This window comes from Anoxybacteroides rupiense, assembly GCF_014196195.1.
Classification (GTDB): Bacteria; Bacillota; Bacilli; order Bacillales; family Anoxybacillaceae; genus Anoxybacteroides; species Anoxybacteroides rupiense.
Window position 1 is genome coordinate 57,672 of record NZ_JACIDF010000003.1, and the last position, 115,343, is coordinate 173,014.

Annotated in this window: 105 protein-coding genes, 1 pseudogene and 2 other annotated features (2 of these 108 cut by a window edge); of the genes and pseudogenes, 81 read left to right on the forward strand and 25 right to left on the reverse strand. The window is 42.7% G+C overall.

Going from position 1 to position 115,343, the window contains the following annotated elements; genetic code table 11:
* From GGQ95_RS06260 to GGQ95_RS06270, 3 genes are all read left to right on the forward strand, one after another.
* On the forward strand, positions 1 to 543 hold the 3' portion of the coding sequence (locus GGQ95_RS06260) for a DUF2087 domain-containing protein (RefSeq protein WP_159720284.1). It extends 33 nt beyond the left edge of the window; only the last 543 of its 576 coding nucleotides appear in the window; its start codon lies beyond the left edge, outside the window; its stop codon occupies positions 541 to 543.
* Positions 544 to 643: 100 nt separating this feature from the next.
* Positions 644 to 873 (forward strand) — a binding site (T-box leader).
* Positions 874 to 948: 75 nt separating this feature from the next.
* On the forward strand, positions 949 to 3,366 hold the full coding sequence (gene leuS, locus GGQ95_RS06265; RefSeq protein ID WP_183186493.1) for a leucine--tRNA ligase: 2,418 nt from the start codon (positions 949 to 951) through the stop codon (positions 3,364 to 3,366).
* 67 nt (positions 3,367 to 3,433) lie between these two features.
* Positions 3,434 to 3,739: a rhodanese-like domain-containing protein gene (locus GGQ95_RS06270; protein WP_183186494.1), complete on the forward strand. Its 306-nt coding sequence runs from the start codon at positions 3,434 to 3,436 to the stop codon at positions 3,737 to 3,739.
* 82 nt (positions 3,740 to 3,821) lie between these two features.
* On the opposite strand, the gene GGQ95_RS18585 is transcribed toward GGQ95_RS06270, so the two are convergent.
* Both GGQ95_RS18585 and GGQ95_RS06275 read right to left on the reverse strand, forming a co-directional pair.
* Positions 3,822 to 3,950 (reverse strand): hypothetical protein, encoded by a 129-nt coding sequence (locus GGQ95_RS18585; protein ID WP_280528787.1) that lies wholly within the window; start codon positions 3,948 to 3,950, stop codon positions 3,822 to 3,824.
* A 20-nt stretch (positions 3,951 to 3,970) separates the two neighbouring features.
* Positions 3,971 to 5,245 carry a helix-turn-helix domain-containing protein gene (locus tag GGQ95_RS06275; protein ID WP_183186495.1) on the reverse strand — a complete coding sequence of 425 codons (1,275 nt, stop codon included), beginning with the start codon at positions 5,243 to 5,245 and terminating at the stop codon, positions 3,971 to 3,973.
* 682 nt (positions 5,246 to 5,927) lie between these two features.
* On the opposite strand from GGQ95_RS06275, the gene GGQ95_RS06280 reads away from it, so the two are divergent.
* Together GGQ95_RS06280 and GGQ95_RS06285 are read left to right on the forward strand one after the other, a co-directional pair.
* The gene (locus GGQ95_RS06280; protein ID WP_244963620.1) at positions 5,928 to 6,440 is read left to right on the forward strand and encodes a DinB family protein; all 513 of its coding nucleotides are present in this window, start codon (positions 5,928 to 5,930) and stop codon (positions 6,438 to 6,440) included.
* Positions 6,428 to 6,607: a sporulation protein Cse60 gene (locus tag GGQ95_RS06285; protein ID WP_044745878.1), complete on the forward strand. Its 180-nt coding sequence runs from the start codon at positions 6,428 to 6,430 to the stop codon at positions 6,605 to 6,607. Before GGQ95_RS06280 ends, GGQ95_RS06285 begins: the two co-directional genes overlap by 13 nt.
* 9 nt (positions 6,608 to 6,616) lie before the next feature.
* On the opposite strand, the gene GGQ95_RS06290 is transcribed toward GGQ95_RS06285, so the two are convergent.
* Positions 6,617 to 7,885, reverse strand: a complete 1,269-nt coding sequence (locus GGQ95_RS06290; protein WP_183186497.1) for a BaiN/RdsA family NAD(P)/FAD-dependent oxidoreductase — start codon at positions 7,883 to 7,885, stop codon at positions 6,617 to 6,619.
* Positions 7,886 to 8,002: 117 nt separating this feature from the next.
* Here GGQ95_RS06290 and GGQ95_RS06295 point away from each other — a divergent pair, with 117 nt between their 5' ends.
* The gene (locus tag GGQ95_RS06295) at positions 8,003 to 9,625 is read left to right on the forward strand and encodes a putative polysaccharide biosynthesis protein (protein WP_183186498.1); all 1,623 of its coding nucleotides are present in this window, start codon (positions 8,003 to 8,005) and stop codon (positions 9,623 to 9,625) included.
* A gap of 21 nt (positions 9,626 to 9,646) precedes the next feature.
* Here the strand turns inward: GGQ95_RS06295 and GGQ95_RS06300 are convergent, their stop codons facing one another.
* A complete protein-coding gene (locus GGQ95_RS06300) occupies positions 9,647 to 9,928 on the reverse strand; it encodes a hypothetical protein (RefSeq protein ID WP_183186499.1) in 282 nt (93 codons plus the stop codon).
* Between the two features lie 115 nt (positions 9,929 to 10,043).
* Here GGQ95_RS06300 and GGQ95_RS06305 point away from each other — a divergent pair, with 115 nt between their 5' ends.
* Positions 10,044 to 10,790 carry a pseudouridine synthase gene (locus GGQ95_RS06305; RefSeq protein ID WP_183186500.1) on the forward strand — a complete coding sequence of 249 codons (747 nt, stop codon included), beginning with the start codon at positions 10,044 to 10,046 and terminating at the stop codon, positions 10,788 to 10,790.
* 115 nt (positions 10,791 to 10,905) lie between these two features.
* Here the strand turns inward: GGQ95_RS06305 and GGQ95_RS06310 are convergent, their stop codons facing one another.
* On the reverse strand, positions 10,906 to 11,127 hold the full coding sequence (locus tag GGQ95_RS06310; RefSeq protein WP_080862041.1) for a DeoR family transcriptional regulator: 222 nt from the start codon (positions 11,125 to 11,127) through the stop codon (positions 10,906 to 10,908).
* 446 nt (positions 11,128 to 11,573) lie between these two features.
* Here GGQ95_RS06310 and pepV point away from each other — a divergent pair, with 446 nt between their 5' ends.
* The 8 genes from pepV (at position 11,574) to GGQ95_RS06350 (ending at position 20,138) form a co-directional block, all read left to right on the forward strand.
* Positions 11,574 to 12,986, forward strand: a complete 1,413-nt coding sequence (gene pepV, locus GGQ95_RS06315; RefSeq protein WP_183186501.1) for a dipeptidase PepV — start codon at positions 11,574 to 11,576, stop codon at positions 12,984 to 12,986.
* An 89-nt stretch (positions 12,987 to 13,075) separates the two neighbouring features.
* The gene (locus GGQ95_RS06320) at positions 13,076 to 14,260 is read left to right on the forward strand and encodes an MFS transporter (protein ID WP_183186502.1); all 1,185 of its coding nucleotides are present in this window, start codon (positions 13,076 to 13,078) and stop codon (positions 14,258 to 14,260) included.
* Positions 14,261 to 14,338: 78 nt separating this feature from the next.
* Positions 14,339 to 14,896, forward strand: coding sequence for an RNA 2',3'-cyclic phosphodiesterase (gene thpR / locus GGQ95_RS06325; protein WP_183186503.1), 558 nt, complete (start codon positions 14,339 to 14,341; stop codon positions 14,894 to 14,896).
* Between the two features lie 15 nt (positions 14,897 to 14,911).
* Positions 14,912 to 15,313 (forward strand): CidA/LrgA family protein, encoded by a 402-nt coding sequence (locus tag GGQ95_RS06330; protein ID WP_183186504.1) that lies wholly within the window; start codon positions 14,912 to 14,914, stop codon positions 15,311 to 15,313.
* Complete coding sequence (locus GGQ95_RS06335; protein ID WP_159720279.1) at positions 15,313 to 15,993, forward strand: LrgB family protein; 681 nt, start codon at positions 15,313 to 15,315, stop codon at positions 15,991 to 15,993. The genes GGQ95_RS06330 and GGQ95_RS06335 overlap by 1 nt, the downstream gene beginning before the upstream one ends.
* 41 nt (positions 15,994 to 16,034) lie before the next feature.
* Positions 16,035 to 16,973: a nuclease-related domain-containing protein gene (locus tag GGQ95_RS06340; protein ID WP_159720278.1), complete on the forward strand. Its 939-nt coding sequence runs from the start codon at positions 16,035 to 16,037 to the stop codon at positions 16,971 to 16,973.
* 117 nt (positions 16,974 to 17,090) lie between these two features.
* Complete coding sequence (gene pulA / locus GGQ95_RS06345; RefSeq protein WP_080862047.1) at positions 17,091 to 19,274, forward strand: type I pullulanase; 2,184 nt, start codon at positions 17,091 to 17,093, stop codon at positions 19,272 to 19,274.
* Between the two features lie 84 nt (positions 19,275 to 19,358).
* Positions 19,359 to 20,138, forward strand: a complete 780-nt coding sequence (locus GGQ95_RS06350; protein ID WP_066150118.1) for a phosphotransferase family protein — start codon at positions 19,359 to 19,361, stop codon at positions 20,136 to 20,138.
* Here the strand turns inward: GGQ95_RS06350 and GGQ95_RS06355 are convergent.
* The gene (locus GGQ95_RS06355) at positions 20,131 to 20,400 is read right to left on the reverse strand and encodes a YtzH-like family protein (protein ID WP_066150122.1); all 270 of its coding nucleotides are present in this window, start codon (positions 20,398 to 20,400) and stop codon (positions 20,131 to 20,133) included. The two genes, GGQ95_RS06350 and GGQ95_RS06355, sit on opposite strands and share 8 nt — an antisense overlap.
* 225 nt (positions 20,401 to 20,625) lie before the next feature.
* Here GGQ95_RS06355 and trmB point away from each other — a divergent pair, with 225 nt between their 5' ends.
* The 3 genes from trmB to GGQ95_RS06370 all read left to right on the forward strand — a co-directional run bounded on the left by trmB (position 20,626) and on the right by GGQ95_RS06370 (position 22,381).
* The gene (gene trmB / locus GGQ95_RS06360) at positions 20,626 to 21,270 is read left to right on the forward strand and encodes a tRNA (guanosine(46)-N7)-methyltransferase TrmB (RefSeq protein ID WP_066150125.1); all 645 of its coding nucleotides are present in this window, start codon (positions 20,626 to 20,628) and stop codon (positions 21,268 to 21,270) included.
* Between the two features lie 94 nt (positions 21,271 to 21,364).
* The gene (locus tag GGQ95_RS06365) at positions 21,365 to 22,228 is read left to right on the forward strand and encodes a YtnP family quorum-quenching lactonase (RefSeq protein WP_066150128.1); all 864 of its coding nucleotides are present in this window, start codon (positions 21,365 to 21,367) and stop codon (positions 22,226 to 22,228) included.
* A 12-nt stretch (positions 22,229 to 22,240) separates the two neighbouring features.
* Positions 22,241 to 22,381, forward strand: coding sequence for a hypothetical protein (locus GGQ95_RS06370; RefSeq protein ID WP_156450547.1), 141 nt, complete (start codon positions 22,241 to 22,243; stop codon positions 22,379 to 22,381).
* A gap of 54 nt (positions 22,382 to 22,435) precedes the next feature.
* Here GGQ95_RS06370 and GGQ95_RS06375 read toward each other — a convergent pair whose 3' ends face one another.
* Positions 22,436 to 22,735 carry a PepSY domain-containing protein gene (locus tag GGQ95_RS06375; RefSeq protein ID WP_066150131.1) on the reverse strand — a complete coding sequence of 100 codons (300 nt, stop codon included), beginning with the start codon at positions 22,733 to 22,735 and terminating at the stop codon, positions 22,436 to 22,438.
* Positions 22,736 to 22,864: 129 nt separating this feature from the next.
* Between GGQ95_RS06375 and GGQ95_RS06380 the strand changes: the two genes are divergently transcribed.
* The 8 genes from GGQ95_RS06380 to murC all read left to right on the forward strand — a co-directional run bounded on the left by GGQ95_RS06380 (position 22,865) and on the right by murC (position 31,692).
* Complete coding sequence (locus GGQ95_RS06380; protein WP_044745893.1) at positions 22,865 to 23,938, forward strand: M42 family metallopeptidase; 1,074 nt, start codon at positions 22,865 to 22,867, stop codon at positions 23,936 to 23,938.
* A 47-nt stretch (positions 23,939 to 23,985) separates the two neighbouring features.
* Complete coding sequence (locus tag GGQ95_RS06385; RefSeq protein WP_044745894.1) at positions 23,986 to 24,525, forward strand: DUF84 family protein; 540 nt, start codon at positions 23,986 to 23,988, stop codon at positions 24,523 to 24,525.
* Positions 24,522 to 24,836: a thioredoxin family protein gene (locus GGQ95_RS06390; RefSeq protein WP_080862048.1), complete on the forward strand. Its 315-nt coding sequence runs from the start codon at positions 24,522 to 24,524 to the stop codon at positions 24,834 to 24,836. The genes GGQ95_RS06385 and GGQ95_RS06390 overlap by 4 nt, the downstream gene beginning before the upstream one ends.
* Positions 24,837 to 24,853: 17 nt before the next feature.
* On the forward strand, positions 24,854 to 25,651 hold the full coding sequence (locus GGQ95_RS06395) for a DUF1444 domain-containing protein (protein ID WP_044745978.1): 798 nt from the start codon (positions 24,854 to 24,856) through the stop codon (positions 25,649 to 25,651).
* Between the two features lie 23 nt (positions 25,652 to 25,674).
* Entirely contained in the window at positions 25,675 to 26,280 is a 606-nt protein-coding gene (ytpR, locus tag GGQ95_RS06400; RefSeq protein ID WP_044745896.1) for a YtpR family tRNA-binding protein, read from the forward strand.
* A 296-nt stretch (positions 26,281 to 26,576) separates the two neighbouring features.
* Complete coding sequence (locus GGQ95_RS06405; RefSeq protein WP_183186505.1) at positions 26,577 to 28,817, forward strand: DNA translocase FtsK; 2,241 nt, start codon at positions 26,577 to 26,579, stop codon at positions 28,815 to 28,817.
* Positions 28,818 to 28,984: 167 nt separating this feature from the next.
* A complete protein-coding gene (locus GGQ95_RS06410) occupies positions 28,985 to 30,082 on the forward strand; it encodes a nicotinate phosphoribosyltransferase (RefSeq protein WP_066150138.1) in 1,098 nt (365 codons plus the stop codon).
* Between the two features lie 308 nt (positions 30,083 to 30,390).
* Positions 30,391 to 31,692 (forward strand): UDP-N-acetylmuramate--L-alanine ligase, encoded by a 1,302-nt coding sequence (gene murC, locus GGQ95_RS06415; RefSeq protein WP_044745899.1) that lies wholly within the window; start codon positions 30,391 to 30,393, stop codon positions 31,690 to 31,692.
* An 87-nt stretch (positions 31,693 to 31,779) separates the two neighbouring features.
* Here the strand turns inward: murC and GGQ95_RS06420 are convergent, their stop codons facing one another.
* Positions 31,780 to 32,895, reverse strand: coding sequence for an aminopeptidase (locus GGQ95_RS06420; protein WP_183186506.1), 1,116 nt, complete (start codon positions 32,893 to 32,895; stop codon positions 31,780 to 31,782).
* Between the two features lie 684 nt (positions 32,896 to 33,579).
* Here GGQ95_RS06420 and GGQ95_RS06425 point away from each other — a divergent pair.
* The 3 genes from GGQ95_RS06425 to ytxJ are packed head-to-tail and all read left to right on the forward strand — an operon-like array spanning position 33,580 to position 34,721.
* Positions 33,580 to 33,978, forward strand: coding sequence for a DUF948 domain-containing protein (locus tag GGQ95_RS06425; RefSeq protein WP_066150144.1), 399 nt, complete (start codon positions 33,580 to 33,582; stop codon positions 33,976 to 33,978).
* 15 nt (positions 33,979 to 33,993) lie between these two features.
* On the forward strand, positions 33,994 to 34,386 hold the full coding sequence (locus GGQ95_RS06430; protein WP_183186507.1) for a YtxH domain-containing protein: 393 nt from the start codon (positions 33,994 to 33,996) through the stop codon (positions 34,384 to 34,386).
* A gap of 5 nt (positions 34,387 to 34,391) precedes the next feature.
* Entirely contained in the window at positions 34,392 to 34,721 is a 330-nt protein-coding gene (ytxJ, locus tag GGQ95_RS06435; RefSeq protein WP_183186508.1) for a bacillithiol system redox-active protein YtxJ, read from the forward strand.
* Between the two features lie 22 nt (positions 34,722 to 34,743).
* On the opposite strand, the gene GGQ95_RS06440 is transcribed toward ytxJ, so the two are convergent.
* Positions 34,744 to 36,912: a cell division protein FtsA gene (locus GGQ95_RS06440; RefSeq protein ID WP_183186509.1), complete on the reverse strand. Its 2,169-nt coding sequence runs from the start codon at positions 36,910 to 36,912 to the stop codon at positions 34,744 to 34,746.
* Positions 36,913 to 37,080: 168 nt separating this feature from the next.
* Here GGQ95_RS06440 and GGQ95_RS06445 point away from each other — a divergent pair, with 168 nt between their 5' ends.
* Positions 37,081 to 38,163, forward strand: coding sequence for a bifunctional 3-deoxy-7-phosphoheptulonate synthase/chorismate mutase (locus GGQ95_RS06445; RefSeq protein ID WP_066150156.1), 1,083 nt, complete (start codon positions 37,081 to 37,083; stop codon positions 38,161 to 38,163).
* Between the two features lie 212 nt (positions 38,164 to 38,375).
* Positions 38,376 to 39,371, forward strand: coding sequence for a catabolite control protein A (gene ccpA, locus GGQ95_RS06450; RefSeq protein ID WP_044745906.1), 996 nt, complete (start codon positions 38,376 to 38,378; stop codon positions 39,369 to 39,371).
* A 114-nt stretch (positions 39,372 to 39,485) separates the two neighbouring features.
* Here ccpA and GGQ95_RS06455 read toward each other — a convergent pair whose 3' ends face one another.
* Genes GGQ95_RS06455 through GGQ95_RS06465 form a run of 3 tightly spaced genes read right to left on the reverse strand, consistent with a single transcriptional unit; the run spans position 39,486 to position 41,963 of the window.
* Positions 39,486 to 40,664, reverse strand: coding sequence for an acetoin utilization protein AcuC (locus GGQ95_RS06455; RefSeq protein ID WP_066150159.1), 1,179 nt, complete (start codon positions 40,662 to 40,664; stop codon positions 39,486 to 39,488).
* Complete coding sequence (locus tag GGQ95_RS06460) at positions 40,661 to 41,305, reverse strand: acetoin utilization AcuB family protein (RefSeq protein WP_159720268.1); 645 nt, start codon at positions 41,303 to 41,305, stop codon at positions 40,661 to 40,663. The genes GGQ95_RS06455 and GGQ95_RS06460 overlap by 4 nt, the downstream gene beginning before the upstream one ends.
* 25 nt (positions 41,306 to 41,330) lie before the next feature.
* Complete coding sequence (locus GGQ95_RS06465; RefSeq protein ID WP_044745909.1) at positions 41,331 to 41,963, reverse strand: GNAT family N-acetyltransferase; 633 nt, start codon at positions 41,961 to 41,963, stop codon at positions 41,331 to 41,333.
* A 182-nt stretch (positions 41,964 to 42,145) separates the two neighbouring features.
* Here GGQ95_RS06465 and acsA point away from each other — a divergent pair, with 182 nt between their 5' ends.
* Positions 42,146 to 43,861 carry an acetate--CoA ligase gene (gene acsA, locus GGQ95_RS06470; protein WP_080862053.1) on the forward strand — a complete coding sequence of 572 codons (1,716 nt, stop codon included), beginning with the start codon at positions 42,146 to 42,148 and terminating at the stop codon, positions 43,859 to 43,861.
* Between the two features lie 69 nt (positions 43,862 to 43,930).
* Here the strand turns inward: acsA and GGQ95_RS06475 are convergent, their stop codons facing one another.
* The gene (locus tag GGQ95_RS06475; RefSeq protein ID WP_080862054.1) at positions 43,931 to 46,696 is read right to left on the reverse strand and encodes a transglycosylase domain-containing protein; all 2,766 of its coding nucleotides are present in this window, start codon (positions 46,694 to 46,696) and stop codon (positions 43,931 to 43,933) included.
* A gap of 465 nt (positions 46,697 to 47,161) precedes the next feature.
* Positions 47,162 to 47,389 (forward strand) — a binding site (T-box leader).
* A gap of 44 nt (positions 47,390 to 47,433) precedes the next feature.
* Here GGQ95_RS06475 and tyrS point away from each other — a divergent pair.
* Entirely contained in the window at positions 47,434 to 48,702 is a 1,269-nt protein-coding gene (gene tyrS, locus GGQ95_RS06480) for a tyrosine--tRNA ligase (protein ID WP_044745912.1), read from the forward strand.
* Between the two features lie 42 nt (positions 48,703 to 48,744).
* On the opposite strand, the gene rpsD is transcribed toward tyrS, so the two are convergent.
* On the reverse strand, positions 48,745 to 49,347 hold the full coding sequence (rpsD, locus tag GGQ95_RS06485) for a 30S ribosomal protein S4 (RefSeq protein ID WP_044745913.1): 603 nt from the start codon (positions 49,345 to 49,347) through the stop codon (positions 48,745 to 48,747).
* 356 nt (positions 49,348 to 49,703) lie between these two features.
* On the opposite strand from rpsD, the gene GGQ95_RS06490 reads away from it, so the two are divergent.
* On the forward strand, positions 49,704 to 51,566 hold the full coding sequence (locus GGQ95_RS06490; protein WP_066146484.1) for a sensor domain-containing diguanylate cyclase: 1,863 nt from the start codon (positions 49,704 to 49,706) through the stop codon (positions 51,564 to 51,566).
* A 48-nt stretch (positions 51,567 to 51,614) separates the two neighbouring features.
* Here GGQ95_RS06490 and msrC read toward each other — a convergent pair whose 3' ends face one another.
* Both msrC and hisJ read right to left on the reverse strand, forming a co-directional pair.
* Entirely contained in the window at positions 51,615 to 52,097 is a 483-nt protein-coding gene (msrC, locus tag GGQ95_RS06495; protein ID WP_044745915.1) for a free L-methionine (R)-S-oxide reductase MsrC, read from the reverse strand.
* Between the two features lie 695 nt (positions 52,098 to 52,792).
* On the reverse strand, positions 52,793 to 53,596 hold the full coding sequence (gene hisJ / locus GGQ95_RS06500) for a histidinol-phosphatase HisJ (RefSeq protein ID WP_066146481.1): 804 nt from the start codon (positions 53,594 to 53,596) through the stop codon (positions 52,793 to 52,795).
* 194 nt (positions 53,597 to 53,790) lie between these two features.
* Here hisJ and ezrA point away from each other — a divergent pair, with 194 nt between their 5' ends.
* The 5 genes from ezrA to mbcS all read left to right on the forward strand — a co-directional run bounded on the left by ezrA (position 53,791) and on the right by mbcS (position 60,302).
* Positions 53,791 to 55,500 (forward strand): septation ring formation regulator EzrA, encoded by a 1,710-nt coding sequence (gene ezrA, locus GGQ95_RS06505; protein WP_159720267.1) that lies wholly within the window; start codon positions 53,791 to 53,793, stop codon positions 55,498 to 55,500.
* A 354-nt stretch (positions 55,501 to 55,854) separates the two neighbouring features.
* The gene (locus GGQ95_RS06510; RefSeq protein ID WP_066146582.1) at positions 55,855 to 56,997 is read left to right on the forward strand and encodes a cysteine desulfurase family protein; all 1,143 of its coding nucleotides are present in this window, start codon (positions 55,855 to 55,857) and stop codon (positions 56,995 to 56,997) included.
* 5 nt (positions 56,998 to 57,002) lie between these two features.
* Positions 57,003 to 58,208, forward strand: a complete 1,206-nt coding sequence (thiI, locus tag GGQ95_RS06515; RefSeq protein ID WP_183186510.1) for a tRNA uracil 4-sulfurtransferase ThiI — start codon at positions 57,003 to 57,005, stop codon at positions 58,206 to 58,208.
* 166 nt (positions 58,209 to 58,374) lie between these two features.
* Positions 58,375 to 58,587 carry an alpha/beta-type small acid-soluble spore protein gene (locus GGQ95_RS06520; RefSeq protein ID WP_044745920.1) on the forward strand — a complete coding sequence of 71 codons (213 nt, stop codon included), beginning with the start codon at positions 58,375 to 58,377 and terminating at the stop codon, positions 58,585 to 58,587.
* 122 nt (positions 58,588 to 58,709) lie between these two features.
* The gene (gene mbcS, locus GGQ95_RS06525) at positions 58,710 to 60,302 is read left to right on the forward strand and encodes an acyl-CoA synthetase MbcS (RefSeq protein ID WP_066146471.1); all 1,593 of its coding nucleotides are present in this window, start codon (positions 58,710 to 58,712) and stop codon (positions 60,300 to 60,302) included.
* A gap of 156 nt (positions 60,303 to 60,458) precedes the next feature.
* Here mbcS and GGQ95_RS06530 read toward each other — a convergent pair whose 3' ends face one another.
* Positions 60,459 to 61,262, reverse strand: coding sequence for an NAD kinase (locus tag GGQ95_RS06530; RefSeq protein ID WP_044745922.1), 804 nt, complete (start codon positions 61,260 to 61,262; stop codon positions 60,459 to 60,461).
* A gap of 122 nt (positions 61,263 to 61,384) precedes the next feature.
* On the opposite strand from GGQ95_RS06530, the gene sppA reads away from it, so the two are divergent.
* From sppA to GGQ95_RS06570, 8 genes are all read left to right on the forward strand, one after another.
* Entirely contained in the window at positions 61,385 to 62,395 is a 1,011-nt protein-coding gene (gene sppA / locus GGQ95_RS06535) for a signal peptide peptidase SppA (RefSeq protein ID WP_183186511.1), read from the forward strand.
* Positions 62,396 to 62,448: 53 nt separating this feature from the next.
* Entirely contained in the window at positions 62,449 to 62,877 is a 429-nt protein-coding gene (locus tag GGQ95_RS06540) for an RDD family protein (protein WP_369815484.1), read from the forward strand.
* Positions 62,878 to 62,934: 57 nt separating this feature from the next.
* Positions 62,935 to 63,621 (forward strand): DUF2953 domain-containing protein, encoded by a 687-nt coding sequence (locus tag GGQ95_RS06545; RefSeq protein WP_231734579.1) that lies wholly within the window; start codon positions 62,935 to 62,937, stop codon positions 63,619 to 63,621.
* 16 nt (positions 63,622 to 63,637) lie between these two features.
* The gene (ytfJ, locus tag GGQ95_RS06550) at positions 63,638 to 64,102 is read left to right on the forward strand and encodes a GerW family sporulation protein (RefSeq protein WP_044745925.1); all 465 of its coding nucleotides are present in this window, start codon (positions 63,638 to 63,640) and stop codon (positions 64,100 to 64,102) included.
* A gap of 77 nt (positions 64,103 to 64,179) precedes the next feature.
* Positions 64,180 to 64,680, forward strand: coding sequence for a thiol peroxidase (gene tpx / locus GGQ95_RS06555; RefSeq protein WP_080862062.1), 501 nt, complete (start codon positions 64,180 to 64,182; stop codon positions 64,678 to 64,680).
* Between the two features lie 109 nt (positions 64,681 to 64,789).
* On the forward strand, positions 64,790 to 65,782 hold the full coding sequence (locus GGQ95_RS06560) for a class I SAM-dependent methyltransferase (RefSeq protein ID WP_066146462.1): 993 nt from the start codon (positions 64,790 to 64,792) through the stop codon (positions 65,780 to 65,782).
* A gap of 548 nt (positions 65,783 to 66,330) precedes the next feature.
* A complete protein-coding gene (locus GGQ95_RS06565; RefSeq protein ID WP_066146456.1) occupies positions 66,331 to 67,530 on the forward strand; it encodes an acetate kinase in 1,200 nt (399 codons plus the stop codon).
* 507 nt (positions 67,531 to 68,037) lie between these two features.
* The gene (locus GGQ95_RS06570) at positions 68,038 to 68,550 is read left to right on the forward strand and encodes a MogA/MoaB family molybdenum cofactor biosynthesis protein (RefSeq protein WP_044745929.1); all 513 of its coding nucleotides are present in this window, start codon (positions 68,038 to 68,040) and stop codon (positions 68,548 to 68,550) included.
* Positions 68,551 to 68,770: 220 nt separating this feature from the next.
* On the opposite strand, the gene GGQ95_RS06575 is transcribed toward GGQ95_RS06570, so the two are convergent.
* Positions 68,771 to 70,429, reverse strand: coding sequence for an acetate--CoA ligase (locus GGQ95_RS06575; RefSeq protein ID WP_044745930.1), 1,659 nt, complete (start codon positions 70,427 to 70,429; stop codon positions 68,771 to 68,773).
* 137 nt (positions 70,430 to 70,566) lie between these two features.
* Positions 70,567 to 70,881: a hypothetical protein gene (locus GGQ95_RS06580; RefSeq protein ID WP_044745931.1), complete on the reverse strand. Its 315-nt coding sequence runs from the start codon at positions 70,879 to 70,881 to the stop codon at positions 70,567 to 70,569.
* A gap of 198 nt (positions 70,882 to 71,079) precedes the next feature.
* Between GGQ95_RS06580 and GGQ95_RS06585 the strand changes: the two genes are divergently transcribed.
* Both GGQ95_RS06585 and argH read left to right on the forward strand, forming a co-directional pair.
* The gene (locus GGQ95_RS06585; protein ID WP_066146447.1) at positions 71,080 to 72,288 is read left to right on the forward strand and encodes an argininosuccinate synthase; all 1,209 of its coding nucleotides are present in this window, start codon (positions 71,080 to 71,082) and stop codon (positions 72,286 to 72,288) included.
* Positions 72,285 to 73,676 carry an argininosuccinate lyase gene (gene argH / locus GGQ95_RS06590; protein ID WP_183186512.1) on the forward strand — a complete coding sequence of 464 codons (1,392 nt, stop codon included), beginning with the start codon at positions 72,285 to 72,287 and terminating at the stop codon, positions 73,674 to 73,676. Before GGQ95_RS06585 ends, argH begins: the two co-directional genes overlap by 4 nt.
* A gap of 314 nt (positions 73,677 to 73,990) precedes the next feature.
* Here argH and GGQ95_RS06595 read toward each other — a convergent pair whose 3' ends face one another.
* Positions 73,991 to 74,449, reverse strand: a complete 459-nt coding sequence (locus GGQ95_RS06595; protein WP_183186513.1) for a universal stress protein — start codon at positions 74,447 to 74,449, stop codon at positions 73,991 to 73,993.
* A 113-nt stretch (positions 74,450 to 74,562) separates the two neighbouring features.
* Here GGQ95_RS06595 and GGQ95_RS06600 point away from each other — a divergent pair, with 113 nt between their 5' ends.
* The 3 genes from GGQ95_RS06600 (at position 74,563) to ald (ending at position 77,063) form a co-directional block, all read left to right on the forward strand.
* The gene (locus tag GGQ95_RS06600; RefSeq protein WP_183186514.1) at positions 74,563 to 74,715 is read left to right on the forward strand and encodes a hypothetical protein; all 153 of its coding nucleotides are present in this window, start codon (positions 74,563 to 74,565) and stop codon (positions 74,713 to 74,715) included.
* Positions 74,716 to 75,061: 346 nt separating this feature from the next.
* Positions 75,062 to 75,820 carry an SDR family oxidoreductase gene (locus tag GGQ95_RS06605; protein ID WP_044745935.1) on the forward strand — a complete coding sequence of 253 codons (759 nt, stop codon included), beginning with the start codon at positions 75,062 to 75,064 and terminating at the stop codon, positions 75,818 to 75,820.
* A gap of 121 nt (positions 75,821 to 75,941) precedes the next feature.
* On the forward strand, positions 75,942 to 77,063 hold the full coding sequence (ald, locus tag GGQ95_RS06610) for an alanine dehydrogenase (protein ID WP_066146579.1): 1,122 nt from the start codon (positions 75,942 to 75,944) through the stop codon (positions 77,061 to 77,063).
* A 38-nt stretch (positions 77,064 to 77,101) separates the two neighbouring features.
* Here ald and GGQ95_RS06615 read toward each other — a convergent pair whose 3' ends face one another.
* Positions 77,102 to 78,196, reverse strand: a complete 1,095-nt coding sequence (locus tag GGQ95_RS06615) for a M24 family metallopeptidase (protein WP_066146439.1) — start codon at positions 78,194 to 78,196, stop codon at positions 77,102 to 77,104.
* 488 nt (positions 78,197 to 78,684) lie between these two features.
* Between GGQ95_RS06615 and GGQ95_RS06620 the strand changes: the two genes are divergently transcribed.
* Together GGQ95_RS06620 and GGQ95_RS06625 are read left to right on the forward strand one after the other, a co-directional pair.
* Positions 78,685 to 79,365 (forward strand): metal-dependent hydrolase, encoded by a 681-nt coding sequence (locus GGQ95_RS06620; RefSeq protein WP_183186515.1) that lies wholly within the window; start codon positions 78,685 to 78,687, stop codon positions 79,363 to 79,365.
* A gap of 123 nt (positions 79,366 to 79,488) precedes the next feature.
* A complete protein-coding gene (locus tag GGQ95_RS06625; RefSeq protein WP_066146433.1) occupies positions 79,489 to 80,805 on the forward strand; it encodes a CBS domain-containing protein in 1,317 nt (438 codons plus the stop codon).
* Positions 80,806 to 80,822: 17 nt separating this feature from the next.
* On the opposite strand, the gene GGQ95_RS06630 is transcribed toward GGQ95_RS06625, so the two are convergent.
* Positions 80,823 to 81,137, reverse strand: a complete 315-nt coding sequence (locus GGQ95_RS06630) for a YtpI family protein (RefSeq protein ID WP_066146430.1) — start codon at positions 81,135 to 81,137, stop codon at positions 80,823 to 80,825.
* A gap of 89 nt (positions 81,138 to 81,226) precedes the next feature.
* On the opposite strand from GGQ95_RS06630, the gene GGQ95_RS06635 reads away from it, so the two are divergent.
* On the forward strand, positions 81,227 to 82,174 hold the full coding sequence (locus tag GGQ95_RS06635) for a DHH family phosphoesterase (protein ID WP_066146426.1): 948 nt from the start codon (positions 81,227 to 81,229) through the stop codon (positions 82,172 to 82,174).
* Positions 82,175 to 82,643: 469 nt separating this feature from the next.
* Here the strand turns inward: GGQ95_RS06635 and ytrI are convergent, their stop codons facing one another.
* Both ytrI and ytrH read right to left on the reverse strand, forming a co-directional pair.
* The gene (gene ytrI, locus GGQ95_RS06640; protein ID WP_044745941.1) at positions 82,644 to 83,150 is read right to left on the reverse strand and encodes a sporulation membrane protein YtrI; all 507 of its coding nucleotides are present in this window, start codon (positions 83,148 to 83,150) and stop codon (positions 82,644 to 82,646) included.
* Positions 83,147 to 83,488, reverse strand: coding sequence for a sporulation membrane protein YtrH (ytrH, locus tag GGQ95_RS06645; protein ID WP_044745942.1), 342 nt, complete (start codon positions 83,486 to 83,488; stop codon positions 83,147 to 83,149). The genes ytrI and ytrH overlap by 4 nt, the downstream gene beginning before the upstream one ends.
* 108 nt (positions 83,489 to 83,596) lie before the next feature.
* Here ytrH and dnaE point away from each other — a divergent pair, with 108 nt between their 5' ends.
* The 8 genes and pseudogenes from dnaE to GGQ95_RS06690 all read left to right on the forward strand — a co-directional run bounded on the left by dnaE (position 83,597) and on the right by GGQ95_RS06690 (position 93,447).
* Positions 83,597 to 86,938: a DNA polymerase III subunit alpha gene (gene dnaE, locus GGQ95_RS06650; protein WP_183186516.1), complete on the forward strand. Its 3,342-nt coding sequence runs from the start codon at positions 83,597 to 83,599 to the stop codon at positions 86,936 to 86,938.
* Positions 86,939 to 87,094: 156 nt separating this feature from the next.
* A pseudogene (locus GGQ95_RS18280) lies at positions 87,095 to 87,502 on the forward strand (malic enzyme-like NAD(P)-binding protein); the annotation flags it as partial.
* A gap of 23 nt (positions 87,503 to 87,525) precedes the next feature.
* Positions 87,526 to 88,161, forward strand: a complete 636-nt coding sequence (locus GGQ95_RS06665; protein ID WP_066146418.1) for a FadR/GntR family transcriptional regulator — start codon at positions 87,526 to 87,528, stop codon at positions 88,159 to 88,161.
* Positions 88,154 to 89,026 carry an acetyl-CoA carboxylase, carboxyltransferase subunit beta gene (accD, locus tag GGQ95_RS06670; protein ID WP_044745946.1) on the forward strand — a complete coding sequence of 291 codons (873 nt, stop codon included), beginning with the start codon at positions 88,154 to 88,156 and terminating at the stop codon, positions 89,024 to 89,026. The genes GGQ95_RS06665 and accD overlap by 8 nt, the downstream gene beginning before the upstream one ends.
* Entirely contained in the window at positions 89,011 to 89,988 is a 978-nt protein-coding gene (gene accA, locus GGQ95_RS06675) for an acetyl-CoA carboxylase carboxyl transferase subunit alpha (protein ID WP_044745947.1), read from the forward strand. Before accD ends, accA begins: the two co-directional genes overlap by 16 nt.
* 232 nt (positions 89,989 to 90,220) lie before the next feature.
* Entirely contained in the window at positions 90,221 to 91,180 is a 960-nt protein-coding gene (pfkA, locus tag GGQ95_RS06680) for a 6-phosphofructokinase (RefSeq protein WP_044745982.1), read from the forward strand.
* A gap of 49 nt (positions 91,181 to 91,229) precedes the next feature.
* Positions 91,230 to 92,990 (forward strand): pyruvate kinase, encoded by a 1,761-nt coding sequence (gene pyk / locus GGQ95_RS06685; protein ID WP_044745948.1) that lies wholly within the window; start codon positions 91,230 to 91,232, stop codon positions 92,988 to 92,990.
* A gap of 67 nt (positions 92,991 to 93,057) precedes the next feature.
* Positions 93,058 to 93,447, forward strand: a complete 390-nt coding sequence (locus tag GGQ95_RS06690) for an FxsA family protein (protein ID WP_183186517.1) — start codon at positions 93,058 to 93,060, stop codon at positions 93,445 to 93,447.
* A gap of 124 nt (positions 93,448 to 93,571) precedes the next feature.
* On the opposite strand, the gene ytvI is transcribed toward GGQ95_RS06690, so the two are convergent.
* Positions 93,572 to 94,690 (reverse strand): sporulation integral membrane protein YtvI, encoded by a 1,119-nt coding sequence (ytvI, locus tag GGQ95_RS06695; protein WP_066146410.1) that lies wholly within the window; start codon positions 94,688 to 94,690, stop codon positions 93,572 to 93,574.
* A gap of 280 nt (positions 94,691 to 94,970) precedes the next feature.
* Between ytvI and GGQ95_RS06700 the strand changes: the two genes are divergently transcribed.
* The 18 genes from GGQ95_RS06700 to thrS all read left to right on the forward strand — a co-directional run.
* Positions 94,971 to 95,426 (forward strand): DUF441 domain-containing protein, encoded by a 456-nt coding sequence (locus GGQ95_RS06700; RefSeq protein ID WP_376768706.1) that lies wholly within the window; start codon positions 94,971 to 94,973, stop codon positions 95,424 to 95,426.
* A 297-nt stretch (positions 95,427 to 95,723) separates the two neighbouring features.
* A complete protein-coding gene (citZ, locus tag GGQ95_RS06705) occupies positions 95,724 to 96,842 on the forward strand; it encodes a citrate synthase (RefSeq protein WP_066146408.1) in 1,119 nt (372 codons plus the stop codon).
* Positions 96,843 to 96,917: 75 nt separating this feature from the next.
* Positions 96,918 to 98,192: an NADP-dependent isocitrate dehydrogenase gene (gene icd, locus GGQ95_RS06710; RefSeq protein ID WP_044745952.1), complete on the forward strand. Its 1,275-nt coding sequence runs from the start codon at positions 96,918 to 96,920 to the stop codon at positions 98,190 to 98,192.
* Between the two features lie 20 nt (positions 98,193 to 98,212).
* Positions 98,213 to 99,151: a malate dehydrogenase gene (mdh, locus tag GGQ95_RS06715; RefSeq protein WP_044745953.1), complete on the forward strand. Its 939-nt coding sequence runs from the start codon at positions 98,213 to 98,215 to the stop codon at positions 99,149 to 99,151.
* 87 nt (positions 99,152 to 99,238) lie between these two features.
* A complete protein-coding gene (locus GGQ95_RS06720) occupies positions 99,239 to 99,709 on the forward strand; it encodes a MaoC/PaaZ C-terminal domain-containing protein (protein ID WP_183186519.1) in 471 nt (156 codons plus the stop codon).
* 248 nt (positions 99,710 to 99,957) lie between these two features.
* The gene (locus GGQ95_RS06725; RefSeq protein WP_044745984.1) at positions 99,958 to 100,671 is read left to right on the forward strand and encodes a response regulator transcription factor; all 714 of its coding nucleotides are present in this window, start codon (positions 99,958 to 99,960) and stop codon (positions 100,669 to 100,671) included.
* On the forward strand, positions 100,664 to 102,418 hold the full coding sequence (pnpS, locus tag GGQ95_RS06730; RefSeq protein WP_044745955.1) for a two-component system histidine kinase PnpS: 1,755 nt from the start codon (positions 100,664 to 100,666) through the stop codon (positions 102,416 to 102,418). The genes GGQ95_RS06725 and pnpS overlap by 8 nt, the downstream gene beginning before the upstream one ends.
* 664 nt (positions 102,419 to 103,082) lie before the next feature.
* Positions 103,083 to 105,716 (forward strand): DNA polymerase I, encoded by a 2,634-nt coding sequence (gene polA, locus GGQ95_RS06735; RefSeq protein ID WP_183186520.1) that lies wholly within the window; start codon positions 103,083 to 103,085, stop codon positions 105,714 to 105,716.
* A 15-nt stretch (positions 105,717 to 105,731) separates the two neighbouring features.
* On the forward strand, positions 105,732 to 106,556 hold the full coding sequence (mutM, locus tag GGQ95_RS06740) for a DNA-formamidopyrimidine glycosylase (RefSeq protein WP_066146405.1): 825 nt from the start codon (positions 105,732 to 105,734) through the stop codon (positions 106,554 to 106,556).
* Positions 106,557 to 106,574: 18 nt separating this feature from the next.
* Complete coding sequence (gene coaE / locus GGQ95_RS06745) at positions 106,575 to 107,174, forward strand: dephospho-CoA kinase (protein ID WP_183186521.1); 600 nt, start codon at positions 106,575 to 106,577, stop codon at positions 107,172 to 107,174.
* 121 nt (positions 107,175 to 107,295) lie between these two features.
* On the forward strand, positions 107,296 to 108,324 hold the full coding sequence (locus GGQ95_RS06750; protein WP_044745959.1) for a glyceraldehyde-3-phosphate dehydrogenase: 1,029 nt from the start codon (positions 107,296 to 107,298) through the stop codon (positions 108,322 to 108,324).
* A gap of 522 nt (positions 108,325 to 108,846) precedes the next feature.
* Positions 108,847 to 109,221 (forward strand): adenosylmethionine decarboxylase, encoded by a 375-nt coding sequence (gene speD / locus GGQ95_RS06755; RefSeq protein WP_044745960.1) that lies wholly within the window; start codon positions 108,847 to 108,849, stop codon positions 109,219 to 109,221.
* Between the two features lie 113 nt (positions 109,222 to 109,334).
* A complete protein-coding gene (locus GGQ95_RS06760) occupies positions 109,335 to 109,733 on the forward strand; it encodes a cytosolic protein (RefSeq protein WP_066146400.1) in 399 nt (132 codons plus the stop codon).
* A 36-nt stretch (positions 109,734 to 109,769) separates the two neighbouring features.
* Entirely contained in the window at positions 109,770 to 110,231 is a 462-nt protein-coding gene (gene nrdR, locus GGQ95_RS06765; protein WP_044745962.1) for a transcriptional regulator NrdR, read from the forward strand.
* A gap of 59 nt (positions 110,232 to 110,290) precedes the next feature.
* Positions 110,291 to 111,679, forward strand: coding sequence for a replication initiation and membrane attachment family protein (locus GGQ95_RS06770; RefSeq protein WP_044745963.1), 1,389 nt, complete (start codon positions 110,291 to 110,293; stop codon positions 111,677 to 111,679).
* A 31-nt stretch (positions 111,680 to 111,710) separates the two neighbouring features.
* Positions 111,711 to 112,637: a primosomal protein DnaI gene (gene dnaI / locus GGQ95_RS06775; protein WP_221212038.1), complete on the forward strand. Its 927-nt coding sequence runs from the start codon at positions 111,711 to 111,713 to the stop codon at positions 112,635 to 112,637.
* 94 nt (positions 112,638 to 112,731) lie between these two features.
* On the forward strand, positions 112,732 to 113,610 hold the full coding sequence (gene ytxC, locus GGQ95_RS06780; protein WP_183186522.1) for a putative sporulation protein YtxC: 879 nt from the start codon (positions 112,732 to 112,734) through the stop codon (positions 113,608 to 113,610).
* 517 nt (positions 113,611 to 114,127) lie between these two features.
* Positions 114,128 to 115,343, forward strand: the 5' portion of a protein-coding gene (gene thrS / locus GGQ95_RS06785; protein WP_183186523.1) for a threonine--tRNA ligase. The gene runs 716 nt beyond the window's last position; only the first 1,216 of its 1,932 coding nucleotides appear in the window; it begins with the start codon at positions 114,128 to 114,130; the stop codon falls past the right edge of the window.

The window sequence follows — 115,343 nt, forward strand, 5'->3', positions numbered from 1 at the left end:
ACGATGGGTGACCCGACGCGCTTGCGCATGATAAAGCTGCTTGCTGAGGGGCCATTGCATGGACAGGCAATCGCAGGAAAACTTGGCTTGACTCCCCCGACCATTACCCATCATTTGCATAAACTAAGAGAAGTGAATGTCGTTTATCAACGGCGCGACGGCAATACCATTTATTTTTATTTAAATAAGCCAGTGATGGATCATTACGCAGCAGCGTTAACGGATTTAACGGAGCAAGCGGAGAAGGAAAAAGATAGAAAAGAAGCGGCAGAACGGCAAAAGGTTATTGACCATTTCTTCACGTGCGAAGGACGGCTGAAGCATCTTCCAGCTCAACGCAAAAAGAAACTGATCGTACTGGAGCACATGCTAAAAGGCCTGAAAAAAGGAGAGAAATATGAAGAAAAGCAGTTAAATGAGTATATTAAAAAATTTCATGATGACTATGCGGCGATTCGCCGCGAATTTATTATTCATAACTATATGTATCGCGAAAATGGCATTTATGAGCTAAATCCGGAAGAAATGTGGGCAAAGGAATAACAGGAAAAAGAGGGGTAGAGGATGGGCCTCATTTATTTTTTTCCTTTACTTGCAACAAGCTGATAAATTTCTTAAAATAATGATTATAATAAAATATTGTCAAATAACAGTGAAAAGGATTAGTAGTGAGCAATACGGAATGCAGAGAGTTGACGGATGGTGCAAGTCAACCGAAGTTTGTTCATGAACTCGCCTTTGAGTTGCGAATATGAACGGCTGTTTTGCCTAATAATGTTCGCCGTGAATCTGCGTTAAGGAATCGAGTGAGCGCACGTTTTTTGTGCGCTAAACAGGGTGGTACCGCGGGAAGTTCAATCTCTCGTCCCTTGTGAAGGGCGAGGGGTTTTTTATTTTCTTTTTTGTTAACACTGTGGAAATAGAAGCAGAAAGATGGGAGGACGTGACATGAGCTTTAATCATCTTGATATTGAGAAAAAATGGCAAAAATATTGGGAAGAAAACAAAACATTTAAGACGAGCGAAGAGGAAGGAAAGAAAAAATTTTATGCGCTTGATATGTTTCCTTACCCTTCGGGAGCCGGCCTTCATGTCGGGCATCCAGAAGGATACACAGCGACTGACATTTTAGCGCGAATGAAGCGCATGCAAGGATATAACGTGCTTCATCCAATGGGGTGGGATGCGTTTGGCTTGCCAGCTGAGCAATATGCGTTAGATACTGGAAACGATCCGGCCAAGTTTACGGAACAAAATATTAATAACTTCCGCCGGCAAATTAAATCGCTAGGATTTTCTTATGATTGGGATCGCGAAGTCAATACAACTGATCCAAATTACTACAAATGGACACAATGGATTTTTTTAAAGCTTTATGAAAAAGGCTTAGCCTACATTGATGAAGTGCCTGTCAATTGGTGCCCGGCGCTTGGAACGGTTTTGGCGAATGAAGAGGTTATTGATGGAAAAAGCGAACGTGGTGGGCATCCGGTAATCCGCAAGCCGATGAAGCAATGGATGCTTCGCATTACAGCTTATGCAGATCGCTTGCTTGAGGATTTGGAGGAACTGGATTGGCCAGAAAGCATTAAAGAAATGCAGCGCAACTGGATTGGCCGTTCAGAAGGAGCCAATGTCCATTTTGCCGTCGACGGACATGACGAGACATTTACCGTATTTACCACGCGTCCGGATACATTGTTTGGCGCAACGTATGCGGTGCTTGCTCCTGAGCATCCGCTCGTAGCCCAAATTACGACACCTGAGCAAAAAGAAGCAGTAGAAGCCTATTTGCAGCAAATTCAAAGCAAAAGCGATCTTGAGCGAACGGATTTAGCGAAAGAAAAAACAGGTGTATTTACAGGCGCTTATGCGGTCAATCCAGTAAATGGAGAAAAATTGCCAATCTGGATTGCTGATTATGTGTTAATGAGCTACGGCACAGGCGCGATTATGGCGGTGCCAGCACATGATGAACGCGACTATGAATTTGCGAAAAAATTCAACTTACCGATTAAGGAAGTCGTCGCGGGCGGCGATGTGACAAAAGAAGCGTATACAGGCGATGGCGAGCATATGAACTCCGGCTTTTTAAACGGTTTAAATAAAGAAGAAGCCATTAAGAAAATGATTGAATGGCTTGAAGAAAACGGAAAAGGAGAGAAGAAAGTATCCTATCGCCTTCGCGACTGGCTTTTTAGCCGCCAGCGTTATTGGGGCGAACCCATTCCGATCATCCATTGGGAAGATGGTACGACGACGCCAGTGCCAGAGGAAGAGCTTCCGCTGATGCTTCCGAAAACAAATGAAATTAAACCGTCAGGAACAGGCGAATCGCCGCTTGCGAATATCGAAGATTGGATCAATGTCGTGGATCCGCAAACAGGCAAAAAAGGCCGCCGAGAAACGAATACAATGCCGCAATGGGCGGGAAGCTGCTGGTATTACTTGCGCTATATTGATCCGCACAACAGCGAGCAGCTGGCTGATCCTGAAAAATTGCAAAAATGGCTGCCGGTCGACATTTATATCGGCGGAGCTGAGCATGCGGTGCTGCACTTATTGTATGCGCGCTTTTGGCATAAATTTTTATATGATATCGGCGTGGTGCCGACAAAAGAGCCATTCCAAAAGCTCTTTAACCAAGGAATGATTCTTGGCGAAAATAACGAAAAAATGAGTAAATCAAAAGGAAATGTCGTCAATCCAGACGATATTATCGAAAGCCATGGGGCCGATACATTGCGTTTATATGAAATGTTTATGGGGCCGCTCGAAGCATCGATCGCTTGGTCGACAAAAGGTCTGGATGGTGCCCGCCGCTTCTTGGATCGTGTATGGCGATTATTTGTTGAGGAAAATGGCGAGCTCAATCCGAAAATCGTCGTTCAGGCAGAAGGGGATACGCTTGAGCGAGTATACCATCAGACAGTGAAGAAAGTCACTGAGGACTACGAGGCCATTCGTTTCAATACGGCGATTTCCCAATTAATGGTCTTTATTAACGAAGCGTATAAAGCCCCTGTTCTACCAAAAGCGTATATGGAAGGGTTTGTGAAATTGTTATCTCCAGTGTGTCCGCATATTGCCGAAGAGCTATGGGAAAAGCTTGGCCATACAAATACGATTGCGTATGAAGCATGGCCTGTGTATGATGAAACAAAATTAGTCGAAGATGAGATAGAAATCGTCGTACAGGTGAACGGCAAAGTGCGCGCGAAGCTCCATGTTCCAGCGGATGCTTCGAAAGAACAAATGGAGCAAATCGCCTTGGAGGACGCAAAAGTGAAAGAACAGCTCGACGGAAAAACGATACGTAAGGTGATTGCCGTTCCAGGTAAACTAGTCAATATTGTGGTCAATTAATCAAAAGCAAGTCCCTCACAGCCTGAAAGAGTGAGGGACTTGCTTTAAAAAGAAAGGAGCAAAAAAAATGGAAGAAGTGAAAGAAATAACAGCAGAGGAACTTAAACAAAGGCTGGAAAAAGGGGAAAAATTAAATTTAATCGATGTGCGTGAAGACGAAGAAGTAGCGTATGGCATGATTCCGGGAGCGAAACATATAAAAATGGGCGAGATTCCACATCGTCTAGAAGAGTTCAATAAGGAAGAGGAATACATTTTTATTTGCCGTTCTGGGGTGCGCAGCGAAAATGTTTGCCGTTATCTTCAGGAACTGGGCTACAGCGTTTGCAATATGGTCGGCGGCATGCTGGCATGGGAGGGAGAAGTAGAATAAAATGCCGCAATCAAAAAAGAGGCTGATGTCAGATAATGACATCAGCCTAAAAAATGTCGCTGAAAGTTTTAAAAGGTTTAGATCAATAGTTAGGATAAACGATGTTTGGTTGCACCGGAGTGCCTTTGGATTGACCGTCATTTGATACAGCCAATCCTACTCCCAATACGGTTACAAGGGCAAGAATTGAAGCGAAAATCTTTCTTTTCATATGATTTCCTCCTTTAACTTTTAAATAATATATTGTTTTCTTTTTTTATTAGCTAATTGATAGTAATGACTGCTTTTTTTATAGAAAAACTGCTTGGCGTACATATCCGCCAATTTTTCATAGCAGTCGGTCAAATACATCCAGTCATAGGTTTTTTCGAAAAAAGGAATAACGGTTTGTTCAAGATATGTTTTTAGTTCTTCCTCTTTTCCTGCTATCTCTAGATGTAAGCAATAAAATTTGTGCAACAAATGTTCAACGATAGGAGATTGTTCTAACCTTTTAAGTGCATCGGCAATCCATTTTGTTGCTGAAGCGATATCATTAATTAAAACATATTCTTTAGCTAAGTAGTAAGTAGTTGTTAAGTAATCAAGCTCATCTTTCTCATAGTTCAGGCTTTTTAAATAATAATCAATCGCTTTAGATGAATCCTCTTTTGTTGTATATAAATAGCCAAGATTATGCAATGCTTTCCCAATAATATCAGGCAATTTTAGCTTTCTTGAAATATTTAAAATATTATCAAAGTAATATTTTGCTTGATGAAACTGTCGAATCATCACGTAGCTAATGCCAATCATCATTTGGCAGTCAATACTTCTTAAATAATATGAAGAAGTATTGAATAATTCCAGTGCCTGATGCCCATATATTAATGTTAATGAAGGGCGATATAAATGACAGTAAGTCAATGCTAAATAATAGATTAACTCAGGCTCAGTATAGCGCATTTTATCGCTAATGCTTTTGGCCATTTCGAATTTTTGGATTCCTTCTTCGTATTGCTGATTCATGCATAAATAAATGCCGTAAAAGCAATAGAAGTAAAGCAACTGCCCATTTGTCAGCTTTCCTTTAATCTTGGTGAAATAATCGATCAATTCTAAGGCGGAGGATAGCTGATTTTTATAAAGATGGTAACGCAATAAAGTAAGCTTGTAATGAATAACGAGATTGATATTTTCGATAAATTCGATTTTTTCAGACAAAGATTGAGCATATTGATCTGCTTGGTTCGTGTCGCGATCGATAATCGCCTGATACCATGCCAAAATATCCTCGTTTAATTGCTTTTGCTCAGAAACGATGTTGTCATAGCTGAGACCTAATCTCGACAATAACAGCACAATAATTTCTTCATTGGCAGTAATTTTGTTGTTTTCAATCTTGCTTAAATACGGAACGGAACATATTCCTTTGGATAGTTCTTCTTGTGTCATGCCTTTTTGCTGACGATTAATCGCGATGATCATCCCGATATCTATATCTATATTATCTCCCAAAATGTACATAAATCAATGCCTACCCCCCTTTTTTTATATTGAGAAAATAAAGGCATTCCTCTTTTGGTAGCTAGGTCTTTTCGACGACATTTTCTCAATATGGCCATATAACGCATATTTCGTGTCTATCTCTTAAAATAAGATGATAGTCATAGGTGTTGCCGCTTTTAGTTGAAAAAGAACAGATTGTCTAGCGTATGAAAATAGGTTCTTTCAATGGTTTCTATACATGAAATGAATTAGCTATATTGAGAAAATGTTAGGCTGCTAAGCAATTTCAAAAAATGAAAAATTCCTTCGCTTAGTCACCATTATATTCCTAATCATATTAATATTCAAATCAAACTAAAAAATGCAGTCAACTATTTTTTGTTTGGTCTTGAGTAGGAAAAATAGCAGCTAAATAGCGGTTTCATGGACTGTTAATAATCATGGGAAATAAATCAATATATTCGATTTACGGATGTTCATGGCATGTTCGATATTAAAAAGAGATGAAAAATGAGTGAAAAAAACTTGTTAAGAAAATATTTTATCAATATTTTAATTCAGTAGTGAAAAAAAGCAAAATATTGTCGTTTGATTCTTCCAAAACAGAAGGAGGAAAATCGATATCTTTAAGGAAATAAACAATACATTTGCAGTGATCGCGTGTAAGAAGCAAGTTGATTAGATAGAAAGGAGAATGAAAATGGGCCTAGAACGTAGCTTACCACTATTTCTGCATATTTCGCTTCATCGAATGTGCGATCATTATTTGCCGAAGCTGCTGGCGGCTATTCAATGCTTGGACGAAAACGAAATATGGTGTTGCGAAACGGAAGAAAGCCATTCGATTGGCGGAATCATTTTGCATATTTGTGAGCATATTCACAGAAACGCGTTGCAACTTTCGAATCCAACGGTCCAATTTTCTAATGGAATGGAAGAATATTTTCCAAATGGTCACTGGACTTCCGGGGAATTATGCGAATATGTGCAAGAAATATTCAATGAATGGCGAGTGGAGGTGGAAAAACGGCTGGAATGGGATCAGGGAGTCGATATGCATCGGATGTATCATGTAGTGGAACACACCTCCTATCATCTTGGCCAGATCATTGACCGCACAAAGCGGTTGAAACGGATTTCCTTTCAATTTTGCCAGAAAGGGCTAAATGAAAAAGGACTAAGGGAGATGATCGAAGCAAAATGTACAAAGTAAAATTATTTGATGAAGAGCATGAAAAAGATTTAGAAATATCCGTCAATCAATTTTTATCAGGATTAAAAGAAGGACAGCTTATCGACATTAAATATGATGTGGCTCTAATGGAGTCAGAGGGGGAGCAGATTTACTGCTTTTCAGCGATGGTCATTTATCGGGCCTAGCGAAAATGGCTAAGCCCGATGTAGTAAAGCATGTTTTGCCGCATTCATTCCCGCAAGCCGTCCGGTGACAAGGGCGGCTGTAATGTTATATCCACCCGTGTAGCCGTGAATATCTAAAATTTCGCCGCAAAAATAAAGACCCTCCATTAGCTTGGATGCCATTTCTTTTGGATGGATCTCCTTTACCGATACACCTCCGCCCGTCACAAACGCTTTTTCGATTGGCAAAGTGCCGTGGACATGGAACATAAAATGCTTGCAGCTTGAGATAAAGGCGCGAATCTTTTCATGAGCGAGCGTGCTTGCCGATGCTTGTGGATCTATATGGTTTTTTTCTAATAAAAATAATAAATAGCGTTCGGGAAGGAGTCCTTTTAAGAGATTTTTGATCGCTTTTTTCGGCTCATTTTTGATGGCAGCAACCACGCGCTGAAACAGCATTTCTTCGTTTTCGTCAGGAAGCGCATCGATACTCATCGTTACCGCATTTGCTTTTTTTCGCTCTTTCACGACAAATTGGCTGCAGCGGAGCGCAGCCGGACCGGAGATACCAAAATGGGTAAAAATCATATCCATTCGATGGGTCACAACCGTTTTTCCTTTTTGATTCAGAACGCTCAATGCGATATCGCGCAGGGAGAGTCCTTGCAATATGCGCTCTTGAATAAATGATTCATTGGAGATGATCGGCACCTCTGTCGGAAATAGTTCTGTTACGGTATGCCCGGCTTTTTTCGCCCATGCATAGCCGTCTCCTGTCGATCCCGTATGAGGAACGGATTTTCCGCCAACGGCGACGACGACGCTGTTGGCGGCAATAAATTCTCCATTTTTTAACGTAACGCCGACCGCTTTTCCATTTTCATATTCTACATCAGCAACTGGTGTATTCAGGCGAATATGTACTTTAAGATTGTCCAGTTCATTGACTAGCGCTTGGACAACAGATTGTGCATGATCGGATACAGGAAACATTCGGCCATGGTCTTCTTCTTTCAGCAAAACGCCAAGCCGCTCAAAAAATTGAATAATGTCTTCATTGTTAAAGATCGAAAACGCGCTATACAGAAAACGGCCATTTCCTGGAATATGCTTGATGATTTCCTCAACAGGCAGCCGATTGGTCACATTGCAGCGTCCGCCTCCAGAAATCGCAAGCTTGCGCCCCAGCTTGTCCCCTTTATCTATAAGAAGGACATTCGCTTTTTGCTCACCGGCCGCAATCGCTGCCATTAATCCCGATGGTCCGCCTCCGATCACAATGACATCATACTTCACTTGCTTCACCAACCTTTCTTTTTCTATTATAGTCGAGAGATGAAAATTTCTCGACTTGCCCGCAAATGTGATAAAATACAGTAGTTGTGAAAAGATGCACTCTAGGGAAGGGATGTTATGTCAGCTTCAAAATTGCTGCGTGGAACATTTATTTTGACAGCGGGTGTGATGCTGTCGCGCATTCTTGGTTTAGTGTATGTCATTCCGTTTTATCCGCTTGTCGGAGAACGGGGTGGAGCGCTTTATTCGTATGGATATGTGCCGTACCAAATTTTTATCAGCCTTGCTACAGCGGGAGTGCCGCTTGCGGTTTCGAAATTTGTTTCAAAATACAATGCGCTAGGGGAATACGGCACGGGCTATCGGCTGTTTCGCTCGGGGCTATTGCTAATGACGATCACCGGCATTGCCGCCTGTGCGATTCTTTATACGATCGCACCTTGGATCGCTCCATTTGTGATTGATAAACAAGTAGAGGGAAATTCCGTTGCTGATGTTGTCACCGTCATTCGCGCTGTCAGCTTCGCTTTAATGATCGTGCCAGTGATGAGTTTAATCCGCGGATTTTTCCAAGGGCACGAGTCAATGGGACCGACCGCTGCGTCGCAGGTAGTGGAACAGCTGATCCGCATTATTTTTCTGTTGGCCAGCTGTTACATCGTGCTGCGTGTTTTGCATGGGTCGCTTGTCACAGCGATCAGCTTGGCGACATTTGCGGCATTTATTGGCGCTCTAGGCGGATTTGCCATATTAATTTGGTATTGGTGGAAGCGTAAAGAGTATTTAGCCGAATTGCTCACACAAGACCGGGGACAGCTTCATCCTTCTTTAAAAGATATGTATAAAGAATTAATTATGTATGCCGCTCCGTTTGTGTTTGTTGGGCTCGCGACACCGCTCTATCAACTGATTGACCAATTTACCTTTAACCGGGCGATGGCCAGCATCGGACTTGCGAAAATTTCCGAAGAAGCGTATTCCATTTTTAATGTATGGGCGCAAAAGCTTGTCATTATTCCAGTGACACTGGCGACATCATTTGGTTTGACGTTGATTCCAACGATTACGAAAGCTTATATCTCCGGTGACCGGAAATCGTTTCGCAAATATTTAAACCAGACGTTTCAAGTGGTGATGTTTTTAACAGTTCCTGCGGTCGTCGGGATGGCCATTTTGGCAGAGCCGATGTATGCGGCGTTTTACAACTACGATCCGCTCGGGGAGCAAGTGCTTCGCTGGTATGCGCCGGCGGCGATTTTATTCGCGATGTTTTCTGTTACCGCTGCCGTATTGCAGGGCATCAACCAGCAGCGCTTTACAGTCATAAGCTTGACGCTTGGATTATTAGTCAAGCTTTCACTAAATACTTTTTTCATTACAAAGTTCGCTACCATTGGAGCGATTTTAGCTACTACGTTCGGATATTTTCTTTCGGTCGTGTTTAATTTATTCATTATCCAAAAATACACAAAATACCGTTACAATTTCGTTATTCGGCGCACGATTTTAGTCATGATTTTGACAGCGATTATGTCGATCGGAGCGGTTGTTATGCTTCATTTATGTCAATGGCTGTTCCATTATAACGGCGGAAAAGGCGAATCAGTGGTCATTGTGATCATTTGTGCGACGGTTGGTGCTGGGGTATATTTCCTTATCAGCGAGCGGCTCGGGCTCATTTCCTCTTTATTTGGCAATCGTTTTGCCTTTTTACAACGGAAAAAGAAGGCGGTTTCGTGACCTGCCTTCTTTTGTCTCATTTTAAAATTGACCTGTAGGAGGAATGCCAAGACGACGCTCGACGCGTTGAAGACGGCGATTAAGTCGGTTAATTTGCTCGCCTTGCCGTTCAAGTGTTCGTTCTATTCGATTTAAGCGTTGTTCCAGCGTTCCCGAATGTCCAGGATAACCGCCTGGATAGCCGCTTGGAGCTGGACTAGTAGGGAATCGGTTGTCATATCCGGTGTCCGCCTCCGCTGGATAGTCTGGAAATCCTCCTGTATATGGCTGCTGCTGGTAGTAATATTGATAGTAATTGCTCATGGGCAAATTCCCCTTTCTTTATTATTCTTAAGTATTGTATGTAAGGATGGGGAGATGCGGACTAGGCAAACGTCTAAATTCATACTTTCGATAAAATGGGAAAGGAGCGTTTATGTTGAGTTTACGGATTGATAAAATGTTAGCGAACATGGGATATGGAACGCGCAAAGAAGTAAAAAAACTGCTGAAGTCCGGCGTAGTAACAATAGATGGTGTCATCGTGAAAGATCCAAAAACACAGGTGAATCCAGAGAAGCAAATCGTTACGGTTTGGGGAGAAGAGGTAGAGTATAAAGAATTTGTTTATTTGATGATGAACAAGCCGCCCGGAGTAATTTCAGCAACTGAAGACGACATGGAAGAAACGGTAGTCGATTTGCTTGAAGAAGAAGATCAAATCTTTGCGCCATTTCCAGTAGGACGGCTCGATAAAGATACAGAAGGGTTGCTTTTATTAACAAATGACGGGCAGCTTGCCCATCAGCTGCTGTCTCCGAAAAAGCATGTGCCAAAAACCTATTTTGCTGTTATTGATGGTGAAGTCAACGAGGAGGATATTGCCGCATTTCGTCGCGGTGTCATTTTGGATGATGGGTATGAAACCAAGCCGGCTGAATTGGTGATTTTAAAAGCGGGGATTCGTTCGGATGTCGAAGTGACCATTACGGAAGGAAAATTTCATCAAGTGAAGCGCATGTTTCAGGCAGTCGGCAAGCGCGTTGTCTATCTGAAGCGCATTCAAATGGGCCCGCTTGCGCTTGATCCGTTGCTGGCGCTTGGGGAGTATCGAGAATTAACAGAAGAGGAAATAGAGAGGCTGAAAAATGCTTCAGCATATGAAATAAAAAAAGGGAACCTTTAAATCTTGCATAAGGTTCCTTTTCTATATCCATTATCTTACATTCGTAGTTACGGTATGTTGAGGCTAATTACCGTTTTGTTTTTTATAACCTCTCACCTTTTTTCTAATGACCGACTTAAGAGGACATCCTCACCTTCTTATTGGTTGTCGTCCATTTGCCCTTGCTGGGGCTGCGAACTAGGTCATTATATGCTAACACGTTCAAATCACGCTGAATTGTCCTTGGAGTGATGCCGAATTCATCAACGAGCTCTTGCGTCGTTACAGTTCCTCTCTCGCTGATAAACATGTAAACAGACTTAATCCGCGTTAGCATCCGATGAGTAGAAGGTTTCAAAAGACCACTCCCTATCCTTACATAATTCGCATGGCACAACATCATCGCTGCTTCTAAGATGAGAGATTATATCTAGTTGTTTTTCTTTTACTACTATTTTACACGAAATAGACCAAAACATGCTACACATTTATTGTGATTTACAAAATATTTCAACATTTTTCATTTGTTTGTAACAAATATGTTTGTTTTTACTTGATTGTGTTATGATTGAAAAAAACATGGTTTTATGAACCAAAATAAGCTTTTTCTGCTACATACAATGAGGAAATAGAACTTAGAGCGCTGATGAAAAAGAAGTCGCTCCATTTTTTCTGCTGTCGGGGGCAAGCTACTATATACAAGATATAATGTGACACAAATGTTTATTATTGTTTGTTTTTACCTCTTTTTACTTATTTTTATTTTTTTATTAGCAAAAGAGACCATGAAATGAGGTGGCAGATATGCAAATCAATTGGCTGGAAGAAGTGCTTAAAAGAAAAGATGAACTGATTCGTGATACACAAGAATTTTTAAGAATACCGAGCGTGTTGGATGAAAAAAGCGCGACTGCCTCGCAGCCTTTTGGAAAGGAGGTAGATGAAGCGCTGCAATTTTTGCTTAAAAAGGGACAAAAGGAAGGATTTCTTGTTAAGAATGTGAACGGATTTGCCGGTCATTTAGAAATGGGAGAGGGGGATGAATTAATCGGCATTTTATGCCATGTTGATGTAGTTCCGCCTGGCGACGGTTGGACAAGTGATCCGTTTGCTGCGGACATTCGCGACGGAAAAATATATGCGCGCGGGGCGATTGATGATAAAGGGCCGACGATGGCAGCGTTTTACGCGATGAAGATTGTGAAGGAGCTTGGCTTGCCGCTTCATAAGCGCGTGCGCATGATTATTGGGACAGATGAGGAAAGCGAATGGCGCTGCGTAGATCATTATTTTCAGCACGAAGAAATGCCGACAATGGGATTTGCGCCGGATGCAGACTTTCCGATTATTTACGCTGAAAAAGGAATTGTTGATTTGAATTTGGAGCAAATCACAGCGGCCGACAATGAGAATGGAAGCATTCGGCTTGAATCGTTAGAAGCAGGAAGACGTTATAATATGGTTCCTGATTTGGCTGTAGCGGAATTGCGCGCGGAAACAAAGCTGCTTCTTGAGATGGAACAGCGTTTTCAGCAATTTCTAACAGACTTTCATGTAAAGGGAAAAGCGATCAATCATGAGCACGGAATAACGTTGCAGGTGGAAGGAGTTTCAGCCCATGCGATGGAACCGGATCAAGGAAAGAATGCGGGAGTGTTGCTTGCTGCTTTTTTAGCGAATATGCCGCTTGATGCTCAAGCAAAAGCATTTGTCCAATTTCTTGATCGTTACTTTCGTGATGATTCTCGCGGGAAAAAGCTCGGGATTGCTTATTCTGACGATATGACCGGCGATCTTACGGTGAATGTCGGCATTCTTTCCTACCATGCGGGCAAGGGAGGTAGGATCGGAATCAATTTGCGCTATCCGGTAACGAACGATTTGGAACAAACAAAGCAAGTGATTGAGCAAACAGCAAAACCATACGGGTTTTCTCTTACCCATTTTAGCGATTCCAAACCGCATTATGTCGATCGCCGTCATATGCTTGTTCAAACGCTGCAGCGTGTATATGAAGAGCAAACTGGAGAACGTGCGGCGCTTCTTTCGATTGGCGGTGGAACGTATGCCCGTTCTCTAGAAGCGGGAGTAGCGTTTGGACCGCTTTTTCCGGGAAGACCGGATGTCGCTCATCAAAAGGATGAGTACATGATCATTGACGATTTGTTGAAGGCAACAGCGATTTATGCTCAGGCCATTTATGAACTTGCGAAATGAAAAGCTTTTCAAAATGCATTACAATAGAAAGAAACCATAACCGCTCCGTGCTGGGCGGTGTTTTTTCTGAATGAAAGGACGTGGGGAGTATGGAGGTCTCGGCAAGGCGCGAGATATTGCCATTGAAAATCGTATTTTTACTTGTTTATTTTTGTACATTTTTTGGTTTTGGGGCATTCTTTCCTTTGTTATCTGTTTATTTTAAAAATGAAATGAAGCTTTCAGGAACGGAAATTGGGATGATTATGTCGATAAGTCCGATTGTGACCATTTTTATTCAACCGCTTTGGGGAATGATTTGCGATTATACGAAAAAGCCAGTGACCGTGCTCACGACAGCGTTTGTGCTTACAGCTTTATTTAGCGTTATGTACTCTTCGGTGCATCAATATACGTGGATTGTGGTTATGGCTGTTCTGTTAGCTTTTACCCAAAGCGCGATTGTACCGATTTCTGATAGCATTACATTAAATTATGTGCAAAAAACATCAGGAAATTATGGATCGATACGTTTATGGGGATCCATCGGCTTTGCTTTTGCAGGGCTTGTCGGCGGCTGGCTTTCGGAAACGTTCTCCCTTGTTGCTATTTTTTATATACTCACTTTTATGTTGTTATTGTCAGCTGGTCTTGCTTGGAAGCTGCCGCGTGAAGGTCATTCCATGAATACAGCCGTTGTGCGCGGAATGGCGCAATTGTTTAAAATTCCAAAGTTTGTTTTGTTTTTAGCGGCGGCCTTTCTCGTATTCGGTCCGATTTATGCAAACAACTTTTATTTCGGGGTGTTTGTGGAAGAAATGGGTGGGACGCTGACAGGGGTCGGTTTTGCCTTTTTATTGGCTGCTGGAAGTGAAGCGCCGTTTATGAAAATGACAGACAAACTGATCCGTCGGTATGGCATGATCACGATTTTAGCCTTTGCTGCGACTGTTTCAGCGTTGCGTTGGTTCTTTTATTTCTTTGAGCCGCCGCTTTGGCTCATTTATGTGACCACCATTGCTCAAGGCCTTTCTGTAGGCTTATTTATTCCAGTAGCTTTGCAATACGTACGGGAAACGGCACCGGAGAGCGTTCGAGTGACGGCTGTTTCGCTATATTCAGCAGTCAGCAATGGACTGGGCAGCTGGTTTTGTACAGTGATCGGCGGCTACATTTTAGACACGAGCCATGCCAGTGATATTTATTGGTTTTTTAGCCTATTAACAGTGGCTGGTTTAGCCATTTTAGCCATCATCGCATTATGGGACAGGAAAAGGATGAAGGATATCTCTTAAGGGATGTCCTTTTTTTATCCAATAGAATTTGATAAAATCTAGAAAATCAAATGTTATTGTAGATGGGAGTAAAAGCTGATGATCAAGACGCATTATTTTATCGCCGTTACATTAGAAGAAAAGATAAAGGAGCAGCTGGCAAAATGGAGTGAAAGCGTGAAATCGCATTTCCCGTTTCGCACATGGGTGCATCAGCAGGATTACCATATAACTTTGGCATTTTTAGGAGAGATGCCCACGGAAAAGGGGGAAGCGGTCTGCGAAAAATTACACGAAATCGGGCAACAGCATGAACGCTTTTCGTTAACGCTTGCGGAAATTGGAATTTTCGGTCAGCCTCGGGCACCGCGCATTCTGTGGCAGACGGTGGAACAAGAACAGGCTCTTATTGCTCTGCGAAATGATGTATATGGGGCATGTGAACATATTGGTTTTACGCTAGATGCACGCCCATTTGCTCCGCATATTACGATTGCCCGCAAATGGCAGGGGGAGGAAGAGTTTTCATTAGAGAAGTTAAAAAGCTTTGAGCGTGTTCAAGGCTGTTTTACTGTGAAAGAAGTGATTTTGTATCGAACGCATCTTGACCGAGTGCCCAAATATGAAGCCATTGCTTTATTTCCGCTCAGCCATTAGAAAGGGAGGAACAGCATGAAACGAGCCTTGATTATAGCAGTACAAGTGGCTGGTTTATATGGGCTGTATGGGATCGGCGTGTGGCTGCAGCATTGGTTTCATTTGCCGATTCTGGGCAGCATCATCGGGATGCTGTTGTTGTTTTTCCTGTTGATGTCAGGCGTCGTCAAAGAGCGCTGGCTTGGTGACGGAGCCCAGTTTCTGTTGTCGTATTTACCGCTTTTATTTGTTCCGTCCACCGTTGGAATTGCGGATTACCTCTCCCTTTTTCAGGGAAGAGGCTTGCTGTCGATCGCGGTTGTGATGATAAGCACGGTAATGGTCATGACAGCAAGCGGTGCGATCGGGCAATGGCGAGCGAAAAAAGCCGAAAAAGAAACAGAAATTCATCAGGAGACAAAGGGGATGAATGGATAATGGAAAGAGCTGTCGGCTTTATTTTATTAACCCTTGTTGTTTATGAAGTCATGAAAAAATTATATGTTCGCTTTTATACACCGCTTCTTTTGCCGATTGTTACGACTACAGGGACCCTCGTTGCGGTTTTGTTGTGGTTTCAGCTTCCATATCAAACCTATATGGAAGGAGGAAAATGGATTGGGCGATTGCTTGGTCCTGCTGTAGTCGCTCTTGCCTTTCCCCTTTACCATCATCGTCAGACGCTGAAGCGTCAATTTTGGCCTATTTTTCAGGCGGTTTGTGCAGGCGCCATGATCGCGATTGTAAGCGGAGCTTGTTTTTCGGTTTTGTTTCATCTGAATAAAAAGGTGTTGTTCTCTTTGCTTCCCAAATCCGTCACTTCGCCAATCGCCATGGATATTGCAAAGGAAATTGGCGGCATTCCGGCTTTAGCCGCTGTTTATGTGATGATTGCCGGGATTTTCGGAGCGGTATTTGGACCGCCTCTATTGCGGGCTTTGCAAATTACGCATCCGCTTGGTGTTGGAATTGCGCTTGGCTCCGCTTCTCATGGTGTTGGAACGGCTAAAGCGTTGGAAATCGGAAAGGAAGCAGCCGCTATAAGCTCGATTGCGATGACATTAAGTGCTATTTTAGCTGCTTTCCTTTGTCCATTATTTGTTTCTGTTTTATTATAGAAAGATAGAAAAAGAAACTGATGAGTTCGGGGGTTGCTTGTGTGGGACAATTAATCAAGCTTCAAGATTATATTTCAAGATATGAAAACGATGTATACCGCTATGCGAGTGAATTCATCCGTCTCAAGAAAAAGCAATGGGAGAATGTGAAGGAACAATGGGAAAGTGGAGAAGCAAGCCAAAATGTCTCAGACAATGATTCGTGGGAATGGCTCGAGGAGAAGCGCTCTATTTTCCAAACAGTCAAAGGATGGTTCCAAAGTTCGGAATGGAAACAGGAAGAGGAAGTAAAAACAACCCCTTCCCCTGAGGACGATTTTATTTCCTCAGTCTTTATCACAGAGCCTAAAACCATTGATGATCTAAAACTGCTATTTCTCGATACATTATTCCAATTGCAAATGAAATGGGCAAGCTCAACTTTGAAATACGAATCAGTGATTGAGAAAAAATTTTATTATGAAGAGCCGCTTAAATATTTTCTACAACGCTTTCCTGATACGTATTTATGTTTATATAAGCCCGTAGTTTTAGTGAAAAACGCTCCTGTCGAATTAGATGTGATTTTATTGAGCCCGACTGCCACATGGTGTATTACGTTGGCGGAAGGAGAAATCATGGTTGGCTCGGCGGAACGATTTTGGAAAGAAATTGCCGGAGAAAATGAAAAAAAGCTGTTGAATCCGCTTCTTTCTCTGCGGAGAATGGAAAAAATTATTTCGGATTTATATAAGCGTTATCAAATCGAATTGCCCATTAAAAAGGTGGTTTTAAACCGCTCCGGTTATATTGACTACCGTTACGCACCGAGCGATGTGCAGTTCATTGATAAACGAAGCTATGAACAGTGGTTTGCTTCATTGCGAGGATTGACCGCTCCTCTTAAGCACGTTCAGTTGAAAGCGGCCGCTCATTTATTGCAGCACTGCTATAGCCATTATTACGAGCGGGAGTGGGAAAAAGAAGACGAGCAGCTTTAAGGGGATGTTGGAGTTTTCAGCAGCGAAAGGAAAAAATAGAGCGTGTACGAGGTCTTTTCCTCCTTGATCCTCAAAACAAATGAAAAAATGGGTTTATTCATATTGGGAGGTGCCAATTTGTTAACTGTTCATCGAACGTTTGAAGCGTATTTAGATGCGATGACGGTGATTACGATTTTAGTCCCGAAGTCGTATCATTCTGGAATGGTCGGAAATTTTATTATCGAAAAGCCAAATGGGGAACGATGTCAGCTTCAAGTGGCAAAGCGAGAAGATTTATGGACGAGTATTAAGTATGAATGTATGATCGATTTTGCTGTCGAGATCGGGCAGAGATATCTTATTTATGATGATCACGGTGCTTTTACCGATTTGCAAATCGGGGCAGTCATTCGCACCGCGGAATTTGATGAACAGTTTTATTACGAAGGGAATGACCTTGGTATCACCTATACTCCAGAAGCAACCACTTTTAAGCTTTGGGCTCCCACGGCGACGGAGGTGAAGGTGAAATTGCTCGATGAGGCGGAAGGAAAGCAGGAGCAAATTCCGCTGCAGCGCATGGAAAAGGGAGTATGGATGACTACAGTTTCCGGAGACCTTGAAGGAAGATATTATACGTTTTTAGTATGTGTGAACCTTGTTTGGCGCGAGGCTGTTGATCCATACGCAATGGCTGTTTCAGTCAATGGAGAGTACGGGGTTGTCGTCGATTTGACGAAAACAAATGTGCCGAAGTCAACGCTGCCGCCGCTATCGTCCCCGACGGATGCGATTATTTATGAAGTGCATATTCGCGATTTTACCATTCACGGAGATAGCGGGGTGGCTCACAAAGGGTTATATTTAGGCCTTGCTGAGCTCGGAACAAGCGGGCCAAATAATACAACTACAGGCCTTTCCTATTTAGCGAAGCTAGGAGTAACGCATGTAGAGCTGCTTCCATTTAACGATTTTGCTGGAGTAGATGAAAAAGACCCGCTGAAGGAATACAACTGGGGCTATAACCCGCTGCATTATAACGCTCCTGAAGGGAGCTATGCCACTAATCCGTTTGATCCATATGCGCGGATTCAGGAGCTGAAACAAGCGATCCGTGCTTTGCAGGCACAGGGAATTCGCGTGATTATGGATGCTGTTTATAATCATGTCTATATTCGCGAGCAGTCATCATTTGAAAAAATTGTCCCTGGTTATTATTTTCGACATGATCTATATGGAATGCCATCCAATGGAACAGGAGTGGGGAATGACATAGCATCGGAACGACGGATGGTGCGAAAATTTATTGTTGACTCTGTGCGTTTTTGGCTGACTGAGTATGGGGTGGACGGATTTCGTTTTGACTTAATGGGAGTTTTAGATATAGAGACGATGAGAGAAGTAGAGGCCGTCGTCCATGCGCTCGATCCGTCCGCACTTTTGCTTGGCGAGGGATGGGATTTGCCGACCCCTCTTCCTGCTGAGCAAAAAGCTACGATGAACAACGCTGACAAGCTGCCTTGTATTGCGTATTTTAATGACAGATTTCGTGATCATGTCAAAGGAAGTACCTTTGCTATTCATGAAAAGGGGTTTGCATTAGGAAATATGGCTTTCCGTGAGCAAGCGATGCGAGCGATCCAAGGCAATGTGCGAATTAAAAAAGAAGCAGGGATGTTTCTGAACCCAACGCAAGCGGTCAATTATGTTGAATCACATGATAATCACACGTTCTGGGATAAAATGAGCGTGTCCAATGCGGATGAAAGTGAAGAGATTCGTCAGAAACGGCAAAAGCTGGCCACCGCTTTTGTTATTCTCTCGCAAGGCATTCCGTTTTTGCATAGCGGCCAAGAATTTTATCGGACGAAGCAAGGGATAGAAAACAGCTATAATGCTCCGGATGCCATTAACCAGCTTGATTGGAGGCAAAAAAGCCTGTATGAGAAGGATGTGCGGTATGTTGCAGGATTGATTCAACTGCGCAAGCTTCATCGGGCTTTCCGCTTTTCAACGTCTGCCGAAATCGAAAAACATCTTCGATTGGTTGAAGCGACTCCGCCATCTGTCATTGCTTATCATCTTCAATCCGTGCAAGAATATGGGCCATGGAGCGATATTTTGGTCATTCATCATAATCAAGAAGCAACAGAGCGCTTACCCCTTCCGGATGAGGAGGAATGGCATGTCGTGTGCGATCACACAGCGAGCGGAACGACTCCTTTATACACCGTGAAACAAGAGATTGAAGTCCAGGGAATCAGTACGTTTGTTCTTACGAAAATGACTGACTTGACGAAAAAAGCAAATCACATATAAAATCTAGTAAGACAGCTATTGTCTGAAAATAAAACATCAGGTGATTGCTGTCTCTTATTTTTTATGAGTTGAAGGTGAACTTCGTTGGAACAGTTACTGGGAAAGGAGTGGGATATCACTCCGGCTGGTGGGGCTACTGGAGATGCATATGTTGCTGAACATAATGGAAAAAAATTATTTTTGAAGCGTAATTCTTCTCCCTTTCTTGCTGTTTTGTCCGCAGAAGGAATCGTTCCGAAGCTTGTCTGGACAAAGCGAATGGAAAACGGAGATGTAATTACAGCCCAGCAATGGCTAGACGGGAGAGAGCTTAAACCGCATGATATGGGAAGCGAGCAAGTAGCGAATTTATTGCGGAAAATTCATCGCTCTCAAGATTTGCTGGAAATGTTAAAACGATTAGGAAAAAAACCGCTGTCGCCGCAAATGATGATGGAACAGCTGCGATCCATGTTAACCGGATGGAGCGACGAGCCTCTTGTCAAGCAAGCGTTTGCGTGGCTCGAGGAGAAGCTTCCTTCGATTCGATGTAATGAATGGGCAGTTTGCCATTGCGATATGAACCATAATAATTGGCTGCTTGCTGATGATGGCCAGCTTTATTTAATCGATTGGGACGAGGCGATGATCGCCGATCCAGCCATCGATATCGGAATGCTTTTATATTGGTATATTCCGGAGGAAAAATGGGAAGAATGGCTTCACTTTTATGGAGTGGAGCTGACCGATGATTTAGGTGTGCGCATGAAATGGTATGCAGTTGTACAGACGTTGCAGACGCTTAGTTGGCAAAAAGAAAAATGCGCAGAAAAAGAAATGCAGCAATCCCTGCATTTCCTTCAAACGATATTAATTTCTAAGTAAGCTGGTCCACCCATTCCGATAACTGCTGTTGATACGAGGAAATGTGAGAATCAAGATTGGGGCTGTTCTTTCCTGCTTGTCCATAATGGTAAATGGAAGGCAAAACATTTTTTACATGTGACCCGACTTGTTCATTTCCCATTAAAGATTTGACAAGCCTTTCAATTTGTTCGCATTCTGCTATCGTACCGCAGCAATCGGTTTGGTGATTGGATAAAATATCTTTTAATACGGTCATTTGATCGTTATGGTTTAAAGGCATACGCACTCATCCTTTTTTTCTTACTATGTGCGGACCATTTCGGTTTTATACAATTCTCAAGCAGTCGTTGCCGCGACTGTTTTTCTTTATGATCTCAGAATTTAGAAAAAGCAAGGCGCCATCTAGCTTCAAGCGCCATCGGCGGACTCTTTCTTTTTGATCTTGCACACTGGTCGGTATTCATGATATTGTTGACAACGATGATAAAAAAACAGAGGTGTTGGCATGCGTTTACGTAACAAACCTTGGGCGAAGGAGAAAATTTCTGCTTATCCGCAATATGTGGTTCCAAACCCAGAGCAATACAAAGGAAAATGGCATGAATTATTTGGAAATCATCATCCCATCCATATTGAAATTGGAACGGGAAAAGGTCAGTTTATTACAGGAATGGCTAAGGAGAACCCAGAGATTAATTACATTGGGATTGAGCTGTATGAAAGTGTGATTGTATCTGCTCTCGATAAATTAATCGAAAACGATCTGCCAAATTTGCGTCTGTTGAATGTCAACGCCAAAGATTTGGCTAGTTTTTTTGAAAATGGCGAGGTAGAACGAATTTATTTAAACTTTTCTGATCCTTGGCCGAAAAAACGCCATGAAAAAAGAAGGTTAACTCATCATTCCTTTCTTGAATTATATGAACAAATCTTAGTATCTGAAGGGGAAATCCATTTCAAGACAGACAACCAAGGGTTGTTCGAGTATTCCCTTATGAGCTTCTCACAATATGGCTTGCTCCTGACATATGTCAGTTTGGACCTTCATCATAGCGATTTTTCCGGAAATATGATGACAGAATACGAAGAAAAGTTTGCGGCCAAGGGCAATCGAATTTATCGCTGTGAAGTAAAGTATCGGGCAAAATAATGATAAGGCTGTCTTTCGAAAGATCGAGGCAGCCTTATTTTTTATTTTCGAAAAATTCACCGAAATGTTACACTATAAATGGAGGTGATGGGAAATGGAAAGATTAAAGGTGGGAAATGTGCAAATTACATGGTTAAACGGAGGGGTGACTCATTTAGATGGAGGAGCGATGTTTGGGGTTGTTCCGAAGCCGCTCTGGTCAAAAAAGTATCCATGCAATGACAACAATCAAATTGAATTGCGGACCGATCCGCTTCTTTTGCAAGTGGCTAACAAAAATATTTTAATCGACTCTGGCGTCGGCAATGGAAAGCTTACGGATAAGCAGAAGCGCAACTTTGGCGTGACGGAAGAGTCAAGCATTGAGAAGTCGCTTCATGAATTGGGATTGACCCCAAATGATGTCGATTTTGTTTTGATGACACATATGCATTTTGATCATGCTTGCGGGCTAACGAAACGGCAAGGAAATCAGTTTGCTTCCGTTTTTCCAAACGCTCAAATTGTGACATCACAAGTGGAATGGAACGAAATGAGGGAGCCTAATATTCGTTCACGCAATACATATTGGAAAGAAAATTGGGAAGCGATCGCTGAACAAGTGGTCACGTTTGCCGAGGAAATAGAAATTGTTTCAGAAATTAAAATGATCCATACAGGAGGCCATAGTGACGGCCATTCGATCATTCACATCGAATCTGAAGGAGAACGGCTCGTTCACTTAGCGGATTTAATGCCGACACATGCTCATCAAAACGTACTATGGGTGTTAGCGTACGATGACTATCCGATGACATCCATTGCTCAAAAGCAAAAATGGATTCCATATGCGGTGGATCAACAAGCGTGGCTGAGTTTTTATCATGACGCTTACTATCGAGCCATCAAATGGAATGAAGCAGGTGAAATGATCGCGAGCGTTGCGCGAGAACGTGAAAAAGAGAAGGCATCTCGATAGGAGAGATTCGCTGTGGTAGACAAAGTTCATGTTTACTTTGTCTACCACTATTTTAACTGTCATCAATGGATGGCCACTTTTTCGTATCAGAATGGCTTGAAGATGCTTGACAGACAAGGAACGAAGCCGAACGAGGCCAGCGGCATAGCATAAAAGCATTTGTTAACAGTCTGAGACATCTCGAAAGGAGATGTCCTTCATTTCTTTTCATGAAAGTCTGTATGTGTCAATAATGGTTCCCGTGTAGGCGTCGATGAAAACTTCATACTGTTCATTCTCACGGCAAATGCCGCCTTTATATACTTTATAAACAAGCCCGTTTTTTTCGTATGTCTCTGGTTCGCTCTGAATCCACGAACCACTAATGGGAGCAGAGCGTTGAAAAGCGGCTTTCGCCAACGAGAGAGCCTTCTCTGAGGAAATGAATGTGCGTGCGCGCATGGCTTGGACAGCATAAGCAGCTGCGAATCCGGCAGCGGCGCCTGCGAAAAATGTTTTCCATCTCATTTTTTCCCCTCCTCAATCATGGTCTTTTATTTAGTATACCTGATTTTTCAAAAAAATGTGGGAAAAGTGGAAAGTATATGAGTTGTTCGCTAAAATAAAAAGGACATAAGAAAAAGGGGTTAGGAACATATGAATGTAGAAACGCTTCAGCTGTTCAAAACATTAACAGAACTGCCGGGAGCACCGGGTAATGAGCGTTTTGTTCGGCAATTTATGAAAAAGGAACTACAGAAATATGCAGATGAAGTCGTACAAGATCGGCTTGGCGGTATTTTTGGTGTCAAACGCGGCGATGTAAACGGGCCTATTGTCATGGTTGCTGGTCATATGGACGAAGTGGGATTTATGGTAACGGCTATTACTGCTAATGGAATGATCCGTTTTCAGCCGTTGGGCGGATGGTGGAACCAAGTACTGCTGGCACAACGGGTACAAATTATCACAGAGCATGGGCCAGTAATTGGTGTTATTGGATCTGTTCCGCCGCATTTGCTTGGAGAGGAACAGCGAAATAAACCAATGGATATCAAAAATATGCTTATTGATATCGGGGCGGATGATCGGAAGGATGCGGAACGCATGGGGATACGGCCGGGCCAGCAAATTGTGCCGATTTGTCCATTTACCCCAATGGAAAATCCGAAGAAAATTTTGGCGAAGGCTTGGGATAATCGATATGGCTGCGGGCTGGCCATTGAGCTGTTAAAAGAATTAAACAATGAGGAATTGCCTAACGTTTTGTACTCTGGGGCAACCGTGCAAGAAGAGGTAGGAATGCGCGGTGCACAAACAGCAGCCCAAATGATTCAGCCGCATATCTTTTTCGCATTGGATGCCAGCCCGGCCAATGACATGACAGGAGATCGAAAGGAATTTGGGCATCTCGGAAAAGGGGCGCTTGTCCGCATCTATGATCGTTCGATGATTATGAGTCCGAGAATGCGCGAATTTGTTCTCGATACAGCTGAAACGCATCGCATTCCGTATCAGTTTTTTATTTCTCCGGGAGCTACAGATGCTGGGAGAGTACATATTGCCAACAGCGGCATTCCTTCAGCTGTTATTGGCATTTGTTCTCGTTATATTCATTCCCATGCTTCCATTATTCATGTCGATGATTATGCCGCAGCTAAACAGCTATTAATAGAGTTAGTGAAACAATGTGATCAGTCGACAGTGGAGTCCATTCGTCAAGCAAACTGAGGGGGAGTCTTCATGAGGCTTCTCTTTTTCCGTGAAAGGGGGATGACATGATGAGAATTGCCGTCGGTACAACGAATCAAGCAAAGGTAGCCGCTGTCGAAGCTATTTTTTTCAATGAGCGCCATGTAATTGTACCAACAAAGGTTGATTCTGCTGTAGCTGCCCAACCTTTTTCTGATGAAGAAACAAGAGCAGGGGCGATCAATCGGGCGAAGCATGCACTTGAGAAAGAGAAGGCAGATATCGCCATTGGTCTTGAAGGAGGAGTTGTTGAGGCGGATAGCCAATTGTGGGTGTGCAATTGGGGGGCTTTAGTTGATCGGAATGGCATGGTTGTTTCCGCTGGGGGAGCACGCATTCCTTTGCCGCTGGAGGTGGCAGAAGGAGTATGGAGCGGCCGTGAGCTTGGCGAGGTGATGGAAGCCTATACTGGTCAGCAAAATATCCGCCAAAAAGAAGGGGCCATCGGTATTTTTACACATGGCTACGTGAATCGGACCGAAATGTTTAGCCATATTGTTAAATTGTTGAGAGGACAGTATGAGTTTTGGACGAAAAATGGAGTAATAAAGGAGGAGAAATCATGAATACGGTTAAAACAGCTAAAGAATACCAAACAATCAAACAGGAAAAGAAGGCTATTTTCGTTTTTTCAGCAGAATGGTGCCCTGATTGCCGATTTATCGAACCGTTTTTGCCGGAAATTGAACAACAGTTTTCTGACTACGAATTTTATTATATTGATCGTGACCAGCTTTTAGATGTGTGTACCGATGAAAATATTTTTGGCATTCCAAGCTTTGTCGCTTACGATCGTGGAAAGGAACTTGGACGGTTTGTCAGCAAGGATAGAAAGACAAAAGAGGAAATTGAGCAATTCATTCAAGGATTGCAGTGAAGGAGCCCTAAATGCAAATGGATAGTAAAAAAATGGCGAAAGAAATTGAAAAACGGCTAGCGCGTGAAGATTGGACATTTCAGTTTGACAGCAAAAAGGATACGCTTCGCATTGAAGACTCGCAAACCAAGAAAGGTGTCACCGTTTCGTTGCCAGGCATTATTGCGAAATGGCAGGAAAAGCAGGAGGAAGCGCTTCAGGAGGTTGTCTATTATATTGAACAAGCGCTCCATACAATGCATGAAGCCCATACGCTGTCGGGGAAAGAAAAGGACATTTATCCGGTAATCCGTTCTACCTCGTTTCCTACAGAAACAAAAGACGGGATTCCGCTGATTTACGAGGAGCATACGGCTGAAACACGGATCTACTACGCGCTCGATTTAGGAAACACGTATCGTCTGATTGACAAAACGCTGATTGAGCAGGAAAATTGGGATGTCCATCAAATCAAGGAGATTGCCCGCTTTAACATCCGTTCTTTAGAGACTCCTGTCAAAGAAGATGAAGTGGCAGGAAATCGTTTTTATTTTGTGAACACAAACGATGGCTATGATGCGAGCCGAATTTTAAACGATCGTTTTTTAGAAGAAATGGCCCAAAAAATCACCGGAACGATGGTGCTGGCTGTGCCTCATCAAGACGTTTTGGTGGTTGCCGACATCCAAAACGAAACAGGATATGATGTGCTTGCCCAGCTGACAATGAGCTTTTTTGCAAGCGGCCATGTGCCGGTAACCGCTCTATCATTTTTATATGAAAATGGCGAATTGGAACCAGTTTTTATATTAGGAAAAAATAAGGGAAAACAGTAGTCGGAAAGAAAGGAAGAGGTGCAATGAACGTATTTTATAATCGAGAAGGCATTGGCGATGTGTTGCTTATTTCTTTAAGGACGATGAACCCAGAAAGCCGCGCATTTGAAAAAAAGGGCGATATTGTTCGCATCTTTGACGAAACGACGAACGAAACAGTAGGATACAATATTTTTAACGTTTCTCACCATTACTCTTTTGAAGAAAATGCAGCGGTGGAGGTAGACGAGCAGTTAATTGAGGCCATCAATGAGCTTTTAGAGAAAAATGGCTTTACGGAATTCATTGAAGCTGATTTTTCACCCAAATTTGTTGTCGGATATGTGAAAGAAAAACAAAAACATCCTAATGCGGATAAATTAAGCGTATGCCAAGTGGATGTTGGCTCAGAAGTGCTACAAATTGTTTGCGGAGCACCGAATGTGGATGCTGGGCAAAAGGTGGTAGTAGCTAAAATTGGCGCGGTTATGCCGAGCGGCCTTGTCATTAAAGAAGCTGAATTGCGCGGTGTCCCTTCTTACGGAATGATTTGTTCCGCCCGCGAGCTTGAATTGCCAAACGCTCCGCAAGAAAAAGGGATTTTAGTTTTGTCTGATGATTATCAAGTTGGACAAGCTTTTACAAAATAATGTTATTTAACATTTATCTGAAAGAAGTTTTCCACTTCTAAGTTTTGCGAAGCTGAACGACAATGGGAGATGAATTTCGGTCGGCGATCGCCAACGGATAGGATCCTCTATCGTTCAAACGGACCCCTTCGGAACGAAGGAAAGCGAACATGCACAAGTCGCTTGAAGTTCCCACCTTTAAGCGAAGCATCGGTGGAGGGCAGTTTATTTCAGTCACTAGGCATCCTTCTAGTGACTTTTTTTTTATAATTGGTAAAATAGAGAGTTGAAAAGAGAATAGAAAGAGTGAATTCTAGATGAAATGGTTAAAACGGCTTGTTCGTTATTTGTTGCAGGAAGAGGATAGGCAGCCGCCGATTGAGCGGAAAGAACAGCCCATCGAGAAAACAGCTGCTGAACTCGATGTGAAAGTGACTTATCAGTATCCAACTGGAAAGTTTCGGTTTCCGTTGATTCCTGATGAAGCGTCAACGCGTCGTAAAAGAAGCAGCAAAACGTATGATGAAGCAGAAGAAAGACAAGAAAGAAGGGAAAAGCCGAGAAGGGAACCTGAAAGTCCTGCGATGGAAAAGCGTCCTTTCCGACCTTCAGAAGTACCTTCGCCGATTTACGGTTATAAAGGACGGCCGCAGCCAATGCAGCCGGAAAAGCGGGATAGTGAGACGGAACTCCCTGAGGAGAAGCAGGATTCGCTTTTGAGCCATCATCTGGACCTCCCTATTACATACATCATGGATCTACCTGATGAAAAAGAGCATGGAAGCGAGAAAGAAGAGGAGCCGATCGGACATCAGCCGTCGCTTGGGGAATCATTAGCTTTAAGCGATGAAGAGGAGGCACAGCCCTCTGCTATTGAAGAAGTGGCGGATAGTGAGGAGGAACAGCTTCTTGATGTTCGCCCATCAGAGGAGCAAGACGGGAGACCGTCAGAAGAGGAGAAGAAAGCGAAGACAGAGGAGCAAAATGCGGAAGCGTCTTTATCGAACGAACCACAAGAAAAACAAGCGCCGACACAGCGCCCGTCTTCTCGCATTCCGTATAATGTCATGATGCTCAAGCAAGATCGGGAAAAATGGGAGGCGCGAAAAAAAGAGAAAAAACAAGGGGAACCCGCTTACCGTTTTCCACAGCTTGAATTGCTGCAGCCCCCGTTGGAGCAAAAAGAGAATGATAAAGAATGGATGGATCATCAATGTGCCCAGCTTAATGAGACGTTTGCCAATTTCAATGTGGGAGCCAAAGTGGTTCATGTAGCTCAAGGGCCGACCGTAACAAGATTTGAAGTGCAGCCGGCACCGGGGGTGAAGGTGAACAAAATTACAAGCTTATCCGATGATATTAAACTAAGTCTAGCAGCAAAAGATATTCGCATCGAAGCGCCGATTCCTGGAAAAAGCACGATTGGGATTGAAGTGCCGAACGCTCAAAGCCGTCCAGTATTGATCCGTGAAATTTTGCAAAGTGAAGCTTTTAGAGCAAGTTCTTCGCCACTGACGGTTGCGCTCGGCCTGGATTTATCGGGGATGCCAATGGTGACAGACTTAAAGAAAATGCCGCATGGGTTAATTGCCGGGGCAACGGGTTCAGGAAAAAGCGTCTGCATCAATGCCATGCTTGTCAGTTTGCTTTATAAAGCGGCGCCTCATGAAGTAAAATTATTATTAATTGATCCAAAAATGGTGGAGCTCGCTCCATATAATGACATCCCGCATCTTGTCAGTCCGGTGGTGACCGATGTCAAAGCAGCGACAGGGGCATTAAAGTGGGCAGTTGAAGAAATGGAGCGGCGGTACAGCTTGTTTGCTCACACTGGAGTAAGGGATATTCAAAAATATAACGAGCTGGTGAGAAGAGAGCAGACACCAGAGCACCATCTTCCGTATATCGTCATTATCATTGATGAGCTAGCAGATTTAATGATGGTTGCCCCAACAGATGTCGAGGAAGCCATTTGCCGGATTGCCCAAAAAGCGAGAGCATGCGGAATCCATTTAATCGTGGCGACACAGCGCCCATCTGTTGATGTCATTACAGGCTTAATTAAAGCAAACATTCCGACAAGAATCGCCTTTTCTGTTTCTTCTCAAGTCGATTCCCGGACCATCATTGATACAAACGGGGCCGAAAAGTTGCTTGGACGTGGCGATATGCTGTTTTTAGAGAATGGAACATCGAAAACGGTGCGCATACAAGGAAATTTTGTGTCCGATGAGGAGATCGAGCGAGTGGTGTCCCATGTGAAGCAGCAAATGTCCCCAGCTTATTTATTCGAACAGGATGACTTTTTAAAACAGGCGTCTTTATCAAACGAAGAGGATGAACTGTTTTATGAAGCATGCGAATTTGTTGTACAGCAAGGAGGAGCGTCTACCTCAAGCTTGCAGCGCCGTTTCCGCATCGGTTATAACCGCGCGGCGCGACTGATGGAGATGATGGAGGAGCAGGGAATCATTTCGGAGGCGCGAGGCAGTAAGCCGCGTGATGTATTGATTACGGAAGAAGAGTTGGCTCATTTGCAAGAAGGTCATATGATATGATTGACTATATAGCAGATGGATTTTCTGACAGCGCTCATGCGAAGCAGTAAGGAAAGGGGGATTTTCCCTTTTCCTTACGGGGTGTCAGTTTTTCTATTGGTGTTCGTATCATGGTGTGACATAATTCATATCGGCTATATAAATTAGAGCAGGCGAGGGAGCAGAATATGAAGGAAATTGAATTGAAATTACAGGGAAAAATTAAGAGATTAACCAACCAGACATTCAAGTTTGATGAGCGTATTCGCGATGGCTGGTTTTCCGCTGTATATTTTTTGAAAACGAGGGAAATCGTGCGCGAATTTTGCCCAGATAACATCGTCACCATGCAATTTTTCCAAAAAGAGCATGCGGTGCTATGCGGCACGGATGAAGTGATTGCACTCGTTAAAACTTTTGCCGATGAGCCGGAAAAATTAGAAATTTACTCGCTAAAAGACGGAGACAAAATAAGTCCGTTTGAAACGGTGCTCACCATTACGGGGCCTTATCAAAATTTTGGCTATCTGGAAGGGATTATTGACGGTATTTTGGCGCGCCGCACATCGGTAGCGACAAACGTATATAACGTTGTAAAAGCGGCTGCGCTTTCTGGAGTGCAAAAACCGATTATTTTTATGGGGGATCGTGATGACCATTATACGCAACAAGCTGGCGATGGTTATGCCGCTTTTATCGGCGGTTCTACGGCCCAAGCGACTCATGCGATGAATGAATGGTGGGGCAAGCAAGGGATGGGAACGATGCCTCATGCGCTGATTCAATTGTTTGATGGGGATGTCGTAGCGGCCGCGAAAGCGTATTATGCGAAGTATCCAGAGGACGATTTAGTTGTTCTTGTCGATTATAATAATGACTGTATTACAGATGCGCTTCGTGTAGCTAGGGAATTTGGCGATAAATTAAAAGGAGTGCGTGTCGATACATCACGTACGATGATCGATCAATATTTTATCCGTCATCCGGAAGTGCTGGGGACGTTCGATCCGCGCGGGGTGAATCCTCCGCTTATTTTTGCGCTGCGGGAAGCATTGGACCGCGAAGGATTTGAACATGTTAAAATTGTGGTAAGCGGCGGATTTAATGAACAACGCATTATCGAATTTGAACAACAGGGGGTTCCTGTTGATATGTATGGAGTAGGGAGCAGCCTGTTAAAAATTCATATTGGCTTTACAGGAGATAACGTACTGTTAAACGGCAAGCATCAAGCTAAGGCAGGGCGGCGATATCGCCCCAATCCTCGTTTAGAAAAAGTAGAGTAAAGGCAATACAATATAGGAAAGCGGGGAAAACTGATAGAGAGAGGACTACTATCAGTTTTCCTTTTTCATCATAGTCTTTGACGAAAAACAGTGATATAATGATGAAATGTGAGAATACATATAGCAGGCAAATGACAAATCTATAGGAGCATCATATACTGTGTTACAGAGGAAAGTGTCGCTTGATTCTGCAAAGGAGATGAGCAGAATCAAACAGCGATCATGCTCGAACCAGACCAATCGGTTCCGTATTGAGCCGATTTTTATGGCGTAAAGGTTCAGACAGACGATTGTTGGAGGTCTTCGATATGACTGTTTACCATTTCGTGGGCATTAAAGGAACAGGAATGAGCGCGTTAGCACAAATTCTTCATGATATGAAGTATATTGTTCAAGGATCAGATGTTGAAAAGCGTTTTTTTACACAAAGAGCGCTAGAAGAGCGGGGAATTCCCATTTTTCCGTTTAGCAGGGAGAACATTCGCCCTGGCTGTACAGTGATTGCTGGAAATGCATTTGCGGATACGCATGAAGAAATTCAAGCGGCACATGAATTAGGGGTTCCTGTTATTCGTTATCATCGATTTTTGGGCGATTTTTTGCAAAAATTCACAAGTGTTGCCGTGACAGGAGCACATGGGAAAACATCGACGACAGGGCTGTTGGCTCATGTGATGCAAGGAGCGAAACCGACCTCGTATTTAATTGGGGATGGAACTGGAAAAGGAGTAGAAGGAAGCCAATATTTTGTGTTTGAAGCTTGCGAATATCGGCGTCACTTTTTATCGTATTTCCCTGATTATGCGATTATGACGAACATTGACTTTGATCATCCAGATTATTTTGCGAATATTGATGATGTATTTGCCGCTTTTCAGGAGATGGCGATGCAGGTGAAAAAGGGGATTATTGCATGCGGGGATGACGAGTATTTGCAAAAAATTCAAGCGAAGGTCCCGGTTTTGTTTTATGGCTTTGGCGATGACAACGATTTTCAGGCGCGCAATATCGTGAAAACGACAGAAGGAACTTCGTTTGATGTATTTGTTCGCAATACGTTTTTTGCTTCATTTGAAATCCCGCGTTTTGGCGATCATAATGTGCTCAATGCGTTGGCGGTCATTGCCCTTTGCCATTATGAAGAAATTGATGTGCGCATTATTCAAGAACGTTTAAAAACGTTCCAAGGAGTGAAGCGGCGGTTTAGTGAAAAAGAGATCGGCGATCAAATTTTGATTGACGACTATGCTCATCATCCGCGAGAAATTGTGGCAACGCTTGATGCGGCAAGACAAAAATATCCGAATCGTGAAATTGTTGCGATCTTTCAGCCACACACCTATACAAGAACGCAAACCTTTTTGCAAGAGTTTGCTGAGAGCCTTCAGCAAGCGGATCAGGTGTATTTGTGCGATATTTTTGGTTCTGCCCGTGAGCATCAGGGACAGCTGTCGATTTATGATTTGCAAGCGAAAATTCCACATGCTCGCCTGATTACAGAAGACGATACATCGGTATTAAAGCAGCATGCGCATGCGGTGCTGGTATTTATGGGAGCCGGAGATATTCAAAAGTTTCAAGAGGCATATGAGCAAACCGTTCATTCATAGCACCGAGAGCTCATTCTAGGTGCTTTTCTTCTGCTTGAAGAAGAGGGGAGCCGATTCATTCAATGAATCGGCTCTTTGTATTACACCTTATTTGAGATTTTCCGGATTTAGCGCTTCAAGCTCCGGTATGACGAAGCGCCCGTCTTTGCGGATTAACACTCCATCAAAATAAATTTCACCGCCGCCGTATTCTGGACGTTGAATCATCACCATGTCCCAGTGAATGGTGGAATGATTGCCGTTGTATGCATCATCATAGCACTGTCCCGGAGTGAAATGAAAGCTTCCGTCAATTTTTTCGTCAAATAAAATATCCTGCATCGGGTGCTGGATGTATGGATTGACGCCGATGGCAAACTCACCGATATAGCGTGCGCCTTCATCTGTATCGAAAATTTGATTCATTCGTTCTGTATCGTTAGCCGTTGCTTCCGTGATTTGGCCATCTTTAAACGTTAGCTTGACGTTTTCAAATGTAAAGCCATGGTAAGGAGACGGCGTATTGAACGAAATAGTGCCATTGACAGAATCACGAACAGGAGCCGTGTATACTTCGCCATCTGGAATGTTCATCTGTCCAGAGCATTTAATGGCTGGAATATCCTTAATAGAGAAGGACAAGTCAGTTCCTGGTCCTGTAATGCGCACTTGATCGGTTTTGTTCATTAAATCGACGAGCGCATCCATTGCTCGATCCATTTTGCTATAGTCAAGATTGCACACATTAAAATAAAAATCTTCAAATGCTTCGGTGCTCATTTTTGCCAACTGAGCCATCGATGGGCTTGGATAACGGAGCACCACCCATTTTGTTTTGGGAACACGAATATCGCGATGCACTTTTTGCATGACGGTTTTGCCATGAAGCCGCATTTTATCATCAGGAATATCAGCAAATTCGTTAATATTGTCACCGGCCCGAAGCCCGATATAAGCGTCCATTTGCGCCATGATGCTTGCTTCGAAGTCGGCCATCATTTGAAATTGCTCCTCTTGTGCACCGAGTAAAAGAGCTCGATCAATTTGATGATCCTTTAACAATACAAACGGATATCCTCCAGCAGCATAGGCTTCCCGGACGAGAGCGATGACAAATTCGCGCTGAAGCCCGAAGTTTTCAATTAATACTTTTTCTCCCTTTTGCAGGCGAACCGAGTATTGAATTAGAGTTTTGGCTAATTGCTCAATGCGTGGATCTTTCATTTATGCTTCCTCCCATTCGAATCGATTGATTTTGGCATTGGTGATCATGACGTTGCTTGAGAAATGCAGAATTGCCAAGGATAAACCTGAGCGTCTTCTATCTCATGGTCAGCATAGCACGGAACCTGCCGTTTGTCGCAACCAGACAAACATAGGGGAACATGGGCGTCCCGTTTGTCTTCTTTGATTCATCAACAAGCTTTACCTACTATGTATACAAAATTATTGTATCCTATTTTGCCCAATTTGTTGAATAGAATAGCTGTCACTTGATATGTTTACCAGCTGTATGAAAGAGTGAGGGCCGTTTTAGGTGGGCGAAACAAGCTGCTGTACGGAACCATAAATGGATCAAACGTCTTGAATCTAACCTTCGTCACGTGAATGCGTGTGGGAAGGCAAGTCACAAAACTTTTTCGATCGTGGATGTTTACTGATCCTGTTTGTCTCATCTTTGATGGAGCAGTCTAGGGATGTACGCCATTTTTCGACAGTTGTTTGTTCGAATGCAGAGCCGCGTTACCAATGTGGCGAGAAATGTTCATTCATTGATTTGGTGTGTATGCTTGCGCCATGTTCCTGTCTGTTAAAATTTCAAATTATATAGAATGTTAGAGGAGGAATTTGTCGATACGAAGTCGAATAGTCTCTTTTAAAGAAAGGTTGCATTGGGGAGGAAAAAATGTGGAAATCATTTTATATTTAAGCGTAGCATTGGTTGCGATTGCCTTTTTCATTTTAGTTGTGTATTTAGTTAAAACATTGAAAAGAGTGCAGGATACATTGCAAAGCTTGACGAAAACAATCGAAGGAATGGAAAAGCAAGTGAATGAAATCGGGACGGAAACCTCTCAACTATTGCATAAAACGAATGCGGTAGCTGATGATGTACAGAAAAAAATGGAGAGTTTAAACAGGCTATTTGACACCGTCAAACAGGTAGGAGCGACGATCCAAACGTTTAACGATTCTTTAGCTAAACAGCTGTCGAGCAATGAGCAAAAAGTCATTCAAGCGGTGCAATGGGGAAATGCTTTTTTAGAAATATGGGGAAAATGGAAAAGAAGAAAAAAAACAAACTAAAAAGGAGGATGCAAGATGGGAAAAAATAACGGGAGTTTTTTGCTAGGAGCGATTGTTGGCGGGGTGGTTGGAGCTGCGACGGCCCTATTTTTCACAAGCGATAAGGGGAAAAAGTGGGTAGCAGAAATAAATGTGACAGGGAATTTGGAGCCAATTAAAACAAAGGCTACAGAATGGCTGGAAATTGCGAAAGAGAAAACAAAAGAGGTAGCTAAGAGAGTACCGGCAGCCAAAGACACGGAAAGCAACATGAATGAGCAGGAAAATGAAGGAATTGAACTGGAGACAGAAGCGATCCGGATTCCAGTGGACAACAATAAAGAAGCAATTGACAGATTGTTGAAAGAAACAGAACAGGCATTGAGTGATGCGGAACAGAAAAAACAGCATCCGAATGAAGCGGAGTGAAAAATGTGGGAAAACAAAAGCTTGAAACAGTAGAACAATTTGAACCAATCGTTCAAGAAGTCAAACATTTTTTGTTATTGAAACATAGCCTAACGTGTCCGATAAGTCGAGCGGCTTTCGAGGAGTACGAGAAGTTTGTAGAGGATCATCCGGAAGTGGCCGCGTATTATTTATATGTGCAAGAAGCACGGCCACTTTCCAATTACATTGCTGAGACATTCAGCATAAAGCATGAATCGCCTCAAGCGTTGCTGTTTGCAAACGGCTCTGTTAAATGGCACACCTCGCATTGGAGCATTACGTACGATGAACTGAAGCGGCAAATTATAGGCTGATCCCCTATCACTTGGGATCAGCCTATGATTTTTTGTTTATATGGATGGGCTCCCAAGTCATTTCTAATTCATCCCCCGGAGCCAAAGGTTCATAAAATGTCACTCGCTCCCCGTTTTTTAGCAACGTGAAAGTCGCTGAAGCAGACGAAGGGATATCAATTTGAACATAGTTAAAAATATCTTGAAAAATAAATGACTCCATTTTCCTTTCGACCAGTTCCAGAGTCGATCCGTTTTCAACTTGATCCTCTTCATGAAGCAGCTGTCCGTTACGATAAATTTGCACCAAAGGTTTGGAAAGAGTAATCCACTCTCCATTAAAACGGACAGGGACGGAGTAGGTCAAACGGATTTGCTGAGCGTCAGCCAGCTCGCGAAGCGTTGGTGCCGCTTGGTCTGTAAGTTCAATGATGTCGCCATCCTCAAAGCTTGATGATAACCGCGCTTCCAGCTGATTTTTATAAATAGTCCCAGCCCATGCTTTGATTTCAATAGGAGAATGATTGAGATAGACGATAAATGGTTTGAGCTTTGTCAGCCATTGAGAGAGGTTGAGACTATGCAGCAATTCCTCGATGGTTTCTGGCATTTTCAGGGTAATGATGTCGCGATCATGGACATATGTATCTAAAGAAACAGCCTGTCCGTTTTGATAGACCGCTGCTTTGATTTCATACGTGTCTCCATTTATGGTGACGGTTTTGCGCGGCAGCTCATCGATTAAATCTCTTAATGAAATGGACACAGCTTCCCCGTCTTTCCCTTTTTCAACGAAAATATCGTCTCCATCATGAATGGAGGTGTCTAAAGCAGCTGGAATGCCGTTTTTCGTAATGAGCGGAGGTTGCCCATGTGTGCCTGGAATGGTGATCATTTGTCCATTGACAGTGACAACAAGAGCCATTCCTGGTTTCCCGTATAGCTTATGAATGGAAATGCCGCTGGCCAGCAAACAGTCGCCAATGGTTAGCTGCTTCATATCAAATAAGCGAACAAGCTGTCCGTTGACAGAGACGCTAACATACTTCACCGGATTTTGCTGGGATGCAATGGCAATGCCGATGGGGGTGACAAGCTCTGGCCCATGCAGATGGATGTCTGGACTGATTGTTAATTTTTGAATGGCTTCTACTCCTCGGATCGCCACGCGATGATCCGGCAATTCAAGCATTTTAGCCAGTCGTTTTGGCAACTGAGGAGTCAAGCTGCCGCCGCCAACCAACATAACGGCTTTTGGAGGCTTTCCGTTATTCAAAAGCAAGATTTCATCACGGATAGCTTGAGCAAGCCGATCAATCGCCTCGGAAATGGAAGCAACGATTTCTTCACTGCTCACTTCTGTTTCAAAGCCTAAAATATCTGTGATGGTGACGGTCGTGTTTTTGGAAAGCTCGCGTTTTGTTTGTTCAGCCAATGGAAAGTCTAATAAATATTGGTCTGAAATCGCTTCCGTAATCTCATCTCCGGCAACCGGAACCATTCCATAAGCCACTACGGTGCCGAGATCAGTGATAGCGATATCTGAAGTTCCGGCGCCAATATCGACGAGCGCAATGTTTAAACGGCGCATCGTAGGCGGTATCAGCACATTAATAGCTGCGATTGGCTCAAGGGTCAGCGCCTCCATTTCAAGGTTGGCGCGTTGTAAAGCCGCTAGAAGAGAATCGACCACAATTTTGGGCAAAAATGTGGCGATCACTTCAACGGCTGCTTCTGTCCCTTGCTGGTCAATTAAACTGCCGATTTCTTGTCCGTCAATTTTGTAGTTCACTACAGAATAGCCTACGCAATAGTAATGATGGCTTTGTTCTTGCTGCTGTGCCGCCAATTTTGCTTGTGCTTGCTGCACAGCGCTTAATTCTAAATGCGTCACATCTTCTTTGGTGATCATCGTCTTTCCGGATACCCACAATGTCGCTTCAGCCCGTTCGGTTTTTAAGGCTCTTCCAGCAGCAGCAACAGAAACGCGTCGCAACGGTCCATATTTTTTTTCCAATGCTTCTTTAATTTCTATAATGGTTTTCGAGACTGCCGGGATATCATGAATTTGTCCGTCAAGCATGGCTCGTTCATCATGTTCTTTTGCTATCACATCAAATACTTGATAAGCACCGTTCATTTCTTGTAAAATAACCCCAATAACAGAGCGCGTTCCGATATCTAATGCAAAAATGGCTGTCTCATTGTTCACGGACCATTCACCTTCTTTTAAAATTTGTCATATGCTGCTTTATTACTTAAATGCGTTTAATTGCTAAAGTTTTTTAGTGACAATTGTATCCATTTCGATTATAATGTCTAATTAATAGAAATGTATCATATTTTTTTACTTTTATAAACCACGAAAGGATGAGAAAGCATGAGCAACGACAGATTAGACGAGTTAAGGGCAAGGGTCGACGAAGTGAACTTGCAGATTTTAAAATTGATTAACGAACGAGGCCGCCTTGTCCAAGAAATTGGGAAAATTAAAGAAACACAGGGCACTTATCGCTATGATCCAGTTCGTGAGCGAAAGATGCTCGATTTGATTCTTGAATATAACGACGGACCGTTTGAAACGGCGACGTTGAAACATATTTTTAAAGAAATTTTTAAAGCGGGCTTAGAGCTGCAAGAAGACGATCATCGCAAAGCGCTGCTTGTTTCGCGGAAGAAAAAGCCAGAAAATACGATTGTCAACATCAAAGGTGAAAAAATTGGTGACGGCAATCAATATTTTGTGATGGGGCCTTGCGCAGTAGAAAGCTACGAACAGGTGGCTGAAGTAGCTAAGGCAGTGAAACAGCACGGATTAAAATTATTGCGCGGGGGAGCGTACAAGCCAAGAACATCTCCATATGACTTCCAAGGACTTGGAGTGGAAGGGCTGAAAATTTTGAAAAGAATTGCTGCCGAATACGATTTAGCAGTCATTAGTGAAATCGTGACTCCTGCCGATATTGAAACAGCCCTTGATTACATCGACGTCATTCAAATCGGTGCGCGCAATATGCAAAACTTTGAGCTGTTAAAGGCGGCCGGCCAAGTAAATAAACCGGTATTGCTAAAGCGCGGACTGGCTGCAACGATCGAAGAGTTTATCAACGCTGCAGAATACATTATGTCGCAAGGAAATGATCAAATTATTCTTTGCGAGCGTGGAATCCGCACATATGAACGGGCAACGCGGAATACGCTTGACATTTCTGCTGTGCCGATCTTAAAGAAAGAAACTCATTTGCCGGTATTTGTCGATGTGACTCACTCGACTGGAAGACGCGATCTATTGCTTCCTTGCGCCAAGGCGGCATTGGCAATCGGTGCCGACGGAGTGATGGCCGAGGTGCATCCTGATCCAGCCGTTGCTTTATCAGATTCAGCTCAGCAAATGGATATTGCTCAATTTAACGAATTTATGGAAGAATTAAAATCGTTTCAACGGCAAATGGTGAAGGCGTAAATCACGCGACCCTTCCCTTTCATCGGGGCGAATACGCGCTGGTGAAAGGGATTTTTTATTTTGGTCTTAGTTTGAATAAAATACGAAAACATTTACAAATTATTTGTCAAGACGTTGCCATTGTTCCATAATGTATCGTATGATATTGCTAATATAATAAGTAGACAAGATGACGATTGTCATAAAATAGAGGTATAAGAGGAGTGGGATAAATGAATGTAACCATTTATGATGTTGCTCGAGAAGCAAATGTGTCGATGGCAACGGTATCACGAGTAGTTAATGGGAATCCAAATGTTAAGCCGTCGACAAGAAAAAAGGTATTGGAGGCCATTGAACGACTCGGCTATCGGCCAAACGCTGTTGCACGCGGGCTCGCCAGCAAAAAAACGACAACGGTCGGCGTGATTATCCCTGATATTTCGAGCATCTTTTTTGCCGAATTAGCGCGAGGAATCGAAGATATTGCTACGATGTATAAATATAATATCATTTTGAGCAACTCCGATCAAAACAAAGAGAAAGAGTTGCATTTGCTCAATACGATGCTGGCAAAGCAAGTAGATGGAATCGTGTTCATGGGGGGCAATATGACGGATGAACATGTAAGCGAATTTCAGAAATCATCCGTTCCGATTGTGCTGGCGGCGACCATTGAGCAAAATCATGCGATTCCATCAGTAAACATTGACTACGAGCAAGCCGCATTTGAAGCTGTGACCTATCTTCTTGATAAAGGAAATACACGCATAGCGTATGTGACCGGACCGGCTGATGATCCAATTAATCAGAAAAAGCTGTCAGGTTATCGGCGTGCGCTTGAGGAGAGAGGAATTGCATATGATGAGGGGCTGATTATTGAAGGAGACTATTCATACGATTCGGGTATCGAAGCGTATGAAAAAATGATGGAATTGCATGATAGACCAACAGCCGTATTTGCTGGTACAGATGAGATGGCGCTTGGAGTGATTCATAGCGCGCAGGACCATGGCATTCATGTGCCAAACCAATTGGAGGTAGTCGGGTTTGATAATACCCGGCTTGCGACAATGGTGCGCCCGCGCTTAACTACGGTTGTCCAGCCAATGTATGATATCGGCGCGGTGGCTATGCGGCTGCTCACGAAATATATGAATAAAGAGCATGTCGAAAACCATATTGTTGTGCTGCCGCATCGCATTGAATATCGAGAATCAACAAAATAAACAAAGATTTTGGTGGTAGACAAAGTGAATTTTCACTTTGTCTACCATTGTTTTTCTGACTGAGAATATCTTGAAAACGGTTGGCAGACAAGGAATGTCGCCAAATATGAAATTTCATAGGCTTTGCTTCATGTTGGGACGTTGGTTGCGAATGGGATAAAGCGCTTTCTCGACAGTCAGAGCGTTTTTTTCAGTAATTTCTCCCTTGCGTGGAATGGGCGGATACAATCCTTCTGGATCGTCCCATGTTTCAGGAAGCGGAACAGGAGAGTACGGCTGCCATTTTTCAAGCCATGCTTGCGGGAGGTTTCCTGAAATGTTTGATTGTTCAGTCATTTCAAGCCAAATGAATGACCATGCTCTTGGTACGACGCGCCAAATATCGTAGCCGCCTCCACCGACGGCAATCCAGCGGCCGTCACAATATTGATGAGCGATTTCATGAGCCAGCCTTGGGATCTCACGATAAGTTTTCGTTGTGACAGATAGATGAGTAAGCGGATCGTAGTAGTGGGCATCGGCCCCATTTTGTGTCAAAATGACATCTGGCTTAAAAAAATCAGCGATTTCTCGCAATGCTTGCGTGTAAGCATCAAGCCATGATTCATCCTCGGTAAACGCATCGACGGGAATATTAAATGAGAACCCATACCCCTTTCCGTGCCCCCGCTCTGTAATGTTTCCTGTTCCAGGGAACAAATATCTTCCCGTTTCATGAATGGAAAACGTACAGACATTCGGATCGTCGTAAAAGGCCCATTGTACTCCGTCGCCATGATGGGCATCCGTATCCACATAAAGAACGCGAAGCCCATAGCGTTCTTGAATGTATTTAATCGCTACCGCACTATCATTATAAATGCAAAATCCCGATGCTTTACCGCGAAACCCATGGTGGAGTCCTCCGCCTAGGCTTAAGGCGTGGACAGCTTTTCCTGATAATACATAATCCACAGCTGTTAACGTCGCTCCTACTAGCAAAGCACTTGCTTCATGCATATTAGGAAAAATAGGGGTATCCTCTGTCCCCAGTCCGTAATTCAGGGCGATCTCATCTGTTAATTTTCCTTGCCCAGCCGCTTTAACGGCTTCAATGTAAGCACGGTCGTGAATCAATTCCAGTTCCTCATCTGTGGCGATGCGAGGTGAAATAATTTGTCCGTCTTCTAAAGCATCGATAGCTTGGAGCAAATCATAAGTGAGTTTAACGCGCAATTGGTTAAATGGATGGTCATCGTTGAATTTGTAAGTTTGAAATGCATCTGAGTATACGAACACACAATCCTTCTTCATGATGAAACCCCCGGTAGGTTTGGCCATAGAACCGCGTAGCCTGCGTTTTTTAAATCAGCAATAATTCCGGTAGGATTCATGGTTTGAATGCGGAATACAAGAATTTTGTAGCGTTCATCGCTATCTGGATAGACAAGGACGCTGGAAATATTCATATTTCTTTTCGCAAAGACCGCTGCTACTTCGCTTAGCATTCCGCTATAATTAGGTACCTTGACTTCGATCTGTGATCCAGGCTGATGCGCTCCTGTCAGTTGTACAAGCGTGTACAGCAAATCCGTTTCAGTCACCATTCCTACTAATTTTCCATCTGTTTCAATCGGTAAACAGCTAATTCGGTGCTCATAAAATAACGCCGCAATTTCTTCTACAAAATCAAGAGGGTGGCCTGTAATCACATCTGTTTTCATCAGCGTGCTAATCGGTTTTTCAAAGTCTTCTAAATGTTCATGGGCATGGAAAATAGAAGGGCTTGCATCACGAATATCACGGTCTGTCACAATGCCCAAGATGCGCTGTTCTTCATCGACGATCGGAATATGGCGAATGCGCTTCTGCTTGACTAGGTTGATCGCATCTGTGATCGTACTGTTTGGATGAAGTGTGAAGATGTTTGTTTTCATAATTTGTTCAACAATCATACCTTCTCCCCCTTTGTTTGCTGATTTAATACATAAAACGGTTCATAAACCGAAGGCGATCGAACTTTTGAATGGATTCCTGATCGACTCGTTTTCCAATGCGAGCCATAAGGCAGTTAGCCGGATGCGAGCAGATTTCAGGATCATCAGTCGCATACCAGACAAGTCCTCCAGCATTCATCATTTTCTCCATGATTTTACGATATTCCCACACATTCAGTCCGGTTCTTTTTAAATCCCAATGCCAATAATATTCTGTCGTGATGATAATATAATCTTCCATTGCATCATCCATCATCGAAACAATAAGCAAGTTTTTGCCCACTTGATAGCCGCGGAATTCAGGAATGACCTCGATGGCCCCCAGTTCGATCAAATTGCTCATGTTACCCTCAGACCAGCGCTCAAGCGGATCAGGATAAAGAAATGTGACGTAGCCGATAATGGTGTGATGATGGCGGGCGATGATAATCCTTCCTTCAGGAAGGCAAGCAATCTCGATCAGTGCTTTATGCTGTTGCTCTGGCTGTCGGAATGCGGTTAAGTCATGGTGAAATTCATAGGCTGCTAGCTTTTCGGGCGGCACCGGCCCTTCGATGATCAGCGTGCCTCTTGGAGTTTTTAGTTCTTTGGCATTATATGTTTTTTTATGTTCCATTCAGTCACCACCTGGTTATCTTTTCTCACAGTTCCATTATACATGAAAAAAAGAAAGATAAAGCGTTTTCAAAAAAACTTCAAAAAACTTTGTTTTTAAAGTTAATTTTTTAAAAATTGAGAATTTATATGAGTTATACTATAATGGAAATGTAATCATTTACATAAGGGGGAAATAGGGGAATGAAAGTGGAAACGCTATCAGTCATACAAGGGGAGCACAATTTAGCCAATTATGAGGAAACCTATCGAAATTTTGATTGGTCAGAGGCTGAAAAAAATTTTTCATGGTCGGAAACAGGCCGCGTAAATATGGCTTATGAGGCGATTGACCGCCATGTAGAGACATTCCGGAAAAATAAAGTCGCACTTTATTATCGAGATGCTTCGCGCGAGGAAAAATATACGTTCAAAGAAATGAAAGAATGGTCGAATAAGGCAGCCAATGTATTCAAACAAGTCGCTGAAGTAGAAAAAGGAGATCGCGTCTTCGTTTTTATGCCGCGTTCGCCAGAGTTGTATTTTGCTGTTCTTGGAGCAATTAAAACAGGAGCGATTGTTGGGCCATTATTTGAAGCGTTTATGGAAGGGGCTGTTCGCGATCGCCTGGAAGACAGCGAAGCGAAGGTCATTGTCACCACTCCGGAATTGCTGCCGCGCGTTCCTGTCAATGAGCTTCCGGCCTTAAAGTATGTTTTGTTAGTGGGAGATCAAATTAAAGAGGAAGGTCCATATATCGACTTCAAAAAGCGCATGAATGAAGCAAGTAAGCATTTTGACGTTGAATGGGTGGATCGGCAGGATGGATTGATTTTGCACTATACATCTGGCTCTACCGGAAAACCGAAGGGCGTCTTGCATGTTCACAATGCGATGATCCAGCATTATCAAACAGCGAAATGGGTGCTTGATTTACAAGAGGATGATGTATATTGGTGCACGGCGGATCCAGGATGGGTAACAGGAACCTCTTACGGAATTTTCGGCCCGTGGCTCTGCGGTGCTTCCAACGTGATTATCGGGGGACGCTTCAGCCCGGAAATATGGTATCAAACAATCGAGGATTACGGCGTGACGGTTTGGTACAGCGCTCCGACGGCTTTTCGAATGCTGATGGGAGCAGGAGATGAAATTATTAAACAATTTGATTTGAGCTCACTTCGTCATATCTTAAGCGTAGGAGAACCGCTTAATCCGGAAGTAGTGCGCTGGGGATTAAAGGTATTTCATCGCCGCATTCATGATACGTGGTGGATGACAGAAACGGGTGCACAGCTCATTTGCAATTATCCGTGTATGGAAATCAAGCCTGGATCAATGGGTAAGCCGATTCCTGGAGTAACAGCGGCGATCATTGATGATCAAGGAAACGAATTGCCTCCTTATCGCATGGGGAACCTGGCAATCCGCAAAGGTTGGCCGTCCATGATGAAGGAAATTTGGAACAATCCGCAAAAATATGAATCTTATTTTATCGGGGATTGGTATGTGTCGGGAGATTCGGCTTATATGGATGAGGACGGTTATTTCTGGTTCCAAGGACGGATTGATGATGTGATTATGACATCAGGAGAGCGCGTAGGGCCGTTTGAAGTAGAAAGTAAGCTTGTTGAACATCCGGCTGTTGCTGAAGCAGGCGTCATTGGAAAGCCTGATCCAGTGCGAGGAGAAATTATTAAAGCCTTTATTTCGTTGCGCGATGGCTATGAGCCGTCTGAGGAATTGATTGAAGATATTCGTCTTTTTGTCAAGAAAGGATTAGCGGCTCATGCGGCTCCGCGGGAAATTGAGTTTCGTGATAAATTGCCGAAAACACGAAGCGGCAAAATCATGCGCCGCGTGTTAAAAGCATGGGAATTGAACTTGCCGACAGGAGATTTGTCGACGATGGAAGATTAATGATTATAGCAAAAACGGCTGACGCGAATATTCGGTCAGCCGTTTTTCGTTATTACGTATAAAATGTATCTATGGTGCATCCTCTGAGGCAGGAGCCGAGGAGGATGGTTTGGTTGTTGTTGGTGTTTCTGCCGGCTTCGTCTGTTTGACAACCACATTGGAAGGAGAGGATTCCTTTCCAGCAATATCAACGGCCGTGACATAATAAACACCAGAGCCTAATCCATCGTTAAAGGATAGCGGCTGGCCGGCTCTAATGGCTGCGACCATTTGGAACGAAGCACCTTCATGAATCGCTCGGTATACTCGATACCCGATGACATCAGGTTCACGGAGGGCAGACCATATCAATGTTTGATTGGACCAGCGTGCTGTAGGGGAATCTGGCCGTTTGCCATTCTCTTTTAATTCTTCAGCTGCTGTATAAGAATCTGGAAACAGCTTTGCAGCATCTGCTTCCTTAATACCGAGCTTGTCGAGCATCTGCTTGCTTAATATAATTCCATCTTTTGTGAATTCTCGTGGCGTTGTAGCAAGTGCTACATAACGCTTTCCATTGATTTCAACAAAGCGCCCGTTTGTTAAGGAGCGATCCTCTTCTCTTGGTGTAAACTTGGTGTTATATAAATCATAGCGTACTAATCCAGCTTTTTGGCAGCTGTCTGATGGAACAAGTCCGGATACCGAGCAATAGGCACGGCGGACAATTCCACCTGGCATATTGAACCGTTGCTTTGGAGCAATCAAGCTTGGCTTGACATCGTAAGCTGCATTCATTAGCTGTGCCCAGAGCAACAAGTTTCGTTTACTGTAAGAAAGCCCTTTATATGTTTGTTCCAATGGAGCAGGTGTATCATAGCCCATCCAAACGCCAAACGTGACATTAGGATTAGTAGCGACAAACCACGCGTCCTTATTGTCTTGTCCCGTCCCTGTTTTTCCCGCCCAGTCAGCTTGAAATTTTAAAAATGACGGAAGGGATGCCGCTGTACCTTGGCGAATAACATCGCGCATCATATCGATCATTAAATAGGAAGTTTGCGGGGAGAAGACGGGAATAGGAGTGCTATGATGTTGATAGACGATTTCCCCGTTTTTAGCGACGATTTTTTCAATTAAATAAGCATCGACAAACGCTCCAGAGTTGCCGAAGGTCGCATATGCATTCACGTTCTCTTCGACCGTTACCCCTTTTGTTAAAGCTCCGAGAGCTAACGAGAGGTTGGAGGCATCCGATTGGGTCAGGCTGGTAAATCCCATTTTTTCTAAATAGGCGATCGGCCGTTGATGAATCGTTCTCATGTAGGTTCTGACAGCCGGAATATTGTAGGAATACTGCAAAGATTGTCGCACGGATACAAGCCCGTGCGTACGGCGATCGGCGTTTTTCGGACGATATGGGCCGCTTGGTGTCGAAACGTACAGATCTACATCGGGAATGACAGAACCAGGCTGAACAACCCCCATTTCCATAGCTGGCGCATAAACTAAAAGCGGTTTCATTGTGGAGCCATTTGAACGATAGGCTTGCGTCGCATGATTTAATTGCTGGCGGTGGTAGTCTCGACCGCCGACAAAACTGATGATTCTTCCTGTTTTATTTTCAATGAGCATGGCTCCAACTTCCACCGGTTCGGTCTTCTGAACGGTTTGCCCCGCTTGATTGGTTTCTGTTCTGATCACGTCATGGCCGAAATACGGATACTTGGCGACGATCGATTGCATGCGATCGTAAATATCTTGATCAACGGTCGTATAAATATCGTATCCATTTTGCCGCAGTTGCTTTTCTGCTTTCGCTATATATTCCTGATAAAGGGGAGCATTGTTTTGTAAATCTTTTTTCTCATAACCATCTTTTTGCGCTAAAACAGCTGCTAAAATATCTTTTGATCGCTGTTCGATCTCCATTGTAAGCCATGGATATTTTTCAAATGGCGATGGCTGCGGCGGTGCAAAATGTTGTGCAATCTTATATTTCAAAGCCTCTTCGTATTGGCTTTGAGAAATATAGCCTAATCTTTTCATTCGCTTTAATACAAACTTCATTCGTTCCAGAGCTGGAGAAAGATCTTTTTTTACTTGCCCATCGCTCGTAAACGGAGTGTAACCGAATGGGCTTTGTGGAAGACCTGCCAAAAAAGCGGCCTGCGCCAGGTTTAAATCTTTTGCGTCAATGCCAAAAATCCCTTTTGCCGCTGCTTGAATGCCGGCAACATTGCGACCGGATGAATTTCTCCCGAATGGAACCACATTTAAATACGCTTCTAAAATCTCTTCTTTTTTGAAAAAGTGTTCAAGTCGGAGGGCAAGCAAAATTTCTTTGGCTTTGCGTTCAAAAGATACCTCGTTTGTCAAAATTTGATTTTTGACAAGCTGTTGTGTCAGCGTGCTGCCGCCTGTGCGCATGGAGGAATTCGTTGCTTCTTGAAACAAAGCGCGCGCAATTGCTTTTGGAACTACGCCGCGATGCGTATAAAAGTATTCATCCTCTGTAGCGATAATCGCTTGAATAACATAGGGGGACACCTCTTTTAACGACACTTCCTCTCTCTCTAAATCGGAACGGAAGCTGCCTAAGTATACCTGATTAGCAAAATAAATATGGGTCGTTTCTTCATAGTTGTAAATATCCTTTTTCATTTCTTTATACGATGGAACCGGCATATTTTTTACTAAAGAGGCAAAGTAACCAGCACCGACTCCGAAAGCAAAGCAGGCAGCGCAAATAAGCAAAATAATGAACACAAGAAAAACATTCCACACAATTTCATACGTGATATATAGGTTTCGCAACGCTTTTTGCAGGGAAAACGGTTGTCTTGGCTGTTCCATGTTTGCCTCCATAAAAATCAAGTATGTCTTAAAAAATATGTGAATGTCCCAGTATAAGTTGAGCATGACGCAATATGGACGCCTCAACATTTATCCTTGTGTGAGCAGAAGATGACCGACTTGCCTTTCGACCGTGAGTTTTTGGTTTCGTGCAGCACAAGGACAACGGGTGAGCCGATTTGATCTTACGCCACAAGCATGCTAATGAATCCATCTTTCCCGGTTCATGAAGTCCATCCTTCACGAATAGATGGAGCGAATTGTTCCATGTAAAGGCTTTTACACAATCATGCAGCAAAAGACGTTCGGTTGGAGAGCTAACGTAACGGCAAATGTAAGGGAATAAAAATTAGTTTTATTATATCATATAAAATGTCAAATATTATGACTTTTTGTCCTTTTTTGCGATCATATTTGACAATTCAAATGGATTGTGGTAAAAACATGTATATCCTAAAATGAATGATTTAAGCGATGACAGGAATGAGTAGTGTTTATCTCCCTGTTTCAGAGAGCTGGTGGTTGGTGTGAACCAGTGCAAAGGTAGACGCGAATTACCTCCTGGAGCTTCTTTTGTGAACGGCTCTGCGAATGCTTAGTAGCAAAAGACGGTGAGAGGCCGTTATCCAAACAAGCGAGGGAGCAGAATGCTCTCTAAGTAGGGTGGTACCGCGATCAACACTCGTCCCTTCAATGTGGAGGGACGAGTTTTTAATTTTTATGGAGAGGTGAAGCGCATGAATTTACTTCATGAATTAGAGTGGCGTGGGCTTATCAATCAAGTCACAGATCACGAAGGACTAGAAAAATTATTATCTGAAGAGAAAATCAGCTTATATTGCGGATTTGATCCGACAGCTGATAGCCTGCATATCGGCCATTTATTACCGATTTTGACTTTAAGAAGATTTCAGCAGGCAGGACATTTTCCTATTGCGCTCGTTGGTGGAGCAACCGGCCTCATTGGTGATCCAAGCGGAAGGAAAAGCGAGCGCTCATTGAACGAAAAAGAGATTGTACAGCAATGGAGCGAAAAAATCAAAGAACAGCTATCTCGCTTTTTAGATTTTGATACGGCCGAAAATCCAGCGAAAATTGCGAACAACTATGACTGGACTCGTTCTTTGGATGTTATTTCGTTTTTGCGGGATGTCGGAAAAAACTTTGGCTTAAACTACATGCTTGCGAAGGAATCTGTTCAATCGAGAATTGAAACGGGCATTTCCTTTACAGAATTCAGCTATATGATTTTGCAATCCTTTGATTTCCTAAAGCTATATCAAAATGAAAATTGCAGGCTGCAAATTGGCGGAAGCGACCAATGGGGGAATATTACAGCAGGATTAGAATTAATCCGCAAGACGGAAGAAGAAGCGAAGGCATTTGGCTTGACGCTTCCTTTAGTCACGAAGGCGGATGGAACAAAGTTTGGTAAAACGGAAAGCGGCGCTGTCTGGCTTGATAAAGAAAAGACGTCTCCATATGAGTTTTACCAGTTCTGGATTAATACAGATGATCGGGATGTGATCAAATACTTGAAGTATTTCACATTCTTAACAAAAGAGGAAATTGAACAGCTAGAGAAGGAATTACAGGAAGCGCCAGAAAAACGCACAGCGCAAAAAGCATTGGCGGAGGAAGTGACAAAGCTTGTACATGGAGAAGAGGCGCTGCGGCAAGCCATTAAAATTTCCGAGGCCTTATTTAGCGGCAGCATTTCTGAGTTGACAGCAGATGAGATTAGACAAGGATTCCACGATGTTCCATCATTCGAGTATACAGGAGAAGCTGAGGAAGTGTCTCTTCTTGAACTTCTTGTCACGAGCGGAATTGTTTCATCGAAACGACAGGCGCGTGAGGATTTAACAAATGGCGCGATTTATGTGAATGGCGAAAGGGTCCAGGATGTGAATAAAGTCTTGACAAAAGAGGACCGTGTGGAAGGACAGTTTACCGTAATCCGACGCGGTAAGAAAAAGTACCATTTGATCCAATATAAATCATAGTAAACAAAATCCCTCTGGAATACTCCAGAGGGATTTTTCACATTAACGAGAGTAGAACTCAACGATCAATGCCTCGTTAATTTCAGCTGGCAGCTCAGAGCGTTCAGGGAAACGAGTGTATGTTCCTTCTAATTTTTCAGCATCTAATGTTAAGTAATCAGGAACGAAGTTGTTAACCTCTAACGCTTCTTTAATGATTTGAAGGTTGCGAGATTTTTCGCGAACAGAAATAGTTTGTCCTGGTTTCACGCGATACGATGGAATATCTACACGGCCTCCATTTACTAGAATGTGGCCATGGTTCACTAATTGGCGAGCTTGACGACGTGTACGCGCAAGGCCTAAACGGTAAACAAGGTTGTCAAGGCGAGATTCAAGAAGAATCATGAAGTTTTCACCGTGTTTACCAGCCATTTTTCCAGCTTCGTCAAATGTTTTGCGGAATTGGCGTTCATTTACACCGTACATATGACGGAGCTTTTGTTTTTCTTGCAATTGCAAGCCGTACTCAGATAGTTTTTTACGTTGACCTGGACCATGTTGGCCTGGTGGGTAAGGACGCTTTTGCAACTCTTTACCTGTACCGCTTAATGAGATGCCAAGACGGCGAGAAATTTTCCATGTTGGACCTGTATAACGAGCCATAATGCTCCTCCTTTTGCTTTTATTTTAGGTAAAATAAAAGCAGACGTGAATCAACAATTAAGGCCATTTTGTTTTCATGTATCCTCGCTCTAGCAGCTAAGAGTTACACGATACACCTCTTGACGAAGAGGAACAAAATGAACCAATAAAGGTGACCACATAGGCTGCTATATTTTACACAAACGATATTATATGATTTTTATAAAATAAAGTCAACCTCAACATTTTATTTCTTTATAGTCCGTTCGTATGGTATAATAAAAGATGTAATTTTTTGAAAAAAACTTTCACTCTTTTCAATAAATGGCGGTGTTTTTGTTACAGAGACAAGACTATAGATGCAGGTGAATGGAATGATGAAAATAGAGGAGAAAGAGGCGTATACAGCTTTTAAAGAAAAGTTTTTTGATTGGATGCTGTCGTATGAGGAGTACGACCATTTTTCAAAAGTTATGATGCACTTGCTTCTATTGCTGAAGCAGGAGTTTATGCTAGAGGAAGCCACGCTGTTTTTATTTGATCCTTTTAAAAAAGTCTTTTATCCCGAAGTTACGACAAAAGAAGGAGAACCTTTTTACGACTTTTTACCTAATATCAAATTTCACGAAGATAGCTCGATGAAAAAAGTCCATGTCTATGAGCGCGATGAACAATATACAGCTGCACAAATTGTTCTTTGGCATTCTGAAGAGTTTTTAGGGGTTTTGCAGCTTATCTATATAAAGCGGCAATGGAGCCTTTCGTTTCTCGAACAAATTGAAGCGGACTTTTCTCGGTTGTTTAGCAAAATGAAGAAATTTTCGCGAGGATTGGGAGAGGAAAAACGATATGAGCTCCTTCACCATTTCACAACTAAAATTCATGCATCAATGAAAATTGAAGATGTTTTGGAAGAAATTATCGAAACATTGCAAGAAGTCTATCCTTCGTTTACATACTATTTATTTTTGTCCCACGATCATCAATATCATGACCGCTTGCCAATCAAAACAATTATGTTTGAAGATGCCGATGAAAACATGGGAGCCATGCAGGCATTTTTAACCGGAAAGGTTCAAATTGAGGATTCTATTGCTCTTCAGCGATCAATTTTGTACGCACCGATCAAAGGTGCGCAAGGTGTTTATGGAGTTATTGAAATTATTGCACCACATATTATGGAGTTCCCGAAAAGTGAAATTAATTTCATTTCATTGTTGGCAAATACTGCGGGAAGCGCGCTTGAGAACGCGAAGTTGTACGAGCAGTCACGCAGGCTGGTTGCCGATTTGCAGTTGATTAACGAAACGATGCATTGTTTGAATGCTAATTTGCGCTTACAGGACGCTTTGGAATTTATGGTCAAACAGATTAAGCTTTCATTTGGTGCCGAAGAAGTCGGTTTCTTTTTGTTTGATTCTGATAAAAAAAAGCTACAGCCTGGAAGTACACCCTTTTTCCGCACGCGTCAAGGGAAAAAGTATGTTGAATTTGTTTCAAAACGAATTCGCACAGAACGGGACATGGTGTTTTTAGGAGAGGCTAAAATAGACGCATCGTCATCCGCCCCTGTTTTTCGTTCGCTAATGGCTGTTCCAATGGTGCAAAACAGAGTATTAAAAGGAGTCGTCATCGTTTTGCATCGTCAGCCTTATTATTTTACATTTGAAATGTTTAAGCTGCTTCAATCATTAATTCATCATTCCACGCTGGCTTTCGCCAATGCTATGCTGCGGGAGGAATTGGAAAGCCTCGTAGTGACAGATTATTTGACCAAATTGTATTCCCGTCATTATCTAGATGAACAGCTCCAAAAATCAATGGAAAGAGATGCGTTCGGTACGTTTATTTTAGTGGATATCGATAATTTTAAAGAAATCAATGACACATACGGACATCAAACGGGAGATGCTGTCATCATCCAAGTAGCAGATATTATTAAGCAAAACATTCGCGAAAGCGATATTGGCGCTCGCTGGGGAGGAGAAGAGCTGGCTATTTATTTGCCAAAAGTCGGTCTTACAAAAGGCATTTCTGTTGCCAATCGCCTTGCGATTAAGGTGAGAGAGGAAACCCATCCTTCTGTCACTGTTTCCTGTGGTGTTTCTTATTGGAAAAAAAATCGTCATGAAGAAGCGACGGAATTGTTTAAACGAGCTGATGAAGCCCTTTATATGGCCAAACGGTCAGGAAAAAATTGCGTATTTGTTAAAGATTATCATCATCAGTATAAGGCATAAAAGGAATCCTAATTGATATATGGATTCCTTTTATGTGCTTGGTGGGGATCATGACAAAGAATCGGCTAACGTCTCTACAAATTTCTCTAAAAAGTGCTGATCGATTTCGTCAAAACGATTTTTGATTGGACTGTCGATATCGAGAACGCCGATTAATTTTCCATTCTTTATGATAGGAATGACGATCTCCGATTGAGAGGCGGCATCGCAGGCGATATGTCCTGGAAATTGATGAACGTCAGGAACGCGCTCTGTTTGTTGATTTTTTGCTGCTGTTCCGCACACTCCCTTGCCAAATGGAATACGTACGCATGCTGGAAGCCCTTGAAATGGACCTAGTACTAGCTCTTCTTCTTCTGCTAGATAAAAGCCGACCCAATTCACTTCATCTAAAAATTGATACAACAAAGCTGAAGCGTTGGCTAGATTAGCAATGACATTGCTTTCTCCTTCCATTAGCGAGCGCAGCTGCTTAATCACTAAATGGTAATTTTCTTCTTTAGTTCCGTTATAAGTGATGGCATGAAACAATAAGATCGCTCCCTTCGTTGTTGCAATATTTAGGGGGATATAGCCGTCATTTGATGCATTAACATGGATCCCCCAATGAGCAGATGATGCTCTTGTTTTGCTGCGGTGATCACGGCAAGCCATTGACTGTTTTTTTTACCTGAAAAGCGTTTATACGCATGATTGCCCTACTAGCAGGCGACAAAAAAGAGAAGGAGGGCCAACCTTGTTTAATGGATGACGTTTCTTCCTATGTTCGATAGTATGAATAAAAAATCATACTGATGTCGGATTGATTACAATCAATTTTTCTGCTGAAATATGAAATCAGTTTTTATAGTATCCATGCATCTTGAGGATTTAATGGTAGTCTTAGAAAAAAAGACGGTCGAAGCTAGGTTCACTGACTTTCTAAACACGCGACAAAAGTTCATGCCACCCGTCTTCAGACCTATATGAAATGGTTTTGCTGCCGGCCATCTACTGACTAAAAAACAATCCGAACCCGTGATGCTAGTTATGACATGCAACGATGATCGATATCACTTGATCCCTCAACATATGCTCTTATGTGAGCAGTCGATGATCGGGTGAACGAAGCAAGTTACCAACTTGTCTCCCGACCGTGCGTTTTTGCAGGCACCGATTGTTTAATCTTTAAGTTGCATGAATAGAAATTGGATATGCGCTTATTTTATGACGATAGAAAAAGAATTTCAAATAAAAAGTGCTCGAGCCATCATCATGTCTCTTCCTTGATGAAGATCGCCGGCACAATGAGCATCCGAACCGTAAATCAGTGGAATGTTTCGCTTGATGGCTTCAGCAACAACCCAATGAGGCGGATAAGGTTCTTGACAGAGCGGCTTTTTCACTCCTGCTCCATTGTAGTCTATTTCATAACGGCGGCGTTGAATTTCGTCAAGAATGGACAGGATGTGCTCCTTCAGCGAAACGGAACAAGGAAATTGTTTTTGAAACTTTTGAATTAATGTCATATGGCCAATTCGTCTTGGTTTATACGGGCCAAGATCAGCAGCAATAGATTGCAACAGCACTTGGTAATAGGCTTCGTATACGCGGTCAATCGAGCCGAAAGCTTGAATGATCTTAGAAAACATATCAGCGCTATAATCAATGCAAACATATTGATCATCAAGCGGGAGAAAGTGTACAGATAAAATGCTATCATCCAGTTCAGGACCGATTGTTTCAAGGAAACGGGCTGTTTCTTCTTCATAACCAGCAATAAAATCAACTTCAAGTCCCACCCGAATCGTAATGTCGCTTTTATAGCGATACTTTAAATTTTGCAATGTGACCAAATAGCTTTCGAGCTGTGATAATGGCATTGCACTGTCTTGAGCGGGAACAGGATCGACAAACGTTGCTGGTAATGGAGCATGCTCGGTAAATGAAATATCTTTATATCCGAGTTGGATCGCTCGTTCGATATATTGCTCAAATGAATCGCGGCTGCCATGCGGACAAAACGGCGTATGAATGTGCCCATCGCGCAAAATAGATTCCCCCTGTTCGCTTTTATAGTGAAAAAAATGAAGATTTCTGTAAAAAAAATTAAAAATTTTGGTCAAAAAGTGTCGTTAACATGGTATCATAAAAACATTAAAAAAACATTATTTCAATGCTTTTGCCTTCTCGATAAACCACTCTTTATTTTGAATCGACTAACTCGGGTGCAAGGGGGCTCTTTATGGAAATTGTAATTGTGATTTTACTCCTCGTTAGCGGGGGGATGATATATAACTACATTTATAAAAAGAAAATCTATCGTGAGATTGATCGATTGGAAGCATGGAAAATCGCCATTATGAATCGTCCTGTCACGGATGAGCTTTCGAAAGTAAAGCAGCTGAATATGACAGGGGAGACAGAGCAGCTATTTGAAAAATGGCGTCAGCAATGGGATGACATTGCAGCCGTTCAGCTTCCTGCAGTGGAAGAAAGGTTGTTTGATGCGGAAGAATTTCTTGAAAAATATCGTTATACGAAAGCGAAAGGTGTGCTGCGCGAGATTGAACAAACGCTCCGAAAAGTAGAAGAGGATATTCAAACCATCCTCTCCGAACTGAACGATCTTATTGGCAGCGAAGAACAGAATCGAGCAGAGATCGAGCAGCTTAAAGCGGCTTATCGAGAAACGAAAAAAACGCTGCTTGCTTATCGTCATACATTTGGAGCGGCTGAGGAAAAGCTAACGGAAAAAATGGAAAGCGCCCATGCTGAATTTCAAAAATTTGAGGAGCTGACCAGCTCAGGAAATTATTTAGCGGCAAGAGAAGTAGTAATTGGCTTAAAAAACGAGCTGAGTGAGTTGGCGCAAATGCTTCAGGATATTCCTGTGCTGTTAAATGAATGCGAGACAGCGATTCCGGCACAGCTGACTGAACTTCTAGATGGGTATAGAGAAATGAAGGAAACGGGCTATATTCTTGAACATCTTCAAATTGAGCAGGAAGCCGCTGAGAAGCAAGAAAAATTAAAGCAATATATCAGCTATATTCACGATCTTCGCATTGAAGAAGCGAAGCAAGGAATTGAAGAAATAAAAGAAGAAATCGATACTCTTTACGATCTGCTCGAAAAAGAAGTGTTTGCACATCAATATGTGCAAACAGAAATCCCTCATATTGAAGAGCAACTGCATCATTTAAGCGAAGAATCAAAACAGACGGAAGCAGAAACGTTATTTGTTCAGCAAAGCTACCATTTGTCTGCTCAAGATCTTGAAAAGCATCGCAGCATTGAAAAACAAATTCAGCACCTTGTCAAACGTTTTGCATTAATTCAAGATCGAATGGCGGGAGAACAAACCGCGCATTCCGTCATTAAAGAGGAGTTAGAGCAGCTTTTTGCCCAAATCCAAACAATGAAAGAAGAGCATGAACAGTTCCGGGAAATGCTTCAAGCTTTGCGCAAGGATGAGCTGGCTGCACGCGAACAGCTTGAGTCGATGAGAAAAAAGCTATCGGAAGCGGTTCGTTTGGTAAGAAAAAGCCGGTTGCCGGGTCTTCCAGAAGCTTATAAACTGCAGCTCGATGAAGCAAAGGCGCTTTTGACGAAGGTGGCTTTGCGTCTGAACGACAAGCCCCTGAATATGGAGGCTGTCAATCAAACGCTTGCAGAAGCGTCAATTTTAGTAGAACGCGTATGTGAACGCACATTTGTCATGCTCGAGCAGGCGGATCTGGTGGAAAAAGTCATTCAATATGGAAACCGTTACCGCCGTCGGCATCCATCCGTAAAAGAGGGTTTAGAAGAAGCTGAAATGCTATTTCGAAATTATGATTATGAGCAAGCGCTTGAACAAGCGGTAGCAACTGTTGAAAAAATCGAACCCGGCGCATTGGAACGTGTCCGCCAGCTTCTTACAGAAAAAGAAGAGCTGAAGCAAAAAGTATGACAAGAAGAAATCGATAAATGGTACGGTAGACAAAGTTCATATTGGCTTTGTCTACCACTGTTTTCTTTCCATTTTGTCCTTGAATTATTTAAAAAACGCTTGGCAGATAAGGAGCGCCGTCGAGCGAAGTGGCGAATCAAAACAAGCCGTTTATGAGAGAGGACAAGCGGGGCGAGTAATGCGGGATGAAAACGTTTGTCAGCAGGGGGCCGATAAATATCTTCACCTGAGATATTTATCGGTTTTTTCGTGAATAATGTAATTGCGGTTCAACGATTTTATTTTTATTATTAAAGACGGATTATTTTTAGGAACATGTATCGGCATCATGATTTTAAAGGAGGAATGGCCGCCGTGATTTATTTGGACAATAGCGCTACAACAAAGCCATTTCCTGAAGCAATCGATTCATTTATGACGGTTGCTACAAAATATTTTGGCAACCCTTCTTCACTTCATGAGCTTGGAATGAAAGCGGAAAGGCTGCTTGAGCAATCAAGGGAACAGACGGCTTTTTTGTTAGGGGTTAAACCGAATGAAATCATTTTTACGTCTGGAGGAACAGAAGCCAATAATTTTGCCATTAAAGGTGCTGCGATCCAGTATCGCCAGCGTGGAAACCATATTATTACAACAATGATTGAACATCCATCAGTGGCTGAGCCATGCAGACAGCTTGAACAAATGGGATTTGAAGTAACCTATTTGCCGGTGAATGAAAAAGGGATCATAGACATAGACGAGCTGGCTCGCGCGATTCGCGAAGAGACGATTCTCGTTTCCGTCATGCATGTTAATAATGAAGTGGGAGCGATCCAGCCGATTGAGCAAATTGGTCAGCTGCTTAAGCAACATCCGAAAATCGTGTTTCATGTTGATCATGTACAAGGAGTGACAAAAGTTCCTCTTGATTTAAAAAAGGCGCATATCGATCTATGTACGATGTCCGCCCATAAATTTCATGGTTTACGTGGAGCAGGAATTTTATACCTTCGCAACGGCATTCGTCTATCTCCTCTTTTAGCAGGGGGAGGTCAAGAACTACAAATGCGTTCAGGCACTGAAAATGTCGCAGCGATTGTGGCGATGACAAAAGCGCTACGTTTGTCATTTGCTGCCTTTGAACAAAAAGCAGCTTATTTGTTCGCTCTAAAAGAACGCTGGATACAAGAATTAGCAAAAATAGCAGATATTCAGCTGAATACGCCTGCTGAGCATTCCGCTCCTCATATTATTAACTTTTCGCTTAATGGCTTAAAATCTGAGGTTTTTGTGCATGAATTGGAAAAACAACATATTTTTGTTTCTACAACATCGGCTTGTTCCTCGAAAAAGCGCACACCGAGCAAAACGTTGATGGCCATGGGAGTGGATCAACAAAAAGCCGAAAGCGCTGTAAGGATTAGCCTATCATATGAAAATAAGCTGGAAGAAATTCCTGTGGCGATTCACGCCATTCAACACGCCATTCAAAAATTAAAAGAAGTGACGAGGTAGAGAACATGAAATATGATCGTATTTTAATCCGCTACGGAGAAATGTCGACAAAGGGGAAAAACCGCAATCGTTTCGTTGTCCGTTTGAAGCAAAATATTGCTAAAAAATTAGCCTCATTTTCAAATATAAAAATTGAATACATGAGAGACCGGATGTACATTTTATTGAATGGTGAACCACATGAAAAGGTTATGGAACAGCTAAAAACGGTATTTGGAATTCAATCCTTCAGCTTAGCCATCAAATGCGAAAATGATATCCAGCAGATTCGAGAAGCGGCATTAACGGCTGTTCAACAAAATGAATATGAAGGAAAAACGTTTAAGGTAAGTGCTAAACGAGTGGATAAACAGTTTCCAGTCGGAAGCAGCGAGCTTAACTATGAAATTGGCAGCCACATTTTGCGAAATACGCAAAATTTGACGGTGAACGTTCATCAGCCAGACATTCATGTTCGCGTGGAAGTACGAAAAGATGGAACGTATGTAACATGTCATGATGTTCCGGGAGCGGGCGGTCTTCCAGTGGGCACGAGCGGAAAAGCCATGCTCATGTTATCAGGAGGAATTGACAGTCCAGTTGCCGGGTACTTAGCGATGAAGAGGGGGCTAGAAATTGAAGCCGTCCATTTTTTCAGCCCGCCGTTTACAAGTGAACGAGCCAAGCAAAAAGTGATTGATTTAGTTAAAAAACTCACGAAGTTTGGCGGCAAAATCAAGCTGCATATCGTTCCGTTTACAGATATCCAGCAGACCATCCATCGCCAAGTACCAGATGGTTATTCGCTTATTTCATCAAGAAGAATGATGCTAAAAATCACCGATTTATTGCGAAAAAAACATAATGGCTTAGCGATTGTGACGGGGGAAAGCCTTGGCCAAGTAGCAAGCCAAACGCTTGAAAGCATGTTTGTCATCAATGATATGACAACAACGCCTGTGCTTCGGCCGCTCGTTTCAATGGATAAAACGGAAATTATTGAACTAGCGAGAAAAATTGATACACATGATATTTCTATTTTGCCGTATGAGGATTGCTGCACCATTTTTACTCCAAGCTCACCAAAAACAAGACCGAAGCGAGAAAAAGTGGCTTACTATGAAAGCTTTATCGATTTAGAGCCACTTATTGAAACGGCGGTCGCCAACACAGAAACATGGGTCATTGATGAGGCATTTACGTCAGCTGATGAGTTTGAGAACTTATTTTAACATACTCCTCCAAGAAGTCTTCCATCTCTAAACCAAGCGTAGGTGGGGGAGGTTCATATATAACATGTGCATATCATAGGATTTGTATATAAAAATTACCAAAAATCTAAACGCATGATTCGCTGTGTTTTCACACACTCTATAGATACAAGGGAGGTGAAAACACATGGCACGCAATAACAACTCTAATCAATTGTTAGTGGCTGGAGCTCAACAAGCTCTTGATCAAATGAAATATGAAATCGCTCAAGAATTTGGCGTAAATCTTGGTGCTGACACAACTTCTCGTGCTAACGGTTCTGTTGGTGGAGAAATTACAAAACGTCTTGTTGCTATGGCGCAACAACAATTAAGTGGAGCACACCCTACTCAATTTTAATTAAATATTATGGCTATGAAGGCGGGAATTTTTCCCGCCTTTATTATTTCAAAAAATTATTCAAAAAATTCTAATTTTTTTGTATAATTTACTTTGAGAAAAGAAGTGGGGGGATGAGGAGAATGAACCGTGAAGATTTAATTGCGCCTAAGCAATATAATTTAACTTCTGAAATTGAGGCACACGCCAAGCGAGCTCCTGAGAGAATCGCGTTAAAATGGGAGAATGAAGAAGGGCATAAAAAGGAAATTACGTATGAGGAGCTTCTCAAAAGAACGAATCAAATTGGAAACGCTTTACTTTCTGCGGGTCTTCATCAAGGAGATAAGGTTTTGATTATGGTACCGCGCTTAATTGAAGCGTATGAAGCTTATTTAGCAGCATTAAAAATTGGGGCCGTCGTTATTCCAAGTTCAGAAATGTTGCGCACAAAAGATTTGCAGTATCGTATGTCACATGGAGAGGTTAAGGCTGTGATCGTTTATGAACCATATGTCCAACAGTTTGGGTCCATTCAACATATGGACGGCATTTTGAAATTTGTCATTGGCGATCGCGAAGAGGAAGGCTGGATTCATTTGATGAAATTAAGCGAATCGCAAAGCGGTGAATTATTCGCAGCCAATACGTCTCGTGACGATATGGCATTTTTATCGTATACGTCGGGGACAACAGGAAATCCAAAAGGGGTTGTCCATACGCACGGCTGGGCTTATGCCCATTTACGTACGGCAGCAAAGAACTGGCTATGTATTGAAGAGAATGATGTTGTTTGGGCGACGGCAGGACCTGGATGGCAAAAATGGATTTGGAGCCCGTTTTTATCGGTGCTCGGTTCAGGAGCAACGGGATTTGTCTATTACGGACGATTTGAGCCAGAAAAGTATTTGCAGCTTTTAAGCAAATATGAAGTCAATGTTCTTTGCTGTACGCCAACGGAATATCGCTTAATGGCAAAAGTGCCGACAATCGGCCAGTATCAGTTGCCGCACTTGCATAGTGCCGTATCTGCTGGAGAACCGTTAAATCGGGAAGTGATTGATACATTTGCCAAGCATTTTAACATACAAGTACGCGACGGATATGGACAAACAGAGAATACGCTGCTTGTTGGTGTGATGAAGGGAATGGAAATAAAGCCAGGTTCCATGGGAAAACCGACACCGGGGAATCGTGTCGAGATTGTTAATGAAAATGGGGAGCCTTGTCAAGTTGGAGAAGTAGGAGATATTGCGGTTCATATTGAAACACCGGCTCTGTTTAAGCATTATTATAAAGATCCTGAACGGACAGCCATGCAGTTTCGCGGCGATTATTACATTACGGGAGACAAAGCGAAAAAGGATGAGGACGGTTACTTTTGGTTTGAAGGCCGCGGTGACGATATTATTATCAGCTCGGGCTATACGATTGGACCTTTTGAAGTGGAAGACGCGCTTGTTAAGCATCCAGCTGTCAAAGAGTGCGCTGTTGTTGCCAGCCCAGACGAGATACGCGGACATGTCGTGAAGGCGTTTATTGTGCTGCGTGAAGGCGTGGATGCGAGCGATCCGTCGCTTATTCCAGCTTTGCAGGAGCATGTTAAGCAACTAACCGCACCATATAAGTATCCTCGCAAAATTGAGTTTATTGAAGAATTGCCTAAAACGACGTCCGGAAAAATTCGCCGTGTTGAACTACGGGAGCGGGAAATGAAGCTAGCACAGCAAAAATAGCGAAGCAGCTCGACATCAACAGATCGATCTTTTGAAGAAAGATAAAGCATTTTCAATAAAAAGGCTGATCTCAAAAATGAGATCAGCCTTTTCAGACTGCTGAAAAACGATTTTGTCAACGACAAAAACGTTTTTTACAGCAAGGTGATTTTATGCTTAAAGAAATGTTCGTTTCACTTTTTCCCAGAATGAATTATCTTTTAAACGAACCGTTTTCACGATGCGGCTGCTTAAAGAAATTTCAATCTTTTCAATATGTTGAATGCTTAACGCTTCATTATCCATGCCAATGATAGGATAATGGTTTCCATCTGGAGAGATTTTTAATGTTAATTTTCGTTGACCGCTTAAAATAAAAGAAGAACCTAGCGTGCGGTAGCGATTATTATTCAATGAAGCAAGTTCGCTGACTTGAATGCACGGCAGAAGAGGATCAACGACCGCTCCATTGACGGACTTATTGTAAGCAGTGCTTCCTGTCGGAGTCGCGACAATGATTCCATCGCCCCGAAACGTTTCAAAATGCAAATCGTCAATAAATACATCCATCACAAATGTTTTAATAATTCCGGAACGGATAGAGCATTCATTTAAGCAAAAAAAGGATGCTGTATCATCAATGGTTACTTGAATAATAGGATATTTACGCACCTCAATTTGCTCATGCGTCATCGCTTCCACCATATGGTCTGTATCGTCGATATGAAAATCGCAATAAAACCCACGTGATGGCAGAGTAGAAATGCCGGCATATAAACAGTCATCCCGAAATCCGCTTTGTCGTACCGCTTGAAGAAACGAGCCGTCATCCCCAATACTGACAATGATATTTGCTTTTCGATGGTCATCCACTACAACGAAATGATTTTGTTCTGCAATTTTGATCAGAGGTTCAACTTGCTTCTTCAGTTGTTCATCGTGTTTATAGAAAAAGTACAAGTGATTTCGCCTTTGTTCCATCATCCATCCTCCAGTTTGCCATATTTTAGTTCATCGATAATTATGGTAAAATAAATAAATCGTACATATAGTTTACCACTTATTTCTTTATGAAAAAAATGATTTGTAAAGGGGGAATGAAGATGAACCGCAAGCGATGGATCGCTTTGGCGATCGCTGTTGTTCTATTTGTTATTTCATCGCTAGTCAGCGTAATTACATCATTTATGACTAAGGATGTAGGGAAATGGTCAGAAGAATGGCTGGCTTTAAGCAATCAAAATTTTGAGGAAGAAGTGCTGGAGGAAGGAAATACAGCGAAGAAAATTGTGGTACTGGAAGTAAATGGGGTTATTGAAGAAGGAGATACAGCAAGCTCTTTATTTTCTTCAGCAGGCTACGATCATCGCAGTTTTTTGCAAATGATTGAGCAGGCTAAAGAGGATGAGACAGTGAAAGCGATCGTGCTGCGTGTCAACTCGCCAGGCGGCGGAGTGGTAGAAAGCGCAGAAATTCATGACCAGCTTCTGAAATTAAGGAAAGAAACGAAAAAACCGGTTTATGTATCGATGGGAGCGATGGCTGCTTCAGGAGGATACTATATCTCTACGGCAGTGGATAAAATTTTCGCAAGTCCTGAAACCATGACAGGTTCGCTCGGGGTTATTATGCAAAATGTGAATTATGAAGAGTTGGCAAAAAAATATGGAGTGGAGTTTGTAACGATCAAAAGCGGACCTTACAAAGATATTATGAGCCCGTCTCGGAAAATGACAGAAGAAGAACAGAAAATTTTACAGTCGCTTATTAACAATTCTTATGACGGGTTTGTCAAAGTCATCTCCGAAGGCAGACATCTTTCGGAAGATGAGGTGCGTAAAATTGCAGATGGCCGCATTTACGATGGTCGCCAAGCTAAACAGTTAAAGCTGATTGATGAATTTGGGTACTTAGATGACACAATTGCAGCCATGAAAAGGGATTACCATTTACAAGGAGCACAAGTTATAAAATATACAAATAATGCTGGCCTCGCATCGCTATTTCACATGCTGGCACCGGCCTTCACATCCAATCATGTTGAAGAGCTTGAACTTGTCCAATTGTTTTCAAAACCGAAATCGCCGCGCCTGATGTATTTATATGTGGAGTAGGAGGAGGGAAAGTGATGGTAGAAGAAAATGCCCACCTTGAAGAAGAAGCGGTCATGGCAACTGTTCCGATCATCCGCTATGCTGGATTTTGGATGCGTTTTTGGGCTTATTTATTTGATTTGCTTATTATAGGAAGCATTAATCGTTTGATTGTGTACCCTTTTTTTCAATGGCTTCATCTTTCATCAGAGGAAACAAGTATGTTTTCTCCGATCGCTGTAGCTACAGCTGTGACGTTTTATGCTTATTTTGTGCTCATGACGAAATATTTTCAACAAACATTGGGAAAGATGGTTTTCGGCTTGAAAGTGGCGAATTTAAACGATCGGCCTTTAACATGGCTAACGGTCTTATTTCGTGAAGTTGTCGGCAAGTTTATTTCTAAGTTTATTTTATTTATCGGCTTTCTTTTTGTGGCGTTCTCTAAGAAAAAACAAGGTTTGCATGATCAAATTGCTGATACGACCGTTATTCATGAGTAACCTGCGCAAGCAGGTTTATTTTTTTGCAATATGGTGACAATGATAGGATGAAAGGGAGTGCGAATCGTGATAGCTATCATCATCATCTCTATCATTATCCTTTTTTTGCTGATTCTTCTGTTTATGAAGCTGTCCATAACGATTCTGTTTCAACATGCGCAAGATAATGATGAATGCCGGATTATATTCAAAACATTTTTTGGACTTATTCGCTATACCATTCTTATTCCTTTAATTAAAGTGGATGAGTCATCCCCGGGAATCGTTTTTTTGCATAAAGAGAAGCTGAACCATCGTTCCGAAAGCCCGGCAAAAAGAAAAAAATATGATCCGCGCGAAATTATTCATAGTTTTAAAGAAACAAGAGACTTTGCCCGGCACGTCATCCATTTGCATGTCATTATTCGAAAATTTATGGCCCGTGTGTCGGTGACGAAGCTGGAATGGAGTACAAACATCGGGACAGGTGATGCCGCGCAAACGGGAATCGCTGTCGGAATCGGCTGGACGTTGAAATATGGAGTTGTTGCACTTGTTAGCAAATTTATGAAATTAAAAACAAAGCCGCTTCTCTCCATTACTCCTTCATTCCAAAAAGCTGTTTCAGAGACAAAAATCACATGTATGATTCATTTTCGAATCGGGTATGCTATGTTAGCAGGAATACGAATTTTGAAATATTGGCGCGGTAATCGTTTAAAACTAAAATCATTCGTCAGCCGTCAGGCAAATGAAAGCTACTAGTAGGAGGAGTTTGTATATGAGCAACCATCCAATCCAAGGATTAATGACAACAGCAATGGAAAACTTAAAGCAAATGATTGATGTGAATACGATCATTGGCGATCCTGTAGAAACGCCAGACGGAAGCGTTATTTTGACCGTTTCAAAAGTAGGATTTGGATTTGCCGCTGGCGGAAGCGAATTTATGCTTGAAGGGAAGCAAAACGGCACAAATACAGCTGTTTCGTCTGCTAACGGAAAGCCAAACGAAGAGCATCCGTTTGGAGGAGGAAGTGGCGGTGGAGTCTCCATTACTCCGATCGCGTTTTTAGTTGTTAACTCTTCTGGGGTGAAGCTGCTTCATCTTGATGAAAATACACATTTGTATGAAAAAATTCTCGATTTCGCTCCACAGGTTATTGAGAAAATTCAACATATGCTGCGAAGAAATAAGGAAGAAGAGGAAAGACATGAAGTACGGAAAAACGATTTAGGGATTTAATTGAAATCAAAATCGTTGAAAAATTTTCTCATTCCCGGTATGATTACGCTATACATACTTTTACGGGAGGAATTTTTATGGCCAACATCACATTTAAAGGAAATCCGGTTACGCTTATCGGGAATGAAGTGAAAGTGGGCGACAAAGCTCCAGATTTTAAAGTTTTGGCAAATGATTTATCTGAAGTGACGCTCTCGGATACGAAAGGCTCTGTTCGCCTCATCAGCGTTATTCCATCCATTGATACAGGTGTATGCGATGCGCAAACGCGCCGTTTTAACGAAGAAGCGGCAAAGTTAGATAACGTCAAAGTGTTGACGATCAGTGTTGACTTACCATTTGCTCAAAAGCGCTGGTGCGGAGCCAACGGCATTGAGAATGTTCAAGTGCTCTCCGATCATCGCGATGCTTCGTTTGGCCAAGCATACGGTGTGTTAATTAAAGAATTGCGCTTGCTTGCTCGGGCCGTATTCGTTGTTGACAGCAGCGACACGGTCACATACGTCGAGTATGTTTCAGAAGCAACCAACCACCCGAACTATGAAGCGGCTATTGAAGCAGCTAAAGCAGCAAAATAATGAAGAGAAGAAAAGACCTCGATTGGCTTTCGGGGTCTTTTTCATTGCAAAGAAAAACGATCGCTCATACAATAAAAGATTAGATACCCATAAAAGAGGGGGAACAATGATGCATTCACCAATTGAACGCTTGTTTTCGCTGTTCGATCAGACAGCGGTTATTTTGCAGGAAGAGCTGCGGTGTACATACTTAGAAGCTGTAGCAGAAACAGGAGAAAATTTTTTTTATGGCGATGTTCTGCAGGAAGAAGTTAGCGAACTGAATAGGAAGCGATTGAAAAACGAATATCGGCAAATTCAGCTCGAACGCTTCACAAATGAAGAAATTCGTAAAGCCTTTCAGCTCGCTGTATTAAAAGGAATGAAGGAACATACGCAGCCCCATCATCAAATGACTCCAGACGCTGTTAGCTTATTCCTCAGCTATTTAGTCGGCAAATTTATGAACCGCTACTTTGCGTTTACGATTTTCGATCCTGCGGTTGGAACCGCGAATTTGCTGACAGCCGTGCTGAACCATCTGCCAGAAAAACAAGTAAAAAGTTATGGGGGCGACATTGACGATTTACTGATGAAGGTGGCTTATGTCAACGCAAATTTGCAAAAGCATTCGATCCACTTTTTTAATCAAGACAGCCTGCAGCCGCTGTTTGTTGAACCGGTGGATGTGGTTGTGTGCGACTTGCCTATTGGCTATTATCCAAATGATGATAATGCCTCACGCTTTATATTGAAAGCAGAAAAGGGGCATTCGTATGCCCACCATTTATTTATTGAGCAAAGCGTTTCTTATACGAAAGAAGGAGGCTATTTATTTTTCTTAATTCCCAATTCGTTGTTTACTAGCGATCAAGCGGACAAGCTCCATTCGTTTGTGAAAGAATACACGGTAGTACAAGGATTGTTGCAGCTCCCGCTTTCGATGTTCAAAAATGAGCAGGCGGCCAAAAGCATTTTTATTTTGCAAAAGAAAGGCAGCAGCGTAAAGCCTCCTAAAAAAGCCTTGCTTGCTGAGCTTCCTAGCTTTTCAAATAAGCAGGCGATGCAGGGAATGATGCATAAAATCGACGAATGGTTCACAACAGAAAAGCAGGGGCTATAAAAATTCGATCATCCATACAAGTGATGCTAGTTGAGCATGGCGCGTTCCAGCTTGATGGCAGGTGATCCAATTTCGAAGGTGGGGCGGCTGAATAAGTCCACTTCACAGAACCATGAATGAGTCTGAAAGCAGTCTTGTGTCTTGTTCCACCTTCGTCACGCAGCCGCGTGACGAAAGGAAAAGGCCAGCCGTTGTGAATGTGTATTTGCCAAATATGAAGCTTATGACAAACGCTCGGAAGCGCGATCCGGGCGTTTTTTTATGGTTGATCCATCATAGAATGGATGCTGCTTCCACCGTCCAGAGAGAAATGGCTTAAATAGCACGGAGATGGTTCGGACGACACCTACCAAGCATATCATCGCGTGCTTCAATTTAAAATTTTAGGAATATAAAAACATATTTTCTGCAAACGATTACAATCATGAGAAATGCTTGAAACTATAGTTGAACGAATCGTAAAATGGAGAAGAATTCATCTGTATTCATTCTTTATTATCAAGTAACAAAGGACTATTTTCTGAATATAAGGGAGTTGTTTATCGGAGATGTCGAAAATTATTGCGATTAACGCAGGCAGCTCATCATTGAAATTTCAATTGTTTGATATGCCTAGCGAAACCGTATTAACGAAAGGATTAGTCGAGCGAATCGGCTTTGAAGATGCCGCGTTTACCATTACAGTAAACGGAGAAAAGGTGCAGGAGGTCACACCAATTCCTGATCATGCCGTTGCTGTTAAAATGCTGCTTGATAAACTCATTCGTTTCGAGATCATTCACTCATTTGAAGAAATCGACGGAATAGGCCACCGCATTGTTCATGGCGGCGAAAAGTTCAGCGATTCTGTTTTAATCACGGATGAAGTGCTAAAGGAAATTGAAGAGTTATCCGAGCTTGCGCCTTTGCATAACCCAGCGAATATTATTGGTGTGAAAGCATTTAAAGAAATACTTCCAAACGTCCCAGCAGTAGCGGTGTTCGATACGGCATTTCATCAGACGATGCCAGAGCAGTCGTTTTTATACAGCCTGCCATATGAATATTATACGAAATTTGGAATTCGGAAATATGGCTTTCACGGGACATCTCACAAGTATGTGACGCAGCGGGCAGCTGAACTGCTGGGCCGTCCAATTGAGCAGCTTCGTTTAATCTCCTGCCATCTTGGAAACGGAGCGAGCATTGCAGCGGTAGAAGGCGGAAAATCGATTGATACATCGATGGGCTTTACACCGTTGGCAGGGGTAGCGATGGGAACTCGTTCTGGAAATATTGATCCAGCGCTTATTCCTTATATCATGGAGAAAACAGGAAAGACTGCTGAAGAAGTGATCGATGTTTTAAATAAAAGAAGTGGAATGCTTGGAGTTTCCGGTTTTTCAAGCGATTTGCGCGATATTGAAAAGGCTGCGGCGGAAGGAAACGAACGGGCTGAGCTTGCTCTTGAAGTGTTTGCCAATCGCATTCACAAGTATATTGGTTCCTATGCGGCTCGCATGTGCGGTGTGGACGCCATCATTTTTACAGCGGGAATTGGTGAAAACAGTGATGTCGTGCGGGCAAAAGTATTGCGCGGCCTTGAATTTATGGGCGTTTACTGGGATCCGTCGCTCAATAAAGTGCGCGGTAAAGAAGCGTTTATCAGCTATCCTCACTCTCCAGTAAAAGTATTAGTCATTCCAACGAATGAAGAGGTCATGATCGCTCGCGATGTTGTTCGCTTAGCGGATATTGCCTATGTATAAGAAAAAAGCCAGACGTTAACGTCTGGCTTTTTTCAATATAGACATTAATTGAGAAACAGCTGATTTACAATCGTAGCTGTTTTCATTACCCGCAATCCTTCCTTTATGGACAATATGGCTATTATGAATGAAAAGGAAAGGTTTGTCGTTCACTTTTTGCTGCTTTGGAACCGTGTCATCCTAAAAATTGTTTCTCCCACTATAACATAGCCCTTAGGAAAAAGGATTTTGAATGATATGATGGAGAATATAAAGGAATGGTTGGCTAGTACCAAAGGATAGCAAAGATTTTTTATGGATGATTCCATTTTGTGGATACTAGTCTAGGGGACTGATGAACGGAAGTGAATGAGCTGGATTGATTGCAAGTGTCATGAATCTCTTAGACTGAGCATGCGATATGGTTTCGTGTTCCATCTTATCACACTTAGAAAAAACCACTCGTTTTTTCAACCGCATGAGCTATAAGCCGAATGCTAGAAGTGATAAAAAAGAAAGGAGTTTGTTATGGCTGTATTTGAGCATAAACAGGAAGCACCGAAAGTGGTAAAATGCAAAATTATTACGATCAGTGATACAAGAACTATGGAGACAGATAAGAGCGGAAAAGCGATGTTTGAGCTGCTTCAAGGAGCTGGACATGAGATCGTGGATTATGAAATCGTCAAAGACACAAAAGAAGAGATTCGCCAAGCGGTCTTAGCCGGGTGCCGGCATCCGGAGATCGACGTCGTTTTGACAAACGGCGGAACAGGAATCGCCAAGCGCGATGTGACGATTGAGACGATGAAAGAAATTCTTGATAAAGAAATCGTTGGTTTTGGCGAATTGTTTCGGATGCTCAGCTACACCGAAGATATCGGGTCTGCCGCTATGCTGTCACGCGCCATCGCCGGAGTGGCAAATGATACAGCCATTTTTGCGACGCCGGGCTCGACGGGAGCTGTTCGTCTGGCGATGACGAAATTAATATTGCCGGAATTGCCGCATGTTGTCAGGGAAATAAGAAAGGATGCATGAGAAAAAACGTGCTTATTCACTGAAGCGGGCGCTCAGACTGTCGATAAATGCTTTGATCCTGCTTCTTTTGCCTCACTTGTTTATCTTAGGCAGTTCGATTTTGCTATCACCGCGATGGGCTGTCCAGAAAATCAACATCTATGAAAGTGGAAAATCATAAAAAGATAAAAGGGCGTCTATAAGCCGATTCTCCAGCTTATAGACGCCCCTTTTTATCTGATTAAGCGTTTTTTTGTTTTTCTATTTCTTGGTTGCGAAGGATGAAGCGTTGGATTTTTCCGCTTGATGTTTTAGGAAGTTCTGCTACAAACTCCACTTCGCGCGGGTATTCATGTTTAGATAAGCGATTTTTAACAAATAAAGATAATTCTTCGGCCAATTCTTTGGTAGGTTCATATGCATTTGCCAATACAACGAAGGCTTTTACAATCTCTCCTTTAAGCGGGTCGGGCTTTCCAACAACAGCTGCTTCTACCACAGCTGGATGCTCGATCAGCGAGCTTTCGACCTCGAAGGGCCCGATGCGGTATCCGGCACTGGAAATGATATCATCTGCTCTCCCTTGGAACCAAAAGTATCCATTTTCATCCTTCAGCGCCAAATCTCCAGTCAGGAACCAATCACCGATCATTCTTTGCGCCGTTTTTTCAGGATCTTTCCAGTAACCGTGGAAAACATTTGGAATCGAATGGGTATGAAACGCAATTTGTCCTACTTCACCCGTTGGTACTTCTTGTCCTTGATCGTCAAGCAAGGCCACTTCAAATCCCGGCAGCGCCCAGCCCATCGATCCCGGCAATATGTCCATATCGAGAGAGTTGAAGTTGCCAATGAGCATCAATGTTTCAGACAATCCGTAGTGATCATGAACGGTGACCCCTAAATTTTTTTGGAAGAAGCGGATGACTTCAGGATTGAGCGGCTCACCGGCAGAACTCATCGCACGGACACGAATATCATACTTTGTGATTAGTTCTTCTCCAGCCGCTACCATCGCTCGATAAGCGGTCGGTGCAAATGCGAAATTGGTAACACCGTATTTTTCCATTAATTCGTAATATGTTTCTGCCTTGAACGGCCCTTCATATAGGACGATTGGCACGCCGAAGCACATTGGTGCAAAGGTGCAAAAGATTAGACCATAGGCCCAGCCAGGGTCAGCTCCTCCTAGAAAAATATCGTCATCCCGTAAATCGACAGCATAGCGCATATACGGATAGATATTGATTAAAAGGTTGTGTGTCCACATCGCTCCTTTTGGCATTCCAGTAGAGCCGGAAGTATATTGAATCGCTAATAAATCGTTGACTGTCATTTTTTCCGTTACATGATCGCTAGATTCTTTTGAAAGCGTTTCCCAAAAATCCCAATCATGAGGTTCAGTAGGGCCATCTATGACAAAGATGTGCTCAAGTGTAGGCGCCTTATCTTTTGTCGGCAGCTTTGCCCGCTGTTCTCGATTCGTTAGGATCGCCTTTGCCTCACAATTATTAATCCGATATTCGACCGCTTGCGGACCGAAGGCAGTAAATAACGGCACATAAACGGCGCCAACTTTCCAAGCAGCGAGAATGTAGACGACTAATGCAGGGTTTTTTGGCAAAAGCGCGCAAACCCGATCCCCTTTTTTAATCCCGATTTTGCGAAAGACATTGGCCATTTGATTGGACCAGTTGCGAAGCTCTTCATATGTAATGATTCGCTTTTCTCCCGAATGGTTTTCATAAAATAATGCAATGCGTTGCGGATCGCCTGCGTAGCGGTCGCAAACTTCATGGGCGACGTTAAAGTATTCCTTCGGATTCCAATCATAATGCTTAAATACATCATCCCAAGAAAAAGATTCGATTAGCGAAGTGTATGATGCCGTCTTTTCCATATAAATCCCCCTCTGTTGCTTCAATTAGTGAAAGTTAATATACAAATAATAATATGAAAAAAAAAAATATTCAATATATTTTACAAAAATAAAAAAATGGAGAGGGATGAATGTTTCTGTCTCTCCGATTCGTTCTTTTATTGATGCACCTGCTTTGATACCGTTTGGTTCATTCGATACCAAATCCATAAGTCATTAATGACAGAAGCAAGCTCGGCAATTTCAAAGTTAAGCTGGCATGAACGGGTAAAATTATTTTCATCGCTTAATTGCTCCTGCTTATGATTGATGATTTGTTCGAGTTCAGCGATCCGATCAGGGATTGTTCCGCGGATTTTTTCCCATTCCAATAAGATTTCGTGCTGCTCTTTTTCGCTATATTCTTCCCACTCTTTATCAAGTGAAGGCAACGAAATACCGAGCCGCTGATCATGGATAAAGTAAGCGTTCATCTCTCTCCCTCGCTTTCTTCCTTTTATTTTACAAAAAAGCATAAGCGGGCAACAAGAGAGAAAAGAATAGTATTTTTATACTTTTTGTTGAATAACTATTGAAAAAAATCATAAAAGCTGATAAATTGGTAATGTGGATTTTTGAATATTTATTTAGTTTTAAGTATATTTATGTATATCAAGGGAAGGGGAATCATAATGGCTAATCCAAAAATTGTGTTAGCTTATTCCGGCGGTTTAGATACATCGGTTGCTATTAAGTGGTTACAAGAGCGAGGCTATGATGTTGTCGCGTGCTGCTTAGATGTAGGCGAAGGAAAAGATCTCGATTTTGTGCAAAGCAAAGCCTTAACGGTTGGCGCTATCCAATCATATGTTATCGACGCGAAGGAGGAATTTGCCAACGAGTACGCGCTCGTAGCGTTGCAGGCTCATACGCTTTATGAAGGAAAATATCCGCTTGTCTCTGCTCTGTCGCGTCCATTAATCGCAAAAAAGCTAGTTGAAATTGCCGAGTTGGAAGGTGCGGTAGCGGTTGCTCACGGCTGCACAGGAAAAGGAAATGACCAAGTTCGTTTTGAAGTGTCGATTAAGGCGCTGAACCCGAACTTGGAAGTAGTGGCTCCTGTTCGGGAATGGAGCTGGTCACGCGAAGAAGAGATTGAATATGCGAAAAAGCACGGTATTCCGATTCCAATTGATTTAGATAGCCCGTTTTCTATTGACCAAAACTTATGGGGAAGAAGCAATGAATGCGGTATTCTCGAAGATCCTTGGGCCGCTCCGCCAGAGGAAGCTTATGAGTTAACAGCGGCATTAGAGGATACGCCAGATGTTCCAGAGATCATCGAGATCGGCTTTGAGCAAGGAGTTCCAAAAACGCTAAACGGAAAGCATTATTCGCTTGCTCAATTGATCTTGGAGCTTAATGCGTTGGCTGGTAAGCATGGAGTTGGACGGATTGATCATGTTGAAAACCGCCTTGTCGGCATCAAGTCACGTGAAGTCTATGAATGCCCTGGCGCGATGACGCTTATTAAGGCGCATAAAGAATTAGAGGATTTAACCCTTGTGAAGGAGGTCGCTCATTTTAAACCGTTAATTGAGCAGAAATTAGCGGAAATCATCTATAACGGCTTGTGGTTTTCACCGCTGAAAGATGCGCTTGTTGCATTTTTAAATGAAACGCAGAAAAATGTCACAGGAATTGTGCGCGTCAAATTGTTTAAAGGTCATGCCATCATTGAAGGGCGAAAATCGGAGTTTTCGCTATATGATGAAAAGCTGGCGACATACACAGCGGAAGATGAATTTGATCATCAAGCAGCTGTCGGCTTTATCTCCCTATTTGGCTTGCCAACGAAAGTACACAGCATCGTGAACAGCAAAAAGAAGGTGAATGTGTGAAAAAGCTTTGGGGCGGACGATTTACAAAAACAGCAGAAGAGTGGGTCGACGAGTTCGGTGCGTCGATCCCTTTTGATCAACAGCTCGTTGAAGAAGATATTGAAGGAAGCATTGCACATGTGACGATGCTTGGGAAATGCGGCATTTTGCCCAATGATGATGTCGAGATCATCAAGACTGGTTTGCTTGCGCTTTTAGAAAAAGCAAAACAGGGTCAGCTGGAGTTTTCTGTTGCATATGAGGATATTCATTTGAATATCGAGAAGATGCTAATGGATGAAATTGGTCATGTGGGCGGAAAATTGCATACTGGACGAAGCCGCAACGATCAAGTCGCAACGGATATGCATCTCTATTTGCGTAAACGTGTTACAGAAATGATGGATCTGATGAAAGAGTTGCAAAAGGTGCTTGTTGAAAAAGCAGAGCAACATATTGAAACATTAATTCCAGGATACACACATTTACAGCGGGCGCAGCCAGTTTCATTTGCTCATCACTTGCTTGCTTATTTTTGGATGCTTGAGCGCGACTATGAGCGTTTTGCTGAATCTTTAAAACGCATTAATAAGTCGCCTCTTGGAGCGGGAGCGTTGGCCGGAACGACTTTTCCCATTGATCGCGAGTATGCCGCTGAATTGCTGGGGTTTGATGGAATATATGAAAATAGCATCGATGCGGTGAGCGATCGAGATTTTATTATTGAATTTTTAAGCAACAGTTCGATGTTGATGATGCATCTATCGCGTTTTTGTGAGGAATTGATTCTTTGGTCGAGCCAAGAGTTTCGATTCGTCGAGATGGATGATGCATTTGCCACAGGAAGCAGCATTATGCCGCAGAAGAAAAATCCCGATATGGCAGAGCTCATACGCGGAAAAGTGGGGCGGGTATATGGCAACTTGTTTGGATTGCTAACGGTCATGAAAGGGACACCGCTTGCTTATAATAAAGATATGCAAGAGGATAAAGAAGGAATGTTTGATACGGTCAAAACCGTTATGGGCTCATTAAAAATTTTTGCCGGTATGATTGAAACGATGAAGGTGAATGTGGCGGCTATGGAAGCGGCGACGAAGCAAGATTTTTCAAACGCGACAGAGCTTGCTGACTATTTGGCGGCAAAAGGAGTACCTTTCCGCGAAGCGCATGAAATTGTAGGAAAGCTTGTTTTAACATGCATTGAAAAAGGAATATTTTTAGCTGACTTGCCGCTTGAGGTGTATCAAAAAGCTTCACCTTTGTTTGAATCTGATATTTACGAGGCGCTGAATCCGTACACGGCGGTGGATCGGCGCAACAGCGCTGGAGGGACGGGGTTTGCCGAAGTGCGCAAAGCAGTGGCCAACGCGAAAAAACGGTTGAGTGAAAAAAAGCGATACGAATAAACAAGACCGATCCACCTTTTGTGGATCGGTCTTGGAGTGTTGATAAATGGGATAACAAATCAAAAGGAAATGATGGACAAAGTTGATTTTTGCCTATCATCTTTTTTCATAAATCATTGATTCGATCAGCTTGCGTCATGTCAAAGTGTGACCTGCTGTCGAAATCGACTCATCATCTGTTTACTTAAGGAGCAATGTTGGAGAAGCCGGTCGCAGCTATACAAATACAGATGGATTTTTCAGCAAAAGCCCCGTCGCTTCCTCTTTTATGTCGATTTTTCAACCCGAATCTCTATATAACACTACGGACTATTTTATACTTCTCCAAGCTCTTTTTCCGTTCTGACAACTAACACATCGCACTTGGCATAGCGAGTAATATGCTCGGAAACACTTCCAATCAATAAACGCTCGACAGCATTTAATCCTGTGGCACCGCAGATGATTAAGTCTGCTTTGTGTTTTGGAGCGATGTTTTTGGCGATTTTTACTTTTGGAGAACCGAATTCAATGTCGACAATGACATGTTCAATTCCAGCTTCTAGAGCTTGCTGCTTATAGTTTTCTAGCAGTTCCTTTGCATATTGCTCAGAACGCTCCACTACTGATTGGCTATGTGCTTCAACGGCAGCAAATGCGCGAATATCAATAATGTGGGTTAAAATCAAGGATGCTTCGTTGCGTTTGGCGATTTGGATCGCTTTTTTAAACGCCCATTCAGCTTCCTGCGAGCCATCTACAGCGACAACAATCGTTTTATACGTCATTGTCATGTTTCCCCACTCCCCTTTTGGATAGAAATGTTAGTTCTAATTGAAGTATATCATATAGAAAACTAGGAAAACTAGAGCTGTCATAACAATTTTATGAAAAAGGAGTGACAGGCATGGAGGATAAAAAGAAGAACAATGAATGGAATTTATACGATGATGAAGAGGTAGCGCAAGAAATTAGCGAACAAATCATGTCTGCTTATCATAGTGATGGCATTGAACAAGAGCAACCGCATTATCAACCACAAAGAGAGATAGGAGAATGATAAAAGCCATCATGGCGTATATACGCCATGATGGCTTCAGATTGTTGGCAAACGCTTTTATCCTGCGTCACCGGCCTCGCTTGTCCCGCTCATGAACTTCTTTTGTTCCATTCGCGTCTTCGCTTGGCTCCGCTCTTTGTCTACCAAGCATTTTTGAGCAGCCTGAGCCTGATAGGAAAAAATCAAAATCACTGAACGCAATAATGGTAGACAAAATTAATTTTGATTTTGTCTGTCACCTGATGCTGGGTGTGTTTCATGGTATGATAAGTATAATGGATGTTTTTTCTTTTGGGATTGTAGTAAAGTAAAATTAGATACTTGTTTATGGGGAGGAGTTTTTCGAGTGCGACATGCCCTCATAACAGCTGGTGCAAAAGGATTGGGACGAAAGGTGACGGAGGTGCTGCTTGAAAAAGGATACTCGGTAACCGTAAACTACCGAAGCGATGAAGCTGCCGTCCATTCACTTCAACAAAAATATGCTCATGTTTCTGAACGGCTGCAATTCGTGAAGGGGGATGTTACAAAAAAAGAAGATTTACATCATTTGGTTGCTCAAGCGCTAGCGAAATTCGGCCGTATCGATTTTTTAATTAATAATGCCGGGCCTTATATTTTCGAACGAAAAAAGCTAGCAGATTATAGTGAAGCAGAATGGTATGAGATGATCGAAGGAAATTTGAGCGCCGTTTTTCATTTGTTTAAAAAAACGATTCCAATTATGAGAAACCAAGGATTTGGCCGCATTATTACGTACGGCTTTCAAGGAGCAGCCAATGCGCCAGGCTGGCTGCATCGTTCTGCATTTAGTGCCGCGAAAGTTGGACTTGTTTCCTTAACCAAAACGATTGCGGTAGAGGAAGCGGAATATGGAATTACAGCCAATATGATTTGTCCTGGGAACATATTAGGGGATATGAAAGAGGCGACCATTGCGGAATCAAGAAAGCAAAGAGATGAGATGACGCCTATAGGGCGTTCAGGAACGGGAGAAGATATAGCCCGGATGATTGCATTTTTATGTGAAGAAGATTCGGATATGATTACAGGCTCCATTATTGAAGTGACAGGAGGAATGGATGTCATTCATCGGTATCGTTAATGTGAATAATTTTCCAGCGTTCATTCCATTCTATATATAGTACAGATGGAAATACTTTCTTGGTGCGGTTTTTTTAAGAAAAAATTACGACAGCGCTCGTAATGGAGGAGGACGGTTGATGATGAAAATAGGTGTGCCGAAGGAAATTAAAAACAATGAAAATCGTGTGGCGATGACCCCAGCTGGAGTAATGACGCTCGTTCAAGCGGGGCATGAGGTGTATGTAGAAGCAGGCGCTGGAGAAGGGTCAGGATTTTTAGATGAGGAATATGAAAAAGCGGGAGCTACGATTGTTAAAACGGCTCAAGATGCTTGGGCGGCAGAAATGGTGATGAAGGTAAAAGAGCCGCTTCCCCAGGAATATCAATATTTTCGAGAAAACTTAATTTTATTTACATATCTCCATTTGGCAGCAGAGTCTGAATTAACGAAAGCTCTTATTGATCACAAAGTAGTCGGGGTTGCCTATGAAACCGTACAGCTTGCTAATGGCTCCTTACCGCTGTTGACGCCGATGAGTGAAGTGGCTGGCCGAATGTCGGTGCAAATTGGTGCGCAATTTTTAGAAAAGCCGCATGGTGGAAAGGGAATCTTATTAGGAAGTGTGCCGGGAGTCAAACGAGGAAAGGTGACGATTATTGGAGGAGGCGTGGCTGGAACGAATGCAGCCAAAATGGCAGTGGGACTCGGCGCAGAAGTCACGATTATTGATGTGAATCCGGAGCGCCTGAGACAGCTTGATGATTTATTTGGCGACCACGTTACGACGCTGATGTCAAATATGTATAATATTGCTGCATCGGTTCAAGACTCGGACTTAGTGATTGGAGCGGTACTCATCCCAGGAGCAAAAGCGCCAAAGCTAGTGACCGAAGAGATGATTCGTACCATGTCTCCCGGCTCGGTTGTCGTTGATATTGCCATTGATCAGGGTGGAATTTTTGAAACAACCGATCGTGTCACGACCCATAGTGATCCAACTTATACGAAGCATGGCGTTGTTCATTATGCGGTTGCTAATATGCCAGGGGCTGTTCCACGCACGTCCACCTTTGCCCTGACAAATGTCACCGTGCCGTATGCGCTGCAAATTGCCAATAAAGGGTATCGTCAAGCATGTCTTGATCATCCAGCGCTGTTAAAAGGCATGAATACATTGAACGGTTATGTGACATATGAAGCTGTAGCAAGGGCGCATAACCTCTCATTTCAAGATGCCAAACCTTTGTTAGAGTCAATGTGAAAACAAGCGGCGTTCACTTTGGAGAACGCCGCTTGTTTTTATAATAGGATGAATTCTTTTGGATAATTTGTTAAAATCTCTGCGCCGTTTTCAGTAATCAAGATATCATCTTCGATACGCACACCGCCGATGTCCGGAATGTAAATGCCCGGTTCAATTGTAAAGACCATCCCCGGCTCGAGCGGCATCGTATTGGTTGCATTCATCGAAGGATATTCATGAACTTCAATGCCTAATCCGTGCCCGACGCGATGAGTAAAATAAGAACCGTAACCAGCTTGCTCAATCAACTGTCTTGCCGCTTTGTCCACCGCACCAATCTCTGTTCCTGGCTTTGATGCCGCAATAGCAGCGAGCTGGGCGTTTAAGACGGTATGATAAATTTGCTTTTGCTCATCGTTTGGTTGGCCAAACATAACGGTTCGCGTAATATCTGAACAATATCCATCTAAAATAACGCCTAAATCGAATAAGACAAAATCTCCTTTTTGAATAGAGGCTAAGCCTGGGGTGCCATGAGGATCAGCCGTTTTGGCCCCCGTCAATACCATCGTTGCAAACGACATTTGGCGAACGCCCTTTTTCTTCAATTCGTACTCAATGGCGGCAATCACTTCTAATTCTGTTTTGCCTTCAGCAATCGCTTTTACGCCGACTTCCACGCCATAATCAGCGAGAGAAGCTGCTTGCCGTAAAATCGCGATTTCTTGTTCATCTTTAATCATGCGCAGCTGTCGCAATTTTTCCTCTACATTAACGGTTGAGCGCACGGAAAAATAGGTACATAGCTGTTCATATCGTTCAAGAGATAGGTGTGTTTTTTCAATCGCGACATTTTCAACGGTCACAGATCTTTTGTTCATATGCGTATAAATGTGCTCCCAAGGATTTTCAATATCGCTGTAGCCGATAATAGAATAAGCCCAACCGGAGCGTTTAGCTTGAGCCACTTCCATTTGTGGACAGATGAGAACGGGCTCATCATTTGGGAAGACGAGCAGCGCTAAAAGCCGTTCATGCGGTTCACTGTAAAATCCGCTTAAGTAAAAGACATTAGCGGTGGATGTAATAAGGGCGAAGGAAAGCTGCTCTTGCTGCATCCAGTGTGAAAGCGATTGAAGTCGTTGGTTCATTATGTTCACTTCCTTTTATTTCCATATTGATAAACATCAATCCATCTGTCGCTTTCATTGACGAGGTGCCCATCAATGACTCAGCATTTTGAACAAGAGGTTTATCGCAAGCAAATACTTCGTTGATTTTCTTGTTCTAAAAAGCACGAAGAAAGCGTTTGCGTTAAAATAGTGGATGATTGATGCTCATGAGCAGACTCTATATTTGAGAGTACCAGTAATTTTGCCGGATGTAAACGATTATGCATGATTCTTAAGCGAGTCTATGACTTTGCCAAAGCAGCTGCCGTCCGTTCTAATAGTATAAGGACCATGAATGAATGGATTTTATCTAGCAATACGTACTAGCTTTTCTGCTTCTTAAGAACACCTGTGGGCCCATCCGTTTGCCTGCTAGGTGTTCATTCGCTACATGAAGAAGGAAATATAAAAGTTTTTGCGAAATATATCAATGAAAGACCTTGTACATAGGAAAGGAGCAGATCAAATTGAAGCTTACGTATCATGGACATTCAGTTGTCAAAATTGAAACGAACAGAAAGACGATTTTCATTGATCCGTTTATTACAGGAAATGGGGCGACGGATCTGAATGCTGACGACGTAAAGGTAGATGTGATTTTGCTGACACATGGGCATAGTGATCATGTAGGCGATACGATTCCGCTTGCGCTTCGCAACAATGCGCTGGTAGTGGCTCCATTTGAATTGGCTACGTATTTAAGCTGGCAAGGTGTCAATGCGCATCCGATGCATATTGGCGGAGCGCACCAATTTGAATTTGGAAAAGTCAAATTAACCCAAGCCTTCCATGGTTCCAGTTATATTGACGAAAACAAGCAAATCATTTATACGGGAATGCCGTGCGGGATTTTATTCTATGCGGAAGGAAAAACGATTTATCACGCGGGAGATACGGCGCTGTTTTCGGATATGAAGCTGATTGGCGAGCGAAATGAAATCGATGTGGCCTTTTTGCCGATTGGCGACAATTTTACAATGGGACCAGAGGATGCGGCGTTGGCAGCGGACTGGCTGCGTGCCAAAACCGTTGTACCGATTCATTACAACACATTCCCGGTCATTGAGCAAAATCCGCACCAGTTTGTTTCGCTGCTCAAAGAGGGCGTGGGAAAAGTATTACAACCAGGAGAAAGTATGGAATTATAGCAAAAAAGGGGCTTTTATCCAAGCTCCTTTTTTGTTTGCGAATCATGTGGCTAGCCCTTCATTGAATCGCGCTTCATTCACCTTTATAATAAAAATAGACTTTGGCACAAAGGGTGAAGACATTTGGCGACAAAACATGAGCAAATTTTGCAATATATTGATAGCTTGCCGGTAGGAGAAAAAATTTCTGTTCGGCAAATTGCGAAAGAAATGGGGGTAAGCGAAGGAACGGCTTACCGGGCGATTAAGGATGCGGAAAATAAAGGGTATGTCAGCACGATTGAGCGTGTTGGAACGATTCGAATCGAGAGAAAAAAGAAAGAAAATATTGAGAAGCTCACTTACGCGGAAGTTGTCAATATTGTGGATGGACAAGTGCTAGGAGGACGTGAAGGTCTGTATAAAACGCTCAACCGCTTTGTCATTGGTGCAATGAAACTTGAAGCGATGATGCGTTATACAGGAGCAGGAGATTTATTAATTGTCGGAAACCGGACGAAGGCGCATCAACTTGCGCTAGAAGCAGGTGCGGCCGTGTTGATTACCGGAGGCTTTGATACAGATGATTATGTCAAAAAACTGGCGGACGAGCTGCAGCTGCCCATTATATCGACAAGCTATGATACGTTTACAGTTGCGACGATGATCAATCGTGCGATTTACGATCAGCTCATTAAAAAAGAAATCGTTCTTGTTGAAGATATTTTAATTCCTTTCGAAAAAACGGTATATTTAGAAACCACTGATATAGTCGAAAAGTGGTATCAGCTCAATCGCGAAACGAAGCACAGCCGCTTTCCTGTCGTTGACCATCATTTAAAAGTGCAAGGAATGGTGACATCAAAAGATGTATTAGACTGTGAACGGACGCTGCCGATTGAAAAAGTCATGACGAAATATCCGATTACTGTAAACGGAAAAACGTCGGTTGCCTTTGCTTCACATATTATGGTATGGGAAGGCATTGAATTGTTGCCGGTTGTCGATGACCATAATCGTCTTCAGGGAATTATAAGCAGGCAGGACGTATTAAAGGCGCTGCAAATGATTCAGCGACAGCCGCAAGTCGGGGAAACGATCGATGATCTCATTACAGGCCAATTTCAAGAAGCAGAGCAGCAATCGAAAACAGAAAATGTCTTTCAATGCACGGTAACGCCGCAAATGACGAACTATTTAGGAACGTTGTCTTATGGAGTGTTTACAACGATTGTGACGGAAGCGGCGACGCGGGTATTGCGGCTATATAAACGCGGAGATTTAGTGATCGAAAATATTACGATTTATTTTATTAAACCAGTGCAAATTGACAGTATTATTGATATTAAAGCAAGGCTGCTAGAAATTGGACGGAAATTCGGAAAGGTTGATGTTGAAGTATATCATGACGGAGTGGTTGTAGGAAAAGCATTAATGATGTGCCAGTTAATGGACAGGTAGTTTTTATGGACGGGGGATCATGATCCCCCGTTTTTAGCTGTTCCCTGTGCCTCTTCTATCACCAGCGGCAAATAATGCTTATAGGACCGATATCCAGCCCATGCGCTTCCGCCACCCACCAATAAAAAAATGATTCCGACAATATAGGTGACGGTTGAAGAATGTAAAAAGAATTGGTTGATGCCGAAGAAAAAGACAAATAGGCCGAGAGCTATGCTTGATTTTGCAGAAAGCCATCGCCGTTCGAGCGGGCGCTGGCTACGAAAATATTTCATTTTATAATAGGCGTAGAAGGAAAGAGAAAAAATGATGAGAATGACTAGTGCAGGCATGAACGCACCCCTCCATCTTTTGTTTCTCTACCATTGTACATGTTTTTCCCTTATAATGAAAGAAAACTATCGTAAAAGAGGGAACGAATATGAACGAGAAGGCATTGGAAATTTTACAGGTGATTCAGCAATTTGAAACGATCATTATTCACCGCCACGTCCGTCCTGATCCAGATGCATACGGCTCCCAAGGAGGATTGGCGGAAATTCTGAAGGCCTCATTTCCACAAAAAAATGTTTATACAGTAGGAAGAGAAGAAGAATCGCTTAATTTTTTAAGACGGTTGGATCAAATCGATGATCATGTATATAAAAACGCGCTTGTGATTGTATGTGACACGGCGAACCAGGAGCGGATCTGTGATGGGCGCTATCGGTTAGGAAAAAAACTGATTAAAATTGATCATCATCCGAACGAAGATCCGTACGGAGATTTATTGTGGGTCGATACGAACGCCAGCTCGACAAGTGAAATGATTTATGAGTTTTACTTAGCAGGCAAAGAGAAAGGCTTGGTCATGACGAAAGAAGCAGCTCGTTTGATTTACGCTGGGATTGTCGGGGACACGGGACGTTTTCTTTTTTCAAGAACAAGCTCTAAAACATTCCAATATGCAAGCGAACTAGTTGAATACGGCTTTTCATTGACCGATCTATATGATGAGCTATATCGCACAAAAGTGAATATTGCTCATTTAAGCGGATATGTGCTACAAAATTTTCAGCTTTCTCCAAGCGGAGTCGCGTTTGTAAAAATGACAAAAGAACTGCTTGGAAAATATAACGCTTCTCCGTCCGAAGCGTCGCAGCTTGTAAGTCTTCTTGGCAACGTTGATGGAATACAGGCATGGGTCTTTTTTATTGAGGAGGACAAAGAAATTCGTGTTCGCCTCCGTTCAAAAGGAACGATTGTCAATGAAGTAGCAAAAAAATACGGGGGCGGCGGACATCCTTTCGCTGCAGGTGCGTCGATTTATTCTTGGGAGGATGCGGATCGGGTGATTGCTGATTTAGAATTGGCGTGCCAAGCCCATTAATAACTCAAACCGATCTAGAGAAGGTCCGTTTTTTATGTGGTCGGAGATTTTGTCCCCGGCTATAATCCAGCAGTTATCACTTGTTCGTTGTTCGGTGACTTCTTTCTGTTTGTTGAAAGATTTTTTGGTTTCCATTTATATTTATGTTGCTGTTTTGATAGATCGATGTTGCAAGTACTGCTATTAAGGAAAATGACCAAATACAACCAAACGTAATTTTTGTTTAAAAAATATGTCAAGCGTGTTGATGATCCAATAAAAATCAATCGACATTGCTTGATTCCTTACTTTTCTGCCGTAGTCGGCAAGCCACTCGCTTGCCGACTGGACATGCAGAAAAGCGTGTGTCTAGCTCAATCATTCCATATTTTTAGTAAAATAATGGATCATCAACACTAGTGAAAAGATATCATCTTTTTTGAAATCCCCTTCATCCTATTTTTATATGGTCATTCTCGATGATATCCTGCTAGCGGTGAACGGGCTTTAGCTTTAATTCAATTGATAATGTAGTGAATAAAAACAGCTCCGTTATTTCAAGTCGATACGTTTGCTCATTGATGGTATAGGTTTTGTTTTCAATCGTCTTTTTTAATAAATCCTTGCTTTGATAGACGGTTTCGATATCTTTGGCGACTAGGTGGGATACATCTTCTTTGACGCTTTCTTCAATATGAAATTTCATATAGGAATCGAGTTTATACTCATTTGCGTTGACAAGCTGGATGCGAATTTCTTGGACGGTCAACTTTTTTTTGTTCAGTTTGTTTAGTTTAATATAATCTTCCTGCCAAATTTGAATATCGCTGTTTAAATCAGCAATTTTGTCTTGAAGTTCAGTGATCTGGCGCACCTGCTTTTCTTGCAATACACCAAATAAATGTAAAAATATGAACCAGCTTAGGACCGCACCGATCGCGGCGCCGGCAAAAAAACGCTGCCAAGTTTTGTCGCGATAGTATGGAGGAATTCTCATGAAGAAATATGCTCCTGTGTCAGCCATGTAATAATGGTAACACCTGTTTGTGCGCCACCGATCGCGGAAATAATGAGCAGAAACTGCTTGACAATGTCACGTGTTTCTCCTGAAAATAAGCCGCGCTCGACTGTATAAAACGTGTCAAATGTCCCGCCAATTGCGGCTACGACCGCCCAAATTTTTAAATCCATCGCAAAACGATACATGGACGTCAGCGGTGGCTGTCCCATCAGAAATGCCCCGATTCCGCCAATGCCTGCTCCTCCTAAAAGAACTCCAAGAGCAATAAAGTAGCTTTGAATAAACGCCGGTAAAAACGCAAGTTTCGTTCCCATCATCGCCTCATTCCTTTCTTTAAACATATATATGGACGAACAGATATAAGTATGTTTTGCGTTGCCAAAGTTTTGTCGACTATAATGAAGGAAAAGGAGGGAGGAGCATTGTCGTTTGTCCACCTTCATGTACGGAGCGGCTATAGCTTGTTAAAGAGTGCAGTAAAAATTCATGATTTAGTGAAAAAAGCGAGTGAACTGGGTTTTAGGTCGTTAGCTTTAACAGATGAAAACGTACTATACGGGGCGGTGACTTTCTATCAAGAATGCCAAAAATATCAGATTAAACCGATCATCGGTATGATTACACATATTAAAGTGGGAGAGAGGGAAGCGTATCCGCTGGTGCTTTTAGCAAAAAACAATATAGGTTATCGCCATTTAATGAAAATTAGCAGCATCATTCAAACAAGTGAACCTGATGGAATCCCAGAAGAACGGCTTCAGCGTTATAGCAATGAGCTGATCGCCATTTCTCCAGGAAGGGATGGTTATGTTGAGTCATTAGTGAGAAGAAATGAGTTCGAAAAAGCGATCAAGTGTATGGCCTCATATAAACAACTATTTGGAGATGATGCTTTTTATCTGGCGGTTCAACGGCATGGTGTGGAAGAAAAATGGCAGCATGAGCTTGTACAGCTGAGCAAGGCAACGAATACGCCGCTTGTTGCTACCAACGATGTGCGTTACATCGAGAAGGAAGATGCTTTCGTTCACGATTGCTTGCTTGCAATTCAGCAGGGGATGAAACTTCATGATGAAGGAAGGAGAACGCTTGGAAGTGACGAATACTATTTAAAATCAACCGATGAAATGGCGAGCCTGTTTGCTGATTTACCTGAAGCATTAAGCAATACAGAAAAAATTGCTTCCCTGTGCCAAGTTGACATTGAATTAGGCAGATTGCGGCTTCCTAAATATCCTGTACCAGCAAACGAAAATGTTCATCAGCATTTGGAGCGTCTTTGTTTGAAAGGATTATATGAACGCATCCCGTCTCCATCATCGGAATATCTTGAGCGCCTTCGTTATGAGCTAAAAACGATTGAGGAGATGAATTTTAGCGATTATTTTTTAATTGTCGCTGATTTTATCAGCTTTGCGCGAGAACAAGGAATCACAATGGGACCGGGACGCGGTTCAGCTGCGGGATCGCTTGTGGCCTTTACTCTGTATATTACCCATGTCGACCCTGTTCAGTATGGTTTATTATTTGAGCGTTTTTTGAATCCTGAGCGCGTTTCTCTTCCTGATATTGATATCGATTTTCCAGATGAGCGGCGCGATGAAGTGATTCAGTATGTGGCACGCAAATACGGAACGCAACATGTTGCTCAAATTATTACATTTGGTACATTTGGAGCGCGAGCCGCTATTCGCGATGTCGCTAAGGCCATGGGAGTGCGTCCGGAAGAAATAGAGCAAATCGCAAAGCATATCCCTAACAAAATGGGGATCACACTGCAAGAAGCATATGACCAGGTCCCTTTGTTAAAAAAAGCTGTTCAGACATCGCCAGAGCTGCGAAAAGTCTTTGCTACAGCATTGCGATTGGAAGGGCTTCCACGGCATTCATCCACTCATGCGGCCGGGGTGGTGATAAGCGAACAGCCGCTGTCGGACATCGTACCGTTGCAGCAAGGGCATGGCGACATTTACTTAACTCAATATCCAATGGACGTATTAGAACAGCTTGGTTTGTTGAAAATGGATTTTCTTGGCCTGCGCACTTTAACCTTCATTAGCAATGTGTGCAAGCTGATTTATCAAAAAACAGGGAAATTTGTTGATGTACAAAATGTTCCGCTCCACGATGAACGAACGTTTGCCTTGCTAAGTAGAGGAGATACAACAGGAATTTTTCAATTGGAATCAGAAGGGATCAAAAACGTACTGAAGCAGCTAAGACCGTCGCAATTTGAGGATATTGTCGCCGTCAATGCTTTATATCGTCCGGGACCGATAGACTTTATTCCAATATATATCAAAAGAAAGCATGGGCATGAAGCCGCTGTCTTTCTTCATCCGGACCTTGCACCTATTTTACAGTCAACATACGGGGTCTTGATTTATCAAGAGCAGATTATGCAAATAGCAGCAAAAATGGCTGGCTTTTCATTAGGTCAAGCTGATTTATTGCGGCGAGCGATAGGGAAAAAGAACAAGGAGATTCTTGATCAAGAGCGATCCCGCTTTGTCAAAGGATGTATGGAGAAAGGATATGACAAAACGCTTGCTCATGAACTATACGATTTGATTGTCCGCTTTGCCAATTATGGATTTAACCGAAGCCATGCGGTTGCTTACAGTATGATTTCCTATCAATTGGCCTATTTAAAAGCGCATTATCCGCTATATTTTTATGCGGCTTTATTGACTGTTTCCATTGGAGACGAAGAAAAAGTGAGCTCATGCATACAAGAGATGAGACAACGGAAGATTGTGCTGCTTCCGCCTTCGATTAATCGAAGCTATTATTCATTTTCCATTGAAAACGGATCAATCCGTTATAGTCTTGCAGCGATTAAGCATGTTGGTGCTCAAGCGGTCAACGCGATTATTCAAGAAAGAAAAAAACGTCCGTTTTCCGATTTATTCGATTTTTGTCTTCGCCTATCCAAAAAAACGGTGAATCGGAAAATGATCGAATCTCTCATATTGGCAGGTTGTTTTGATGAATTTGGCATTGAGCGTGCAACATTGCTGGCAAGTGTCGAAGTAGCGATGGAGCATGCTGAACTGATGGGACCATATTATGAGTATGATGAAAGCGATCAATCAATCATAGCCGGACTATCTTTTAAACCAAAATATGTAGAAGCCTCTCCGTTTTCTTTTGACGAAAAGCTTCAATATGAAAAGGATTTGCTTGGTGTGTATGTCTCGCCTCATCCCGTTTTAGCGCATCTTGATCAATTTCAAGCGGCAGGAGCAGTGCCGGTCAGTTCGATCAAAAAAGAGCAAAACGGCTCCTATTTACGGATTGGCGCCTATATTCTTTTGGAGCGCAAGACGAGAACCAAAAAAGGCGAAGAAATGTCGTTTTTGACAGTAAGCGATGAAAGCGGCGAATTGTCCGCTATTGCTTTTCCTGAAGTGTATCATCGCTATCATTCTTCCTTAAAAAAAGGCGAGATTTTGTTGCTGGAAGGAAAAATAGAAGTCCGGCAAGCGGCGATTCATTTCATTATCAAAAAGGTGATTCCGCTCGATGAGCTGGACAAGCCAACGCTTTATTTAAAAATTTGCCCTGATCATATTCACAGCGGAAAAATGGCAAAGCTCAAAACGATTTTGGAGCATCATCACGGTTATGTACCTGTCGTTCTCTATTATGAAAAAGAGCGCAAAACGGTGAAGCTGTCTGACGAATACCAAGTGAACGCTTCTGCTGACTGCCTAGCAGAATTAAAAGCATTGTTAGGAGGCACATATGTTGTGCTAAAATAATGTTTTCTTTACTAATGCTTCATTTTATTATATTGTATAAACGTTAGGTGGTCAGACCAGTTATGGCCGTTTCATAATTATAAGGAATGAATGTATGTGTCTTTGCGTAAAGAGGCCTTATATATTCATAAAGCGCATGAAGGAAAGCGAGAAATGATAGCAGGAGCTTGGATAGCGGAAATGATTCGTTCGCTGAACGGCCGGCCAATGATTTTTGCAATGGCCAATCCGGTTCTGGAAATGATGCCGGAAGAAGCACTTCAAGCAGGAGCTGTTGTCGTTGGAACAGGATGATCAGATGATCCGAATCAAGTCGATCATGTTCTGGCGTTTCCAGGCATCTTCCGAGGTGCTTTAGAGGTTCGGCGCGATAAATGAATGAAAAAATGAAAATCGCTGCTGTGGAAGCAGCCGCTTCACTTGTTTCAGAAGATGAATGGCGTACCAGTTGATCCGCGGGTCGCATCGGTTGTTGCAGCTAAGCCAGCGGTGAAGACAGGAGCTGCCCGCATTCGTATGAGTTCTGAAGGAATGGAGAGTAAAACAAGACAAATGCAGCGATGATGTAGGCGAGTGATCATGAAAGGATGACGGAAAAAGTATACGTTGAAATTTTGCAAAGTATTTATCATATTATTGAAGAAGACGGGCTTGTCGCAGGAGATAAAATTCCTTCTGAGCGGGAATTGTCCGAAAGGCTGAAGGTGGGGCGTTCCTCTGTAAGGGAAGCGCTCCGCTCCCTTGAATTTCTTGGGCTTATTGAAACGAGACGCGGAGAAGGAACCTATTTAAAGAAATTTGGTGAGCATCAGTTCATTCAATTGCTAGGCATGTTTATTTTACAAGAAAAAAAAGCCAATGCTGACCTCGTGGAAACAAAGCAGCTGATTGAACAGCTTGGCTTGACGCTAGCATGTGAGCGCAGGACGAAAGAACAGCTGAATGAGCTTAAAGCGATGATTGATCAACATTCCATTGACTATGAAACATTTTTTCAGTGGGTATTTCAAGTAGGAAATAATTATTTGCTTGAACGGATTTGGCGAGTTCTAAGCGATTTTTTCCAGCTTCATCATGATACACGATTGTTTCCGCTTGCTTTTTACCAGCAAATGCACATCGTTTTAGAAAAGCAACAGCTTCCTGATGCTCTCAAATTGTTGACCGAGAATACGGCCACACCATTATACCGATTGCCAAAGGAGGGAACACCCTTTGCTTAAAGAGCTATTTACAAAAAAGAAAAAATATGCTTCTGTTCCTTCAGAGCAAGTAAAACAAGACGTTCCTGAAGGAATTATGACAAAATGTCCAAAATGCAAAAAAATTATGTATACAAAAGAGCTAATGAAAAATTTGCGTGTTTGCATGAGCTGCGGCTACCATCATCCTCTGCCAGCGCGCGAACGCATTGATAGCTTGCTTGATGAAGGAAGCTTTCAGGAATACGATTCAGAAATGATTTCCGAAAATCCGCTCCAGTTCCCTGATTATCTTGAAAAATTGGAGGCAGATCGCCGCAAATCGCAATTAAACGAAGCAGTTGTGACAGGAACGGGAACATTAAATGAACGCCCTCTTGTCATTGCTGTTATGGACTCAGCGTTTCGTATGGGAAGTATGGGATCCGTTGTCGGTGAAAAAATTGCGCGAGCGGTCGAAAAAGCAAGGGAGCTTCAGGTGCCATTTGTCATTTTTACCGCTTCCGGGGGAGCACGTATGCAAGAGGGAGTGCTGAGCCTGATGCAAATGGCGAAAACGAGCGCGGCATTAAAGCGGTTTAGCGATGACGGCGGGCTGATCATTTCGATTATGACCCATCCAACAACGGGAGGAGTATCGGCAAGCTTTGCTTCACTTGGCGATTATAATTTTGCTGAGCCTGGCGCATTAATTGGATTTGCCGGCCGCCGGGTCATTGAGCAAACCGTGCGTGAGGAGCTGCCGGAAGACTTTCAAACAGCGGAATTTTTACTTAAGCATGGACAGCTTGATGCGGTGATCCATCGGCACGAATTAAAGGAGACGTTAGCGAATGTGCTTGATATTCATCAGACAGGAGGCGATGGCGAATGGTGGGCGAATTAGAATTTGAAAAACCGCTGATTGAATTGCGCAAGAAAATTAGTGAATTAAAAGAGTTCACTCAAACAGCCGATGTAGATTTATCGGCGGAAATTGAAAAGCTCGAGGCGAGACTTGAAAAGCTAGAAAATGAAACATACGCAAATTTAACGCCATGGGATCGCGTACAAATTGCTCGTCATCCGAATCGGCCAACGACGCTTGATTATATTGAACGGCTGTTTACCAATTTTTTAGAATGCCATGGAGATCGCTTGTTTGGCGATGACGAAGCGATCGTTGGAGGAATTGCGAAATATCATGGCCTTCCTGTAACTGTAATTGGTCATCAGCGCGGCAAAGATACGAAGGAAAACATTCGCCGCAATTTTGGGATGCCTCATCCGGAAGGATATCGCAAAGCCTTACGTCTGATGAAACAAGCGGAAAAATTTAATCGTCCGATTATTTGTTTTATTGATACAAAAGGTGCCTATCCAGGAAAAGCCGCAGAAGAACGCGGACAGAGTGAGGCAATTGCAAGAAATTTATTTGAAATGGCAGGATTGACGGTGCCGGTGGTTTGCATTGTGATCGGTGAGGGGGGAAGCGGCGGCGCTTTGGCGCTTGGTGTCGGCAACCATATTCATATGTTGGAGAATTCAACGTACTCAGTCATTTCTCCAGAAGGAGCCGCCGCGATTTTATGGAAGGATGCGTCGCTTGCAAAACGGGCTGCTGAAACGATGAAGATTACTGCTGCTGACCTGCAAAAGCTTGGAGTCATCGATGAAATTATTCCTGAAGTTCGCGGTGGCGCTCATCGCAACTTAGATGAGCAAGCCCAATCGATTGATGCGGTGCTGAAGCAATCTTTGCAGGAGCTCCTTCCATTAGACGGCCTGGCTCTTGTCGAACAGCGCTATCGAAAATTTAGACAAATCGGTCAAATTGCTTTTTCAGAAGATTATTTAGAAGTAAAATAAAAATAGAAACGAAGCTGTCTCATCGATTGGGACAGCTTTTTGCCTATCAAAATTGAACGATATCCATCGAGCAGCCTCTCCCTTCGAAACCACGTGTAGGTGAGAGAGGTTCATTCAGGGCAAACTAAGAGTTTTCTATTGTTTTCAGCTACTCTTCATGGTATTTTATACAATGTATGAGGTCGGACATCTTAAGGGGTATGGAAAGATCGATGAACATGAGGTGAGCAAAATGAAGAGAATAGGTGTGTTAACAAGCGGCGGCGATTCACCAGGAATGAATGCGGCGATTCGTGCAGTTGTGCGTAAAGCCATTTATCACGGATTAGAGGTTTTTGGTATTTACCACGGGTACGCAGGACTCATTGAAGGAAAAATTAAGAAACTAGAAATCGGCGATGTAGGGGATATTATTCATCGCGGAGGAACGATGCTTTATACAGCACGCTGCCCGGAATTTAAAACACTTGAGGGACAACTAAAAGGAATTGAACAGTTGCAAAAGCATGGAATCGAAGGGCTGGTTGTTATTGGCGGAGACGGTTCCTATCAAGGGGCAAAAAAGCTTACCGAACACGGATACCCATGTGTAGGGGTGCCGGGAACAATCGATAATGATATACCTGGAACGGATTTTACAATCGGTTTTGATACAGCATTAAATACCGTGATTGATGCAATCGACAAAATTCGTGATACAGCTACCTCTCATGAACGCACATATGTGATTGAAGTCATGGGACGTCATGCTGGCGATATCGCTCTTTGGGCGGGGCTGGCAGGCGGTGCTGAATCGATTTTAATCCCAGAAGCAGACTATGATATGAATGATATCGTCGCCCGTTTAAAACGAGGACATGAACGCGGGAAAAAACATAGTATTATTATTGTCGCAGAAGGTGTCGGAAGCGGAGTCGAATTCGGCAGCAAAATTCAAGAGGCGACCGGGTTTGAAACGCGTGTAACGGTATTGGGACATGTACAGAGAGGCGGTTCTCCGACCGCATTCGATCGCGTATTAGCAAGCCGTTTAGGAGCGCGCGCAGTCGAGCTGCTGCTTGAAGGACAAGGGGGCCGCTGTGTCGGCATTCAAAATAATCAGCTAGTGGATCACGATATCATCGAAGCATTATCGCACAAGCATACGATTGAGCCAAAAATGTACCAATTGTCAAAAGAACTTTCCATCTAGAAAGCGTGGTATCGTTACCATAAAGATGGATGAAAGGGAGAATGCAAAAATGCGGAAAACGAAAATTGTTTGTACGATAGGTCCCGCAAGCGAAAGTGTTGAAACGCTTATTGAGCTTATTGAAGCAGGAATGAATGTGGCGCGTTTGAATTTTTCGCACGGAGATTATGTAGAGCACGGACAACGAATAAAAAATATTCGTGAAGCAGCTAAGCAGACAAGAAAAACAGTAGCGATTCTTCTTGATACAAAAGGCCCGGAAATCCGTACGCACAATATGAAAAATGGGGCGATTGAATTAAAAGAAAACTCGCAAATTATCATCTCGATGGATGAAGTGCTAGGAACAGAGGAAAAATTCTCTGTCACGTATGAAGGGCTCATGAACGATGTTGATTTGGGCGATAAGATTTTGCTTGATGACGGTTTAATTGCTCTTGAAGTAATCGCTGTTCATAAACAGGAACGAGAAATTGTCGCGAAAGTATTAAACAGCGGCATCCTGAAAAATAAAAAAGGGGTCAATGTTCCAGGAGTTCGCGTCAATTTGCCTGGCATTACCGATAAAGACCGCCAAGATATTTTGTTCGGCATCGAAGAAGGAATTGACTTTATTGCTGCTTCTTTTGTGCGCCGCGCTTCAGATGTGCTTGAGATTCGTGAATTGCTTGAGGCGCAAAATGCGCTGGATATAAAAATCATTGCCAAAATTGAAAATCAAGAGGGCGTCGATAATATTGATGAAATTCTTGAAGTGGCAGACGGATTGATGGTGGCTCGTGGCGATTTAGGAGTTGAGATTCCGGCAGAAGAGGTTCCGCTTGTACAAAAAGAGCTAATCAAGAAATGTAACGCTCTTGGCAAACCAGTCATTACTGCGACACAAATGTTGGACTCCATGCAGCGCAATCCGCGGCCAACGCGAGCGGAAGCAAGCGATGTCGCGAATGCCATTTTAGACGGAACAGACGCGATTATGCTGTCAGGAGAAACAGCGGCAGGGCATTATCCGGTCGAAGCTGTAAAAACGATGCATCGCATTGCCTTGCGCACAGAGCAAGCGTTGCAGTATCGTGATTTGTTAGTACAGCGAACAAAAGAGAGCGGTACGACGATTACGGATGCGATCGGCCAATCGGTTGCTCATACGGCTCTAAATCTGGATGTGGCAGCTATTGTCACGCCGACTGTTAGCGGGCAAACCGCACGGATGATTTCGAAGTATCGACCAAAAGCGCCGATTATGGCTGTTACATCAAGCGAAGCTGTGTCAAGAAAACTTGCGCTTGCTTGGGGAGTATATACACAAGTAGCACCGCACGTTAATTCGACCGATGAAATGCTTGATATTGCTGTGGAAGCTGCCGTAAAATCCGGCATCGCTAAACACGGTGATCTAGTGGTGATTACTGCGGGCGTGCCGATTGGAGAAACGGGTTCAACCAACTTAATGAAAGTGCATGTCATTGGTGACATCATTGCGAAAGGACAAGGCATCGGCCGCAAATCAGCTTTTGGAAAAGCGGTAATTGCTAAAACGGCAGAGGAAGCAAAGGAGAAAATGGTCGAGGGCGGCATCCTAGTCACATATAACACGGATGCTGATATGATTGAAGAGCTTGGAAAAGCGGCCGCCATTATTACTGAAGAAGGCGGTTTAACAAGCCATGCTGCTGTTGTTGGACTAAGTCTTGGCATTCCGGTCATTGTTGGAGTAGCAAATGCTACATCTATCTTAAAAGATGGTCAAGAAATCACAGTGGATCCGGGTTTCGGCGCCATCTATCAAGGACATGCAAGCGTGTTATAAGCTATAATAAAACAGAGAAGTCCAAATCTTCTCTGTTTTTATTTTTTCCAAGGAAGGATGGAGCCAAATGAAAATCTTGGTGGTGCTGTTTATTCTTATTCCAGCTCTTGAGATCTCTTTATTTGTCCTGTTCAGTCACCTAGTTGGAGTCTGGCTGACGATTGCTTGTATCGCGATGACCGGCATCGGTGGAGTGTGGTTAGCGAAGCGTCAAGGGTTGACTTTGCTTCAGGAAGCAAGATGGGAACTAATGCATGGGCGTCTTCCAAACGGGGCATTGTTGGATGGAATATGCGTATTAGCAGGCGGCTTTTTATTATTAGTACCAGGCTTTCTGACTGATGTCATTGGCTCCCTTCTGCTTTTTCCAGCTACAAGAAGGATGACCAAACCCATCATCGCCCGCTGGCTAAAAACGTTGATTGAAACCAAAACATTTTTTTATGTAAGAAGATAAGAGAGCCCTTCTATGTACAAAAAGAAGGGCTCTTCAAACTGTTGATAAGCGCTTCTAATTGAGAGGAACGGATGCTTAAAATAGAGATAGACAAAGGCAACAAGGACTTTGTCTACCAGTGATCTTATGTGCTAGGTTTTCCTTTAATAAACTGCCAAATGTCACGGAATACATTGGCACTATGCAAAGCACGAATAATGACAAGGAGCACCGGGCCCGCAATAAGGCCCAGAAACCCGAGCAATTTAAAGCCAACAAATAAAGCAATTAATGTGGCAAGCGGATCAAGACCAATCGAGGATGATAAAACTTTAGGTTCCATAATTTGCCGTTGAACAAGTACAACGATATACAAAACGCCCAACCCGATGGCGAAGGGAACGTCTCCGCTGACAGCGGAGTATATAATCCATGGAACAAAGACAATTCCTGTTCCTAGATAAGGCAAAATATCAACGATACCGATAATAAGCGAAATGGTAATCGCGTAATCGACCCGTAAAATCAGGAGGCCAATTAGAACAATGACGGTTGTAATCGAAATGAGCGTCGCTTGTGCTTTAATAAAACCAAACAGCGCCTTTTTTAAATTCATAAATACGGTACGTCCGCTCGCTTGCGCTTTAGCCGGCAATAAACGCTGAGCAGCGCCGCTCCAGCGATACCAATCTTTACTAATAAAAAATGTAGCCAGCAATGAAAAGATAATGACAGTTGCTGCATTTGGCAGCCAGCCGATCAGCTGTGGAATGTTTTGCAGCACATTTTGCACAAATGCGCCGACGGTTGTTGCCACTTTTGTGCCTACCGCTTGAATGTTGTTCATAATGGTATCTTGTTGGCTTGCATCTAGGCTTTTGAATAAAGTGGCCCAATCTTTATATATTGGGATAATTTGGCTAGCAAAAAAGTCCTCAATATAGAAAACTAACGTTTGGAAATGGGTCGGCACTACCGCTGCTAAATATTGAGTGCCCGATACAATCTCGGCGATCAGCAACGTAACCAATCCTGCCAAGACAGCAAACAATAAAACTAATATGAAAATAACCGCTAAAGATCTCGGCATTTTTGCTTTTTTTTCTAAGTAGTTGACTAATGGGTTAATCATAAATGCAATAAAAAAAGCAATAATAAAGGGATATGTAACGGTTGCCGCATAATAAATAGCAGTGATGCCCAGTACAGCAGCCGCAACGACAAAAAGAAAGCGAAGAATGCTATATAAGTGGTTATGGGACAAAATTCCACCTCCGAAATTCTTCTATAAATATTATATAGATATCACTTCATATTCGTATGGACATGAAGCTCATGTTGTTTTTACACAGCCGAGTCACTGAACATCAAATCGCTTCACAGGCTCGTAGATGGAGCTGATAGCGGCGTTGCGTTGTTGCTATTCGTTCGCGTGGCGTAAAGGTAAGTCATGAGACTCTTCTGTATAGTACTATATTACAATTTATATACGCTAATGAAAAGCGAGAGGTTTCAATTTATTCATAGAAAGGAAGAGGATCTTGTTGAATCAATCTGTATTATTTTTACTCATTTTATTATTTATTGGCATGATAGCCAAAAATCATTCACTCATTATTGCAGTCGGTGTACTGCTGGGGATTAAGCTGATCGGATTGGAAGGAAAGTGGCTGCCGGTTATTCAGGCAAAAGGAATTAATTGGGGAGTGACAGTGATTACAATTGCCGTGCTTGCGCCAATTGCGACAGGGGAAATTGGATTTAAGCAGCTTGGTGCTTCGCTTCAGTCGCTATCTGCTTGGATCGCGCTTTTGTCTGGCGTATTTGTTGCTTTAATAGCTAAAGGAGGAGTGACGCTGTTGTCCACGGATCCGCATATGACCGCCGCTCTTGTGCTTGGCACGATTATTGCCGTCTCTCTTTTCCACGGCGTAGCTGTCGGTCCGCTGATTGGTGCAGGCATTGCGTATATAGTTATGAAGGTGATAGAATATTTATGAAAATCATTTTTTTATGATAATATTATAGAGAATAAGTCGTTTTGATTCACAAAAGTCAGATAATTGTTTATAATATAGACAACAGCCCTTTTCTTTTATATTTATTTTCATCATTTATACATGTTTGTAGATATTCATACTGTCACGTAGCAGATGAATAAGGGCAGTATGAATACAATATAAAATGTAAGCATTTTCTTTATGGACTTTTATTCAATGATTTTGAGCAAGCGCTCGCTCTCGGATGATGTACTGCAATGGGAGAAGGGGAATTTTTAGAGAAAAGGAGAGATGTATATGACAGTAACACGAGGTCTAGAAGGGGTTGTCGCAACGACGTCCAGCATCAGCTCAATTATTGATGACACATTAACATATGTGGGCTACGATATTGACGATTTGGCTGAAAATGCGACGTTTGAGGAGGTTGTTTATCTGCTTTGGCATCGTGAGCTTCCGACAAGGCAGCAACTAGAAGAATTACGGAAGCAACTGGCAGAAAACGCAACCATTCCATCTGAAATTATTGAGCATTTCAAATTGTATCCAATTGAGAAAGTACATCCAATGGCAGCGCTGCGTACAGCCATTTCTTTGTTAGGTTTATATGATGAAGAAGCTGACATCATGGATGCGGAAGCAAATTATCGCAAAGCGATTCGTTTGCAAGCAAAAATTCCGACAATTGTGACAGCTTTTTCTCGTATTCGTAAAGGGTTAGATCCTGTGGCCCCACGCCCTGATTTAGGCTTTGCTGCGAATTTTTTGTATATGTTGACAGGCAGCGAACCAAATGAAACCGCTGTCGAAGCATTTGATAAAGCGCTTGTATTGCATGCGGATCATGAATTAAATGCATCGACATTTACAGCGCGAGTCTGTGTAGCGACGCTGTCTGACATCTATTCTGGAATTACAGCTGCGATCGGCGCGTTAAAAGGGCCGCTTCATGGCGGTGCAAATGAAGCCGTTATGAAAATGCTTACAGAAATCGGCACCGTTGAGAATGTGGAACCATATGTTCAGAAAAAATTAGCAAACAAAGAAAAAATCATGGGCTTTGGCCATCGCGTTTACCGCAAAGGTGATCCGCGTGCTAAACATCTGAAGAAAATGTCAGAGAAGCTTACAAAGCTTGTTGGACAGCCGCATTGGTATGAAATGTCGGTAAAAATTGAGGAAATCATGAATTCAACAAAACCGTTGCCGCCGAACGTTGACTTTTATTCTGCATCGGTTTACCATTGTTTAGGAATTGATCATGATTTATTCACGCCGATTTTTGCTGTAAGCCGGATGTCAGGTTGGCTCGCACATATTTTAGAGCAGTATGAGAACAACCGTCTCATTCGTCCGCGTGCTGAGTATACTGGACCGGCGAAACAAGTTTATGTTCCGATTGAACAAAGAGGCTAACTTTAGGGAAACAGGGCGTGAAGATGGCTATACATGTTCTCGCCCTTCACATTAATACATTGGAGGTTGTTACAAGTGGTTCAAGGTGAAAAAATTACAGTCACAAACGGTGTGTTAAACGTACCAAACAATCCGATTATCCCTTTCATTGAAGGTGATGGGACAGGCCCTGATATTTGGGCGGCAGCCTCCCGCGTGCTAGAAGCTGCGGTTGAAAAAGCCTATAAAGGAGAAAAGAAAATTGCTTGGAAAGAAGTTCTTGCTGGCGAAAAAGCATATAAGCTAACGGGAGAATGGCTGCCTCAAGAAACGCTTGATGTGATTCGCGAATACATAATTGCCATTAAAGGCCCATTAACGACCCCTGTCGGCGGAGGGATTCGTTCATTGAATGTCGCGCTTCGTCAAGAGCTTGATTTGTTTGTTTGCTTGCGTCCAGTCCGTTACTTCAATGGCGTGCCTTCTCCAGTGAAACGTCCTGAAGATACGGATATGGTTATTTTCCGTGAAAATACAGAAGATATTTATGCCGGAATTGAGTATGCCAAAGGCACTGAAGAAGTGAAAAAAGTGATTCACTTTTTGCAAAATGAAATGGGCGTTCGTAAAATTCGCTTCCCGGAAACATCTGGTATCGGTATTAAGCCGATTTCCGAGGAGGGAACTAAACGTCTCGTTCGAGCAGCCATCAACTATGCTATCGAGCACGGCCGCAAGTCTGTTACGCTCGTACATAAAGGAAACATTATGAAATTTACGGAAGGCGCATTTAAAAACTGGGGCTATGAGCTTGCAGAGCAAGAATTTGGAGATAAAGTCTTTACATGGGCGGAATATGATCGCATCGTTGAAGCGGAAGGAAAAGAGGCTGCAAATAAAGCTCAGGCTGAAGCGGAAGCAGCAGGAAAAATTATCGTTAAAGATGCGATTGCTGATATTTTCTTGCAACAAATTTTAACGCGTCCACGTGAGTTTGATGTTGTCGCAACTATGAATTTGAACGGTGACTATATTTCAGATGCCTTGGCAGCTCAAGTAGGAGGTATTGGCATTGCTCCAGGTGCAAATATTAACTATGAAACAGGGCATGCCATCTTTGAAGCGACTCATGGCACGGCTCCAAAATATGCAGGATTAGACAAAGTAAATCCATCCTCTGTTATTTTGTCAGGCGTCATGATGTTTGAGCACCTTGGCTGGAATGAAGCGGCTAAGCTGATTATTGAATCCATGGAGAAAACAATTGCTTCGAAAGTCGTCACCTACGATTTCGCCCGTCTGATGGAAGGAGCAACAGAAGTGAAGTGCTCTGAGTTTGCTGATGCATTGATCCGTAATATGGGAGAATAATAGAGGGGAGACGGTAACAAATGGCGGTTAAACGTAAAAAAATATCTGTGATTGGTGCAGGGTTTACGGGGGCGACAACGGCATTTATTTTAGCGCAAAAAGAACTTGGGGATGTTGTCCTTGTGGATATTCCACAATTGGAAAATCCGACTAAAGGAAAAGCGCTTGATATGCTTGAATCCAGCCCTGTACTAGGCTTTGACGCCAACATTATCGGTACATCTGATTACGCCGATACAGCGGATTCCGATATCGTGGTCATCACAGCAGGTATTGCCCGTAAACCGGGAATGAGCCGGGACGATCTTGTTACAACCAATCAAAAAATCATGAAGGCTGTAACCCAGGAAATCGTTAAATATTCTCCGAATTGTTATATTATTGTGCTGACAAATCCTGTTGATGCGATGACATATACCGTGTACAAAGAGTCTGGCTTTCCGAAAAACCGTGTGATTGGCCAATCAGGTGTGCTTGATACAGCACGTTTCCGCACATTTGTTGCACAGGAATTAAACCTTTCTGTGAAAGATATTACTGGTTTTGTGTTAGGCGGCCATGGGGATGATATGGTTCCGCTTGTGCGTTATTCGTATGCTGGCGGTATTCCGCTTGAAACGCTCATTCCGAAAGAACGGTTAGATGCGATTGTGGAGCGCACGCGCAAAGGCGGCGGTGAAATCGTCAATCTGCTCGGAAACGGCAGTGCGTATTACGCTCCCGCTGCTTCTCTCGCTGAAATGGTTGAAGCGATTCTCAAAGACCAACGCCGTGTGCTTCCGGCTATTGCTTATCTTGAAGGAGAATACGGCTATGCAGGCATTTATTTGGGAGTACCAACTATTTTAGGCGGAAATGGAATCGAGAAAGTGATTGAGTTAGAGCTGACGGATGAAGAGAAACAGGCTCTTGCCAAGTCGGTTGAATCTGTAAAAAATGTGATGAAGGTATTGGAATAATGAAGCGTGCAAGCATTCGGGATTTTTTCTCGAATGTTTGCTTCTACGACAACTTGGAAGCGCTTTCTGAACAAAGGGGTGTAAATCATGCTTAAAAAACGAAAACTAGGGAGAAATATATCAGAAATCACGGTTGGAGAAAAGTTAGTGATTAATTCAAAAATCGAGGATAAAGATTTGTTGCTTTATCTTGGATTAACAGACGATTCGAATCCTTTATATATTCAGCATGACTATGCTTCACAAACACCGCTGAAGAAACCGATTGTCCCAACGGTTATGCTGACGGGAATGATCACATCTGCTATCTCCAAATATTTGCCTGGTCCTGGAAGTCATATCAAGAAGCATTATATTGATTTTTTGAAACCTGTTTATCATTACGAGAATTTACAATTTTTATTTGAAGTGCAAGATGTCAATGCAGAAGATCATTCGATTATCATTGCTGTTGAGGCGCTTCGCGATGAAACAGAAAAGGTGTTGGAGGGCACGGTGACGGTTTGTCCTCCGTATGCGATCTCCATGTTAGACAGCCGTTTCTTGGAAAACTTTTGATTCCTTCCTGTTTTAGAAAAGAAGCGGTTTTTTGAAAAGAGAATGATATGCTTGTCGTTTGAGCGATTCGTTTCTTGAAATAGAGGAGCGAATCTTTTTTTGTGGTGAAAGGGTGCTTTAGCTTTTATAAAACTGGATTCATAAAAGGCGGTGTCGATAAATTCAATAGGCGTTATAAGCAGGATGGCTCATAAAAAGGATTTATAGTATGGTATAATAATGAAGAGATCTTTTTTATGGAGGAAAATATGGGCAAAAAAGTGTTGGTTGTTGATGATGAGCCATCCATTGTAACGCTTTTGCAGTATAATTTAGAACAAGCAGGATTTGAAGTGATTACTGCAAATGATGGAGAAGAAGGAATGAAAAAAGCAGTTCGCGAGCAACCCGATTTAATGATTCTTGATTTAATGCTTCCGAAAATGGATGGAATCGAGGTTTGCAAGCAGCTGCGCCAACAAAAAATCATGCTTCCTATTTTAATGCTGACGGCAAAGGACGATGAATTCGATAAAGTGTTAGGCTTGGAGCTTGGAGCCGATGATTACATGACAAAGCCTTTTAGTCCGCGCGAGGTATTGGCGCGCATCAAGGCGATTTTACGACGAATTCCATCGCAGCAAGGGCATGAAGAAGCGGAAGATCCTCATAAAATTCGTATTGCTGATTTAGAAATTCTTCCTGAACATTATGAAGCCTATTTTCAAGGGGAGCGCCTTGAGTTAACACCGAAAGAGTTTGAATTACTCGTTTATTTGGCCAAGCATAAAGGGAGGGTACTGACGCGCGATCAGCTGCTTAGCGCTGTATGGAACTATGATTTTGCTGGCGATACCCGCATCGTTGATGTACACATCAGCCATTTGCGTGAAAAAATTGAGCAAAATACAAAAAAACCGGTATATATTAAAACCATTCGCGGTTTAGGATATAAACTTGAGGAGCCGAAAATGGATGTCTAGTCCTCGTTCACGGCTTTTATTTGCTCTTGTTTCTTTGATTGTAACCGTTCTGATTTGTCTTGGTCTTTTGCTTGGTCAACTATTTAAAGATTTTTATTTAGAGACCATGAACAAGCGAATTGAAAAAGAAGCAGAAATGATCGCTCTTTTGCTTGAACGGCAAAATATCGATGTGGTTCGATCGCAAATGGCAGATATGAGCGAAACGTTAGCCTCTCGTATTACCGTGCTTGATAACCAAGAGCGGACGCTGCTAGATACCGGGCGCCTTGCTAATATTAGCGATCGTGCTCATGAACAAATTGTGCGCGATATTTTGCACAGCAAGAAAAGAAATCATCCTTCTATTATTGAAGAAAAACAAGATGTTTACTATTACATCGTGCCGTTTTCAAAAAACGGAAAAAATGGTGGCTATGTTATTTTAAGCTCTCCTGTCAACTCTCTAAAAAAAATTAACCAACAAATTTGGGGAGTATTAATTAGCAGTTTAGGAACCGCGTTAATTGTGATTATTTTTCTAGGTCTTAAAATCGCTGATCATTATATGAAGCCGATTGAGGCAGCGACAACGGTGGCGTTTGAATTGGCGCGCGGCAACTATAAGGCAAGAGTTTATGAAACGCGTAGTGATGAAACGGGGATGCTCAGCCAGTCCATTAATATTTTGGCGCGCAATTTGCAAGAAATGAACAAAATTCAAGAAATGCAAACGGACCGTTTGCATACGTTGATTGAAAATGTCGGCAGCGGTCTGATTCTGATTGACAGCCGCGGCTACATTAATCTTGTCAATCGATCCTATAAAGAAATTTTCCACATTCGTCCTGTTGATTATTTACATCGTCTGTATACGGAAGCTTTCTCTCATCAAGAAATCATTGAACTCGTCAACGAAATTTTTATGAAGGAAACCAAAGTGCGCAAACAGCTTGTTTTGACAATCGATATTGAGCGAAAGCATTTTGAGGTATACGGGGCGCCCATTATTGGAACAAATGATGAATGGAAAGGAATTGTCCTTGTTTTTCATGATATTACCGAGCTCAAAAAGCTGGAGCAAATGAGAAAAGATTTTGTCGCCAATGTGTCGCATGAGCTGAAAACGCCTATTACATCCATTAAAGGATTTGCGGAAACCCTGTTGGATGGGGCGATGAAAGATGAACGGGCGTTGGAGCATTTTTTATCCATCATTCTGAATGAAAGTGAACGGCTACAAAGCCTTGTTCAGGAATTGTTAGATTTATCCAAAATTGAACAACAAGGATTTCAGCTTCAGCTCGAGAAGGTGAATATGACACAACTTTTGGAAGAGTTAATGGTCATGTTTCGCGGCAAGGCACAGGAGAAGGAAATTGATTTGCGCTTACATGCTGCTAAACAAATTTATTTGACTGGCGACGGCGATCGTCTGAAGCAAATCTTTATTAATTTGATTACAAATGCTCTTACTTACACGCAAAAGTCTGGACGAGTAGAAGCGAGCATTGAGGAACAGAATGATGAAGTGCTTGTCCATATTTCAGATACAGGCATTGGGATTGAAGAGCAGGAAATTCCCCGCATTTTTGAGCGATTTTATCGTGTCGATAAAGCAAGAAGCCGCAACTCAGGAGGAACGGGGTTAGGATTGGCGATCGTTAAGCATTTAGTGGAAGCGCATCACGGATATATGACAGTAAAAAGTAAAGTCGGCCATGGTACAACATTCACAGTGCATTTTCCAAAGAACCATATAGGTTGAATGCGGATTTGACCAGGAAATAAGACAGTATGTCGCCTATACAATCTGGACCGAAGAGGATCAGTCGAACGATATAAAATTTATACCAGCCTTTTGGTCAGGCTAGGCAAGTCAGCGGCTTGCTTCCGATCGTCAGAAAAATGGAAATGCTGCTTTTGAATGGACGGACTATATGTTCAATGTTCAAGTGATATTCTATATGGGAGAACGGACAGGCGCATGGTTGTTTGGGAATGATGCATGCAATTTTACAAAAAGTTAATCGCTTCTTTACTGTGTGTTCATAAATATTTGCTACACTCATACTGAAAACCCCTTCATCCAAGGAGCCAACCCTTGAGAGGCGAGAACGAAAAAATGTTCTCGTCTTTTTTTCATTCTGCCGTTAATCATGATAAAATAAAAAAGAAGGAATGAATCAAACGCTCGTCTTTTTTAGGAGATTCAGCAGGAATTGGCTATATAGATGTAACAAAACAGATGAATATGGACATCGTGTTGTTTTTTGGCGGTCGAACACGCCGCTTCGCAGCCTTATAAGCGGATCTGAAAGCCATGGGCTCACAAATGTGTGAAGAGAGCAAGCGGCAGGATTTTTCCGAGCGTCGTTGTGCTAGCGAACAAAATGTTTAATCTGGACGATCGTGGTGAGGAGGGACTCATTTTGCGAAAAAAACTTGTACTCATTGACGGCAATAGCATCGCGTATCGTGCGTTTTTCGCATTGCCGCTTTTACATAATGAAAAAGGCATCCATACGAATGCTGTCTATGGATTTACGATGATGCTGATGAAAATTTTGGAGGAAGAAAAGCCGACACACATGCTTGTCGCTTTTGATGCTGGAAAAACCACTTTTCGCCATGAAACTTTTCAAGATTATAAAGGTGGAAGGCAAAAAACTCCACCGGAGCTATCCGAGCAATTCCCGCTTTTGCGTGAGTTGCTAGATGCCTATCAAATTCGCTCGTACGAGCTTGATAACTACGAGGCAGACGACATTATCGGCACGCTTTGCACAAAAGCAGAGCAAGAAGGATTTGAAATTAAGGTGATTTCAGGCGACCGCGATTTAACACAACTTGCTTCTGAGCATGTAACCGTTGCGATTACTCGCAAAGGAATTACGGATGTGGAACCGTATACGCCAGAAACGATTCAAGAGAAATATGGGCTTACTCCACCGCAAATTGTTGATTTAAAAGGTCTTATGGGAGATGCATCGGACAATATTCCAGGAGTGCCGGGTGTTGGTGAAAAAACAGCGTTAAAATTGCTGAAGGAATTTGGCACTGTTGAGCGGCTTTTAGAATCCATTGAACAGGTCAGCGGGAACAAGCTGAAAGAAAATCTCAAAGAAAATCGCGAACTGGCGCTTCTTAGCAAGCAGTTAGCCGCCATCTTGCGCGATGCTCCGCTTGAAATCACATTAGAAGATACGAAATATACAGGCTACAATCTTGATAAGGTGATCGCTTTATTTAAAGAGCTTGGATTTAATTCCTTGCTAGGGAAGCTGGAACAGAATGAAGACCCGGATGTTCAGACAGAGTTAGCGAACATTGATTATGAAACGGTTGAGGAAGTGGACGAGACCATGCTGGCGGACGAAGCGGCACTGATTGTGGAGGTGCTTGAAGCAAACTATCACAAAGCGCCGATTCTTGGTTTTGCATTGGCCAGTGAAAAGAAACCCCTGTTTATTCCGACCGATGTCGCCTTATCATCGCCCATTTTTAAGGCTTGGCTTGAGGATGAGAAAAAGAAGAAAAGCGTATTTGATGCTAAAAGAGCGCTTGTCGCTTTAAAATGGCAAGGCATTGAAATGAGAGGGATCGATTTTGATTTGCTCATTGCTTCGTACCTTTTAAATCCTTCACATTCAACCGACGATGTCGCTTCTGTAGCTAAAACTAAGCAATATACAGAAGTACAGCCGGATGAAGCGGTATATGGAAAAGGTGCGAAACAGGCAATCCCTGATAAAAAAAGCTTAGCTGACCATCTCGTTCGCAAAGCCGTAGCGATTCGAGCCTTAAAACGAGAATTCGTTGCTGATCTCAAAGCAAACGAGCAATATTTGTTATTTACTGAACTCGAATTGCCGTTGACGCTCATTTTAGCAGAAATGGAATTCACCGGGGTCAAAGTGGATGTCCAAAGGCTGCGTAATATGGGAGAAGAGCTTAACGAGCAGTTGAAGATGATCGAGCAAGACATTTACCAATCTGCGGGGCAAGAATTTAATATTAATTCGCCAAAACAACTGGGAGTAGTGTTATTTGAAAAATTGCAGCTGCCGGTTATCAAAAAAACAAAAACAGGCTATTCCACTTCTGCCGATGTATTAGAAAAGCTGGCTCCTTACCATGAAATTGTGGAGAAAATTCTTCATTACCGCCAGCTTGGAAAGCTGTATTCTACTTATGTAGAGGGATTACTAAAAGTAGTGCATCAGGATACAAATAAGGTGCATACCATCTTTAACCAAGCGCTGACCCAAACCGGACGTCTCAGCTCGACAGAACCGAACTTGCAAAATATTCCGATCCGTCTGGAAGAAGGACGAAAAATTCGTCAGGCGTTTATTCCATCAGAACCGGATTGGGTGATTTTTGCGGCTGATTATTCACAAATTGAGCTGCGCGTTCTTGCACATATCGCCAATGATCAAAATTTAATTGAAGCGTTTCGCAATGATCTTGATATTCATACAAAAACAGCCATGGATATTTTTCATGTAAGTGAAGAAAAAGTGACATCACAAATGCGCCGCCAAGCAAAGGCTGTTAATTTTGGCATTGTATACGGTATTAGCGATTACGGTTTATCGCAAAACTTGAATATTTCAAGAAAGGAAGCAGCGCAATTTATTGAACGGTATTTTGCAAGCTTTCCTGGAGTTAAGCAATACATGGAGGATATTGTTCGCTATGCCAAACAAACAGGTTATGTGACTACGCTGTTGCATCGCCGTCGCTATTTGCCGGATATTACGAGCCGGAATTTTAATCTGCGCAGTTTTGCCGAACGAACAGCGATGAATACGCCGATTCAAGGAAGTGCGGCCGATATTATAAAAAAAGCGATGATTGATTTAGCTGAGCGGTTGAAGCAGGAGGAGCTGCAAGCGCGAATTTTGCTGCAGGTGCACGATGAGCTAATTTTAGAAGCGCCGAAATCAGAGATTGAGCGGCTGAAGCAGCTTGTTCCGGAAGTGATGGAACAGGCCATTGAACTGCGTGTGCCGCTGAAAGTCGATTACCATTTTGGACTGACTTGGTATGATGCGAAATAGAGAGAGGGATCAGCAATGCCGGAACTTCCAGAGGTCGAAACAGTCAAGCGGACATTGATTCCATTGACTGTTGGTAAAACGATTCAAGATGTTAAAGTGTTTTGGCCCAATATCATTAAGCGACCTGCCGATATCGGTATGTTTGTCCAAACGTTACAAGGGCAGACGATTCATCAGATTGATCGTCGTGGAAAATTTTTAAAATTTTTATTGGATGAATATGTGCTTGTTTCTCATTTGCGTATGGAGGGTCGCTATTTGTTGCAAACAACAGGTGTGCCGCTTGAGCCGCACACACATGTTATTTTTGAGTTTACCGATGGAACAGAACTGAGATATCGCGATGTACGAAAGTTTGGGACGATGCATTTGTTCCAAACGGGAGAGGAAGAGCGGCATTCTCCGCTGCTCCAATTGGGGCCTGAGCCATTCTCCCCATCGTTTACACCGGATTTTTTGGCGGGAAAGCTGCAAAAAACAGCTCGAAAGATTAAAAGCGCCCTCTTAGATCAAACCATTGTCGTTGGACTCGGTAACATTTATGTCGATGAAGTACTGTTTCGCTCTAGCATTCATCCAGAACGAAAGGCTTCTTCATTAACGGACGAAGAGATGAAACGCCTTCATGGGGAGATTGTGGCGACGCTCCGTGAAGCCATTGAAAAAGGAGGAAGCACGGTTCGAACATATGTGAATACACAAGGAGAAAGCGGCACTTTCCAGCTGCAGCTGTTTGTTTATGGTCGCAAAGGGGAACCGTGCAGACGATGCGGCCATGCCATTCAGAAAACAACGATTGGCGGCCGCGGTACCCATTATTGCGAACAATGCCAGCATTGAATGGGGAGGGGGAGGAAAGTGGCATTAACGATCGGATTGACAGGAGGAATTGCGAGCGGAAAAAGTACGATATCGCACATGCTCAAGGAATTTGGCATTCCAGTGGTGGATGCCGATCTTATTGCCAGAGAAGTCGTCCGGGTTGGTGAAGAAGCCTATAAGCAAATTGTCAAGGAATTTGGAAGCGAAATTCTTCAAGAAAATGGAGAAATTAACCGTACGAAACTTGGAGCCATCGTATTCCACCATGAGGAAAAAAGAAAACGGTTGAATGAAATTGTTCATCCAGCTGTCAGGAAAAAAATGCTCGAACAAAAAGAAGCATTTCTTCGTAATGGTGCTAACACTGTTGTTTTAGATATTCCGCTCTTAATAGAGAGTCAGCTCTTTCATCTTGTAGATAAAATGATCGTGGTCTATGTAGACGAAGCGATTCAACTGGAGCGGTTAATAAAGAGAAATGGCTTAGCTAAAGAAGACGCCGTAGCGCGCATTCGGGCGCAAATGCCGCTCAGCGACAAAAAAAGCTATGCTGATGCGGTCATTGATAATAATGGAACCATTGAAAGAACACGTGAACAACTGCTTTATATTTTAAAAATGTGGAACGTCCTGTAAAAACAGGACGCCTTTTTTTATTTTTTACATGATTTACTCTATACAAAAAACAAATATATGCTATACTAATTATACGAAAGAAGATAATTAGTATAACATATATTTAAGGGGAGAAAATTCAATGAAAGCAAAAGTAGCGATTAATGGGTTTGGAAGAATCGGAAGAATGGTATTCCGAAACGCTATCGATGCGGAAAACTTTGAAATCGTTGCGATTAATGCGAGCTATCCAGCTGAAACGTTAGCTCATTTAATAAAATATGATTCCAACCATGGAAAGTTTGCGGGAGAAGTAGTGGCGTTAGAGGATGGGCTTCTTGTGAATGGGAAAAAAGTACAATTATTAAATTCCCGTGACCCGAAAGAGCTTCCATGGAAAGAATTAGATATTGATATTGTGATTGAAGCGACCGGAAAGTTCAATTCCAAGGAAAAAGCAAGTCTGCATCTAGAGGCAGGTGCGAAACGTGTCATTTTAACTGCGCCTGGAAAAAATGAGGATATTACGATTGTAATGGGCGTCAATGAAGAGATGCTTGATATTGCCCAGCATTTTATCATTTCTAATGCTTCGTGCACAACAAACTGTTTAGCGCCAGTCGTTAAAGTGCTAGATGAAGCGTTTGGCATTGAAAATGGCTTAATGACAACCGTTCATGCTTATACGAATGACCAAAAAAATATTGACAATCCTCATAAAGATTTACGACGCGCCCGTTCTTGCGCGCAATCCATTATTCCAACAACAACAGGTGCGGCGAAAGCTCTTGCATTAGTATTGCCTCACTTAAAAGGAAAATTGCACGGAATGGCTCTTCGCGTTCCGACACCAAATGTATCATTAGTCGATCTGGTTGTAGACGTAAAAACAGACGTAACGGTTGAAGCTGTAAATGAAGCATTGATTAACGCAGCTCACGGTCCGCTAAAAGGGATTCTTGATTTTACAACAGAGCCGCTTGTTTCTATTGATTTTAACACCAATCCTCATTCGGCCATTATCGATGGCTTGTCAACGATGGTAATGGAAGGACGCAAGGTAAAAGTATTGGCATGGTATGACAATGAATGGGGCTATTCTTGCCGCGTTGTTGATTTAACGAATTTAGTGGCGAGTAAAATGATGGAAAATTTGCAAGTGAACGCATAAATGTAAAAAGCGCTGACTATGGTTCAGCGCTTTTTATTATATAGACATCTATGACAAAAAAATGTTGACGCCATTGTAAAGTTGAAAATCCTCCTTATTTCAATGGATGGAGAATTTTTAGGACAGAGATGTCACTTGGTCTGTTCAACCTTTGCATGGGGACGGGGTTCAATGATCGATGCGCTGTCATCCCTTTGGCGTAGCCGAGGAAAGTGACCCAAGCCCTCCTGCTGTGAGTTTTGCCAGATGCCGTTCATTCATCATCGTGTATAGAGTTCAAGGACAACAAGTGAATCGATTTGATCTGACACGATAAGCATAAAAAATGAAAAAGTGTATTGCAAAAAAAAAATAAACCAAGTATACTATGTTTCGTGAACTTCTTAAACGCACGGTAATGTGACTACTTAAAGGGTTAGGACCTCTTTGGACTAACTTTCCCCCGTGGTAGTTATACATGCCATTTGCAAAAGAATTTCATGCTTATTTTTTTGTAAAATTTGTTAAAGGGGGATGATTTAGATGGACACAATGGGTCGTCACGTTATCTCAGAGTTATGGGGATGCGATTTTGATAAGTTGAATGATATGGAATTTATTGAAAAAACATTTGTTGATGCAGCACTAAAATCAGGTGCGGAAATTCGTGAGGTAGCATTTCACAAATTTGCTCCCCAAGGAGTAAGTGGTGTTGTTATTATTTCTGAATCTCATTTAACGATTCATAGTTTTCCTGAACATGGATATGCAAGCATTGATGTTTATACGTGTGGGCATTTGGACCCAACGATTGCTGCGGATTATATCGCGGAAGCTTTAGGAGCACAAACAAGAGAAACGATTGAGCTTCCTCGTGGAATGGGTCCAATTGAAATAAAAAATGCCAAAGTTTTATAATGAATAAAATGAACGCAAAAGAGGTGTTGCATACACCTCTTTTTTTGTGTTGTACATACATGGGGCACTAATGGTATCATAATGATAAAGAATAAAGCAAGGAGCGGCGATCGATGAGTGTTTGGAGCAAGTTAAAATACGGATTGACCAACCATTGTGAGACAAGAGAAAATCACGAGGATGAGCAATTGCAAAGCCGCTATTACAAAACAACGGCCGCTAGTGCCATCAAAGCCGTTAAAGAATTAATCGCTTCTTCTCATGAGTACGAGATGCTTTCTATTTCTGAAGAACGAGGAGAGTTTAGCGTAGCGACTCGTCGAGGAAGAAAGGCGTTTATTGTCATTACGGTCATTTCTGTTCGCCCATTTGAAACGGCCATTGATTTTTCTGTTACAACAGACACAAAGCTTTTGCCGTTCGATTTTGGATGGAGCCGCCGCATTGTGATTGATTTATATCAAAAGATCGACCAACGTCTTCCTTATATAGGTTCTGGAATCAATGGGTGAATGAAAAGAAAAGGCTATTAAAATGGAGTGGTTCATATGAAATGTCCATCTTGCCACCATAATGGCACAAGGGTGCTTGATTCGCGACCGGTTGATGAAGGGCGCTCCATTCGGCGCAGAAGGGAATGCGAACAGTGCCATTATCGTTTTACCACATTTGAAAAAGTAGAGGAAATGCCGCTGATTGTCGTCAAAAAGGAAGGAACGCGGGAAGAATTTAGCCGAGAGAAAATATTGCGAGGGCTCATTAAAGCGTGCGAGAAGCGGCCGGTGGCTCTAGAACAGCTGGAGCATATTACCCAAGAGATTGAGAAAGAGCTACGCAATGGCGGAGTGGCTGAAGTGAAAAGTGAAACGATCGGCGAAATGGTGATGGAGCGACTGTCGAGTGTCGATGAAGTAGCGTATGTTCGCTTTGCTTCCGTTTATCGGCAATTTAAAGATTTAAACGTGTTTATTGAAGAACTTAAGGAACTAATTAAAAAAGAACAGCGGTAAAGGGCTTGCTCGATCTACGGAAAAGCCCTTTTTTTAGTCTAATGGGGAAGGGCGATAGCATGGAACATCATTGGAAGGAGCTTATTCCTGTTGATCGTTATATGGTGCGAAGCAATGGGATTTTACATGATTTTGATCGAAAAGTGATTACACTGTTATATCAGCCGTTAATCGGTTCACGCGCGTTCAGTCTATATATGACCTTGTGGGGGGAGCTTGAACAGCATCTGTCGGCGGAAGAAACAACCCATCATAGCTTGATGGCGATTATGCAATGCAGTCTAAAAGAAATTTATGACGAACGTCTAAAACTGGAAGGGATTGGATTGTTGAAAACATATGTCAACGACAAACAAGATCCGAAGCTATTTATTTACGAGCTGCAGCCCCCGCTTACGCCAGAGCAGTTTTTCACGGATAGTGTGTTCAATGTGTTTCTTTACAATCGTGTGGGGCGAAAGAAATTTCAGACCTTGAAGCAATTTTTCTCGGTGCCAGCAATTGATGAAAGTCAATTTACCGCCATTACACGATCATTTAATGATATTTTTTACTCCGTGCATCCGGAACAGATGGTTGCTGTCATGAATGAAGAAACAAAAAAAGACTTGCATCTACCTGATGGTTATGAATATATGAGACGGAGTGCAGACACGTATGTATTAGGAGAAGAAGTATTTGACTTTGATTTATTTTTTGCAGGGCTTTCAAGGCAGATTGTGCCCAAAAGAGCCATTACCGCAAAAGTGCGCGAGGCCATTAAAAAGCTGTCCTTTTTATATGGTATTGATCCATTAGAAATGCAAAAAATTGTACTTAGTGTGATTGATCCTGCTGCACATATTGATATTGAAGCATTAAGAAAAGCGGCACGCGATTGGTATCAGTTTGAACGAGGGGAAGAGCTGCCACAGCTAAGCACGCGCGTTCAGCCGCTTACATACCGCACAATGGAGAATACGGAACCAAAAACGAAGGAAGAGCTGCTGATCAAACAGCTCGAAACGATTTCACCGCGTCAGCTGCTGATCGATATTTCAGGGGGAGCAGAGCCTTCGCTAAGCGACTTGCAGCTTATTGAAGAGATTATGTTTCAGCAAAAGCTTCTTCCTGGTGTTGTCAATGTGTTAATTTATTATGTCATGCTTCGGACAGATATGAAGCTATCAAAGGCATATGTAGAGAAAATTGCGAGCCATTGGGCTCGGAAAAAAATTCGCACCGTTAAGGAAGCGATGGAGCTGGCGAAAAAAGAGACGAAAAAATATCAGAGCTGGGCGACCGGGAAAGAGAAAAAAACGGTACAAAAAACGGTTCGCAAGGAAATGTTGCCTGAGTGGCTCAATATGGATTATAGTCAAAAGGAGTCTGGAACAAGCGAAGAAGTCAACCTTGAACAGAAGCGTCGCGAACTGGAAGAACGTCTGAAAAAATACCGGAATCAGTAAATAAAAACAGGAGGTGAGAGTGGTGAAGCCAATGGACGAGCTCCTTCATCGTCTGCTCCACCGGAAAGATTTCCGGCAGCGATATGAGCAGCTAAAACATGAGATTTTGTCTCACCGAGAAGTACAGGCCTTTTTGCGGGAGCACAGGGATCAGGTAACAAACGTTATTTTGGAACGAGGTTTAATGAAATTATATGAGTTTATCCAACAAAGTAAAAATTGTGAGCGCTGTCCAAGCTTAGGCGAGTGCCGCAATCTTCTCAAGGGATACCACCCGCGTCTTGTGCTCCATGGAAATGCTATTGATATTCAATATGACCGTTGTCCAACGAAGATCAAGCATGATGAGCGGAAACGGCAGGAAGCGTTAATTCAAAGCTTATTTGTACCGCGCGAAATTTTACAGGCTTCGTTATCAGATGTCGATCTTGCCGATGACGGACGAATGAAGGCAATTGAGCGAGCGGAGCATTTTGTAGCAAATTATGAACCGGGAAAAAAGATCAAGGGGCTTTATTTATACGGTTCTTTTGGTGTTGGAAAAACTTATATTCTTGGAGCGATTGCCAACGCGCTGGCACAAAAAAAGGTGTCCTCTCTCATCGTCTACGTACCTGAATTTTTTCGTGAACTCAAGGGATCTTGGCAGGATCAAACGATGAACGAAAAATTGGATTATGTCAAAAAAGTTCCCGTCTTAATGCTGGACGATCTTGGCGCCGAATCCATGTCAAGCTGGGTGCGTGATGATTTGCTAGGTCCGATTTTGCAATACCGGATGCTGGAAAATCTTCCGACTTTTTTTACATCGAATTTTGATTTGCAGCAGTTAGCCCACCACTTAACGTATTCCCAAAGAGGCGAGGAAGAACAAATGAAAGCGGCGCGCCTGATGGAACGCATCCGTTATTTAGCAGATCCTGTGGAGATAAAAGGAAGAAATCGCCGTTTAGACTAAGCGAAGTGAACGGATCGCTTGTTTTTCTGATTCTAAATCAACGCGTCCTCCCATATATATAGAACAAGCATTCACTTACAAAGGGGGGACGACATTGATTGAGATTTACTTCGAACAGACAAGCGACGCAGAAAAATTTTTTGATCTTTTGCAAGAAAAAGTGAACGGGACAACCCGGCTCTATTTGCAATTGAAGTACGATGGAAATTCTTTAGTTACGATTGACATAGACCAATGTGTGGATGAAGCTATTTCATCGTGCGTGGCACCTGCGATTACGCAGTTTATTCTTCGTTTTATTGAAGATCGGCTGCTGCTGTCCATTATTTCTGGAACATTTTATTTTAAAAACGAGGAAGAGCAGTATCAAATTTTGCAATTAACTCATTCGTTCCTTGAGGGGGAACGATATGATTATCGAAGCGGGAAAAAAAGCGTCATGTCGCGCGATGCGCTCATTATGAATGCACTTTTACCATTTTTAAAAGATAATCTTTCTTTTTCACTCACCTCGTTTGTTACATTCAGGCTGAAACGATATATGGAACGATTGAATCATTATGTCGAACTGGCCATTGATGAATATAAGCTAGAGCAAGAATATCAAAATTTTGTGCAAATACTGCGCGATTACGTGGCAGAACGGGAAGCCAAGTGGCGGATTGTTCATCTTGTTCATCGCTCTCCGGACTTTCTTTTTTTTGATGAACAGTTTCGCCATGTGACAAAAAAGGAGTTAACCCAGCTGATTGACCGCAATTTGCCTGTCAGTCAGCCGATGTATATCGATTCTTCTGTATTAGCGCCGCTTGTTTCGATTGCTCCTGAATTGGTATATGTCTATACTTCATGTGAAGATGACGGAATGATTCAAACGCTACAAAATGTGTTTCAAGAACGGCTTCGTTTTTGTAAACCGACGGATTTTGCCGATGCCCAGACGGCCATGTCGATACATGATCGATCGACTTGATTTTTCTCATCAGACATTCTATAATAACGTACATAATGAAACATGTGGAAAAGTCATGATGAGGACATGGGTGTGTTTTTACGGTTTCCAGAGAGGGAAGGCTTTGGCTGTAACCTTCCTAACACGGAAAATGCACTTACCGCCTCGGAACTTCAGCAGTGAACGATTGTAGGAGTTATTTTTGCTTTTCTGCCGCCTTCCTCGAACAAGGACGCCAACAGGCAAATTCATTTGCAGTTCATTGTTCGAAGGGAGCCGTGCGGTTCGCTCGCCTGGCTGGTCGAGCATGTCGGCCGCGACAGAAAAGCTGTAGGCAGTCCAAACTCGCTGCGATCAAGTAATTGCTGACGGAAAGCACCGTTATGCGATTCGAGCCATCGCTATTCACTTGGGTTTTTGTTGCCGATTGGGTGAGAGAGCGGTGGGAAGAAGGGTGGAACCACGAATTCAACTCGTCCCTTATTGGAGGGGCGAGTTTTTTATTTTTATATGAATATTCAAAAAGGAGTGAAAAGCGATGTCAGAGATTATCCGTATTACATTTCCTGACGGGGCAGTGAAGGAGTTTCCAAAAGGAACGACAACGGAAGAAATTGCTGCTTCCATCAGCCCTGGATTGAAGAAAAAAGCCATTGCTGGAAAATTAAACGATACATTGCTTGATTTACGTACACCGATTCATCAAGATGGAGCGATTGCGATCATCACACAGGACATGCCAGAAGCGCTCGAAATTTTACGTCACAGTACAGCCCATTTAATGGCTCAGGCAATCAAGCGCTTGTACAAAAATGTAAAGCTGGGCGTTGGTCCAGTCATTGAGAATGGCTTCTATTACGATATTGATATGGAAGAATCATTGACACCAGAGGAGCTTCCAAAAATTGAAAAAGAAATGCAAAAAATCGTGAAAGAAAACTTGGAGATTGTCCGCAAAGAGGTGGATCGCGAGGAAGCGATTCGCCGTTATGAAGAAATTGGCGACAATTTAAAACTTGAGCTAATCAACGACATTCCTGAAGGAGAAGTTGTTTCCATTTATGAACAAGGCGAATTTTTCGATCTTTGTCGCGGCATCCACGTGCCATCGACAGGAAAAATTAAGGAATTTAAGCTCTTAAGCATTGCGGGGGCGTATTGGCGCGGGGACAGCAAAAATAAAATGCTCCAGCGCATTTACGGCACGGCTTTCTTTAAAAAAGAGGATTTGGAAGCACATCTTCGTTTGCTGCAAGAAGCGAAGGAGCGTGATCACCGCAAACTTGGGAAGGAGCTTGAGCTCTTTACAACGTCGCAAAAAGTGGGACAAGGCCTGCCGCTTTGGCTGCCGAAAGGTGCGACCATCCGCCGCACGATTGAACGATATATTGTGGATAAAGAGATAGAACTTGGCTATCAGCATGTGTATACACCAGTGCTTGGAAGCGTTGAGCTATATAAAACATCTGGACACTGGGATCATTATCAAGATGGCATGTTCCCGCCAATGGAGATGGATAACGAACAGCTCGTTCTTCGTCCGATGAACTGTCCGCATCATATGATGGTATACAAAAACAAAATCCATAGTTATCGCGAGCTGCCGATTCGCATTGCTGAGCTTGGAACGATGCATCGCTACGAAATGTCAGGGGCTTTGACAGGGCTGCAGCGCGTGCGCGGCATGACATTGAACGATGCCCATATTTTTGTTCGTCCAGATCAAATCAAAGACGAATTTAAACGAGTCGTCA

Bases quoted from the DNA above. Each gene is read 5' to 3' on its own strand.
- GGQ95_RS06600 (WP_183186514.1), top strand. From the start codon at position 74,563: ATGGAGGATAAAAAGAAGAACAATGAATGGAATTTATACGATGATGAA.
- sppA (WP_183186511.1), top strand. From the start codon at position 61,385: ATGAACCGCAAGCGATGGATCGCTTTGGCGATCGCTGTTGTTCTATTT.
- GGQ95_RS06750 (WP_044745959.1), top strand. From the start codon at position 107,296: ATGAAAGCAAAAGTAGCGATTAATGGGTTTGGAAGAATCGGAAGAATG.
- GGQ95_RS06300 (WP_183186499.1), bottom strand. From the start codon at position 9,928: ATGAGCAATTACTATCAATATTACTACCAGCAGCAGCCATATACAGGA.
- speD (WP_044745960.1), top strand. From the start codon at position 108,847: ATGGACACAATGGGTCGTCACGTTATCTCAGAGTTATGGGGATGCGAT.
- GGQ95_RS18585 (WP_280528787.1), bottom strand. From the start codon at position 3,950: ATGAAAAGAAAGATTTTCGCTTCAATTCTTGCCCTTGTAACCGTATTG.
- GGQ95_RS06365 (WP_066150128.1), top strand. From the start codon at position 21,365: ATGGAAAGATTAAAGGTGGGAAATGTGCAAATTACATGGTTAAACGGA.
- GGQ95_RS06380 (WP_044745893.1), top strand. From the start codon at position 22,865: ATGAATGTAGAAACGCTTCAGCTGTTCAAAACATTAACAGAACTGCCG.
- mdh (WP_044745953.1), top strand. From the start codon at position 98,213: ATGGCGGTTAAACGTAAAAAAATATCTGTGATTGGTGCAGGGTTTACG.
- GGQ95_RS06615 (WP_066146439.1), bottom strand. From the start codon at position 78,196: ATGAACCAACGACTTCAATCGCTTTCACACTGGATGCAGCAAGAGCAG.
- thiI (WP_183186510.1), top strand. From the start codon at position 57,003: ATGAAATATGATCGTATTTTAATCCGCTACGGAGAAATGTCGACAAAG.
- thpR (WP_183186503.1), top strand. From the start codon at position 14,339: ATGATCAAGACGCATTATTTTATCGCCGTTACATTAGAAGAAAAGATA.
- GGQ95_RS06430 (WP_183186507.1), top strand. From the start codon at position 33,994: ATGGGAAAAAATAACGGGAGTTTTTTGCTAGGAGCGATTGTTGGCGGG.
- GGQ95_RS06375 (WP_066150131.1), bottom strand. From the start codon at position 22,735: ATGAGATGGAAAACATTTTTCGCAGGCGCCGCTGCCGGATTCGCAGCT.
- pyk (WP_044745948.1), top strand. From the start codon at position 91,230: ATGCGGAAAACGAAAATTGTTTGTACGATAGGTCCCGCAAGCGAAAGT.
- ytrI (WP_044745941.1), bottom strand. From the start codon at position 83,150: ATGAGAATTCCTCCATACTATCGCGACAAAACTTGGCAGCGTTTTTTT.
- GGQ95_RS06335 (WP_159720279.1), top strand. From the start codon at position 15,313: ATGGAAAGAGCTGTCGGCTTTATTTTATTAACCCTTGTTGTTTATGAA.
- GGQ95_RS06635 (WP_066146426.1), top strand. From the start codon at position 81,227: ATGAACGAGAAGGCATTGGAAATTTTACAGGTGATTCAGCAATTTGAA.
- GGQ95_RS06285 (WP_044745878.1), top strand. From the start codon at position 6,428: ATGTACAAAGTAAAATTATTTGATGAAGAGCATGAAAAAGATTTAGAA.
- GGQ95_RS06560 (WP_066146462.1), top strand. From the start codon at position 64,790: ATGCATTCACCAATTGAACGCTTGTTTTCGCTGTTCGATCAGACAGCG.
- ytfJ (WP_044745925.1), top strand. From the start codon at position 63,638: ATGAGCAACCATCCAATCCAAGGATTAATGACAACAGCAATGGAAAAC.
- ytpR (WP_044745896.1), top strand. From the start codon at position 25,675: ATGAACGTATTTTATAATCGAGAAGGCATTGGCGATGTGTTGCTTATT.
- GGQ95_RS06760 (WP_066146400.1), top strand. From the start codon at position 109,335: ATGAGTGTTTGGAGCAAGTTAAAATACGGATTGACCAACCATTGTGAG.
- ezrA (WP_159720267.1), top strand. From the start codon at position 53,791: ATGGAAATTGTAATTGTGATTTTACTCCTCGTTAGCGGGGGGATGATA.
- GGQ95_RS06585 (WP_066146447.1), top strand. From the start codon at position 71,080: ATGGCTAATCCAAAAATTGTGTTAGCTTATTCCGGCGGTTTAGATACA.
- GGQ95_RS06540 (WP_369815484.1), top strand. From the start codon at position 62,449: ATGGCAACTGTTCCGATCATCCGCTATGCTGGATTTTGGATGCGTTTT.
- GGQ95_RS06320 (WP_183186502.1), top strand. From the start codon at position 13,076: ATGGAGGTCTCGGCAAGGCGCGAGATATTGCCATTGAAAATCGTATTT.
- GGQ95_RS06455 (WP_066150159.1), bottom strand. From the start codon at position 40,664: ATGAAGAAGGATTGTGTGTTCGTATACTCAGATGCATTTCAAACTTAC.
- nrdR (WP_044745962.1), top strand. From the start codon at position 109,770: ATGAAATGTCCATCTTGCCACCATAATGGCACAAGGGTGCTTGATTCG.
- GGQ95_RS06390 (WP_080862048.1), top strand. From the start codon at position 24,522: ATGAATACGGTTAAAACAGCTAAAGAATACCAAACAATCAAACAGGAA.
- GGQ95_RS06595 (WP_183186513.1), bottom strand. From the start codon at position 74,449: ATGACAATGACGTATAAAACGATTGTTGTCGCTGTAGATGGCTCGCAG.
- mutM (WP_066146405.1), top strand. From the start codon at position 105,732: ATGCCGGAACTTCCAGAGGTCGAAACAGTCAAGCGGACATTGATTCCA.
- pfkA (WP_044745982.1), top strand. From the start codon at position 90,221: ATGAAGAGAATAGGTGTGTTAACAAGCGGCGGCGATTCACCAGGAATG.
- GGQ95_RS06355 (WP_066150122.1), bottom strand. From the start codon at position 20,400: ATGCCTTTAAACCATAACGATCAAATGACCGTATTAAAAGATATTTTA.
- leuS (WP_183186493.1), top strand. From the start codon at position 949: ATGAGCTTTAATCATCTTGATATTGAGAAAAAATGGCAAAAATATTGG.
- GGQ95_RS06530 (WP_044745922.1), bottom strand. From the start codon at position 61,262: ATGGAACAAAGGCGAAATCACTTGTACTTTTTCTATAAACACGATGAA.
- tpx (WP_080862062.1), top strand. From the start codon at position 64,180: ATGGCCAACATCACATTTAAAGGAAATCCGGTTACGCTTATCGGGAAT.
- GGQ95_RS06445 (WP_066150156.1), top strand. From the start codon at position 37,081: ATGAGCAACGACAGATTAGACGAGTTAAGGGCAAGGGTCGACGAAGTG.
- GGQ95_RS06270 (WP_183186494.1), top strand. From the start codon at position 3,434: ATGGAAGAAGTGAAAGAAATAACAGCAGAGGAACTTAAACAAAGGCTG.
- GGQ95_RS06580 (WP_044745931.1), bottom strand. From the start codon at position 70,881: ATGAACGCTTACTTTATCCATGATCAGCGGCTCGGTATTTCGTTGCCT.
- GGQ95_RS06385 (WP_044745894.1), top strand. From the start codon at position 23,986: ATGATGAGAATTGCCGTCGGTACAACGAATCAAGCAAAGGTAGCCGCT.
- GGQ95_RS06770 (WP_044745963.1), top strand. From the start codon at position 110,291: ATGGAACATCATTGGAAGGAGCTTATTCCTGTTGATCGTTATATGGTG.
- ytrH (WP_044745942.1), bottom strand. From the start codon at position 83,488: ATGGGAACGAAACTTGCGTTTTTACCGGCGTTTATTCAAAGCTACTTT.
- GGQ95_RS06665 (WP_066146418.1), top strand. From the start codon at position 87,526: ATGACGGAAAAAGTATACGTTGAAATTTTGCAAAGTATTTATCATATT.
- GGQ95_RS06280 (WP_244963620.1), top strand. From the start codon at position 5,928: ATGGGCCTAGAACGTAGCTTACCACTATTTCTGCATATTTCGCTTCAT.
- acsA (WP_080862053.1), top strand. From the start codon at position 42,146: ATGAAAGTGGAAACGCTATCAGTCATACAAGGGGAGCACAATTTAGCC.
- GGQ95_RS06275 (WP_183186495.1), bottom strand. From the start codon at position 5,245: ATGTACATTTTGGGAGATAATATAGATATAGATATCGGGATGATCATC.
- pepV (WP_183186501.1), top strand. From the start codon at position 11,574: ATGCAAATCAATTGGCTGGAAGAAGTGCTTAAAAGAAAAGATGAACTG.
- GGQ95_RS06330 (WP_183186504.1), top strand. From the start codon at position 14,912: ATGAAACGAGCCTTGATTATAGCAGTACAAGTGGCTGGTTTATATGGG.
- GGQ95_RS06410 (WP_066150138.1), top strand. From the start codon at position 28,985: ATGAAGGAAATTGAATTGAAATTACAGGGAAAAATTAAGAGATTAACC.
- rpsD (WP_044745913.1), bottom strand. From the start codon at position 49,347: ATGGCTCGTTATACAGGTCCAACATGGAAAATTTCTCGCCGTCTTGGC.
- GGQ95_RS06465 (WP_044745909.1), bottom strand. From the start codon at position 41,963: ATGGAACATAAAAAAACATATAATGCCAAAGAACTAAAAACTCCAAGA.
- mbcS (WP_066146471.1), top strand. From the start codon at position 58,710: ATGAACCGTGAAGATTTAATTGCGCCTAAGCAATATAATTTAACTTCT.
- GGQ95_RS06395 (WP_044745978.1), top strand. From the start codon at position 24,854: ATGGATAGTAAAAAAATGGCGAAAGAAATTGAAAAACGGCTAGCGCGT.
- GGQ95_RS06295 (WP_183186498.1), top strand. From the start codon at position 8,003: ATGTCAGCTTCAAAATTGCTGCGTGGAACATTTATTTTGACAGCGGGT.
- GGQ95_RS06490 (WP_066146484.1), top strand. From the start codon at position 49,704: ATGAAAATAGAGGAGAAAGAGGCGTATACAGCTTTTAAAGAAAAGTTT.
- ald (WP_066146579.1), top strand. From the start codon at position 75,942: ATGAAAATAGGTGTGCCGAAGGAAATTAAAAACAATGAAAATCGTGTG.
- GGQ95_RS06565 (WP_066146456.1), top strand. From the start codon at position 66,331: ATGTCGAAAATTATTGCGATTAACGCAGGCAGCTCATCATTGAAATTT.
- GGQ95_RS06720 (WP_183186519.1), top strand. From the start codon at position 99,239: ATGCTTAAAAAACGAAAACTAGGGAGAAATATATCAGAAATCACGGTT.
- GGQ95_RS06575 (WP_044745930.1), bottom strand. From the start codon at position 70,429: ATGGAAAAGACGGCATCATACACTTCGCTAATCGAATCTTTTTCTTGG.
- GGQ95_RS06570 (WP_044745929.1), top strand. From the start codon at position 68,038: ATGGCTGTATTTGAGCATAAACAGGAAGCACCGAAAGTGGTAAAATGC.
- citZ (WP_066146408.1), top strand. From the start codon at position 95,724: ATGACAGTAACACGAGGTCTAGAAGGGGTTGTCGCAACGACGTCCAGC.
- pnpS (WP_044745955.1), top strand. From the start codon at position 100,664: ATGTCTAGTCCTCGTTCACGGCTTTTATTTGCTCTTGTTTCTTTGATT.
- tyrS (WP_044745912.1), top strand. From the start codon at position 47,434: ATGAATTTACTTCATGAATTAGAGTGGCGTGGGCTTATCAATCAAGTC.
- GGQ95_RS06420 (WP_183186506.1), bottom strand. From the start codon at position 32,895: ATGAAAGATCCACGCATTGAGCAATTAGCCAAAACTCTAATTCAATAC.
- trmB (WP_066150125.1), top strand. From the start codon at position 20,626: ATGCGTTTACGTAACAAACCTTGGGCGAAGGAGAAAATTTCTGCTTAT.
- dnaI (WP_221212038.1), top strand. From the start codon at position 111,711: ATGGACGAGCTCCTTCATCGTCTGCTCCACCGGAAAGATTTCCGGCAG.
- GGQ95_RS06520 (WP_044745920.1), top strand. From the start codon at position 58,375: ATGGCACGCAATAACAACTCTAATCAATTGTTAGTGGCTGGAGCTCAA.
- ccpA (WP_044745906.1), top strand. From the start codon at position 38,376: ATGAATGTAACCATTTATGATGTTGCTCGAGAAGCAAATGTGTCGATG.
- GGQ95_RS06475 (WP_080862054.1), bottom strand. From the start codon at position 46,696: ATGGAACAGCCAAGACAACCGTTTTCCCTGCAAAAAGCGTTGCGAAAC.
- accA (WP_044745947.1), top strand. From the start codon at position 89,011: ATGGTGGGCGAATTAGAATTTGAAAAACCGCTGATTGAATTGCGCAAG.
- GGQ95_RS06725 (WP_044745984.1), top strand. From the start codon at position 99,958: ATGGGCAAAAAAGTGTTGGTTGTTGATGATGAGCCATCCATTGTAACG.
- GGQ95_RS06690 (WP_183186517.1), top strand. From the start codon at position 93,058: ATGAAAATCTTGGTGGTGCTGTTTATTCTTATTCCAGCTCTTGAGATC.
- GGQ95_RS06630 (WP_066146430.1), bottom strand. From the start codon at position 81,137: ATGCCTGCACTAGTCATTCTCATCATTTTTTCTCTTTCCTTCTACGCC.
- murC (WP_044745899.1), top strand. From the start codon at position 30,391: ATGACTGTTTACCATTTCGTGGGCATTAAAGGAACAGGAATGAGCGCG.
- GGQ95_RS06405 (WP_183186505.1), top strand. From the start codon at position 26,577: ATGAAATGGTTAAAACGGCTTGTTCGTTATTTGTTGCAGGAAGAGGAT.
- GGQ95_RS06460 (WP_159720268.1), bottom strand. From the start codon at position 41,305: ATGATTGTTGAACAAATTATGAAAACAAACATCTTCACACTTCATCCA.